This is a genomic window from Actinoplanes sp. TBRC 11911, assembly GCF_012933445.1.
In the GTDB taxonomy this organism is placed as follows: domain Bacteria; phylum Actinomycetota; class Actinomycetes; order Mycobacteriales; family Micromonosporaceae; genus Actinoplanes.
Window position 1 is genome coordinate 1 of sequence record NZ_JABBNC010000006.1, and the last position, 113,887, is coordinate 113,887.

At 70.6% G+C, this 113,887-nt stretch carries 100 protein-coding genes and 2 pseudogenes (1 of these 102 cut by a window edge); 49 read left to right on the forward strand and 53 right to left on the reverse strand.

Annotation, left to right across the window (positions count from 1 at the left end):
- The first annotated feature begins 975 nt into the window (after positions 1–975).
- A complete protein-coding gene (locus HH310_RS10880; RefSeq protein ID WP_169175361.1) occupies positions 976–2,616 on the forward strand; it encodes an amidohydrolase in 1,641 nt (546 codons plus the stop codon).
- Here HH310_RS10880 and HH310_RS10885 read toward each other — a convergent pair.
- Together HH310_RS10885 and HH310_RS10890 are read right to left on the reverse strand one after the other, a co-directional pair.
- Entirely contained in the window at positions 2,606–3,079 is a 474-nt protein-coding gene (locus HH310_RS10885) for a universal stress protein (protein WP_169175362.1), read from the reverse strand. The two genes, HH310_RS10880 and HH310_RS10885, sit on opposite strands and share 11 nt — an antisense overlap.
- A gap of 70 nt (positions 3,080–3,149) precedes the next feature.
- Entirely contained in the window at positions 3,150–4,637 is a 1,488-nt protein-coding gene (locus HH310_RS10890; protein ID WP_169175363.1) for an alpha-amylase, read from the reverse strand.
- Between the two features lie 131 nt (positions 4,638–4,768).
- Here HH310_RS10890 and HH310_RS10895 point away from each other — a divergent pair, with 131 nt between their 5' ends.
- A complete protein-coding gene (locus HH310_RS10895; protein ID WP_169175364.1) occupies positions 4,769–5,941 on the forward strand; it encodes a hypothetical protein in 1,173 nt (390 codons plus the stop codon).
- A 68-nt stretch (positions 5,942–6,009) separates the two neighbouring features.
- Positions 6,010–8,763 carry a DUF6493 family protein gene (locus HH310_RS10900; protein ID WP_169175365.1) on the forward strand — a complete coding sequence of 918 codons (2,754 nt, stop codon included), beginning with the start codon at positions 6,010–6,012 and terminating at the stop codon, positions 8,761–8,763.
- A gap of 36 nt (positions 8,764–8,799) precedes the next feature.
- Here HH310_RS10900 and HH310_RS10905 read toward each other — a convergent pair whose 3' ends face one another.
- From HH310_RS10905 to pcaH, 7 genes and pseudogenes are all read right to left on the reverse strand, one after another.
- On the reverse strand, positions 8,800–9,432 hold the full coding sequence (locus HH310_RS10905; RefSeq protein WP_169175366.1) for a 3-oxoacid CoA-transferase subunit B: 633 nt from the start codon (positions 9,430–9,432) through the stop codon (positions 8,800–8,802).
- Positions 9,429–10,103 (reverse strand): 3-oxoacid CoA-transferase subunit A, encoded by a 675-nt coding sequence (locus HH310_RS10910; protein WP_211192034.1) that lies wholly within the window; start codon positions 10,101–10,103, stop codon positions 9,429–9,431. Before HH310_RS10910 ends, HH310_RS10905 begins: the two co-directional genes overlap by 4 nt.
- Positions 10,104–10,114: 11 nt before the next feature.
- Positions 10,115–10,522, reverse strand: coding sequence for a 4-carboxymuconolactone decarboxylase (pcaC, locus tag HH310_RS45765; RefSeq protein ID WP_396027507.1), 408 nt, complete (start codon positions 10,520–10,522; stop codon positions 10,115–10,117).
- A 12-nt stretch (positions 10,523–10,534) separates the two neighbouring features.
- A pseudogene (locus HH310_RS45770) lies at positions 10,535–11,218 on the reverse strand (alpha/beta fold hydrolase); the annotation flags it as partial.
- Positions 11,219–11,234: 16 nt separating this feature from the next.
- On the reverse strand, positions 11,235–12,443 hold the full coding sequence (locus HH310_RS10920) for a lyase family protein (protein WP_211192023.1): 1,209 nt from the start codon (positions 12,441–12,443) through the stop codon (positions 11,235–11,237).
- A 37-nt stretch (positions 12,444–12,480) separates the two neighbouring features.
- The gene (gene pcaG / locus HH310_RS10925; protein WP_169175368.1) at positions 12,481–13,029 is read right to left on the reverse strand and encodes a protocatechuate 3,4-dioxygenase subunit alpha; all 549 of its coding nucleotides are present in this window, start codon (positions 13,027–13,029) and stop codon (positions 12,481–12,483) included.
- A 39-nt stretch (positions 13,030–13,068) separates the two neighbouring features.
- A complete protein-coding gene (gene pcaH, locus HH310_RS10930) occupies positions 13,069–13,794 on the reverse strand; it encodes a protocatechuate 3,4-dioxygenase subunit beta (protein WP_312033961.1) in 726 nt (241 codons plus the stop codon).
- Positions 13,795–13,860: 66 nt separating this feature from the next.
- Here pcaH and HH310_RS10935 point away from each other — a divergent pair, with 66 nt between their 5' ends.
- The 3 genes from HH310_RS10935 (at position 13,861) to HH310_RS10945 (ending at position 16,885) form a co-directional block, all read left to right on the forward strand.
- Positions 13,861–14,613, forward strand: coding sequence for an IclR family transcriptional regulator (locus HH310_RS10935; protein ID WP_169175370.1), 753 nt, complete (start codon positions 13,861–13,863; stop codon positions 14,611–14,613).
- Between the two features lie 40 nt (positions 14,614–14,653).
- The gene (locus HH310_RS10940; RefSeq protein ID WP_169175371.1) at positions 14,654–15,811 is read left to right on the forward strand and encodes a 4-hydroxybenzoate 3-monooxygenase; all 1,158 of its coding nucleotides are present in this window, start codon (positions 14,654–14,656) and stop codon (positions 15,809–15,811) included.
- Positions 15,812–15,910: 99 nt separating this feature from the next.
- The gene (locus HH310_RS10945) at positions 15,911–16,885 is read left to right on the forward strand and encodes an NmrA family NAD(P)-binding protein (RefSeq protein ID WP_169175372.1); all 975 of its coding nucleotides are present in this window, start codon (positions 15,911–15,913) and stop codon (positions 16,883–16,885) included.
- Here HH310_RS10945 and HH310_RS10950 read toward each other — a convergent pair.
- The 5 genes from HH310_RS10950 to HH310_RS10970 form a co-directional block, all read right to left on the reverse strand.
- A complete protein-coding gene (locus HH310_RS10950) occupies positions 16,875–17,690 on the reverse strand; it encodes a helix-turn-helix transcriptional regulator (RefSeq protein ID WP_169175373.1) in 816 nt (271 codons plus the stop codon). The two genes, HH310_RS10945 and HH310_RS10950, sit on opposite strands and share 11 nt — an antisense overlap.
- A 75-nt stretch (positions 17,691–17,765) precedes the next feature.
- The gene (locus tag HH310_RS10955) at positions 17,766–20,279 is read right to left on the reverse strand and encodes a galactose oxidase-like domain-containing protein (RefSeq protein ID WP_169175374.1); all 2,514 of its coding nucleotides are present in this window, start codon (positions 20,277–20,279) and stop codon (positions 17,766–17,768) included.
- 81 nt (positions 20,280–20,360) lie between these two features.
- Complete coding sequence (locus HH310_RS10960) at positions 20,361–20,846, reverse strand: hypothetical protein (protein WP_169175375.1); 486 nt, start codon at positions 20,844–20,846, stop codon at positions 20,361–20,363.
- A gap of 138 nt (positions 20,847–20,984) precedes the next feature.
- Complete coding sequence (locus tag HH310_RS10965; RefSeq protein WP_169175376.1) at positions 20,985–22,241, reverse strand: PHB depolymerase family esterase; 1,257 nt, start codon at positions 22,239–22,241, stop codon at positions 20,985–20,987.
- Positions 22,242–22,401: 160 nt separating this feature from the next.
- The gene (locus HH310_RS10970; RefSeq protein WP_169175377.1) at positions 22,402–23,772 is read right to left on the reverse strand and encodes an endo-1,4-beta-xylanase; all 1,371 of its coding nucleotides are present in this window, start codon (positions 23,770–23,772) and stop codon (positions 22,402–22,404) included.
- A 1,049-nt stretch (positions 23,773–24,821) separates the two neighbouring features.
- On the opposite strand from HH310_RS10970, the gene HH310_RS10975 reads away from it, so the two are divergent.
- Complete coding sequence (locus tag HH310_RS10975; RefSeq protein ID WP_169175378.1) at positions 24,822–25,331, forward strand: GNAT family N-acetyltransferase; 510 nt, start codon at positions 24,822–24,824, stop codon at positions 25,329–25,331.
- On the opposite strand, the gene HH310_RS10980 is transcribed toward HH310_RS10975, so the two are convergent.
- Positions 25,303–25,839, reverse strand: a complete 537-nt coding sequence (locus HH310_RS10980) for a hypothetical protein (RefSeq protein WP_248293912.1) — start codon at positions 25,837–25,839, stop codon at positions 25,303–25,305. The genes HH310_RS10975 and HH310_RS10980 overlap by 29 nt on opposite strands.
- Before the next feature lie 121 nt (positions 25,840–25,960).
- Here HH310_RS10980 and HH310_RS10985 point away from each other — a divergent pair, with 121 nt between their 5' ends.
- Positions 25,961–26,506: a hypothetical protein gene (locus tag HH310_RS10985; RefSeq protein WP_169175379.1), complete on the forward strand. Its 546-nt coding sequence runs from the start codon at positions 25,961–25,963 to the stop codon at positions 26,504–26,506.
- A gap of 20 nt (positions 26,507–26,526) precedes the next feature.
- Here HH310_RS10985 and HH310_RS10990 read toward each other — a convergent pair whose 3' ends face one another.
- On the reverse strand, positions 26,527–27,294 hold the full coding sequence (locus tag HH310_RS10990) for an IclR family transcriptional regulator C-terminal domain-containing protein (protein WP_169175380.1): 768 nt from the start codon (positions 27,292–27,294) through the stop codon (positions 26,527–26,529).
- 116 nt (positions 27,295–27,410) lie between these two features.
- Between HH310_RS10990 and HH310_RS10995 the strand changes: the two genes are divergently transcribed.
- From HH310_RS10995 to HH310_RS11010, 4 genes are read left to right on the forward strand one after another with little or no spacing between them, the layout of a single operon-like run.
- Entirely contained in the window at positions 27,411–28,370 is a 960-nt protein-coding gene (locus HH310_RS10995) for an ABC transporter substrate-binding protein (protein WP_169175381.1), read from the forward strand.
- The gene (locus tag HH310_RS11000) at positions 28,367–29,143 is read left to right on the forward strand and encodes an ABC transporter permease (protein WP_312033962.1); all 777 of its coding nucleotides are present in this window, start codon (positions 28,367–28,369) and stop codon (positions 29,141–29,143) included. Before HH310_RS10995 ends, HH310_RS11000 begins: the two co-directional genes overlap by 4 nt.
- Positions 29,140–29,907: an ABC transporter permease gene (locus HH310_RS11005; protein ID WP_169175382.1), complete on the forward strand. Its 768-nt coding sequence runs from the start codon at positions 29,140–29,142 to the stop codon at positions 29,905–29,907. Before HH310_RS11000 ends, HH310_RS11005 begins: the two co-directional genes overlap by 4 nt.
- 9 nt (positions 29,908–29,916) lie before the next feature.
- Positions 29,917–30,702: an ABC transporter ATP-binding protein gene (locus tag HH310_RS11010; RefSeq protein WP_169175383.1), complete on the forward strand. Its 786-nt coding sequence runs from the start codon at positions 29,917–29,919 to the stop codon at positions 30,700–30,702.
- Positions 30,703–30,746: 44 nt separating this feature from the next.
- On the opposite strand, the gene HH310_RS11015 is transcribed toward HH310_RS11010, so the two are convergent.
- Positions 30,747–31,700 (reverse strand): MsnO8 family LLM class oxidoreductase, encoded by a 954-nt coding sequence (locus HH310_RS11015; RefSeq protein ID WP_211192025.1) that lies wholly within the window; start codon positions 31,698–31,700, stop codon positions 30,747–30,749.
- Positions 31,701–31,840: 140 nt separating this feature from the next.
- Here HH310_RS11015 and HH310_RS11020 point away from each other — a divergent pair, with 140 nt between their 5' ends.
- From HH310_RS11020 to HH310_RS11030, 3 genes are all read left to right on the forward strand, one after another.
- Entirely contained in the window at positions 31,841–32,248 is a 408-nt protein-coding gene (locus HH310_RS11020) for a YccF domain-containing protein (protein ID WP_312033963.1), read from the forward strand.
- Positions 32,239–32,508 carry a GlsB/YeaQ/YmgE family stress response membrane protein gene (locus tag HH310_RS11025; protein ID WP_169175385.1) on the forward strand — a complete coding sequence of 90 codons (270 nt, stop codon included), beginning with the start codon at positions 32,239–32,241 and terminating at the stop codon, positions 32,506–32,508. Before HH310_RS11020 ends, HH310_RS11025 begins: the two co-directional genes overlap by 10 nt.
- A 192-nt stretch (positions 32,509–32,700) precedes the next feature.
- Positions 32,701–33,543, forward strand: a complete 843-nt coding sequence (locus HH310_RS11030) for a helix-hairpin-helix domain-containing protein (RefSeq protein ID WP_169175386.1) — start codon at positions 32,701–32,703, stop codon at positions 33,541–33,543.
- Between the two features lie 155 nt (positions 33,544–33,698).
- Here HH310_RS11030 and pstS read toward each other — a convergent pair whose 3' ends face one another.
- The 3 genes from pstS to HH310_RS11045 form a co-directional block, all read right to left on the reverse strand.
- Positions 33,699–34,778 carry a phosphate ABC transporter substrate-binding protein PstS gene (pstS, locus tag HH310_RS11035; protein WP_169175387.1) on the reverse strand — a complete coding sequence of 360 codons (1,080 nt, stop codon included), beginning with the start codon at positions 34,776–34,778 and terminating at the stop codon, positions 33,699–33,701.
- Positions 34,779–34,788: 10 nt separating this feature from the next.
- Complete coding sequence (locus tag HH310_RS11040) at positions 34,789–36,033, reverse strand: hypothetical protein (RefSeq protein WP_312033964.1); 1,245 nt, start codon at positions 36,031–36,033, stop codon at positions 34,789–34,791.
- A 191-nt stretch (positions 36,034–36,224) separates the two neighbouring features.
- Complete coding sequence (locus HH310_RS11045; protein WP_169175389.1) at positions 36,225–36,551, reverse strand: hypothetical protein; 327 nt, start codon at positions 36,549–36,551, stop codon at positions 36,225–36,227.
- Between the two features lie 196 nt (positions 36,552–36,747).
- Here HH310_RS11045 and HH310_RS11050 point away from each other — a divergent pair, with 196 nt between their 5' ends.
- The 3 genes from HH310_RS11050 to HH310_RS11060 are packed head-to-tail and all read left to right on the forward strand — an operon-like array spanning position 36,748 to position 39,750.
- Positions 36,748–38,142 carry a DHA2 family efflux MFS transporter permease subunit gene (locus HH310_RS11050; RefSeq protein WP_169175390.1) on the forward strand — a complete coding sequence of 465 codons (1,395 nt, stop codon included), beginning with the start codon at positions 36,748–36,750 and terminating at the stop codon, positions 38,140–38,142.
- A gap of 10 nt (positions 38,143–38,152) precedes the next feature.
- Positions 38,153–39,196, forward strand: coding sequence for an alpha/beta hydrolase (locus HH310_RS11055; protein ID WP_169175391.1), 1,044 nt, complete (start codon positions 38,153–38,155; stop codon positions 39,194–39,196).
- Between the two features lie 17 nt (positions 39,197–39,213).
- The gene (locus HH310_RS11060) at positions 39,214–39,750 is read left to right on the forward strand and encodes an AAA family ATPase (protein WP_169175392.1); all 537 of its coding nucleotides are present in this window, start codon (positions 39,214–39,216) and stop codon (positions 39,748–39,750) included.
- 130 nt (positions 39,751–39,880) lie between these two features.
- Here HH310_RS11060 and HH310_RS11065 read toward each other — a convergent pair whose 3' ends face one another.
- A complete protein-coding gene (locus HH310_RS11065; RefSeq protein ID WP_169175393.1) occupies positions 39,881–40,831 on the reverse strand; it encodes an NADP-dependent oxidoreductase in 951 nt (316 codons plus the stop codon).
- A gap of 122 nt (positions 40,832–40,953) precedes the next feature.
- Between HH310_RS11065 and HH310_RS11070 the strand changes: the two genes are divergently transcribed.
- Both HH310_RS11070 and HH310_RS11075 read left to right on the forward strand, forming a co-directional pair.
- Positions 40,954–41,469, forward strand: coding sequence for a MarR family winged helix-turn-helix transcriptional regulator (locus tag HH310_RS11070; protein ID WP_169175394.1), 516 nt, complete (start codon positions 40,954–40,956; stop codon positions 41,467–41,469).
- Positions 41,470–41,547: 78 nt separating this feature from the next.
- Entirely contained in the window at positions 41,548–43,152 is a 1,605-nt protein-coding gene (locus HH310_RS11075; protein ID WP_211192026.1) for a thiamine pyrophosphate-dependent enzyme, read from the forward strand.
- Positions 43,153–43,159: 7 nt separating this feature from the next.
- Here the strand turns inward: HH310_RS11075 and HH310_RS11080 are convergent, their stop codons facing one another.
- Positions 43,160–44,377, reverse strand: coding sequence for a citrate synthase family protein (locus HH310_RS11080; RefSeq protein WP_169175395.1), 1,218 nt, complete (start codon positions 44,375–44,377; stop codon positions 43,160–43,162).
- A 67-nt stretch (positions 44,378–44,444) separates the two neighbouring features.
- Between HH310_RS11080 and HH310_RS11085 the strand changes: the two genes are divergently transcribed.
- The 3 genes from HH310_RS11085 to HH310_RS11095 all read left to right on the forward strand — a co-directional run bounded on the left by HH310_RS11085 (position 44,445) and on the right by HH310_RS11095 (position 47,157).
- A complete protein-coding gene (locus HH310_RS11085; protein WP_169175396.1) occupies positions 44,445–45,554 on the forward strand; it encodes a citrate synthase 2 in 1,110 nt (369 codons plus the stop codon).
- 89 nt (positions 45,555–45,643) lie between these two features.
- Positions 45,644–46,627 carry a hypothetical protein gene (locus HH310_RS11090; protein WP_169175397.1) on the forward strand — a complete coding sequence of 328 codons (984 nt, stop codon included), beginning with the start codon at positions 45,644–45,646 and terminating at the stop codon, positions 46,625–46,627.
- Positions 46,624–47,157, forward strand: coding sequence for a hypothetical protein (locus HH310_RS11095; protein WP_169175398.1), 534 nt, complete (start codon positions 46,624–46,626; stop codon positions 47,155–47,157). Before HH310_RS11090 ends, HH310_RS11095 begins: the two co-directional genes overlap by 4 nt.
- On the opposite strand, the gene glgX is transcribed toward HH310_RS11095, so the two are convergent.
- On the reverse strand, positions 47,151–49,289 hold the full coding sequence (gene glgX, locus HH310_RS11100; protein ID WP_169175399.1) for a glycogen debranching protein GlgX: 2,139 nt from the start codon (positions 49,287–49,289) through the stop codon (positions 47,151–47,153). The genes HH310_RS11095 and glgX overlap by 7 nt on opposite strands.
- 1,063 nt (positions 49,290–50,352) lie before the next feature.
- A complete protein-coding gene (locus HH310_RS11105) occupies positions 50,353–50,961 on the reverse strand; it encodes a nitroreductase family protein (RefSeq protein ID WP_169175400.1) in 609 nt (202 codons plus the stop codon).
- Between the two features lie 248 nt (positions 50,962–51,209).
- On the opposite strand from HH310_RS11105, the gene HH310_RS11110 reads away from it, so the two are divergent.
- A complete protein-coding gene (locus HH310_RS11110; protein ID WP_169175401.1) occupies positions 51,210–51,812 on the forward strand; it encodes a hypothetical protein in 603 nt (200 codons plus the stop codon).
- 189 nt (positions 51,813–52,001) lie between these two features.
- Here the strand turns inward: HH310_RS11110 and HH310_RS11115 are convergent, their stop codons facing one another.
- Positions 52,002–53,771 (reverse strand): ABC transporter ATP-binding protein, encoded by a 1,770-nt coding sequence (locus HH310_RS11115; RefSeq protein WP_169175402.1) that lies wholly within the window; start codon positions 53,769–53,771, stop codon positions 52,002–52,004.
- A gap of 87 nt (positions 53,772–53,858) precedes the next feature.
- On the opposite strand from HH310_RS11115, the gene HH310_RS11120 reads away from it, so the two are divergent.
- A complete protein-coding gene (locus HH310_RS11120; RefSeq protein WP_312033965.1) occupies positions 53,859–54,272 on the forward strand; it encodes a MarR family transcriptional regulator in 414 nt (137 codons plus the stop codon).
- On the opposite strand, the gene HH310_RS11125 is transcribed toward HH310_RS11120, so the two are convergent.
- Together HH310_RS11125 and HH310_RS11130 are read right to left on the reverse strand one after the other, a co-directional pair.
- Entirely contained in the window at positions 54,214–55,461 is a 1,248-nt protein-coding gene (locus HH310_RS11125; protein ID WP_169175404.1) for an acyltransferase, read from the reverse strand. The two genes, HH310_RS11120 and HH310_RS11125, sit on opposite strands and share 59 nt — an antisense overlap.
- An 18-nt stretch (positions 55,462–55,479) precedes the next feature.
- A complete protein-coding gene (locus HH310_RS11130; RefSeq protein WP_169175405.1) occupies positions 55,480–57,216 on the reverse strand; it encodes a carbohydrate-binding module family 20 domain-containing protein in 1,737 nt (578 codons plus the stop codon).
- A 98-nt stretch (positions 57,217–57,314) separates the two neighbouring features.
- Here HH310_RS11130 and HH310_RS11135 point away from each other — a divergent pair, with 98 nt between their 5' ends.
- Both HH310_RS11135 and nhaA read left to right on the forward strand, forming a co-directional pair.
- Entirely contained in the window at positions 57,315–58,160 is an 846-nt protein-coding gene (locus HH310_RS11135) for a serine hydrolase (protein WP_169175406.1), read from the forward strand.
- A gap of 1,039 nt (positions 58,161–59,199) precedes the next feature.
- Entirely contained in the window at positions 59,200–61,095 is a 1,896-nt protein-coding gene (gene nhaA / locus HH310_RS11140) for a Na+/H+ antiporter NhaA (RefSeq protein WP_312033966.1), read from the forward strand.
- A gap of 8 nt (positions 61,096–61,103) precedes the next feature.
- Here nhaA and HH310_RS45300 read toward each other — a convergent pair whose 3' ends face one another.
- The gene (locus HH310_RS45300) at positions 61,104–61,979 is read right to left on the reverse strand and encodes a GNAT family N-acetyltransferase (protein WP_169175408.1); all 876 of its coding nucleotides are present in this window, start codon (positions 61,977–61,979) and stop codon (positions 61,104–61,106) included.
- A 146-nt stretch (positions 61,980–62,125) separates the two neighbouring features.
- Between HH310_RS45300 and HH310_RS11150 the strand changes: the two genes are divergently transcribed.
- Both HH310_RS11150 and HH310_RS11155 read left to right on the forward strand, forming a co-directional pair.
- Positions 62,126–63,046, forward strand: a complete 921-nt coding sequence (locus HH310_RS11150) for a DMT family transporter (protein WP_169175409.1) — start codon at positions 62,126–62,128, stop codon at positions 63,044–63,046.
- A gap of 22 nt (positions 63,047–63,068) precedes the next feature.
- Positions 63,069–63,461 (forward strand): annotated as a pseudogene (locus HH310_RS11155) (Uma2 family endonuclease); the annotation flags it as partial.
- 22 nt (positions 63,462–63,483) lie between these two features.
- On the opposite strand, the gene HH310_RS11160 reads toward HH310_RS11155, so the two are convergent.
- From HH310_RS11160 to HH310_RS11180, 5 genes are read right to left on the reverse strand one after another with little or no spacing between them, the layout of a single operon-like run.
- The gene (locus tag HH310_RS11160) at positions 63,484–64,647 is read right to left on the reverse strand and encodes a cell wall metabolism sensor histidine kinase WalK (RefSeq protein WP_169175590.1); all 1,164 of its coding nucleotides are present in this window, start codon (positions 64,645–64,647) and stop codon (positions 63,484–63,486) included.
- On the reverse strand, positions 64,647–65,321 hold the full coding sequence (locus tag HH310_RS11165; RefSeq protein WP_169175410.1) for a response regulator transcription factor: 675 nt from the start codon (positions 65,319–65,321) through the stop codon (positions 64,647–64,649). The genes HH310_RS11160 and HH310_RS11165 overlap by 1 nt, the downstream gene beginning before the upstream one ends.
- Before the next feature lie 15 nt (positions 65,322–65,336).
- The gene (locus HH310_RS11170) at positions 65,337–66,272 is read right to left on the reverse strand and encodes a VWA domain-containing protein (protein WP_169175411.1); all 936 of its coding nucleotides are present in this window, start codon (positions 66,270–66,272) and stop codon (positions 65,337–65,339) included.
- Entirely contained in the window at positions 66,269–67,201 is a 933-nt protein-coding gene (locus tag HH310_RS11175) for a DUF58 domain-containing protein (protein WP_312033967.1), read from the reverse strand. The genes HH310_RS11170 and HH310_RS11175 overlap by 4 nt, the downstream gene beginning before the upstream one ends.
- Before the next feature lie 53 nt (positions 67,202–67,254).
- Positions 67,255–68,238 (reverse strand): MoxR family ATPase, encoded by a 984-nt coding sequence (locus tag HH310_RS11180; RefSeq protein ID WP_169175412.1) that lies wholly within the window; start codon positions 68,236–68,238, stop codon positions 67,255–67,257.
- 81 nt (positions 68,239–68,319) lie between these two features.
- On the opposite strand from HH310_RS11180, the gene HH310_RS11185 reads away from it, so the two are divergent.
- Positions 68,320–69,831: a GGDEF domain-containing protein gene (locus HH310_RS11185; protein WP_312033968.1), complete on the forward strand. Its 1,512-nt coding sequence runs from the start codon at positions 68,320–68,322 to the stop codon at positions 69,829–69,831.
- Positions 69,832–69,911: 80 nt separating this feature from the next.
- The gene (locus tag HH310_RS11190) at positions 69,912–70,238 is read left to right on the forward strand and encodes a CU044_2847 family protein (RefSeq protein ID WP_169175414.1); all 327 of its coding nucleotides are present in this window, start codon (positions 69,912–69,914) and stop codon (positions 70,236–70,238) included.
- Here the strand turns inward: HH310_RS11190 and HH310_RS11195 are convergent.
- Positions 70,235–72,127, reverse strand: a complete 1,893-nt coding sequence (locus HH310_RS11195; RefSeq protein ID WP_169175415.1) for a CHAT domain-containing protein — start codon at positions 72,125–72,127, stop codon at positions 70,235–70,237. The genes HH310_RS11190 and HH310_RS11195 overlap by 4 nt on opposite strands.
- A 296-nt stretch (positions 72,128–72,423) precedes the next feature.
- Between HH310_RS11195 and HH310_RS11200 the strand changes: the two genes are divergently transcribed.
- Both HH310_RS11200 and HH310_RS11205 read left to right on the forward strand, forming a co-directional pair.
- Entirely contained in the window at positions 72,424–73,806 is a 1,383-nt protein-coding gene (locus tag HH310_RS11200) for an AMP-binding protein (protein WP_396027508.1), read from the forward strand.
- A gap of 55 nt (positions 73,807–73,861) precedes the next feature.
- A complete protein-coding gene (locus HH310_RS11205; protein ID WP_169175417.1) occupies positions 73,862–74,998 on the forward strand; it encodes a glycosyltransferase in 1,137 nt (378 codons plus the stop codon).
- Between the two features lie 1,393 nt (positions 74,999–76,391).
- Here HH310_RS11205 and HH310_RS11210 read toward each other — a convergent pair.
- The gene (locus tag HH310_RS11210; protein WP_169175418.1) at positions 76,392–76,751 is read right to left on the reverse strand and encodes a hypothetical protein; all 360 of its coding nucleotides are present in this window, start codon (positions 76,749–76,751) and stop codon (positions 76,392–76,394) included.
- A 26-nt stretch (positions 76,752–76,777) separates the two neighbouring features.
- On the opposite strand from HH310_RS11210, the gene HH310_RS11215 reads away from it, so the two are divergent.
- Positions 76,778–77,635 (forward strand): carboxylesterase, encoded by an 858-nt coding sequence (locus tag HH310_RS11215; protein ID WP_211192028.1) that lies wholly within the window; start codon positions 76,778–76,780, stop codon positions 77,633–77,635.
- Between the two features lie 46 nt (positions 77,636–77,681).
- Here the strand turns inward: HH310_RS11215 and HH310_RS11220 are convergent, their stop codons facing one another.
- The 3 genes from HH310_RS11220 to HH310_RS11230 all read right to left on the reverse strand — a co-directional run bounded on the left by HH310_RS11220 (position 77,682) and on the right by HH310_RS11230 (position 80,139).
- Positions 77,682–78,362, reverse strand: a complete 681-nt coding sequence (locus HH310_RS11220) for a YceI family protein (protein WP_312033970.1) — start codon at positions 78,360–78,362, stop codon at positions 77,682–77,684.
- A gap of 132 nt (positions 78,363–78,494) precedes the next feature.
- Positions 78,495–79,496, reverse strand: coding sequence for an LLM class flavin-dependent oxidoreductase (locus tag HH310_RS11225; RefSeq protein WP_169175419.1), 1,002 nt, complete (start codon positions 79,494–79,496; stop codon positions 78,495–78,497).
- Positions 79,497–79,506: 10 nt separating this feature from the next.
- Positions 79,507–80,139 carry an SAM-dependent methyltransferase gene (locus HH310_RS11230; RefSeq protein WP_169175420.1) on the reverse strand — a complete coding sequence of 211 codons (633 nt, stop codon included), beginning with the start codon at positions 80,137–80,139 and terminating at the stop codon, positions 79,507–79,509.
- A gap of 87 nt (positions 80,140–80,226) precedes the next feature.
- Between HH310_RS11230 and HH310_RS11235 the strand changes: the two genes are divergently transcribed.
- Positions 80,227–82,056: a GGDEF domain-containing protein gene (locus HH310_RS11235; protein WP_169175421.1), complete on the forward strand. Its 1,830-nt coding sequence runs from the start codon at positions 80,227–80,229 to the stop codon at positions 82,054–82,056.
- 39 nt (positions 82,057–82,095) lie between these two features.
- Positions 82,096–82,389, forward strand: coding sequence for a YiaA/YiaB family inner membrane protein (locus HH310_RS11240; protein WP_248293913.1), 294 nt, complete (start codon positions 82,096–82,098; stop codon positions 82,387–82,389).
- Here the strand turns inward: HH310_RS11240 and HH310_RS11245 are convergent.
- The 5 genes from HH310_RS11245 to HH310_RS11265 form a co-directional block, all read right to left on the reverse strand.
- The gene (locus HH310_RS11245) at positions 82,376–84,544 is read right to left on the reverse strand and encodes an MMPL family transporter (protein WP_169175422.1); all 2,169 of its coding nucleotides are present in this window, start codon (positions 84,542–84,544) and stop codon (positions 82,376–82,378) included. The genes HH310_RS11240 and HH310_RS11245 overlap by 14 nt on opposite strands.
- Positions 84,545–85,775: 1,231 nt before the next feature.
- Positions 85,776–87,374 carry a High-affinity nickel-transporter gene (locus HH310_RS11250; RefSeq protein WP_169175423.1) on the reverse strand — a complete coding sequence of 533 codons (1,599 nt, stop codon included), beginning with the start codon at positions 87,372–87,374 and terminating at the stop codon, positions 85,776–85,778.
- Positions 87,371–88,654 (reverse strand): tetratricopeptide repeat protein, encoded by a 1,284-nt coding sequence (locus HH310_RS11255; protein ID WP_169175424.1) that lies wholly within the window; start codon positions 88,652–88,654, stop codon positions 87,371–87,373. Before HH310_RS11255 ends, HH310_RS11250 begins: the two co-directional genes overlap by 4 nt.
- A gap of 5 nt (positions 88,655–88,659) precedes the next feature.
- Positions 88,660–90,294: a DUF4331 domain-containing protein gene (locus tag HH310_RS11260; protein ID WP_248293914.1), complete on the reverse strand. Its 1,635-nt coding sequence runs from the start codon at positions 90,292–90,294 to the stop codon at positions 88,660–88,662.
- 123 nt (positions 90,295–90,417) lie between these two features.
- Positions 90,418–91,704 (reverse strand): cytochrome P450, encoded by a 1,287-nt coding sequence (locus HH310_RS11265; protein WP_169175425.1) that lies wholly within the window; start codon positions 91,702–91,704, stop codon positions 90,418–90,420.
- 166 nt (positions 91,705–91,870) lie between these two features.
- Between HH310_RS11265 and HH310_RS11270 the strand changes: the two genes are divergently transcribed.
- Genes HH310_RS11270 through HH310_RS11280 form a run of 3 tightly spaced genes read left to right on the forward strand, consistent with a single transcriptional unit; the run spans position 91,871 to position 94,379 of the window.
- Complete coding sequence (locus tag HH310_RS11270; RefSeq protein WP_169175426.1) at positions 91,871–92,593, forward strand: SDR family oxidoreductase; 723 nt, start codon at positions 91,871–91,873, stop codon at positions 92,591–92,593.
- A gap of 30 nt (positions 92,594–92,623) precedes the next feature.
- Positions 92,624–93,436: a nuclear transport factor 2 family protein gene (locus HH310_RS11275; RefSeq protein ID WP_169175427.1), complete on the forward strand. Its 813-nt coding sequence runs from the start codon at positions 92,624–92,626 to the stop codon at positions 93,434–93,436.
- A 4-nt stretch (positions 93,437–93,440) separates the two neighbouring features.
- The gene (locus tag HH310_RS11280) at positions 93,441–94,379 is read left to right on the forward strand and encodes a thioredoxin (protein ID WP_169175428.1); all 939 of its coding nucleotides are present in this window, start codon (positions 93,441–93,443) and stop codon (positions 94,377–94,379) included.
- Here the strand turns inward: HH310_RS11280 and HH310_RS11285 are convergent.
- Together HH310_RS11285 and fabF are read right to left on the reverse strand one after the other, a co-directional pair.
- Positions 94,376–94,738, reverse strand: a complete 363-nt coding sequence (locus HH310_RS11285) for a DUF2203 domain-containing protein (RefSeq protein WP_169175429.1) — start codon at positions 94,736–94,738, stop codon at positions 94,376–94,378. The two genes, HH310_RS11280 and HH310_RS11285, sit on opposite strands and share 4 nt — an antisense overlap.
- A 36-nt stretch (positions 94,739–94,774) precedes the next feature.
- Positions 94,775–96,001 carry a beta-ketoacyl-ACP synthase II gene (gene fabF, locus HH310_RS11290; protein WP_169175430.1) on the reverse strand — a complete coding sequence of 409 codons (1,227 nt, stop codon included), beginning with the start codon at positions 95,999–96,001 and terminating at the stop codon, positions 94,775–94,777.
- Positions 96,002–96,058: 57 nt separating this feature from the next.
- Here fabF and HH310_RS11295 point away from each other — a divergent pair, with 57 nt between their 5' ends.
- On the forward strand, positions 96,059–96,637 hold the full coding sequence (locus tag HH310_RS11295) for a TetR/AcrR family transcriptional regulator C-terminal domain-containing protein (protein WP_169175431.1): 579 nt from the start codon (positions 96,059–96,061) through the stop codon (positions 96,635–96,637).
- Here the strand turns inward: HH310_RS11295 and HH310_RS11300 are convergent.
- Entirely contained in the window at positions 96,634–97,566 is a 933-nt protein-coding gene (locus tag HH310_RS11300) for an NmrA/HSCARG family protein (protein ID WP_169175432.1), read from the reverse strand. The genes HH310_RS11295 and HH310_RS11300 overlap by 4 nt on opposite strands.
- A 209-nt stretch (positions 97,567–97,775) precedes the next feature.
- Here HH310_RS11300 and HH310_RS11305 point away from each other — a divergent pair, with 209 nt between their 5' ends.
- The 3 genes from HH310_RS11305 (at position 97,776) to HH310_RS11315 (ending at position 100,193) form a co-directional block, all read left to right on the forward strand.
- The gene (locus tag HH310_RS11305; protein WP_169175360.1) at positions 97,776–98,042 is read left to right on the forward strand and encodes a hypothetical protein; all 267 of its coding nucleotides are present in this window, start codon (positions 97,776–97,778) and stop codon (positions 98,040–98,042) included.
- A 450-nt stretch (positions 98,043–98,492) separates the two neighbouring features.
- Positions 98,493–98,693, forward strand: a complete 201-nt coding sequence (locus HH310_RS11310; protein WP_312033971.1) for a DUF1737 domain-containing protein — start codon at positions 98,493–98,495, stop codon at positions 98,691–98,693.
- Positions 98,694–98,996: 303 nt separating this feature from the next.
- Positions 98,997–100,193 (forward strand): MFS transporter, encoded by a 1,197-nt coding sequence (locus HH310_RS11315; protein ID WP_169175434.1) that lies wholly within the window; start codon positions 98,997–98,999, stop codon positions 100,191–100,193.
- 72 nt (positions 100,194–100,265) lie between these two features.
- Here the strand turns inward: HH310_RS11315 and HH310_RS11320 are convergent, their stop codons facing one another.
- A complete protein-coding gene (locus tag HH310_RS11320) occupies positions 100,266–101,195 on the reverse strand; it encodes a diacylglycerol kinase family protein (RefSeq protein WP_169175435.1) in 930 nt (309 codons plus the stop codon).
- Between the two features lie 19 nt (positions 101,196–101,214).
- A complete protein-coding gene (locus HH310_RS11325) occupies positions 101,215–102,756 on the reverse strand; it encodes an alkaline phosphatase (protein ID WP_169175436.1) in 1,542 nt (513 codons plus the stop codon).
- Between the two features lie 125 nt (positions 102,757–102,881).
- On the opposite strand from HH310_RS11325, the gene HH310_RS11330 reads away from it, so the two are divergent.
- Entirely contained in the window at positions 102,882–103,520 is a 639-nt protein-coding gene (locus HH310_RS11330; protein WP_169175437.1) for a bifunctional 2-polyprenyl-6-hydroxyphenol methylase/3-demethylubiquinol 3-O-methyltransferase UbiG, read from the forward strand.
- A gap of 4 nt (positions 103,521–103,524) precedes the next feature.
- On the opposite strand, the gene HH310_RS11335 is transcribed toward HH310_RS11330, so the two are convergent.
- The gene (locus HH310_RS11335; protein ID WP_169175438.1) at positions 103,525–104,307 is read right to left on the reverse strand and encodes an enoyl-CoA hydratase/isomerase family protein; all 783 of its coding nucleotides are present in this window, start codon (positions 104,305–104,307) and stop codon (positions 103,525–103,527) included.
- A 34-nt stretch (positions 104,308–104,341) separates the two neighbouring features.
- Here HH310_RS11335 and HH310_RS11340 point away from each other — a divergent pair, with 34 nt between their 5' ends.
- A complete protein-coding gene (locus HH310_RS11340) occupies positions 104,342–105,373 on the forward strand; it encodes an alcohol dehydrogenase catalytic domain-containing protein (RefSeq protein WP_169175439.1) in 1,032 nt (343 codons plus the stop codon).
- 792 nt (positions 105,374–106,165) lie between these two features.
- On the opposite strand, the gene HH310_RS11350 is transcribed toward HH310_RS11340, so the two are convergent.
- The gene (locus HH310_RS11350) at positions 106,166–107,005 is read right to left on the reverse strand and encodes a hypothetical protein (protein ID WP_211192030.1); all 840 of its coding nucleotides are present in this window, start codon (positions 107,003–107,005) and stop codon (positions 106,166–106,168) included.
- A gap of 179 nt (positions 107,006–107,184) precedes the next feature.
- On the opposite strand from HH310_RS11350, the gene HH310_RS11355 reads away from it, so the two are divergent.
- The 3 genes from HH310_RS11355 to HH310_RS11365 all read left to right on the forward strand — a co-directional run bounded on the left by HH310_RS11355 (position 107,185) and on the right by HH310_RS11365 (position 110,056).
- Positions 107,185–107,541: a YciI family protein gene (locus HH310_RS11355; protein WP_169175440.1), complete on the forward strand. Its 357-nt coding sequence runs from the start codon at positions 107,185–107,187 to the stop codon at positions 107,539–107,541.
- Positions 107,542–107,556: 15 nt separating this feature from the next.
- Entirely contained in the window at positions 107,557–108,828 is a 1,272-nt protein-coding gene (locus tag HH310_RS11360) for an RNA polymerase sigma factor (protein ID WP_169175441.1), read from the forward strand.
- Between the two features lie 199 nt (positions 108,829–109,027).
- Positions 109,028–110,056: an alcohol dehydrogenase catalytic domain-containing protein gene (locus HH310_RS11365; RefSeq protein ID WP_169175442.1), complete on the forward strand. Its 1,029-nt coding sequence runs from the start codon at positions 109,028–109,030 to the stop codon at positions 110,054–110,056.
- A gap of 165 nt (positions 110,057–110,221) precedes the next feature.
- Here the strand turns inward: HH310_RS11365 and HH310_RS11370 are convergent, their stop codons facing one another.
- On the reverse strand, positions 110,222–111,754 hold the full coding sequence (locus tag HH310_RS11370; protein WP_169175443.1) for a M4 family metallopeptidase: 1,533 nt from the start codon (positions 111,752–111,754) through the stop codon (positions 110,222–110,224).
- 175 nt (positions 111,755–111,929) lie between these two features.
- On the opposite strand from HH310_RS11370, the gene HH310_RS11375 reads away from it, so the two are divergent.
- Positions 111,930–112,418 carry a TspO/MBR family protein gene (locus HH310_RS11375; protein ID WP_169175444.1) on the forward strand — a complete coding sequence of 163 codons (489 nt, stop codon included), beginning with the start codon at positions 111,930–111,932 and terminating at the stop codon, positions 112,416–112,418.
- Here HH310_RS11375 and larC read toward each other — a convergent pair.
- On the reverse strand, positions 112,401–113,582 hold the full coding sequence (gene larC, locus HH310_RS11380; RefSeq protein WP_169175445.1) for a nickel pincer cofactor biosynthesis protein LarC: 1,182 nt from the start codon (positions 113,580–113,582) through the stop codon (positions 112,401–112,403). The two genes, HH310_RS11375 and larC, sit on opposite strands and share 18 nt — an antisense overlap.
- Positions 113,579–113,887 carry the 3' portion of a nickel pincer cofactor biosynthesis protein LarB gene (gene larB, locus HH310_RS11385; RefSeq protein WP_169175446.1) on the reverse strand. The gene runs 357 nt beyond the window's last position, so the window shows 309 of its 666 coding nt (coding positions 358–666); its start codon lies beyond the right edge, outside the window; the stop codon is at positions 113,579–113,581. Before larB ends, larC begins: the two co-directional genes overlap by 4 nt.

Sequence of the window (113,887 nt, forward strand, 5' to 3'; positions counted from 1 at the left end):
TGTTAGAAAAGCGTCCCGGCAAACAATAAACATTTGCCAAAGGAATCCAAGCCGGAACAAAACCGGCCCGGGGTAAAAACAATTGGCACTGGCTTTACAAAGCACCCTGTTGAGTTCTCAAAGAACAACCACACCCGGTCGCTTGCCCCGGAGTGCTCGTTTACTTTACCCCTCGCCATTTCGTATCGTCAAATCCGGATTGAGGCCCGAATTCGCCGTCACAAAATGTGCGACAGGCACCACGAATTGCACACGCCGGAACGGGCAAAGCGCTCCACCGTACTGATCTTCGTGGTTTCCTCCAGGACGGCCGCGCCGGGCCTCTCTCGAGTCCCGCCTCGCTCGCCCGTCTCCCTGGCGGCTCGAACAACATTACAGCCCGTTCGCCCGACCGCCAAATCGACCCCACCGCCCGAAGAGGACCCGGCGAAACACCACTTCGGAGCCGCCGACCGGCAACCAGCAGGCAAACGCGATCACAAAAGCTCACCGAGTCGGTCACGGTGCGTCAGGCATACGCACCGCATGCCCACGAACATCAGCGCCTCGGGTGGTGGCGGGGTGGTGGCGGGGTGGCGCGGTGGGGGTGACGGCGCGGTGGCGAGTGCGGCGCGGTCACGGCGCGGGGGCTGGTGACCGCGCGGTCGCGGGCGGCAGCGCGGTCGCGGGCGGCAGCGCGGTCGCAGGCGGCAGCGCGGTCGCAGGCGGCACCACGGTCGCAGGCGGCACCACGGTCGCAGGCGGCACCACGGTCGCAGGCGGCACCCACTTGACCGGTCGCCTGGCCGATGCTCCTCGCCAGCCACCATACGAGCGAGGCCGCCAGACGAGGCGGCCCGCCGAAAGAGTCCGGCCCGCCCGAAGAGGGGCTCAGGCCATCACCCAAAGATGCGAACCGATGCCCGCACTCCTTGACCCGCCGAAAAGTCCGATGATGAGATTCCAGACCCGCGACCCCACGCCCGAGGAGCCCCCATGCCCCACGCCGACCTGCTCTTCACCGGCGGAAACCTCTTCGGCGACCAGACCGGCCACACCGCCCTGGCAGTCAAGGACGGCCGAATCCTAGCGACCGGCGACGACGACACCCTCTATGACCTCCGCGGCCCACGAACCGAGGTCATCGACCTCCACGGCCGCCTCCTGCTCCCCGGCTTCCAGGACGCGCACGTCCACGCCGTCATGGGCGGCCTGGAGCTCAACCTGTGCAACCTCGCCGGCACCACGGACCTCGACGAATACCTGCAGCGCATTCACTCGTACGCCACGGAAAACCCCGACGCCGAGTGGATCGTCGGCGGCGGCTGGTCCATGGAGAGCTTCGAGGGCGGCATCCCCCACAAAGACATCCTCGATCGCGTCGTACGGGACCGCCCCGTCTTCCTGATGAACCGCGATCACCACGCGGCCTGGGTCAACTCCGAAGCGTTGTCGCGCGCCGGCATCACCGCCACCACCCCCGACCCGGCCAGCGGCCGCATCGACCGGGATCACGACGGAAACCCGGTCGGCGCTCTGCAGGAAGGCGCGATGGATCTGATCCCGGTCCCGTCGACGACTCCGCAGGAACGGCTCGACGGCCTCTACCGGGCCCAGGAGCTCTTGCACCGATTGGGGATCACCGCCTGGCAGGACGCCATGATGTGCGCCACCAACGGATATCCCGACATCGCCGACGCGTACCTGCAAGCGGCCCGCGACCAGACGCTCACCGCAACCGTCATCGGCGCCCTGTGGTGGGATCGCGACAAAGGCGCCGAGCAGATCGCCGAGCTGGAGGCGAAACGCGAGTTCTACACGGTGGGCCGGCTGCGCAGCAGCACGGTCAAGCTCATGCTCGACGGCATCGCCGAGAATTTCACCGCCGCCATGACCGAGCCTTATCGCGACGCGTGCGGTTGCACCACCGCGAACAGCGGCCTCGAGTTCATCGACCCGGAGGCGCTCAAGACGTATGTGACGGAGCTGGACGCGCGGGGCTTCCAGTCGCATTTTCACGCTTTAGGCGACCGGGCCGTCCGCGACGCGCTCAACGCGATCGAGACCGCCCGGAACAACGCTCGCACCATGAACGGCATCGACGACACCCGCCCCCATCTCGCTCATCTGCAGGTGATCCATCCGGATGACATCCCGCGTTTCCACCATCTGAAAGCGACCGCCAACATGCAGCCCTATTGGGCCGCGCACGAGCCTCAGATGGACGACCTCACGCTGCCTTTCCTCGACCCGGAACTGGCCGCCCGGCAATACCCGTTCGGCGATCTCGAGCGCGCGGGGGCGCGACTGGCCGGCGGCAGCGACTGGCCGGTGAGCACACCCGACCCGTTGCAGGGCATTCACGTGGCGGTCAACCGGGTCCATCACGGCGATGACGCCGACAGCTTCCTGCCGGAGCAGAAACTGAGCCTGCGTACGGCGCTGTCCGCGTACACAAAGGGGTCGGCTTTTGTGAATCGCCTCGATGACACGGGTGCCCTGCGCGAGGGATTCCGCGCCGATCTGGTGGTGCTGGACCGTAACCCGTTCGATCACGAGCCTTCACGGATCGGTGACACGCGGGTCGCGATGACCTTCGTGGATGGTGCACGGGTCTATTCCGCGCCTAACGCATGAGCTCGCGCACGAGCCGCGTTCCGGACGTCCCGGCGAGGCTCGCCATTTCCGGGCGCGGAACGACGACCACCGGGCAGACGGCGCCCTTGACCACGCCGCGCGCGACGCCGCCGGGGAGCCATTTGTAACGCGAGGAACCGACCACGATCAGGTCGCTCGGACAGGCGCAGCTTTTGAGTACCGCGGCCGCGTTTCCACCGGGCGAGCGCACCGCGATGTCCAGGTCGTCGGGCCGGTGCCCGACGGCCAGGCGGAACGTCTCCTCGATGAGAACACGTCCTTCGGCGGAAAGCGTCGCCTCCCACTGCCAGACATTGCGTGCACGCGGTCCGGCGTCGAGCATCCACGCGCGTACGGCCCACAGCGGCACGTCGCGGCGCCGGGCCTCAGCGACCGCGAAACGCAGGGCTTCCAGTCCCGCCAGCGACGGCGAAACACCGACAATGACTTTCGAATCGTCCACGCGTCAACGTTGGCGCGGCGGCGGCCCGGCCGGCAGTGGTGTTCACACCCCCGATACGGGTGAACTTGCGTTATTGACGCTCTGTTGACGCGGGTGTGACGGCGAACAAATGGCTGCCCCACGCGGGGAGATCCACATAGAGGCCCGCGCCCGCCATCTCGTCGCCGGATCGGTCAAAGGTACGGCCGCTGAGCAGGTCGATCAGGCGCCAGCTCGGCCCGCTGAGCGAGGGCCAGGGCAGCACGATCCGGGCTTGCGCCGGCCGGGCGGACAGATTGACGACGGTCACGTGGTGCGGGGTGCCGTCGTGCCATGCCCAGGCGAGCACATTGTCGTGGGTGGCGTTGTCCGGCCAGCCGCGCGCTTCGACGAGGGTCCATTCACCGCGGCGCATGCCCGCGACCACCGCGAGAAGCCGCCGGTAGAACGCGACCAAATCGTCGGAGACGGCCTCCGCGGGCCGCCGCCCGAGAAAGACCGGAAGGTGCTGGCGGAATCCCTCGAACTGCCCGTCGTGCCACATCGTCGCGCCGGGCAGCGTGGCCACCGCGACCGCCGCCGCCCGATCGCGTCCGCCGGGAAACGCCGTGGCGGCGCGGGGTTCGTCGTGATTCTCGATGAATCGGAGCAGCCGATCTTGGTAGGACCGTCCGGCGGACAGATGTTTGCGCACCGCCTCGGCATTCTCGTGCGCGAGCCGGTCGTAGAGCCTCTTGTCGTAACAGAAATCGAACCCTTGCTGCTGCAACGTCCATTCCATGTCCCAGTACGCCTCGGCGATGAGCACCACCTCCGGATGCGTACCCCGCAACGCGGAAATGACCGCCGGCCAGAACTCGACCGGCGGAACCGGCCCCGCGTGCGCGCCCCAGGTGCGGGCGAAAACCTCGTTCGTGAACAGCATCGCCATGTCGCAGCGGATCCCGTCGCCCTGCGCGGCGATATCGGCGAGCGCATCGACGGCCGCCGCTCGCAATCCGGGGTCGAAGGCGTTCAGCTGGGCGACATCGGGCCACGGCGGGAAATAGGGGTCGCGGCCGTGCGCGATCACCCGGTCCCCGGCGGCGAACCAGGCGGCCGGTTCGCGTACGAGATCGTCGGCGGAGCCTTGAATGAACCAGGACGGGTGCGAGATGACCGCCGGATGATCGGGTGCCACGTGGTTGGGCACGTAGTCGAGGATCAGCCGCACGCCGCGTGCCCGCAGCGCGGCCCGCGCCGTGGCCAGGCCGGACGGCCCGCCGAGCCGCTCGTCCACCACGTAGCGGCGCACGCAGTACGGCGACCCGACGATGTCCGGCGCGGACAGATCGGGCAGCGCGTCGCGGAACGATCGCTGCAGCTCCTCGTTGGCGAGCGCGATCTCCACCCCGGCCGGGCTGCGCTCCCACACCCCCATCAGCCACACCGCGTCGGTGCCGGGCGGAATCGTCTCGTCCCACACCTCGGCGGGCACCTCACCGAGCGTGATCGGGCGGCCGAGGCGTACGCCGATGTCATGAAGCCACGGCCAAGTGTCGATCTCGTACACGACGGGAGCGTCCGGCCAGCCGGTCATCGCGATCCTCCCTGCGGTGGGGTCCCCCTCATACTCCGGGACGCACGGCCGTCACCGCCAGCACTCCGGGAAAGCTGCCGGGCGTCGCCTACCTGATTGCGCCGGGAATCGCAGGCGTCGATGTTGAGGTGATGAGCAGCGCACCGACCATCGATATCCGGCCCGTCGGCGGCCCGGTCTGGGTGGCGTGGCGCGAGGGCACCCTGACCCGCGCGAAGGAGCTCGAGGCCCTGGCCGCGTGGGTCCGCGCCAGACACCCCGCCGAGCAGAATGAGGCTCTGGGTGAGGCGATCGCCTGCCATCTGGAGGCCGCGCGGGACGCGGCGATGGTGAAGCCGATGCGGTTGCGCACCGGCCCGCTGATGGAACGGGCGTCGAGCAATCTGGACGCCGCCGAGGCGCACATTCTGAACATCGCGCCGCCCGAGTACGTTCTCGGGCAGATGGCGTGCCTGCTCCGGCACGTGCAGTGCCACCTGCCCGCGACCGATCCGGGGCGGCAGAACTTCGAGCGCATCGCGCGCACGGTCGGCGTCGACGAGACCCCTCCCCCGGTCCCGCGCACGACGTCCCGCCTGGTCGGCCGTCGCGCGCGGCCGGACGAGACGGCCGGGCGCCTGCGGACCATCGACAGCGCCCGCGGTGCGATCGTCACCACCGTACGATCGGCCAGTTCGGCGGCGTTGCGTGAGCTGATCCGGTTGCGCAGCTTCCGCAACGTCGTGGTGGTCACGACCGTCCTCATGACCGTGCTCGCCCTGGGCGTGGCGCTCACCGGGCTGCTCCAGCGCAGCCTGATCCCGTTGTGTTTCGCCCCGGAGGAGTCCGGCACGGCGGTGGTCGTCTGCCCGACCGCCCAGTCCGACCGGTTCACGCCGTCGCAGGACGGTGGCACGGCGCAGTCCGGGGCGCCGGTGCGCGACATCGACACGGTGGTCGCCGAGACGACGCGTCCGGAGGATCTGCTCATCGTCGAGCTGGTGGGCCTCACCGCGGCGGCCATCGCGACCGCCGCCGCCATCCGCCGGATCAAGGGCACGTCCGAGCGGTACGGCATCCCGGTCGCGCTCGCCGCGCTCAAGCTCCCGACCGGAGCGCTCACCGCGTTCCTCGGCCTGCTGCTCATGCGCGGCCAATTCGTGCCCGGCCTCAGCGCGCTCGACACCTCCGCGCAGATCTTGGCGTGGGCGCTGGTCTTCGGGTACGCCCAGCAGCTGTTCACCCGCCTGGTCGATCAGCAGGGCCAGACCGTGCTGAACAGCGTACGAGTTCCCGACGCACCGGTCCGACCCGGCCGAGGTTGATCTCCCGGCGAATTTTTGTCGGGGGGTCCCGCTACGGTGTCGCCCTCAATCCCATGAGGAGGCGTGCCGTGAAGTTGTTCGACGCGATCGACCGGCTGGACAGCGAGGCCATCGTCGAGCTGCTCGCCCCGTTGAGCGAACCGGAGCGGTCCGCGCTCGACCGCCGGGTCGCGGTGCTGGCCGAAAAGCTCTACGCGCGGGAACGCGACGCGGGGGTGAACGCCACCTACGAGGATCACCGGCGGGTCGACGCGGCGTTTCTCGCCTGGGTCGGTGTGGGCACGCCGAAGACGTGGCCGCGCGGCGTGGACATCCATGACGGGCCGCAGCGCATGCGCCTGCAGGACGCGTTCTCCTCGCCGGCCGGCCATCGGGTCCTCGCCGATCGCCGCCCGGAGTGGCTGTCCGAGCTCGCCGACGAATATCTGACATTCGGTCATGGGCTCTGGGACGCGGTCTGGCGCTTGGTCGTCGACGGCCTGATCCCGCGGCCGGACAATCCGGCATACCTGGCCGGCCTGGCCGAATACGCGGGAAAATCACAGCAGGAACCGGTGGCCGCGATGGTGAAACGCGACCCGGCTCTGCTCGCCGTCGAGCTGCCGGCGTTTCTGGACCGCCACGGGCTGGCCGACCTGGTCCGCCACGACGACCGTCGCCATGACACACCCTTCAGACCAGCCCTTCCGGTACGCGTGTGGTCCCCGCTCCTGACGCCGGACGAGCCGCTCCGAGGCCGCGTGCTCACCGGGGTGCTCGACGCGCTCGCCGGCGACGCGGCGGGCCGGGACGCACCGGCGTACCAGAAATTTCTCGAAAGCTTGAATCCGGATCTCGACGAGCTCGCCGAGCGGCGCCTGCTGTTGCTGCGCATGGCCGGGCACCCTCTCCCGTCGGTCGTCTGGTACGCCGTACTCAAGCTCGCCAAGCTCGACAAGGCCGGCCACCTCGACCCGTCCGACGTGGTGGAGCACCTGGCACCGGCGACGACAGCGTCGTCCGCGCGCACCGCCGTCGCCGCCGTCCAGCTGATCGCGGCCGCTCTGCACCGGCAGCCTGCTCTTGCCGACGCCGCCGCCGGCCATTTGACCCCCGCGCTCGGTCACACCAGCGCCGATGTCCAGATGGCGGTGGTCAAGACCCTTCTCGAGTACGCCTCGGACGCCGAGGTGATGGCGGTCCTGACCGATGCGCTGCCGGATCTCGCGCCCACGGTGGCGGCCGAGCTGGGCGTGTCGATGCCGTCGCACGACCCGGGACTGGCGGGGCTGCTGACCGACCCGCGATTACCCGCCGACGTGCTCGCCGCCGCGCGCGCGGGAGAGGAGCCACCGCCGGTGGTCGTCGGCCCGCACCCCGGCGGGTCGGGTCCGGTCACCGCGATCACGACCCTGGATTCGCTGGTCGAGGAGCTACTGCGGGTCCTCGACCGCACCGGCCGCACCAGCATGACGATGGAGCGGGCGCTGGACGGACTGGCCGCGCTCGGCGGTCCCCGTCCCGCCGACTTCGGCCACCGCGTGGGTCCGGTCATCGCCCGGGCGAACGCGTTCTTCGACGCCGACGATCCACCCCGGTGGGGCGAGAGCATCACCGGCGACTTCGCGTTCCTCGTGGCCTCCTGGACCGACCCGCCCCGCACGCTCGCGTCGGACCAGCTTCTCGACGAGCCGCGGGACTGGCTGATGGGCCGGATCAGCGAGGTCGCGTCGGCCCGCAAGCGGGGCACCTCCGCCCGGCTGCTCGCGCTGCCCACCGATGCGGAGGGCTGGATCGATCCCGTCGTCCTCGCCGACCGGGTGCTCGCGGTCGGCGACGAGGCCTTGGACCGTCCGCTCGACGTGGCGATCGCGATCGGCCGGCTCACTCCGTGGGACCGCGCCGCGGCCAGGGAACGGCTGGCCGGAGCATCCGGCCGGCTCGCCGCGGTGATCCGGGCGGCGTGCGGCTCACCGGAGAAGCCTCCGGCGGATCTTCCGTACGTGGTGCGCCGGGCCGTGCAGTGGGTGCGCGGCGGGCCGTACGAGGGGCCGCCCTACCGGTTCGGGGATCCGGTGCCGGCCCCGCCCGAGGAGGTCTCCTATCCGCGCGAGGTGCACGGTAAGGCCAGGTGGGTGCCGACCGCGGACGGTGGGATCTTCGCCGACTTCACCCACCTGCCCGAGTATCAGGAGTGGTCGCGCTGGCAGAGCCACACATCGACCGCCCGCTACTCCACCGGTTGGGCCGCTTCGCAGTGGCCGGGCGACACGCGCTGGGTGTGGGAGTCGGCGGCGCACTCGCGGCGGGTGCTGTCCTGGCTGCTCGACCCGCGGGAGCCGCTGACCGCTGCGGCGCTGCGCGCGGTGATCCGCCACCTCGCCGACGGTTCGGCCCGCGTCCGGGCCCGCGCGACCGACGTGCTGACCGCGTCGATCGGCGACGGCCGCCTCACGAGCGCCGGCCTGGGCGCCGCGCTGCTTTCCGAGTGGAGCAGCCGGTTCGTCGAGCCGCTCACGCTGGTCGCCGGGTCGTCCCCGCTACATCGCGCGGTCGTGCGGCGCGCCCTGGTGGCGAGCGCCGGGTCGTGGCTGACCCTGCCGTCGAGGCCATTGTGCACACTGCTGGACCTGCTCGACCAACTGTGCGCAGCGGACCGGACCGGCATCGCCGGCGGGCGGGCCCGCGCCCTGCTGGCCGGACGCCAGGCGGGACGGACGAAGACAGCCACGCTGATCCGGAGGTTGCTGGCGCACCCGCCGGGCGAGGATTGGCCCGCGGCCGCGGCCGCTCAGGCGCTGCGGGCGAGAATCGCCCGCCAGTGGCCGAGAGAGCTGGCGTGAACGCCGGTTTGCCCCGACGCCCCGCCGCGATGGAGGTCAGCGCCGGATGAGGGGGACGTCGAGGCGGGCGGCCAGCTCGTCGAACGAGATGCCGAAGGTCTCCGTCACGCGGGCGCCGCCGTCGTCCAGCACGAACGTGGCCACGTCCGTGTAGACACGGCTGACGCACGCCTTGCCGGTCAGGGGGTACGTGCAGGACGGCACCAGCTTCGGCTTTCCGTCCTTGGCGAACAACGTCATCATGACGAACACCTGCTTCGCGCCGATGGCGAGGTCCATCGCGCCGCCCACGGCCGGGATGGCGTCGGGGGCACCCGTCGACCAGTTCGCGAGGTCACCGGCCGCGGAGACCTGGAACGCACCCATGATGCAGATGTCCAGGTGGCCGCCGCGCATCATGGCGAACGAGTCGGCGTGGTGGAAGTACGACGCCCCGGGCAGCTCGGTGACCGGCTGCTTGCCGGCGTTGGTGAGGTCGGGGTCGATCCGGTCGCTGGTGGCGGGCGGTCCCATTCCGAGCATGCCGTTCTCGGTGTGCAGGATGACGCCGCTGCCCGCACGCAGGTAGTCGGCGACCATGGTGGGCTGGCCGATCCCGAGGTTCACGTACGACCCGTCGGGGATGTCGCGGGCCACGATCCGGGCCATCTCCTGCCGCGACAGGCTCATGACGTCACCTCCGTGCGGCGAACGGCGGAGCCGGGGAGTACGAGGCGGTTCACGTAGATCGCGGGTGTCACGATCACCTCCGGGTCCAGTTCACCGATCTCGACGATCCGCGACACCTGAGCGACGGTCACGGCCGCCGCGGTCGCCATCACCGGCCCGAAGTTGCGGGCCGTCTTGCGGTACACGAGGTTGCCCATCCGGTCGGCCACGTAGGCCCGGATCAGCGCCACGTCCCCGGGGATCGGGGACTCCAGCACATACTCGCGGCCGTCGATGACGCGCGTCTCCTTGCCCTCGGCGAGCGGCGTCCCCACCCCGGTCGGCGTGTAGAAGCCACCGATCCCGGCGCCCGCCGCGCGCAGGCGTTCCGCGAGGTTGCCCTGCGGCACGACCTCGAGCTCGATCTTCCCGGCCCGGTACAGGCCGTCGAACACCCACGAGTCGGACTGACGCGGGAACGAGCAGATCACCTTGCGTACGCGTCCGGCCGCCAGCAGCGCGGCCAGCCCGGTGTCGCCGTTCCCGGCGTTGTTGCTCACGATGGTGAGGTCACCGGCGCCGTGCTCGATGAGCGCGTCGATCAGCTCGACCGGCATCCCGGCCATGCCGAACCCGCCGACCAGCACGGTGTCACCATCCTGGACCGCCGCGACCGCGTCCAGGGCGGACATCTCGGTAGCGGTCACGGCTGGCCCTCGTCGAGGGTGGCCAGGACGCGCTGCGCGATGCGGAAGGCGGTGTTCGCGGCGGGGACGCCGCAGTAGATGGCGGTCTGCAACAGCACTTCCTTGATCTCGTCGTCGGTGAGCCCGTTGGTGCGCGCGGCGCGCACGTGCATCGCGAGTTCCTCCTGGTGGCCCAGGGCCACCAGCGCGGTCAGCGTAATCATCGAGCGGCTGCGGCGGTCCAGGCCCGGGCGGGTCCAGATCTCGCCCCACGCGTACGCCGTGATGAGTTCCTGGAAGTCGCGGGTGAACGGGGTCGTCGCGGCGATGGCACGGTCCACATGGTCGTCGCCGAGCACCTCGCGCCGGACCGCCATGCCGGCCTCGGCACGCGCCCGCGGAACGCCGAAATGCTCGTCGAGCAGCGCGGCCACGATCTCGGGCCGTTCCGCGGGGGCCAGGTGACCGACGTCGTCGAGCACCACGAGACGGCCGTCGCGCACCCCGTCGGCGATCAGCTTTCCGTCGGCGGGTGGGGTCGGTTTGTCCTCGGAGCCGGCCACGACCAGCACCGGATGGGTGATCTCGCCGAGCCGGCCACGAACGTCGTAGGCGGCCAGCGCGTCGCACGCCAGGGCGTAGCTCTCCGGGTCGGCGGTCCGCAACGCGTCGAGCAGGGCGCCGGCGACGGCGGGCTCGCGCTGCGCGAAACCGGGCCCGAACCAGCGTCCGATCGCCCCGGCCATGATCGTGTGCATGCCCTCGGCGCGGACCGTCTCGGCGCGCTCCCGCCAGCCCTCGGACGAACCGATCTTCGCGCCCGTGCACAGCAGCACCGCGGACTCGAGCCGCTCGGGCGCGTCGAGCAGCAGTTCCAGTCCGACCGCGCCGCCGAGCGAGTCCCCCGCGTAGAAGAATTTGCTGTCCGGCCGGATGCGGTCGGCCAGATCCAGGACCGCCCGCGCGAGGCCGGCCACCCCGAAGGCCGCCGGCGCGGGGTCGCTGCGGCCGTGACCGGGCAGATCCCAGCCGACCACGTGATAGCGCCCGCGAAGACGGCGGGCGCAGGCCGCCCACAGCGTTTCCACGGTGGTGCCGATCGAGGGCCCGAGTAACAGCATCGGCTGGTCCGGGGCGTCAACGAGCGGTACGGCGGTCAGCACGGCCCCTCCCGGAACTTTCCCGTGCCGCCCGGGCCAGCACGGCGTCGATGATGTCGTCGGTGGCTCCGCGGTACGGGGCGTCCGCGCCGAACTTGCGCTGCTCGGCGTCGATCCCGGGGCGGGCGGCGTCCAGCGTCCGCGCCATCCGGGCCGCGTTCACGGTCAGGCCGGACAGCAGCTCTGCGGTCTGCGAGCCGGCCACGACCGTGCGCCGGGAGAGCGTTCGCAGCGTCGCCCACTCGACGTGCCACGAGCCGTCGGGGCGTTCGTCGACCGCGTTCGCGGCGGCCACGTGCATCGTCGCGGCCAGTGGTGGCGCGGCCAGGGCTGCCCGGCGGACGAGGACGGCCAGGACCGGGTTGCGCTTGTTCGGCATCGTGGACGAACCTCCTCTCCCCTCGGCCGTGCCCTCGGCGATCTCGCCCACCTCGGGGCGGCTGCCGACGAGGACATCGTTGGCGATCTTTCCCCACGCGTCGCTACAAGTCACGAGGGCGTCGGCAAAGCGGGTGAACGGGGCGCGCGCGGTATGCCACGGCTCCCGCACGGCAAGTCCAAGTTCCGCGGCCGTACGGGCGACCCAGTCCCGTGCCCGCCCGGGCGCGCCGGCCAGCGCCGTCGGTGCGGCCAGGCTGCCGGCCGCGCCGCCGATCTGGATCGGCAGGTCGGCGGCGGCGGCCAGGACATCGCGGGCGTCGAGCACCCCGGTCAGCCACCCGGCCACCTTCAGGCCGAACGTGATCGGCACGGCGTGCTGGGTGAGCGTGCGCCCCGCCATCGGCGTGTCCCGGTGCCGGTCCGCCAGCTCGCACAACGCCTCGATCTGGGCCGCCACCTCGTCGAGCAGGCGGCCCGTGGTCTCCCGCAGGCAGAGCACCAACGCGGTGTCGAGCACATCCTGGCTGGTCAGACCCGCGTGCAGCAGCCCCGCGTCGCCCAGGCGGGAGCGCAGCAAAGCCAGCAGCGGGACGACCGGGTTTCCGGACGCCTCGGACTCCTCGGCCAGAGCGGGCAGATCGTCGGGCTCCACCAGTCCGCTGAGATCCACGGGCGTACCGGAAAGGGTGTGCAGCCACGCCTGCTCGACCCGGACCATGGCGGCGACCACCGCGGCGTCGCCGAACAGATCGCCGGCGCGCGCGTCACCGGGCCAGAGCAGGTCGCTCAGAGCTTGCTGGGGCATGCCCTCCCGGCCCTCCGCCTCGCCGCGGTGCGATCGGTCACGTCGCCTGCCTCGGATAGGTCAGGAAGACCGTCTCGCCGTCGCCCTGGAGGCGGATGTCGAAGCGCAGGCCGCGGTCCTCCCGGGTGGTGATCAGCGTAGCGCGGCGGCCGGCCGGGAGGGCGCTCAGAAACGGGTCGTCCTCGAGCACCTCGGCGGCCGGCGGATAGGCGCGGGTGAACAGGCGGTCGAGCAGGCCGCGCGCGAAGACGGTGACGGCGAAGAACGCGGGTCTGCCGGGGTCGGTCGCGGCGGGCTCGACGGTGGTGAACGTGTAGTGGCCGTCGGCGTCGGTGGCGGCGCGGCCGAAGCCGGTGAACGTCCAGCCGTCGCGGTGGATCGAGCCGGCCGACTGCGGCACGTTGCCGTCGGGGCCGGCCTGCCACAGTTCGAGCAGGGCGTCGGGTACGCCGATGCCGTCGCCGTCCAGGACGCGCCCGTGCAGACGGATCGCGTCCGGGTGGCCCGGCGGGACCAGGTCGGGCCCGCCGGCGTACGGGAGACCCAGGTGGAAGAACGGCCCGACGGTCTGGCCCGGCGCGGTCATGAGTGCGAATCCTCCTCGATCATGAAGCTTTGCGATGGATCATGATGCCTCGACCGGGGTGCGGTGGGTGCCGGTGAGGACGATGTCCCAGCGGTAGCCGAGGCTGAACTCGGGTGCGGTCAGCGAGTGGTCGTAGCCGGCGATCAGCAGCTCGCGGGCCTTCGGGTCGGTGACCGACTGCAGGATCGGGTCGAGGTCGAACAGCGGGTCGCCCGGGAAGTACATCTGGGTGATCAGCCGCTGGGTGAAGTCGGTGCCGAACAGCGAGAAGTGGATGTGCGCGGGACGCCAGGCGTTGAGGTGGTTGCGCCACGGGTACGGTCCCGGCTGGATGGTCGTGAACCGGTAGCCGCCGTCGTCGTCGGTCAGACAGCGGCCGGCGCCGGTGAAGTTCGGGTCGAGCGGCGCCGGGTGCTGGTCGCGCTGATGCCAGTAGCGGCCCGCCGCGTTCGCCTGCCAGATCTCCACCAGCTGGTTACGGACCGGGCGGCCGTCGCCGTCGGTGACGCGACCCGCCACCACGATGCGTGAGCCCTGCGGCTCGCCGGCGTGCTGGATGGTGAGGTCGGCCTCGTCGTCGGCGACGTCTTGGCGGCCGAAGCAGGGTGCCCACAGCTCGGCACCCTCGGGATCGGCCAGGACCGGGCTCTGGGTGGGGTGCCGCAGCGTGCTGCTGCGGTAGGGCGGGTAGTCGAGGCGCGGCTGCGGGCCACCCGTTGCGCGCAGCGCCCCGATCTCGCGATCGATGTCGGCCTGGGTCGTCACGCTCGTGACGCTAGGCGGCATCGGCCCGGCAGGCGATACTGAGCTTCCACTGAACGGAAGGCCATCATGAGCGCCAGCGTCACCTCGCGGGCCCTGGCCCTGCTCGGCGCGTTCGACGCGGACCATCGCAGCCTCACGCTCAGCGACATGGGCCGGCGGGCCGGGCTGCCGCTGGCCACCGCGCACCGGCTGGCCGGCGAGCTGGCGGCGTGGGGTGCGCTGGACCGGCAGCCGGGCGGCGAGTACGTGGTCGGCCGCCGGCTCTGGGATCTGGGGATGCTCGCGCCGGTGCAGGCCGGACTGCGCCAGGCGGCGTCGCCCTTCCTGCACGACCTGTACGGCACGACGCTGGCCACGGTGCATCTGGCGGTACGCGACGGGACCAAGGTGCTCTACCTCGACCGGCTCTCGGGGCACGTGTCGGTGCCGGTGGTGAGCCGTGTCGGGTCGCGGCTGCCGATGCACGCCACCGGGGTCGGCAAGGTGCTGCTGGCGTACGCGCCCGACGACGTGCGCGCCGAGGTGCTGGGCAAGCTGACCCGGGTCACGGCGTACACGATCACCCAGCCGGCGCGGCTGCTGGAGCAATTGCGCCGGGTCCGCGGCGAGGGATTCGCGACCACCGGCGAGGAGATGAGCCTCGGCGCCTGCTCGGTGGCGGTGCCGGTGCGCGGCGCCGACGGCGACGTGGCGGCGGCGCTCGGGATCGTGGTGCCGGACCTGCGCCGCGAGCGGGCCCGGCTGGTGTCCGCGTTGCAGGTCGCGGCGCACGGCATCACCCGTACGCTGTCCTCGATGCCTTCCACCCAGTGGAAATAGCGCCTTGCCGGACCGGGTCCGGGAAGGAAAGGCTGAGCGCATGCGCACCCAGGTCGCCATCATCGGCGCGGGCCCGGCCGGTCTGCTGCTCGCCCACCTGCTCGCCCGCGGCGGCGTGGACGCGATCGTGGTGGAGACCCGCTCGCCGGAGTACGTGGCGTCACGCATCCGCGCCGGCATCCTGGAGAGCTCCAGCGTGGACCTGCTCACCTCGGTCGGCCTGGGCGAGCGGCTGCACGCCGAGGGGCACGAGCATCGCGGCATCTACCTGAACTGGCCGGGCGAGCGGCACCATCTCGACTTCGTCGATCTGGCCGGCCGCAGCGTCTGGGTGTACGGCCAGACCGAGGTGCAGAAGGATCTGGTCGCGGCGGGTACGGCGTCGGTCGTGTACGAGGTCGGCGACACCGAATTGCACGACGTCGGCACCGAGCGGCCCTTCGTGACGTTCACCGACCGTGAGGGCAGGCCGCAACGCATCGACGCGGACGTGATCGCCGGATGTGACGGATCGTTCGGGCCGAGCCGGCACGCCGCGCCGTCGGAGTCGTACGAGCGCGTCTACCCGTACTCGTGGCTGGGGATCCTCGCCGACGTGGCGCCCTCCACCGACGAGCTGATCTACTCGTGGCATCCGCACGGGTTCGCGCTGCACTCGATGCGCTCGCCCACGGTGAGCCGGCTGTACCTGCAGGTCCCGAACGGCACCGACCCCGCCGACTGGCCGGACGACCGGGTCTGGGAGGAGCTCGCGCTGCGGCTCGGGCACGGCCAGGACGGCTGGAAACTGACCCCGGGCCCGGTCACCGACAAGAGCGTGCTGCCGATGCGCAGCTACGTGCAGACCCCGATGCGGCACGGCCGGCTGTTCCTGGCCGGCGACGCCGCGCACATCGTGCCGCCGACCGGCGCGAAGGGCCTGAACCTGGCGATCGCCGACGTGACGTTGCTCAGCCGCGCGTTGGTCGCGCTGCTCAAGGAGGGAAAGCCGGAACTGGCCGGCTCCTATTCGGACGACGCGCTGCGCCGGGTCTGGCGATGCACCCACTTCTCCTGGTGGATGACGACGATGCTGCACGCGAGCGGCGACGAGTTCGACGCCCAGTTGCAGCTCTCGCAGCTGCGCTGGGTAACGTCGAGCGAGGCCGGCGCGACCGGGCTGGCGGAGAACTACGCGGGGCTCGCCATCGGTTTCTAGGAGATGACCTAGGCGGCGCCGCAGCCAACCCACGTCATGGGTACGCAGACCCGCTTGCTTGACGGCACATTCGAGGTCCGAACGACGAAAGGGCCGAACGTGACCGACAAGAAGATCATCGCGATAGTGGGCGGAACCGGGCATCAAGGCGGCGGGCTGGTGCGAGCCATCCTCGACGACCCGGACGGGCCGTTCGCGGCGCGGGTCCTCACCCGCCATCCCGACTCCGCGAACGCGCAGGAGCTGCGGAAGCGCGGCGCCGAGATCGTCCGGGGGGATCTCGACGACGAGGCCAGCCTGCGGGCGGCGTTCGACGGGGCGTACGGGGCGTTCGTCTACACGAACCACTACGACCCGCAGGCTCCCGAGGACGCGGCGAACCGCAGCCGGGCGCGCCGCGAGCTGGACCAGGCCGCGAACGCCGCGACGGCCGCGAAGGCGGCGCACCTGCGGCACGTGGTGTGGTCGACGCTGGAGGACACCCGGCCGCATTTCGCCCACCTGGGCAGCGACGCACCGGTCATCGAGGACGACTACACGGTCCCGCACTTCGACGCCAAGGGTGCCGGGAACGCCGAGTTCCTGAGCCGGGGCGTGCCGACCACGATCCTCGAGACCACGCTGTTCTACGAGGCGTTCCTCACCACGCGCAAGCCCCGCCGCGAGCCGGACGGGCAGCTGGTGGTGAGCCTGCCGCTCGGCGACGGAACCCTCTCGATGGTGGCGGCCGAGGACATCGGGCGGACCGCGTACGGCATCTTCCGGACCGGTGCGGGGCTGGTCGGACGCACCGTGAGCATCGCGGGCGACGTCAACACCGGCGACGACGTCGCGGAGACGCTCACCCGGGTGCTCGGCGAGAAGGTCCTCTACCGCCCGGTCACGCCGCAGGAGCTACGCGCCACCGGGCTGCCGTTCTCCGGCGAGACCGCCAACATGTACCAGTTCTACAACGAGGCGTCGGACCTGCTGATCGCCAAGCGGGACCCGGCCGCGCTGCGGGCGACGCTGAACCCGCGGTTGCAGTCGCTCGAGGACTGGATGACCGAGCACCGCGACGAGCTCATGCCATAGCAGCCAGGCGGCGCAGGCCCTCGGCGGAGGCGGAACCCGGCGCGGCGGTCATGAAGTTGAGCCGCTGGCCGGGCGCGTCCGGGATGCGCAGGCTCTCGTCGTGCAGGGTCAGGCGGCCGACGGCGGGGTGGTTGTACTCACGGATATTGTGCGCGCAGTCCGCCACCGGGTGCTCGGCCCACAGGCGTACGAAATCGGGGCTCTTGGCGCTCAGCTCGTGGATCAGCTCGCCGAACCGCGGGTCGCCGGGGCTGTCGCTGGCGGCCGTTCGCAGGTGGGCGGTGATCTCGCGGGCGTGGCCTTCCCAGTCGACCCAGAAGTCGCGCGCGGCCGGGTCGAGGAACGTCTTGCGGGCCACATTGACCCGGGGCGCTCCGATCAACGCGTAGGCGAGCGCGTTGCCCGCCAGGATGTCCAGGCGCCGGCCGATGACGAAGGCCACCTCGTCGGTGCGCGCCTCGATCAGGGTGACGAGCGAGTCACGGACCGTCTCCGGGCCGGCGGTGACCCGCTCGCGCTGGGCCGGCCAGGCCAGCCGGTTCAGGTAGTGCCGTTCGGTGTCGTCCAGGCGCAGGGCGCGGGCGATCGCGGCGACCACCGAGTCGGACATCTGGTGGATCTCGCCCTGTTCGATCCGGGTGTAGTAATTCACGCTCATGCCGGCCAGCAAGGCGACCTCGGCGCGTCGCAGACCGGGCACCCGGCGCGTGCGGCCGACCGTGGGGACGCCGGCGTCCGCGGGGTTCAACGCGGCCCGCCGCGAGCGGAGAAAATCACCTAAATCGGTCATCCGGTTGACGCCCATGTTCCCATCATGGCGCTGCGGTCGCGTGCGGGCGGCCGGTCGGATCCGCTTTGAGACCCGAGGCACAGCCGGTGATCAGACGCCCAGCGTCAGCCCGCGCAGGTGCAGCCGGTAGCCGCCGTCGTCCTGGGTCAGTGGCCCGGTCACCTCGGCCTCCGCGCCGACCGCCGCCGCGAGTCGCGGGTAGGCGCCCGCTTCGGCCTCGTCCAGCGGCCGGCGGGCCCGGCGGTCATGGTCCCACTGGATCTTCGACGCCGGGTCCAGCGCCACGATCGTCACCGCCGGCCGCGTGCCGTCCGCGGCCAGGACGAGTCGCCCGCCGATCTCGGCGATCCGCCCGCGCAGCCGCACCTCGACGCCGCGCAGCTCGTACGTCCCGTTCACCATGCCGGGGAACTCGCGTGCCCAGGCCCGCACGTCGGGCAGCCGGTCGTCGGCGAGATACAGCCTCGCGGTCGAGTCCGCGACGTCGGGCACCGGGCTGACCAGGTCCACCCCGTCGAGCCGCCCGAGCGCCTCGTAAGCCCCACCCCAGCACGACCCGATCCCGTACGGGCAGGTGCCGGTGATCCCGACGACCACCTCGGTGCCGTGCGCGCTGCGTTCGACCTCTTGTTCGCGGGCCTCGATCGGCCGGAACGACGTGGCACCGACCGAAACACTTCGCACCGGTACGCCCGTGCCCCGCAGCCGGACCACCCGCGCCACCGAGGGCACCCCGCCGGCGGTGAGCAGGAAAAGCATGTAATGCCCCGGCGGGCAGAGCCGGGTCGTCGCCGGTGCGGTGACGATCAGGCGTGACCCGGCCACCCGGAAGGCGAGGCGGTTGATCCGCTGGTTCTCGTCGAACGAGTGCGTCACCGACGGCAGCCGGATCCAGGTGACCGCGCGGATCGCGTCCGGGCGATCCGCGCCGACCTCGAACTCCGCACCGACGTCGACCGCGTCCGGGGCCGAGGTGATCCGCGGCCGCGGCCCGCGGAAAAGGTACGGCGGTGAGAAGATCTGCGCGTCGCGGTGCGAGTCCTGCGGGTCGTTCGCGTTGTCGTCCGGCCGGTACTCGCCGCCGCCGGCGCTGAGCACCCGGCCGTCCGGCAGCAGCACCGCGGTCGAGTGGTAGCACCGGTCGTTGGTCTCGGCCGACAACTCGGTCCACTGCCGGCTCGCCGGGTCCCACAGCTCGGCGGTGTGCACCGGCCGGCCGGGGCCGAGGTCGTTGAACCCGTTGTTGGGCCCGGCACCGCCGCGGGTCCCGCCGACGACCAGCACGGTGCCATCCGGCAGCACGACGGCGTTGTGCTGCCGTCTCGGGCTGTGCATCGCGTTCGCGGGCTCCCACCGGCGCGGGTTGCCGGCGAGGTTGATGGTCTCGGCCCGGTCGGTCGGCTGACGCGTGCCGACGTCGTTGCCGCCGCCGATGTAGAGCACCCGGTCCACGTCGTACAGCACCGCCGGGCAGTAGTCGCGCAGGCCCAGGGCGCGGTTGCCGACCTCGGTCCAGCCGCCCGGCCGGGACGTCTTGAGCAGCAGCGTCCGCGCGTTGGTGCCGGACATGAAGACGTCCCCGGTGGAGGCCACGTGCAGGCGCGGATACAGCGGCAGCCCGATGAAGTTGAGCGGCTGCCCGTCGCCCCGGTCGATCGTGGTCCAGGTGCCGTTGTTCCAGATCTGCAGCACGTCGGCGACCACGGTCTGCAGGCCGGGCGGACGGGCCGGATCGATGAAGCTTCCGGACATGACGAGCACGGTCCCGTCGGGCAGCGTGACAGCGGTCGGATACCAACGCCGTACGGGACGGCCGTCGGGGGTTTGCATGGGCGCGGAAGCGGTCCAGGTGTTGTCGCGCCAGTCGTAGAGCGCGGCCTGAGCGAGCCCGTCGCCGTCCTTGAGGTGCCCGCCGACCACCAGCAGCCGGCCGTCGGGCAGGAACGCGTGACCCGAGCAGAACAGGTTGACCTTGGTGCCGTCGCGGTCGGTGGGCTGCGGCGTGGCGACGGTCGCGCCGGTCGCCGGACTCCAGACGAACGGCCGGGACTCGTGCACGTCGAGCGAGTCGCCGGGAGCGGGCCGGCGGCCCCACATCAGCACCCGGCCGTCCGGCAGCACGCTCGTGTGGATGGCGACGTCCGGCAGCGGGAAGACCGGATCCCAGCGGCCCTTCGCGGCGGGGTCGGCCACCCGGAACGTGAACGGCGCGTCCTGCGCGTCCGACTCCACCGCGGTCGCGCCGGTCGCACCCAGGAACGTCGTGTCGTGATCGTCGTACGCGACCCGCAGGTAGTAGCGGATCTCGTCGCCGGGCCGGAACGCGCCCGAGGGGATGCCGCCCCGGTAATACTTGTTGTTGCCCTCGGTCCGCAGGAAGGTCATCGGCCGCGGTGTCCACGCCGGATCACCCGGGCGCCGGACGAACAGCAGGCTGCCGTCCTGCAACTGGTTGCCCGGATTGCCGCCGCCCTGGAACTGGTTGCCGGTGACCACCGTGACGTCGGCGCCCGGCACGATCGCGCCGGCCGGGTCGAGCATGCCGCCACGGCCCCGGGGTTCCGGGTTGCCCGGGATGTGCCACGCGTTGCCGAGATCCGCCATCCTCGCCCACTCCTCCGGTCGGTCGGCGCCGAACGTCTCGACGCTACGGAGTGCGGGGGCGGTTTCCTGTCCGCCTTCCGACTAGGACTCGTCGCGCTTGTTCTGGCCGGCGATGAAGTAGGTCCAGCGGTCGTCGAACTGCCAGCTCGCCTCGCGGTAGTAGTCGAGGACGTCGGAACGGGCCAGCGACAGCGCCCCGGCGATCATCAGCACCAGCGCGACGAGCCCGAGGATGGCGTTGAGGTCCGGGTACCAGCCGGGCGCGAGCTCCTCGTAGAGTCCGGTGACGAGGTTGAACAGAAGGAACCCGCCGCCGGCGAAGGCCACCACCCAGGTGGCGATCTGGGCCCATCGCCGCCGGGGGACGCGGACCGCGAACGCGAGCCAGCCGAACACCAGGGTGAGCACCGATTCGACGGCACCGATGAGGACGAAGTCGGCCACCGGCCCGAATCGCGGCCATGCGGCGACCGTCGAGACGCTCATGCCCAGGGCGGTCAGCGAGCACCCGGCCAGCAGCAGCGACCCGGCCCGGACCGCCGGTGGCATCGGCTTGTCGATCAGCACGGCGCGCACTGTAGCGAATCCGGCGGCACGGCGGGTGCCCGTACGAATCCGGGCCGGTCCCGCGGGACCGGCCCGGCGCGCGCCGCCACGGGGGACGGGCTCGTGGCGGCGCCCGGCCGATCCGCCTCGGGTCGCGGATCAGGCCGTGGTGCACGCGGCGCCGTTGACCGTGAAGCCGCTCGGTGCCGCGCTGTTGCCGGTGTGCGTGGCCTGGAAGCCGATCGACACCGAGGAACCGGGCGCGATCGCGCCGTTGTAACTCGCGTTCCGTGCCGTGATCTGGCCGGACGCCGGGGCGTACGTGGCGTTCCAGCCGGACGTGATCGCCTGGCCGGCGGGCAGGGTGAAGCCGAGGCTCCAGCCGTTGATCGCGGCGGTGCCGGTGTTGGCGATGGTGAGCTGGTCGGTCAGCCCGGTGTTCCAGGAGTTGACGGTCGTGGTCACCCGGCAGGCGCCGGGCTGGGACGGGGGTGTGGTGGGCGGTGTTCCCGTCGAGTCCAGGCCGAAGAACGCGATCGCCATCCGGGCCATGCCGGGCAACGGCAGCGAGTGCCCCACCCCGGCGACGCTGATCGCCTCGACTTTCGCCTGCGGCCCGGACGTTCCGTAGCGGGTGCGGGTCCAGCCGGACTGCGGTGAATCCGTGGTGACCGGCGTCTGGCTGACGCCGAGCACGTTGGTCCACTGCTTGATCTCCTCACCGAAGTTCGGGTACTGCAGCGTCGTGTCGGCGGTGCCGTGGAACAGCTGCACGCGCGGACGCGTGCCGGTGTATCCCGGGTAGGCGCCGCGGACCAGGTCACCCCACGCCTGCGGAGTCTTGGTGACCTGGCCGCTGGCGCAGGCGTTGTTCCACATCGACGGGTCGCTGGTGGCGAAGCACGCGAACGGGACGCCCATGAACGCCGCCCCGGCCGCGAACACGTCCGGATAGTCGCCGAGCAGGACGTTGGTCATCATGCCGCCGGACGACGCGCCGGTGACGAAGGTGCGGTTCGGGTCGGTGCGGTACTGCTGCTGCACGTAGCGGACCATGGCGACGATGCCGGCCGGGTCGCTGGTGCTGTCGTGCCGCAGCGCGCCCGCGGTGGACACGTCGAAGCAGCTGCCGGAGCAGGTCGCGGACGGGTAGACGACGATGAAGCCGTACTGGTCGGCGAGGCTGGCGAACTCGGTGCCGGAGTAGAACGCGGGGCCCGATCCGGTGCAGTAGTGGACGGCCACCAGCAGCGCCGGGTTCGCCGCGAGGCGGTCCGGCACGTACAGGTGCATGCGCAGGTTGGTGGGGTTGGTGCCGAAGCCGGTGATCTCGCGCAGCGACGCGGCCGCGGCGGGAGCGGCGACGACCAGGACGGCGATGGCGGCCGCCACCAGTGCGGCGAGGAGCTTTCTCATGGAGATTCCTTTTCCCGTACGGGCGGAGGAGGGCGCGACGGCGCGGAGGTCGAGGAGGCAGCCGGTGGTGTGATGGCCGGCGCCGGCGGGCGGTGGTGTGACGGCCGGCGCCGGCGGCCGCGGGACCGGTCGGTGAAGGGGCAGCCCCGCGGCCGCACGATCACCGTCGGGTGCAGGTGGCGGTGGACGGGCCGGTGCCGGTGCCCTGGAAGCCGAACTCGGTGCTGGAGCCGGCCGCGACCGCGGCGTTGTAGGCGACGTTGCCGAAGCTGACCGCGCCGGAGGTGCCGCTGGCCTGGGCGTTCCAGGTGTTGGTGACGGCGGCACCGGACGGCAGGGTCAGGGCGGCGGTCCAGCCGTTGAGGGCGGTGGACCCGGCCGATACCCGTACGGTGGCGACGAATCCGCCGTTCCACTGGTTCAGCGAGATCGTGGCGGTGCAGGCTCCGTTACCCGGCGGTGGGGTCGACGGAGGCGTCGTCGGATCCGTCGGATTTGTCGGGCCGGCGCCGTTCAACGCGTCCAAGGTGGACTGATAGGCGGCCTTCTTGTTGCCGCTGCCGTCGAACAGCAGCGGGGTGTCGCCGGACCGCCAGGAGTCGCTGTCGCGGACGCCCCACACCGTGATGCCGTTGCAGCGCGCGACCGCGAGGCAGGCGTTGACCACCGTGCGGTACTTGCTGGCCTGGTCGGTGCCGGAGCCCTGGATGTCCAGCTCGGTGATCTGCACGTCGACGCCGGCCGCGGCGAAGTTGCTGATCGTGGTCTGAAAGTTGCCCGGCACCGGGTTGCCGCTGTTGAAGTGGCCCTGCAGGCCGACGCAGTCGATAGGCACGCCGCGCGACTTGAAGTCCTGCACCATCCGCAGCACCGCTTGCGTCTTCGCGGAACTCGGGTTGTCGATGTTGTAGTCGTTGTAGCAGAGCTTGGCGGCCGGGTCGGCGGCGCGGGCCGTACGGAACGCGACCTCGATCCAGTCGTTGCCGGTGCTCTGCAGGTTGGAGTTGCGGCGGGAGCCGTCGCCGTTGTCGGAGAACGCCTCGTTCACCACGTCCCAGGTGTAGATCTTGCCCTTGTAGTGGGCCAGCACCCCGTTGATGTGGTTGATCATGGCGGTGCGCAGGGCGGTGCCGCTCATGCTCTGCATCCAGCCCGGCTGCTGGTTGTGCCAGGCGAGGGTGTGGCCGCGGACCCGCTTGCCGTTGGTGGTCGCCCAGTTGTAGACGCGGTCGGCGTTGGTGAAGCTGAACTGGTTCTGCTGCGGCTCGGTGGCGTCGATCTTCATCTCGTTCTCGGGGGTGACCATGTCGAACTCACGGTTCGCGATGGTCGTGTACGCCGAGTCGCCGAGCTTGCCGGCGCTGATGGCGACGCCGAAGTAGCGGCCGCTCTGCTGAGCGGAGGCGCCGAGCGTGGTGGCGGCGTTCGCGGCCGGGGCGGCGACGAGCGAGACGCCGAGGGCGATCAGCCCGGTAGCGAGGGCGGTGCCGGCGGCGAGGACACGCCGCCGGCCGGTTCGGGGATCTGTCATGGCCTGGGCCTTTCCAGCTGCGGTGGGGGGAACGGGCGGCGATGGAAAGTGATGCTGATCGATCGAAACATTAACGACACACCCCGATAATCACAACAACCAATGTCCCCGTACGCGGTATGGGCGCGCTCCCATCCGGCCCAGTTATCCCATTAAATCCGCCCTAGACCGGGCAATCCACCGACCGTAAGTTTCGGAGTTTCCCGCTTGGACCAAGTCCCGAAGATCACTGAAATGTTTCACCACGACTGCCCACGGGCCGCGCCCACGATCCGCGCCCGCTCCCTACCCCGACCCACTGCCACACCGCAGCATCGCCCCACACCACAGCACCGCCCCACAGCACCGCCCCACACCACCGCCCCACACCACCGCCCCACACCACCGCCCCACACCACCGCCCCACACGACCGCACCGCCCCACACCACAGCACCGCACCCTCACCCCGCCCCGACCTCGCCCCCGACCTCCGGCCCCGCAACCCGTCAAGATCTCGACGCGCCCAAAACGGCCGTCCCATTATCTGGACGAAAATGTCTGCAATATGGACGGGAGTCCGAACAGGACGGTGGCTTTGTCCGCAACTAGGGCTTTTGCGACCGCCGAATTCCGCTCGATTTCGAGACCTTGGAGAGTTAGGGCTCGTATGTGGGCGTAACTCTCCAAGGTTCGAAATTCGGCCGGAGCCGCACTCATCTCCCTCGGATCGAATGGGTCAAAAGTAGCGAAAGGACGCCCGCGACCGGCGAAGTCGGCGCATATTTCGGGGGTCGGGATTCCCGCTGAGGGCGCAGCCCCGGGATGTGCAAATGTGTGGGCGCCGGCCCGCAGCGGGTTCAGCGGCGTGCCCCGCGACTCGCGTCCAGGCACTCGGATCTGCGCTTACGTGCCGACGAGTCGGAACGCCCCGCATATGGAAAGCCTCGAAAAAACTTATCGGCACGCGGCACCATGGTATTCGTCACCGAATGGCCGCTGGCCGCTTCCGGTAAATGATGTCAGCATCGCGATACCACGAAGTCGCGCGACATATAAGGAAAAGCTCAGAATGCCATTCGAAATACGGCCGGTGTGGTCCGCGGACTACCAAGCCCTGGGGCAGGTCACCGCCGACGTCTACCGCGTGGCCTACCCGCCGATCGAGGAGACCGCGGCCGCCGTACGGGAAATGTATGACGTCACCGACCGCGTGGCCGGCTCGGAGACGACCTTCGTCGCGGTCGACGGCGGCAAGATCGTCGGAGGGGTCTCGTTCCTGCTGGCCGGCGCCAAGGACGGCCACGCCGCGCGCCCCGGCGAAGGCGAGTTCCGCCTGCTCGCCGTCGACGAGGCCGCCCGCGGCCGGGGCGTCGGCCGGGCCCTCGTGCAGGCGTGCCTCGACCGGGCCGCCGCGCTCGGCCTGCAACGCGTCGTGCTGAACACCGGCCCGGACATGCTGGCCGCCCAGCGCCTCTACGAGCGGATGGGCTTCCACCTCGAACCGGAGCGGGACTGGGAGCCGGTCCCCGGGATCCGCCTGCTCACCTACGTCATCGACGTGCCGGCACCTCGGAACTGACCACCGGCGGCGCGGCGTGTCCCCGGGCCACCGGCACCATCGCCGCCAGCACGACCAGCGCGGCCGGCGGCAGCAGGTCCAGGTTCACGCTGATCGCCAGAAATCCGACGAAGAACAGCGCCGGGCTCCACCACGGCAGCCGCCCGTCCGCGACCCGGATGCTCAGCAGCAGGATCATCCCGAGCACGAAGCACAGCGGCCCGGCCGTCTCCAGCGACGACGGCAGCGGGAGGCGGTCGTGGAAGCCCGCGTTCAGGTCCCCCGCGATCACCCACAGGAAGCAGCCGACCCCGAACGTCGCGGCCGCCACGCCGATCGCGGCCAGCGGCCGCGCCCGCTCCCACAACGCCACCGCCAGCCCGGCGAACAGCACCATCGCACCGAAGAACGCGAGGTGCCCGACGGTCCACGTCCAGCCGCCCTTGGTGTGCCCGTCCAGCCCTCCGGCGAAGCGCAGAACCCCGTAGCACAGCAGCAACAGCGGCGCCGACAACGACAGTGATCTCATACGCCGGAGCCTAGGGACGCCGGGGACCCCACCGACTCCGGTGAACTCCCCCGCCGAACCCCTAGGTGACCGCGTCGATGTAGATTCAATCTACGTAGACTGCATCTACCTTGGGAGCCGTATGTTCGCCGGCCTGGCCGGGTCGGACGCCATCGACGCGCACCTGATCACCGGCGGCCTGCCGGGAGTTCTGCTGCGCTGGCCGGCCGGGACATCGGCGGACGACTATCTCCGCGACGAGTGCGCCGACCCGGCATCGCCGCTGTTCACCGTGCCGGAGCAGTCCCTGGCATCGGAGTTTCCCAATCCGGACATCGCCCGGCGCGTCCTCGAAGCGGTGGGCGGCGACGTCCGCGCCTACGCGAGCATCGCCAGTACCGCCGGCGGGCGCGGCGGTGCCGTCACCTCCGGCACGCTGTCCCCGTTGTTGCGGCAGCTCACCGACGACAAACAGGTGCTCGCCGGCGACCAGCCGCTGTCGACCGGCAGCGGCAAACCCACCCTCTACCGGGTCGCCGACAGCAACCTGCGCCTCTACCTCGCCATCCTGCGCGACGTCTACCACCTGACCTTGCGCGGCCGGGCCGGCGCCGGGTTCGCCTTGTTTCAAAGTCGCTGGTCCAGCTGGCGTGGCCGGGCCCTCGAACCGCTGGTCCGCACGTCGTAGGGGCCTGGCACGACGTCTGATCAGGTCGTGCGGCGCAGGTCGGCGTCGATCGCGGCGGTCGCGGACAGCAGCCGGGGCAGGAAGCGGGCCCGCATCTCCTCGACCGTCACCCGGGCGGCGTGCGCCGAGATGTTCACCGCGCCGGCCACCCCACCCGAGCGGTCGTGGATCGGCGCCGCGATCGCCAGCAGCCCCTCCTCCAGTTCCTGGTCGACGATCGCGTACCCCTGCTCGCGCACACGCGCCAGCTCCGCCCCGAGGTCAGAAGCCGTGGGCACGGTCCGGTTGGTCAGCCGGGCCAGCGGCACGCGCTCCAGGTACGACGACAACGCGTCGGGCGGGAGAAAAGCCAGCAGCACCCGGCCCATCGACGTGGCGTACGCGGGAAATCTCGTGCCGACCGTGATCGCGACCGTCATGATGCGGCTGGTGGGCACGCGGGCCACGTACACGATGTCGTCGGCGTCCAGGACGGACAGTGACGAGGACTCGTGCACCTCGGCCACCAGGCGTTCCAGGTGCGGCGCGGCGACCTCGGGCACGGACAGGCTGGACAGGAACGCGTAGCCGAGCTCGAGCACCCGCGGGGTCAGCGAGAAGAACCGGCCGTCGCTGCGCACGTACCCGAGATCGGCCAGGGTGAGCAGGAACCGGCGGGCGGCCGCGCGGGTGAGATCGCAGATCTTGGCGACCTCGCTGAGGGTCAGCTCGGGCCGCCGGGCGTCGAAGGCGCGGATCACCGCGAGCCCGCGCTCGAGGGACTGGACGTGGTGCGGTTCGCGGGTCACGGCTCAGAGCCGGATCGAGGAAGATCGTTGACGTGACACGAGCCACATCATAGCGTTCTCCATGTGAACTTCCGTTCGCAGAGCGAACACGCGACCCCCAAAACGGAAGGAAAGCCATGCGACGCGTGCAGATAGTGGCAGCAATAGCGGCGTTGACGGTGGTCGGCGCGTGCAGTTCCTCGGGCGGGACAGCGCCGGAAAAAGAGGGCGGCGTCGATCAGGTCAAGGTCGGCGTCATCCCGATCGTCGACGTCGCACCGATCTACCTGGGCCAGCAGAAGGGCTTCTTCAAGACCCGCGACATCGAGCTGACGCTGGAGAGCGGGCAGGGCGGCGCCGCGATCGTGCCCGGCGTGGTCAGCGGCCAGTTCCAGTTCGGCTTCAGCAACATCACCTCGCTGCTGATCGCGCAGACCAAGAACGTGCCGATCAAAGTGGTCGCGAACGGCGTGGCGTCGACCGGCAAGTCCGGGGCCGACTTCGGCGGGGTGACGGTGAAGGCGGACAGCCCGATCACGACCGCGGCCGACCTGGCCGGCAAGAAGATCTCGGTGAACACGCTGAAGAACATCGGCGACACCACCGTGCGCGAGTCGGTGCGCAAGGCCGGCGGCGACCCGAGCGGAATCAACTTCGTCGAAATGCCCTTCCCCAACATGCCCGCCGCGCTGCAAGGTGGACAGGTGGATGCCGCGTGGGTGGTGGAACCCCAGCTGTCGGAGATCAAGGCGGCCGGCGGACGCGTGGTGGCCTGGAACTACGTCGATGCCGCGCCCGACCTGACCGTCGCCGCGTACTTCGTCTCGACCAAGCTCCAGTCCGACAACCCCGATCTGGTCAAGCGGTTCACCGACGCGATAAACGAATCCCTCACGTACGCCGACGGCCACCCCGACGAGGTGCGGGCGATCCTGGGTTCGTACACGAAGATCGATGAAAAGACGCGGGATTCGCTGACCCTGCCCCGGTGGCCCACGCAGATCAACGAGGCGTCGGTGGAAACCCTGGCCAAGCTCGGCCAGCAGGACGGCATCTTCGGCGGCGCGACCCCTGATCTGAGCAAGCTCCTGCCGTGAGAGCCCTGACGAAAGTGAGCCTCGGCCTGGCCGGACTGGCCGGGCTGCTCGTCCTGGTCGAGCTGCTCCCCCGGCTCGGCCTGGTCGACGACCGCTACCTGCCGCCCACGACCAGAATCCTCGGCGCGTTGCAAGACGAGATCTCCACCGGCGACCTGTGGCGGGCGCTCGGCGACACCCTGTACGCGTGGGCGATCGGCCTTCTCATCGCCGTCGTCGCGGGCGTGGTCGCCGGCATCGCGATCGGTGCGGTGCCGGTGCTGCGCGCGGCGACCGCGTCCACCGTGGAGTTCCTGCGCCCGATCCCGTCGGTCGCGCTGATCCCCCTCGCGGTGCTGCTCTACGGCACCGACCTGGGCTCGACCCTGCTGCTGGTGGTCTACGCCGCGTTCTGGCAGGTGCTGGTCCAGGTCCTGTACGGTGTGGCGGACGTCGACCCGGTCGCCGCCGAGACCGCGCACAGTTTCCGCTTCACCACGTGGGGCCGGATCCGCTACGTGCTCTGGCCGACCGCCCTGCCGTACGTGTTCACCGGCGTCCGGCTGGCCGCCGCGGTGGCGCTGATCCTCGCCGTCACCGCGGAACTGGTGATCGGCGCCCCCGGCCTGGGCCAGTCCATCGCGGTGGCGCAAAGCTCCGGAGCCATTCCCACCATGTACGCCCTGATCGCCGTCACCGGGCTGCTCGGCGTCGCGATCAACGTGGCCGCCCGCGCGTTCGAGCGGCGCTCCCTCGCGTGGCACCAGTCGGTCCGGGGGGAGATTCCCGCATGATCAAGAAGCTTGCGTACGCCGTGGGCCTGCCCCTGATCCTCTTCGTGCTCTGGTTCGTGCTCAGCAACGGCAGCGAGAACTTCTACGCCCCGCCGCTCAAGGACATCCTGCGCGCGTTCGCGGACACGTGGACACCCGAGCGGCTGCGCGCCGACGTCGTCCCCAGCCTGCTGCGGCTCGCCGCCGGCTACGCCCTCGCCGCCGTCATCGGCATCGCGCTGGGCGTCGCGATCGGCCTGAACCGGCGGCTGCGCGCCACCCTCGAACCGGTGCTCGAGTTCTTCCGGGCCATTCCGCCCCCGGTATTGGTCCCGGTCATCATGCTGTTCGCCGGAATCGGTAACGGCATGAAGGTCATCGTGATCGTGTTCGGATGTATCTGGCCGATCCTGCTGAACACCGTCGAGGGCGTACGGGCGGTGGATTCCGTGCAGGCCGACACCGCACGGGCGTACGGGATAACCGGCCCCGCCCGGATCGCGCGCGTGGTCCTGCCGTCCGCCTCGCCGCAGATCGCGGCCGGTCTGCGGCAGGCGCTGTCCATCGCGATCATCCTGATGGTGATCAGTGAGATGTTCGCCGCGAGCAACGGTCTCGGCTTCACCATCGTGCAATTCCAGCGCAGCTTCGCGATCCCGGAGATGTGGAGCGGGATCATCCTGCTCGGCCTGCTCGGTTTCGCGCTGTCGCTGCTGTTCCGGCTCGCCGAGCGGCGGGCACTTCGCTGGTACGACGGTCTGCGCGAAGCGCAGCGCAGGTCTTAAGGGGCGCGGATGCTCGAGGTCAAGGGACTACGCAAGGTCTACCGCTCCGGCAGCGGGGACGTGGAGGCGCTGCGCGACCTGACGTTCCACGTGGACACCGGCGACCTGGTCTGCCTGGTCGGCCCGTCCGGCTGCGGCAAGACCACGCTGCTGCGCTGTCTGGCCGGGCTGCTCGACCCCACCGCCGGGACGGTACGCATCGACGGGCATGAGGTGGCCGGTCCGCCGCCCGGTCTCGCGATGGTGTTCCAGGAGTACGGGCGCAGCCTGTTCCCGTGGATGAGCGTGCGGGACAACGTCGAACTCCCCCTCAAACAAAAGAGGATTCCCCGTACGCGTCGCCTCGAGCTGGTCGGCGAGGCCCTCGATGCGGTCGGGCTGGCCGGCACCGAGTCGTCCTACCCGTGGCAGCTGTCCGGCGGCATGCAGCAGCGGGTGGCGATCGCCCGGGCGGTGGCTTACGAGCCGACGACGCTGCTGATGGACGAGCCGTTCGCGGCGGTCGACGCGCAGACCCGCGCCGATCTGGAGGATCTGGTGCGGTCGTTGTGGCAGCGGCTGAGGGTGACGATCCTGTTCGTCACACACGACATCGACGAGGCGGTCTATCTCGGGCAGCGCGTGGTGATGCTGTCCTCGTCGCCGACGGTCGTGCAGGACGAGCTGGTGGTGGACCTGCCGGCGGCCCGGGACCAGTTGCACACGCGGGCGGACAGCCGGTTCACCGCGTTGCGGACGCACGTCTACGAGCAGATCCAGGCGGCGAAGCGGGGCCGGCCGGCGACGACGGTGTGAGAGACCCCCGGCGCCGGTGGTCCGCCGCCGCCGGTGCCGGGCCGCTACGACTGCATGATCAACTCGTAGGAGCGGGCCCGGTCCTTCGCGTCCACGATCATCGACCACACGATGAGCTCGTCGGCACCGAAGCGGCCGGCCATCTCGGTCAGCCGGGCCCGGACCTGATCCGGGGTGCCCTGCGCGACGTGCTCGCGCGATGCCACGGCCGCCGCGTTCTCGTCCGGCGTGAACTCGTAACTCGCGGCGGTGGCCGGGTCCGGGATCGGCACCTCGGTCTGGCCGCCGGCGATCCGCGCGCGCAGAAACTCGAGCGGCCGGGCCAGGTAGGCGGCGTGCGCCTCGTCCTCGGCGCAGAAGGCCGCGACGCTGAGCATCAGCCGCGGGGTGTCGCTCCACCGCGACGGCCGGAACTCCCGGCGGTAGCGCTCCACCGACTCGGGGGTGTTCTGTGGCCGGAGGTGATGGGCGAAGGCCATCGGCAGGCCGAGCCGCGCGGCCACCGCCGCGCCGTTCGGGCTGGAGGCGAGCAGCCACGGCTCGGCGGCCACGGGATGCTCGCTCGCGAGTCGCAGCAGCTCGGCCAGATTCGCCTCGTACTCGTCGTCGGTGGCCGGGTCGCGGCCCTGCCGCAGGGCCCGGACCGTCTCCTTGTCGTAGGTGCCGGGGCCACGGCCGACGCCGAGGTCGATGCGGCCGGGGAAGAAGGCGGTCAACGCCGCGAACTGCTCGGCGAGCGCGAGCGGGGCGTGGTTGACGGCCAGCACGCCGCCGGTGCCGACCCGGATGTCCGTGGTCGCCGACGCGACGCGGGCGGCGACCACGGCGGGCGGGAAGGCGATCATGTGGGCCGAGGCGTGATGCTCCGCGTACCAGACTCTGCGGTAGCCGGATCGCTGCAGGCCCTGCGCGACGTCGATGACGCCCGCGACGTCCAGTGCCGGGGTCGCGGTGTCGACCGCGAGCAGTTCCAACGCGGATACCGGAATGTCGATCACCCGGGCCAAGGTAGCCGCTTTCGGCCGTCTCGTACCGGTAGAGACTGTGTTGTCACAGCGCTGAACCCGGCAGCATCTCGGGGAAAGACCAGGGTACGGGCGCTACTAACGGGGTGGCGTGGCGGCGTCAGACTGTAGGCGTGCGCTTCATCCTGAACGTGTTGTGGTTCATCTTCGGTAGCGGCCTCTTACTCGCCATCGGGTACGGGCTCGCCGCCCTGCTCTGCTTCGTCCTGATCGTCACGATTCCGTTCGGCGTGGCAGCGCTGCGCATCGCGGGCTACGCGCTGTGGCCCTTCGGCCGGACGGTCGTGAGCCGCCCCTCCGCCGGGGTCGCCTCCGGCATCGCGAACGTGCTGTGGGTCGTGCTGGCCGGGTGGTGGATCGCGCTCGGTCACATCGTCACCGGTGTCGCCCAATGTGTGACGATCATCGGTATCCCGTTCGGTATCGCCAATTTCAAGCTCGTCCCCGTCGCGTTCTGGCCGCTGGGCCGCCAGATCGTCGACGTCGATAACCCCCGAGTCGAGGAGCAGTCATGGAGATAAGCGGCATCTTCACCGCCATCATCGTCGGCCTCATCATCGGCGCGCTGGGCCGCCTCGTGGTGCCCGGCAAGCAGAACATCCCGATCTGGCTGACCCTTCTCATCGGCGTGGTCGCCGCGTTCATCGGCACGTTCCTCGCCAGCCTGTTCGGGTGGGACGAAACCCGCGGCATCGACTGGCTCGAGCTCTTCCTCCAGGTGATCGTGGCGGCCCTGGGCGTGCTGCTGATTTCCCGCCGGAGCTCCGTCACGAAGTCCTAGCACGATCGTTTCCCGTCGCGCTCCGCCTCGTTTATCAAGGCGGAGCGCGTCGTTGTCCTGACCATAGGTAATATTTCGTCCGCTTCCGGGTGGCCGGATGGCACCCTCATGGTGCGCAAATACCGGGATGTGCAAAGCTGCGCGCTACATCAGCAGCGTTCGCTGTTCTCACATTTGTCCGGAGGCCCTTTCATGGCATCAATCCTCTACCTGGTCGCCGGGGTCGTGGTCGGCCTCGTAGCCGGCTGGTTCGCGCGCGGCGCCCGCGGCGCCGGCACCGGCCAGGCCGAGGCTCCCGCACCCCAGCCCGCCAGCGCCGCGCCGTCCCCGGAGCCGCTCACGGCCTCCGCGGTGGCGGCCGAGGCGGCCGCCGACCTCGAACCGGCCGACGACGCGCCGACCGCCACCACGGCGGTCGGGTCGGAGGTCGCCGAGCCGGTCACGATGGCCGCCCTTTCCCCCGAGGCCCCGGCCGCCGTTGACCCGGCCCCGAGTGCCGTCGCCTCGCCCGCTCTCAACGGCAAGCAGGCTCTCAACGGCAAGGCCGCCGAGCCGGTCGGCGTCACCGCCGAGCCGGTCGCCGAGCCCGAGCTCGTCACCACGGCCGCGGAGACGGAGCCCGTCGCGGAATCCGTTGCCGAAACGGAGCCCGTCGCCGAGCCCGTTGCGGAGATCGAGCCCGCGGCCGAGCCCATCGCCGACCCGGAGCCGGTCGTGACCGTTCCGGCCCAGGCGAAGCCGGTGGACGAACCGTCCGCCGCCGAGCCGGCCGAGGCCGAGCCGGTCGCCGTCGCGGCCGTGCCGAGCCCGGCAGCGGTGGCCGTCGCCGGGTCCGACGATCTCACGAAGATCCCGGGCATCGGTCCGAAGACGGCGCAGGCGCTGTCCGCCGCCGGCATCACCACCTGGCGCCAGGTCGCCGACTCGGACGCCGCCGCCCTGCGCGCGGCACTCACCACCGCGGGCGTGCGCTCCGCTCCGGGCCTCGCCAACTGGCCCGAGCGGGCGAAGCAGCTCCTCGACACCACCAACTGAACCAGCACCGCGGAGGCCCCGATGCGTAAGGGTTTTCGCGCCACGACGAATGCCCGGTGAGTCCCCGACTCGCCGGGCATTTCCGCGCTCCCAGCAAGCCGGCGGCGCTTGACCCGCTCCGCCGCGCTTTGACTCGGCCCCCCGCGACGGGGCTGCTACAACGCGGCCACCGCGGCGGCCACCTTGGTGCGCAGCCCCTCCGGGAGCGGTGCATAGCCCAGGTCGGTCGCCGCTTGCTGGCCGGCGGGGCTCGAGGCGTACGTGAGGAAGCTCTTGGCCAGCGCCGACGTGTGGGCGCGGCAGAGGATCTCGTAGGTGACCAGGACGATCGGGTACGCCCCGGGGGTCGCGTTGCGATAGTCGATCGCCAGCTGCAGGTCGCCGCCCGCACCGGTCACCCGGGCGCCGGCGACCATTTCGGCGGCCGCGGCGTCGGTCAATGCCGGGTACTGGCCGGCGGCATTGCGCACGCGGGCGGTGGGCAGATTGTGGAAGCTCGCATACGACGACTCGACGTAACCGATCGCGCCGTCGGTGCGCTCGATCGCGGCGACCACGCGGTTGCTTCCCTTCTGTGCGGAGCCGCCGGGCGCGGGCCAATTGGCGTCGCTGCCGAATTGCCAATCAGCGCCGGCGGTGGCCGCCAGAAACTTCGTGAAATTGTCCGTCGTGCCGGAGGAGTCGGATCGGTGGACCGTGCGAATGGGCGTGGCGGGCAGCAGGACGCCGGGATTCAGGGCGCCGATCGCCTTGTCGTTCCAGGTGGTGATCGTGCCGCGGAAGATCTGCGCGATCACCGCGGGCGTCAGCAGCAGCGACGACACGCCGGCGACGTTGAAGGCCAGCGCGATCGGCCCCACCACCATCGGCAGGTGCACCACCGGGCCGCCGCAGCGGGCCGTCACGCCCGGCAACGTCTCCGCGGTCAGCGCCGAGTCGGAACCGGCGAAGTCCCCGGTGCCGTCCGCGAACGCCCGCACCCCGGCCCCGGAGCCGGCGCTGTCGTAGGCGATCGTCGCATCCGGACAGCTCACCTGGTAGTTCTTGATCCAGGCGTTGACCGCGTTGGTCTGCGCCGACGACCCTTGTGCTTTCACCGAGCCGGACGCGCACGCGATGTTCGCCGGGGCCGCCTCCCCCCGCGACGCCGAGCAGGCCGCGGTGGACAGGAGGATCGCGAGCGCGGCCGCCGTGCGAAGCGGAACGCGGCGCCGGCGCGAGGAAGGCGAATTCATGGCAGCCCCTTCAGCGGTACTCGGCAAGGCGCCGGCGAACCCCCACCAGCACCAGCAACATCACCAGGCCGAGCACCACCAGCGGGATGACGGCCCAGCCGGTCAGCAGGGTCTCGGTGTCGTCCATGGCGTCGTCGAAGGCGGCCTTGCGGTCGTCCGCGATCCGCGCCACCGCGGCGTCGTAGTAGGAGAAGTCGAAGGCCGCCGCGCCGCGCCGGATGCCGGTGAGCTGGTCGATCGCGGCCGCGTCCCGGCCCTGCCGCGCCAGCGCGACGATGGCCTTGTGGTCCCGCTCGTAGGCGCTCCAGCGGGAAACCACCTGCCCGGCCGCGTCCGGGCTCACGTCGCTGCCGCCGGCCACCGCGGACAGCCCGCCGGTGATCGACCCGCCGCCGGTGCCGCACCCGCCGCCCTTGCCCAGGCAGCCGGACTTGGTGGCGAAGTCCTGTTCGTAGTAGGCGAGGTTGTCGCTGATCAGATACCGGCTCGTGTCGGCGGCGGCGTCGTAGCTGATCGCCCGCGCCTGCGACAGCGCCAGGAACGGCGTGAGGCTGTCGTCGCGTGCCGCGCCCAGCCAGCGCGCCTGCAGGCTCAGCACCGTGGTCAGCGGGACGAGCAGCGCCACCACCAGCACGGTGGCCAGCAGCAGCGCCGGGTTCAGCACGCGCCGGAACCGCCGCGCCAGCCACACCTGCAGCCCGATCAGCAGCGCGGCGAGAACGACCCCGAGGACAACCGCCAGGCCCGTCGCCCACCCTTGGGTCAACCGCTTTCCCGCGTACGCCTCGGCAAGCTGTCCCTCGCTCGCGTTCTTGAGCCGCTGCGCGGCCGGCAACAGGTCGAGGTGCAGCACGTTGGTGGCCTGCGTGTAGTACCCGGGCGCGGCGTCCCCGGCGGTGAGCGTCTGCCACACGCGTTCCCGGTAGACCGCGAGGTGGCCGAGCAGCTCGAGCACGATCGCCCGGCTCTCCGCCCCGGTCGCCGTGGTCAGCGACTTCTGCAGGTCGGCGTCGACCTGGTCGCTGCGCTGCTGGTAGGTGCCGAGCGCGTCGGCCTGGGTGCCGGCCAGCGCGTCGTTGTCACCGGTGAGAACCATCCGGGCGGCAGAAGCGTCCATGTCGCTGAGTGCGAAGTAGAGATCCGCCGCGGTGGCCGCCTGCGGGGCGGCCACGTCGCCGATGGTCCGCACCTGGCTCTGCACCCGGGCCATGAGCAGGCTGGTGGACACGAGCAACGCGGCCGCGACGGCCGTCACGAGGACGACCAGAAGGCGCAAACGGGCGGGTGTCTCGGGCCGGACAGCCCGGCGGGTAAGAGATCGCGTCGCCTCTAAAACTGCGGGCACGGCCGTCACGGTAATGCACGGACGCCATTCACCCGAACGGCGGGATCAGCAATTCCGGCCGTTCACCCGGCGTTAATCGCCAATTTGCGAAAGGTGGCGAATCAAACAGCGGCTTGTCGTAACCGTTGGTGAGGAACACCGGCCGCTGTCAGTTGCTGGGCGAGCGCACTGGTCGGATTGTGCACGAAGACCGCGACTTGCAGATCGTCCCCCAGATCACAGACGGCGGCGACCGATCCGAGGTTGATCGGGTCCAGCTCGGGAACGTCGGACAAATCCAGGATCAGGCGCAACGGGCGGATGCGGCGGACCGTGTGCACCAGCACCTGGCGGAGCTCGACCGCCTTGTCGAGTCCCACCGATCCGTGCGGGGCGATCACGACACTGCCGTCGGCGCTCGTCCGCACCTCTAGAGCAGAGCTCCGCATGGGAAGCACCTTTCGTTACCCTGCGTTCAGCCGCTCGACCACCATACGACGCCCGGGGTCCTTCGTATACAGACCTGCGTCGCTCATCACCTCGGCCTTTCCGGTGCTTCCCCCGTCAAGCAATCCGGCAGGCGCGACGAGCTGCTGTGATGAACCTTGCCGGATGAAACAAGCAGAACGCGGATATATCTAAATCGTGTCGCGTCGCTACCTCGTCCTGGCGATCTGCTGTACGAGCTTGTTCATCGTCGGGCTCGACAACACGATCGTGAACATCGCCCTTCCGTCGCTGCGCGTGGACCTGCACGCGTCCACGTCCGGGCTTCAGTGGATCATCGACGCGTACACGCTGGTCCTCGCCAGCCTGCTCGTTCTCGGCGGCTCGACCGGCGACCGGCTGGGCCGGCGCCGAGTTTTCCAGACCGGGCTGACCCTGTTCACGATCGGGTCGCTGCTGTGCAGCGTGGCGCCCAGCCTCGGCTGGCTGATCGCGTTCCGCGCGCTGCAGGCGGTCGGCGGCTCGATGCTCAACCCGGTGGCGCTGTCGATCATCACGAACGTCTTCCGCGAGCCACGCGAGCGGGCCCGGGCGATCGGGGTGTGGGGTGCCGTGATCGGCTTCAGCCAGGCGCTCGGCCCGCTGCTCGGCGGCGTCCTGGTGGAGTCGCTGACCTGGCGCGCGATCTTCTGGATCAACGTGCCGTTCGGGATCGCCGCCTTCGTGATGGCGATGCGCTTCGTGCCCGAGTCCAAGGCGCCGCATCCGCGCCGGCTCGACCCCGTCGGCCAGGTCATGGTGCTGGTGCTGCTCGCCACCGTGACGTACGGGATCATCGAAGGGCCGTCGCGGGGCTGGGGCTCGGCCGAGATCGTGGCGTGCTTCGTGGTCGGCGCCGCGGCCCTGGCAGGTCTGCTGACCTACGAGCCGCGCCGCCGGGAACCGCTGCTCGACCTGCGGTTCTTCCGCAGCGTCCCGTTCAGCGGCGCCACCGTCATCGCGGTGTGCGCGTTCGCCTCGCTGGCCGGCTTCCTGTTCCTGAACACGATCTACCTGCAGGAGGTCCGCGGCCTGTCGACGCTGCACGCCGGGCTGTACCAGCTGCCGATGGCCGCGATGATCCTGATCGGCGCGCCGCTGTCCGGCCGGATCGTGGCCGCGCGCGGCGCCCGTCTTCCGCTGCTGGTCGCCGGGGTGGCATTCGTGGCCGGCATCCTGCCGTTCACGCAGATCACCGCGACGACACCGGCCTGGCACCTGTGGATCAGCTATGTGCTGTTCGGGATCGGGTTCTCGATGGTGAACGCCCCGATCACCAACACGGCCGTCTCCGGGATGCCGCGCGAGCAGGCCGGGGTGGCGGCGGCGATCGCGTCGACCAGCCGGCAGGTCGGCGGCTCGCTGGGGGTGGCGGTGATCGGCGCGGTGGTGTCCGGCAGCACCGACCTCGTGCACGCGAGCCATCCCGCCTGGTGGATCATCGTGTTCCTGGGCGTGGCGATCTTCCTCCTCGGCCTGCTCACCACCGGGCGCTGGGCGAGGGGGACCACCGAACGGATGGCTCCGGACAGCACCCTGGCCCCGGTCCATTAACATGCCGCGAATGCGGCGGATCGTTGTGGTTTCGGTGATCGTCGTGCTGGCGGGGCTCATCGGGTACGCCACGGGCCAGTCCCGCGCCGCGGTCGACGTCGGTCCGTCCGGCCCGTTCGCGGTGGGCGTCGGCATGCACGACTGGACCGACCGTTCGCGCTACGACCAGTTCTCGCCGAACGGTGGCGAGCCACGCACGCTGTCCGCCTGGGTGTGGTATCCGGCGGTGCCCGGCAAGGGCGCCCCGTCCCGGTACGCCCCCGGAGCGTGGCGGGGGCTGCACCGGTACGGCATCGCCGAGACCGGTTTCGATCACATCCGGACCGGCACCCGGGTCGATCCGCCGCAGTCGCCGGGCCGGTTCCCAGTGGTGGTGCTGCTGCCCGGGCTCGGGCTGAGCGCGCCGCAGTACCAGGCGATCGCGGCCGGGATGGCAGCCCGCGGATACTTCGTCGCCGGCGTCACACCCACCTACAGCGCGAAACTGACGGTGCTGAACGGGCACCCGGTCCCGGCTTCGCGGGCCGGTGATCCGACGGACCAGAACGGGACGGTGCTCGCCTCGATCGTGTCGGTGTGGGCGGCGGACGCCCGGTTCGCGGCGGCCCGGACCGCGGTGCAGTACAACGGGCACGTCGATCCGTCCCGGGTCGTCTACGTGGGGCACGAGCTGGGCGCGGCGGCCGCTGTCTCGGCGTGTCACAGCGACGAGCACTGTGCCGGTGCGGTGTCGCTGGCCGGGACGATGCTGGCCGGCAGCCCGGCACTGTCCCGGCCGCGGTTGCTGCTGAACTCCGGTTCTTCGGCCGGCCGGGGGCCCGTCATGGCGTACACGATCGGCGGCGCCGGAAAGCTGGCCTTCACCGACTACGCCGTGTATCGCCTGGCCTGGCCGGTGCGGCGGCTGCTGCCGCTCGGCAGCCGCGACGGCCGGCAGACGCTCGACATCACCGGCGGCTACCTGGACGCGTTTCTCGCGACCAGCTTCCGGGGTACGCCATGGCACGCTCCCGCCTCCCCGTTCGTGCGCGCCGACGACGTGACGAGCGGCTGAGCCGATACGATCGGTCAATGTCCCCCGGCGCCGCGTGCCCGACGCTGATTGTCGTCAGCGGACCGCCGGGCGCCGGCAAGACGACGCTGGCGCACGCCCTCGCCACGATGATCGGCTGCCCGGCGATCTGCCGCGACGAGATCCGCGAGGGCATCGTGCACGCGGGCACGCCCGATCGGGATCTGCTGCACACGTACCGCACCTTCGTCGACACGGTGTCCGGCCTGGTCCGTGCCGGGGTGACGGTGGTGGCCGAGGCGGCGTTCCAGAACGGGTTGTGGCGTCCGCTGCTGGAGCTGCCGGCGTCGGTGCGGGTGATCCGCTGCGTGGTGACGCCGGACATCGCGCGCGAGCGGGTCGCCGCCCGGGGCGAGCGCGCGGCCCATCCGGGGCGACCGGTGGCGGCCGACACGTGGCGGCCGATCAGCGGGGACTTCGCGACGCTGCTGGTGGATACCGACCACGGTTACTCGCCGGGGATCGATGACATCGTGCAGTTCGCGGCGCGGAACGGACGCCGGCGCCGAGGGACGGCTGCGCTCGGTCCGCAGTGAGGGCGGCCGCCACGGCGCGCTCGGAGCGGAGTGACGGCCGCCCTCGTTGATCGCTCGCCCCCGATTAGCGGCCGCCCTCGGAACCGGATGATGGCCGCCCTCCCGGACCGTGCCGGGAGGGCGGCGGCGGTTAGTCCTGGATCGTGATGACGGTCTTGCCGCGGGCGTGGCCGGCGGCGAGGGCGGCGAGGCCCTCGGTGGCGCGGTCGAACGGCAGCACCGTGGTGACGTCGACGGCGAGGGAGCCGTCCGCGGCCTGCTCGGCCAGCGGGCCGGTGACCTCGCGAGCGGCCCGGGCCAGCAGGCCGCCGCCGGTCAGCCCGGCCTCGGCGAGGGCGTCCTCGAGGCCGGCGACCGAGCTCAGGGCCGCGACCCGGCCGCCCTTGCGGACCGCGCCGAGCGGTGCCGTGGCGGCGTCGGTCGAGGCCAGGTCGATCAGCGCGTCGACGCCGTCCGGGTAGACGGCCCGGACCTGCTCGGCGACCGGCTCGCCGGTGTGGTCGACGACGGTGGTCGCGCCCAGCTGGGACAGCCGCTCGGCGTCGGTGGCGGTGCCGGTGGCGACCACGGTCACGCCGCGGGCGGCGAGGAGCTGCACGGCGAACGAGCCGACGCCGCCGGTCGCGCCGTTGACGAGGACGACCTGGCCGGGCTGCGCGTCGACCGCGTCGATAGTCGCGACGGCGGCGGCACCGGCCAGCGGCAGGGCGGCGGCCGCGGCGAAGCTGAGGCCGGCCGGCTTGAGCGCGACGGCCTCGGCGGGCAGCAGCGCGAACTCGGCCAGGGTGCCCTGCCGGATCGGCGGTGCCAGCAGGACGTGCCCGATCACCTCGTCGCCGGGCTGGACGTGCTCGACGCCGGCCCCGACGGCCTCCACCACACCGGCCGCGTCCCGGCCGAGAATCAGCGGGTACTCGTGCGGCAGCATGCCGGTCAGCGCGCCGGCGGCGACGCCGTTGTCCAGCGGGTTGAGCCCGGCGGCCTTCACCCTGATCAATACCTGCCCGTCGGTGACCTCCGGGATCGGCAGCTCAGCGAGCTGCGGGGCCTGACCGGCGGCCGGGACGTGTAGTGCGCGCATGGGTTCTCCTTGAGCGTTTCAGTTCACGCGTTAACTGAAACCTAGCCACGCATGACTTCACGATGCAAGTCATGAGAGGTGCTTGTCACTTCAAGCATGAAGTCACCGGTTATGATCGGCGCATGGACGAGTTGCCGGAGCCGCGCTGGCTCGACGCGGAGGAACGCGAGACCTGGTTCGCGGTGACCAGCCTGGTCGCGCGGCTGCCGGGCGCGCTGGACGCGCAGCTGCAGCGCGACGCCGGAATCAGCCACTTCGAGTACGAGGTGCTGGCCGGCCTCTCGATGGCACCCGGCCGGACGATGCGGATGAGCGTGCTCGCCGACTTCGCCGAGGGTTCACTGCCCCGGCTGTCGCAGGTGGTGGGCCGCCTGGAAAGTCGCGGGCTGGTCACCCGCCGCCCGGACCCGGCCGACGGCCGGTTCACGCTGGCCACGCTGACCGACGACGGGTGGACGAAGGTGGTCGCCACCGCGCCCGGGCACGTGGCCGAGGTGCGCCGCCTGGTCTTCGACCCGCTCACCAAGGCCCAGCAGCGCCAGTTCCGCGCGATCGGGGAACGCATCGCCCGCGCCGTGGATCCCGGGCGCCCCTCCCCCTCGACCGTCTTCAGCGAGATCGACCCGCCGCCCGCGTGACCGTCGTCTCGTCGCCGAACGCCGATCGGGGGCGGCCGTTGAGGAGGGAAGCAACCAACGGCGGGGAGGTAATCGGCGGTGAAGCTGCACGCGGCGATCGCACGGGCTCTGGCCGGGCACGGGGTGCGCGCGATGTTCGGCCTGATCGGCGACGCGAACATGTTCCTGGTGCACAGCTTCGTCGAGAACGGCGGCGAGTACGTCGCGGCGGCGCACGAGGCCGGCGCCATGTTCATGGGGTTCGGGTACGCCGAGCTGACCGGGCGGCTGGGCGTCGTCACGGTCACCCACGGTCCCGGCCTGACGAACACGCTCACCGGCCTGGTCGAGGGCGTCCGCGGCCGCACCCCGATGCTGCTCATCGCCGGCGACACCGGGACCACCAGCCGGCCGCCGGTCCAGGACATCCCGCAGCGCGACGTGGTCCTGCCGACCGGGGCCGGGTTCGAGCAGGCCCGTACGCCCGAGACCACGCTCGCCGACCTCGCGATAGCGATCCGCCGCGCGGTCGTGGAGCGCCGGCCCGTCGTGTTCAACGTGCCGGTGGACTTCGCCTGGCGCGACGTCGACTACTGGGACGTGCCGCTCAACCTGCCGGAGACGCAGCACATCATCCCGGACCCGGTGGTGGTCCGGCACGCCGTGGACGAGATCGCTGCCGCGCGCCGGCCGGTGGTGATCGCCGGGCGCGGGGCGATCGAGGCGCGGGCGTCGGTGCTGCGGCTGGCCGAACGCATCGGCGCGCCGGTCGCCACCACGTTGAAGGCCAAGGACCTGTTCCGGGGCGAGGCGTACGACCTGGACATCGCGGGCGGCCTGTCCGGTCCGGTGTCGCGCGAGATCCTGGATGGCGCGGACCTGCTGATCGCTTTCGGGGCGGGGCTCAACGCGTACACGACCCGCAATGGTGGATTGCTCAGCGGCAAGCGTCTCGTGGTGGTGGACGCCGAGACCCGGATGGTGCCGGAGGCGCAGGTGACCGTGCAGGGTGACGCCACCGCGGTCGCCGACGTGCTGGTGGAGGCGCTGGAGGTGAGCGAGGTGCCGCCGAGCGGTTTCCGGGGCCCGGCGATGGCGGCGCGGCTGGCCGGGCAGCGGACGATGGGCGAGCGGCCGGTCACCGAGGACGGGACGGTCGACGTCGAGACGGCGCTGCGCCGGTTGGACGAGATCCTGCCGCAGCGGCGCGTCCTGGTCACCGACGGCGGGCGGTTCATGATGGAGGCGTTCCGGCACCTGCATCCGGGCGACCCACGGGCGTACGTGCTGCCGTTGAATTTCGGGTCGATCGGCATGGGCATGGGCGCGGCCGTGGGGGCGGCGGCCGGACGCCGGGGTGAGCCGGTGATCATGGTGTGCGGGGACGGCGGGTTCATGCACGGCGGGCTGGCGGAGTTCGCGACGGCTGCGCGATACGGGCTGGACCTGATCGTGGTTTTGTGCAACGACGGCGGGTACGGGGCGGAGCACGTGCAGTTCGTCGACCGTGGACTCGATCCGTCGCTGTCGTTGTTCGCGTGGCCGGAGATGGCGCCGCTGGCGGAGGCGCTGGGCGGCGAGGGGCTGACCGTGCGCACCATGGACGACCTGGAGAAGGCCGCGAAGGTGGTGGCGAACCGGACCCGGCCGGTGCTCATCGACCTGCGCCTCGACGTGCACCACATCGCGCCGATGCCGCGCTGACCGCTGGTCAGAGCGGGTGGACGCCGGCGTACAGGCCGCTCGGGCGGAAGCGCAACGGGCGGTCCGCGTACTCCTCCATGGCGTGCGCGAGCCACCCGGCCGTGCGCGCCACCGCGAAGATCGCCTCGCCGGTGTCCGGCGGCATCTTGTTCTGCAGCGTGAGGGCGGCCAGCGCGAAGTCGATCGTGGGATGCGTGCCCGAGCGGTCCGCCATCGCGTCGATCAGGTGCACGGCACACTCGCGGACCGGGCCGTCGTCCAGCATGTCCAGCAGGGTCGCGGCACGGGGATCGCCGTCCGGGTACAGCCAGTGACCGAACCCCGGGATCGGGCTGCCCTCGCGCAGCCGGTCGGCGATCGCGTCGACCGGGTCGGTGCGGTCCATGGCCTCGGCCAGGACGGTGTGCACCAGGCCGCTCGCGGCGCCGTGCAGCGGTCCGTCGAGGGCGGCGAGGCCGGCGCTGACCACGGCGTACGGATGCGCGCGGGTGGAGGCGGCGACGCGCGCGGCCAGGGTCGACGCGGCGATGTCATGATCGGCCAGCAGGACCAGGGCGGCGTTCATCGTGTTGATGTCGCGACTGCGGGGCGGCCGCGACGTGAAGCGGTACCAAAGGGTGCGGGCCAGCGCGCTCTCCCCGTTGCGTTCCTCGACCTCCTGCTCGATCGGGATGATGACGGTGGGCAGACCGGCGCCCATCGCGCCGAGCATGGCCCGGCCGGCCGCGACCACGGCGGCCGGAGCCGTGTCGAAGCGCAACGGGTCGGCCGCGGCCGCGGCTGCCACGATCACGCGGAGCCGGTCGGTGGCCCGCGCCGCGCGCGGCAATGCCAGGGCCACCGATTTCGCCACGTCTAGGATCTCCGCCGGGGCGCCGAACAGAATGTGCTCCGGCTCGCCCGTCCACAGCAGCGAGGCGACCGACTCGAAGGATTCCGTACGGGCGAGCAGACTGGCGTCGCGGCCCCGGAAGTAGAGGGCGCCGTCCTTGATCAGCGTGATGCCGGTCTGGATGCCGGGCGTGGTGGTGCGCTTGCGGCTCGCGAGGAAGGCGTCGACGTCCGGCTTCGCGAACAGGCTCGCCTTGCCGTCGGCGTTGCGCCGGCTGGTGAGCAGGCCCCTGCTGACGTAGGCGTAGACGGTCGCCGGCTTCACGCCCAGGCGGCTGGCGACCTCGCCGGTGGTGAGCAGCCGGGGGTTGCCGAGCTGAGGGTTCCGGTCCATGTGGACATGCTCTCATATTGACTGCATCAACATTGACATCAACATGTACGTGTAACACCGTGTCTCCATGTTGAGCGTGAATCCAGGACTGGCCGGTGTCGTCGCGTTCGACACCGAGATCGCCGAGCCCGACCGGGACGGCGGGGTGCTGCGCTACCGCGGGGTGGACATCCGGGAGCTCGCCGGGACGGTGTCGTACGCCGACGTGTGGGGCCTGCTCGCGGACGGTGACTTCGCCGACGGGCTGCCGCCGGCCGAGCCGTTCCCGCTGCCGGTGCACTCCGGGGACATCCGGGTGGACGTACAGGCGGCCGTGTCGATGCTGACGCCCTACTGGGGGTTGCGGCCGCTGATCGACATCGACGACGCGCAGGCCCGCTCGGATCTGGCGCGCTCCTCGGTGACGATGCTGTCGTACGTGGCGCAGTCGGCCCGCGGCACCCGCATGCCGGCCGTCCCGCAACGGGTGGTCGACACCGGCCGCACGACGACCGAGCGCTTCATGATCCGCTGGCAGGGCGATCCGGACCCCCGGCACGTCGCGGCCATCGACCGGTACTGGGTGTGCGCGGCCGAGCATGGGATGAACGCGTCGACGTTCACCGCGCGCGTCGTGGCGTCCACCGGCGCCGACGTGCCCGCGTGTCTGTCGGCCGCGGTCGCCGCGTTGTCCGGGCCGTTGCACGGCGGCGCGCCGGCTCGCGCGCTCGGCATGGTCGAGGCGGTCGAGCGCACCGGCGACGCACGGGCGTACGTGAAAAAGGTTTTGGACAGCGGCCGGCGTCTGATGGGTTTCGGGCACGCCATTTACCGGGCCGAGGATCCGCGGGCGCGCATTCTGCGGGACGCGGCGCGCGAGCTCGGGGCGCCGCGTTATGAGGTCGCGCTGGAGCTGGAAAAGGCGGCCCTGGCCGAACTGCGGGAACGCAAGCCGGACCGGGTGCTGGAGACGAACGTCGAATTCTGGGCGGCGATCGTCCTCGATTTCGCGCAGGTGCCGTCCGAGATGCTGACCGCGTTGTTCACGTGCGCGCGCACGGCGGGCTGGAGCGCCCATATCCTGGAGCAGAAGCGCCTGGGCAAAATCATCCGCCCGTCCGCCGAATACGTGGGCCCGAAGACCCGGCCGGCGGCGGAAATGCCGGGTTGGGAGGACGCGCTGAAGCGCAATCTCTGACCATTGTGGTCGGATCGGTGACACCGGCGACGCGGCGGGCGTCCGCCCGGGAGAGACTCGCGTGAGGGTTTCTCCCGAAGGAGCCGATCATGTGGTGGGAGCCGCAAGACGCAGAGACCGAGCGACTTCAGGGCGACGTCCGGCGGCTCGCGGAGTCGTATCGGTCCTACCTTACCGACAACGACGACGCCGACCTCCTCGCCTACGGGGTCGGCGCCACGCTGACCGTCGACGGCACCTGGGCACCGCTGGTCCTGGCCGGTCGGGAGTTCCTCGATCGCGATCGCACCGCGTTCCCCGAGGCGCCGCTGCGCCTGGGGCTGCTGTCCGATTTGCTGCCCCGGCACCGGCTCACGACGTCGCTCCGCGGCTGGGATGCGACGTCGGAGACCATCGTGCTGCCCGTCCACCGGCCTCGTTCCGCGTGCTCCGTGTCAACCGGTGACCAGGCGCGCGCCGATGCCGACACCGACGCTTTCGCGACCGTCGGAATGGTCGGATTCACCCCGATAGGCGAGCCGGCCATGGTGACAGCCGGGCATTTGGTCCACGGCAATGGTGATCGCGTCAACATCCGCGGACGGTGCGGTGGTCAATACCGGCAGTATCCGGGTGAGGTTGTGGCGTGGTCCGACCCCGCATCGAATTCGCCCGCGGCGGGGCTCGACTACGCCGTCGTCACTGTCGACCCGTTCGTGCGGCAGCTTTCGCACAACGGCACGATGGCGTCACCGCGTCCGCCGTACATTCCGATGAACGTGGCGGGAACCGGGGCGGTGTCCGGATATCAGGTCGGCACGGTGAGCGGCGCCCTGACGCAGGTCGGCGATCGCCACCGGCAATGGCAGGACTGCTGGATGCTCGGTCCGTGCCACCTTCTGCGTCCGGGTGATTCGGGCACTCTTGTTCAGGGGCGGCTGCCCGGCGGGCACGCCGACGCGTTGTTCGGGCATTTCGTCGGCGGCAGTGGTTGGCCGGGCCAGTCGGTGTTCCATCACCTTTACGTGCAGGACCTGGAACAGACACTGAACGGTGGGCTGGCGAACTCTTTCCAGATGTTCCCGCCGACATGACGATCCGGTCGATAGCCGCGCTGGCGGTTCAGCGTGACGCTGCCGCAAGCACCGGGGAATTGCCCGATCCGGCGGCGTTTCCCGCTTCCGGCCCGGCCCCGTCGGTGCGGGCCGCCTCGGACGTCCTGATGGCCGCGGTGCCGATCGATGTGGTCGTGCTTTACACAACTGTTCTCGGCGTCCTGTCCGGCGTGGTGCCCGACAACGAGCCCAACTCGTATCTCGGCCTGCGATGGGGCCTCTATCTCGGGTGTCTGGTGGCCACCGTCCTCGCCGTCTGGGTGGCCTATCGGGTCGCGCCCCGGCCACCGGGCGCGGTCGTCAAGCGGCGGGTGCCGTGGGCCGAAATGGGTACCGCATCCTTCGCCTTCGCCACCTGGGGACTGGTGCTGCCGGATTCGGTGCTCTACGCGCTGCTCGACCCGCCGACTCTGCCGGTCATCGTGGCGGTTCTCGCGGCGTTCGGTGCTTTCGTGTTCACCGCGGTGCTCACTCCCCTGCTGGGCCGCGCGATTCACGGGAGTCAATAGCGGCAGCGCAACACCACGAGGGAATGGCCCGTCACGCCGATCTGGCCGCCCGCCTTGGCCGTGCGGCGGCGGGTGGCCAGCAGCGGGTCGGCGGTGTTGACGACCACTTCCCACGTACGCCCGTAATCGCGGCCCGGGAGCGTGAACGCGGCCTGGTCGCCGAGTGGGTTGAACAGCAGCAGGAATGAGTCGTCGGTGATGGGCTCGCCCAGGGCGTCGCGTTCCGGGATGCCGTGGCCGTTGAGGAACACCGTCATCGTCAGGCCGCCGGTGGTGTTCCAATCGTCCTCGGTCATCGCCTCGCCGTCGCGGCGCAGCCAGGCGATGTCCGGGACCTTGGCGTCCCCGACGACGTCGCCGGTGAAGAAGCGCCGCCGCCGGAAAATGGGATGGGCGGCCCGCAGGTCGGTCAGCAGGCTGGTGAATCTGGTCAGCACGTCCTGATTGCGGGCGTCCGCCCAATCGACCCAGCTGAGGTCGTTGTCCTGGCAGTAGACGTTGTTGTTGCCGCGTTGGGTGCGGCCCAGTTCGTCGCCGTGCGCGATCATCGGGACGCCCTGGGACAACAGCAGCGTGGCGAGGAAGTTTCGTTTCTGCCGTTCGCGCAGCGCCACGATGTCGCGGTCCTCGGCCGGGCCTTCGACGCCGCAGTTCCAGGAGCGGTTGTTGCTTTCGCCGTCGCGGTTGTCCTCGCCGTTGGCCTCGTTGTGCTTCTCGTTGTACGAGACGAGGTCGGTCAGGGTGAAGCCGTCGTGCGCGGTGACGAAATTGATGGACGCGAGGGGGCGGCGGCCGTCCACCTCGTACAGGTCGGCGCTGCCGGCGAAGCGGGACGCGAACTCGCCCAGGCCGGCCGTCTCGCCGCGCCAGAAATCGCGCACCGAGTCCCGGAAGCGGCCGTTCCACTCCGTCCACAAGGGCGGGAAGCCACCCACCTGGTAGCCGCCGTCGCCGACGTCCCACGGTTCCGCGATGAGTTTCACCTGGGACACGACCGGGTCCTGATTCACCAGGTCGAAGAAAGCCGCGAGACGGTCGACGGCGTGGAACTCCCGGGCGAGCGCGGCGGCCAGGTCGAACCGGAAACCGTCGACGTGCATCTCCGTCACCCAGTACCGCAGCGAATCCATGATCAGGCGCAGCGACTCGTGGTGGCGTACGTTGAGGCTGTTCCCGGTTCCGGTGGTGTCGTAGTAATACTGCTTGTCCTCGTCGACGAGCCGGTAATAGGCGGGATTGTCGATGCCGCGGAACGACAGCGTCGGGCCCAGGTGATTGCCTTCGGCGGTGTGGTTGTAGACGACGTCCAGGATCACCTCGATGCCGGCCTGGTGCAGCGCCTTCACCATGGTTTTGAACTCCTGCACCTGCCCGCCACGGCCACCGAACGAGGCGTACGCGTTGTGCGGCGCGAAGAATCCGATCGTGTTGTAACCCCAGTAGTTGCTGAGCCCGCGGTCGATGAGCGTGCTGTCGTGGACGAACTGGTGCACCGGCATCAGTTCGACGGCCGTCACGCCGAGTCGCTTGAAGTGCTCGATCATCCGCGGGTGGGCGAGCCCCGAATAGGTTCCGCGCACGTCCTCCGGGATTCCCGGGTGCCGCTGCGTGATGCCCTTGACGTGCGCTTCGTAGATGACCGTCTCCCAGAACGGGATCCGCAGCGGCCGGTCGTTCCCCCAGTCGAAGAACGGATTCACCACCACCGACTTCTGCGCGAAGGCGGCCGAGTCCCCGTCGTTGCGCGACAACGGATCCCCGAACCGGTACGCGAAAAGCGCCTCGCTCCACTCGTTGCGCCCGTCGATCGCCTTGGCGTACGGGTCGAGGAGCAGTTTGCTGGGATTGCAGCGCAGCCCCCGGGACGGATCGTAGGGGCCGTGCACCCGGTATCCGTAGCGCTGCCCCGGCACGATGCGCGGCAGATAGCCGTGCCAGACGAGCGCCTCACGTTCGGGCAGATCGAGCCGCGTCTCCGTCCCGTCGTCGCCGAAAAGGCACAGTTCGACCCGCTCGGCGACCTCGGAGAACAGCGCGAAATTGGTTCCGCCGCCGTCGTAGGTGGCCCCCAGCGGGTACGGATTCCCCGGCCAGACCTTGACGCCCGCGCTGCTGTCCCCATCACCCGGCATAGCCGGAGTAAATCCGCCCGGCACCGACTCGGCAACCGCACAGCCCCGAATGTGACGCGGGTCGGCGGCCGGCGGCCGCTCCGGACGCCGGCACCGGACGGCGCAGATGGTTTGTTCGTGCGATGCCCGGCGGCCCGCGCGCCGAGCAACCGTCAACGGTATGGCGTGGGAATGGGACAGAACCGCACTCGTCGATCTCAGCGACATCCGGGTCTCGGGCGAAGAGGGAAATCTCGACTCTGCCGATCTGGCAGCTCGCCCTCGACCACGTGCGCACCCGGATGCGCCGGCCGACGCGCCGGCCCACGGCGTCCCGCTATCTGTAACTGTTCAGCTGGTTCCGTCGGCCGGGAGTCCCCGCGCGAGGCGCTGCCGCCAAGCCCGGACAGGCCCTAGCTCCCCACAGTGGCCGCCCCACCCGGGGCGTGGGGAGCCGCGACGCCGGGAAGGTTGCGGTTGCCCACACCGCAGCCACCCCCACCCCGGTGTGGGCAGCCGCGACACCGGGAAGGTTGCGGTTCCCCACACCGCAGCCACCCCCACCCCCGTGTGGGCAACCGCCACGACCGGAAGGTCCCGGCTCCCCACAGCGACGGCCCGCGCAGGTCCGCCCCGCAAGGCCAACCCATCGGAGGGCAAGCGGCTCGAGAAACAGCTGAACAGTTCCACTATCTGGGCAGAACTGTCTGCACGATGAACGAGAGTCCGAACAGGACGGTCGATTTTTCCCTCTCGCACCCCTTTGCGGCCACCGATTCCGGCACGATTTCGAGACCTTGGAGAGTTGCGCCCACATACGAACCCGAACTCTCCAAGGTCTCGAGAATCGACCGTGGCCGCCTGATCGGGCAGGGTCGAATGGGGTCAAAAATTGATGAAAGCACCTCCACGCCGGTGAACTGGAACCGGGCGGCATCGACGAACCGGACGGGCAGCGGCCGAGCCGAGGGCACCGGCCGAGCCGAGGGCACCGGCCGAGCCGAGGGCACCGGCCGGGCGGGCGTGACGGCCGTGCCCCGCGCTCAGCCGGGCGAGTGCCAGGGGCGCCTTTCGTACGCCGTACCTAATGGAATTGCTCGTGGAAGATGACCTCGTCCAAGGGGCGGCGGCGGGGCTGGGACCAGCGGCCTTTCGCGGGGTAGCCGAGCGGGATCAAGGCCATCGTCATCGCCGTGTCGGGGAGGTTGAGCAGGCGGCGGACCTCGGGCTCGTGGGCGGTGTGCAGCGTTGTCAGGGTGGCGCCGATGCCGTAGGCGCGGGCGGCCAGGATCAGGTGCTGGACGGCGCCGTAGATGCTGGAGCCCAGGCGGGGGTTGGTGGACTTGGCGGCGCCCAGGAGGACCGGGAAGATCCAGACGGGGGCCTCCTCCAGGTGGGTGGCGAGGTGGTCGGCGGCTCGGTAGGTCGCGGCGGACATGCCGTCTCCGGCGGCGAGGATCTGGTCCTTGCGGGAGGCGTAGGTCTTCGTCCAGGAGTCGCGGTACAGGTCGGCGATCTTTGACTTCGTGGTCGCGTCGCGGACCACGATCCAGGCCCAGCGCTGGCTGTTGCCGCCGCTCGGGCCTCGGATGGCGGCGTCCAGCAGGGCGCGGATCACGTCGTCGTCGATGGGGGTCGGGGATAAGTAACGGCGCGACGGCGTGGTGTGCAGCGCCTCCAGCAACTCGGTCATGGATGAACTTTAATGGCTCATGGCCTACCTCAAGAGCGTGCCATTCGATTGTGTGGATGCGCTGGTCGTGGGGCGGTTCTGGGCGGCCGCGCTCGGCGGGGAGCCGGAGGAGGACTCGACGCCGGAGAAGGCGTTCGTGGAGGCGCCGGGGTGGGGCGGGCCGAACCGGTGGTCGTTCTGCGCCGGAAGCCTTTACCCGGGGGCGGGGCGGCCGATATTCGGGGCGCCTAGGAGGAGGGAGTACGCCCATGTCGCAACGCGCCATGCCGGCTCGCCGGGACAAGTGGCGGCCGGTCGATCGGATCTATGACGGGATCCTCGAGCGGTGCGTCGACGAGGCCGAGCGGGGGGCGCGCCGGGACGGGACCGCCGAGCTGATGGCCGGCGGGGTGGTCATCGCGGTGCTGGCGGTGGGGATTCTCGTGGTGGTGCAGTCGGCGGCCGCCGCGCTGGTGGTGTGCGGGGTGCTGGCGGCGGGGCTGTTCTGGTTCATCGTGGGTACGGCGCAGCACGAGGACACCGATCGGCGCGGCGTGCTCGCGGAGATCGGTGGTGCGGGGATGTTGCCCGCGGGATATCTGGTGCATCCGCTCGCGTGGAAGGCCGGGATGGCCGAGTATGTGGCGCACGTGCCGGAGTCGCAGTTGAAGGCCGGGGCGGAGATGTGCCACGTGTTCCCCGGCACGGTCGGTGACCTCATCACCTTTGTCGGAAATATCGCGATTCATGTGCCTTTGCCGCATCAGGCCACGCCGGAGGATGTGGAGAAGCGCGGCAAGGCGCTGGTGAAGATCGGGCTGCCGATTCTCAAGAAGCACGTGAAGACGGTGCCGGCGCTGCCGAAGGCCTGACGGCCGGGCGGCTGGCGAAGCCGGGCAGACGGGCGGCTGGCGGACGGGCGGCTGGCGAAGCCGGGCGGACGGGCGGCTGGCGAAGCCGGGCGGACGGGCGGCTGGCGAAGCCGGGCGGACGGGCGGCGCACGTGGCCGGCCGGCAGGGCCAGAACCGGGCGCCAGGCGGAGGCGCGGCCTCAGCGCGACTTACGCGGCCAGCGCGGCATACCTGCCCGCTGCAGACAGCAGCGTCGCGTGGGTGCCCGCCTCCAGGACGCGGCCGTGGTCGAGGACCACGATCTGGTCGGCGTCGCGGACCGTCGACAAGCGGTGCGCGATCGTCACCGTCGTGCGGCCGCGGGACAGCGTGTCGAACGCCTGCTGCACGGCCCGCTCGGTCTCCGTGTCCAAGGCGCTGGTCGCCTCGTCCAGCACCAGGATGCGCGGATCGCGCAGCAGCGTGCGGGCGATCGCGATCCGCTGTTTCTCGCCACCCGAGAACCGGTGGCCGCGGGAGCCGACCATCGTGTCGTAGCCGTCGGGCAGGGCGGCGACCATGTCGTGGATGCGCGCGGCGCGGGCGGCGTCCTCGATCTCCTCGTCGGTGGCGTCGGGCTTGGCGTAGCGCAGATTCTCGCGGACGGTCGTGTGCAGCAGATACGTCTCCTGCGAGACCACGCCGACGATGCCGGCCAGGTCGCCCAGCGACAGCTCGCGGATGTCGACGCCGTCGATGGTCACGCGGCCGGCGGTCGGGTCGTGCAGGCGGGCGATCAGGCCAGCGATCGTGCTCTTGCCCGACCCCGTCTCCCCCACCAGGGCCAGCGACGTGCCGGCGGGGACGTCCAGGGTCACTCCGGCGACGGCGGCCGACGGGCTCCCGGCGTACGCGAAAGTGACGTCCTCCAGGCGCAGGTGGCCCTTGGGGGCGTCGAGGCGTACGGGGGAAGGGGGTTCGGTGATCTCGACGGGCAGGTCGAGGTATTCGAAGATGCGGGCGAACAGGGCCAGCGACGTGGTCAGCGACACGCCCACGTTGAGCAGGCCGAGCAGCGGCCGGAACAGGCCCGCCTGCAGCGCGGTGAACGCGACCAGCGTGCCGATGGTCATGCCGCCGGAGGTCGCGGGCAGGCCGGCGGCCAGGTAGATGATCGCGGGGATGGCCGCGAACATGACGCTCATCGAGGCCATCCGCCAGCGGCCGGCCAGTTCGGAGCGCAGCTCGAGGTCGATCAGGCGTTTCGACGAGTCGGTGAAGCGGGTGATCAGCGCGGGCGCGGTGCCCATCGTCTTGCTGAGCTGGACGCCGCCGATGGACAGGCCCTCCTCGATGGTGACGTTGAGGTCGGCGAGCTCGCGCTGGCGGCGGGCGGTGAGCTCGCGGCGCATGCGGGCGACGCGCCGGGTCAGCCAGATCGACGGCGGCAGCACGACGACCGTGACCAGGGACAGCCGCCAGCTCAGGGCGGCCATCGAGACGGCGGTGGCGACGACCGTCGTCAGGTTGGCGGCAATCGAGGTGGCCGTCGAGGTGACCACGGACTCCATGCCGCCGATGTCGTTGGTGATGCGGGACTGCACCTCGCCGGTGCGGGTGCGGGTGAAGAAGCCGATCGACTGACGCTGCAGGTGGGTGAACACGTCGGTGCGCAGGCGGTGCATGACGCGCTGGCCGACGTCGGTGGAGATCCAGGTCTGCAGGACGCCGAGCACGGATGTCACGGCGGCGACGGCCACCATGCCGAGCACGAGCCAGATCAGCAGGCGCACGTCGGCGCGGGGTAACGCCTTGTCGATGACGCCGCGCAGCAGGAACGGGGAGGCCGTGCTGATGATCGACGAGGCCACGATGATCAGAACGACGGCGGCCAGGCGGCCGCGATGCTCGGTGAAGAGGCTGCCGATACGGCGCAGCGAGACGCTTTTGGCCTGCGCTTTCTCGGCGGCGGACGGGGTTCTTCCGGTAGGCCTTGGCAAAGGCTCATCCTTAGGTCGCGATGACAAGATTTGATGAGGTTACCTCAACATGAGGGAGCAACGCTAGTTGCTGGTACGGTATTCCTTGTGCGCGACGACGACACCCTGTCCGAGGCGTTCTGGGCGGTCGCCCGCCGCCTTCGCCACCGCACCAAGGCTTCTCTCGAGCCGTGGGACATCTCGCCCTCGCTCGCGCGCGCGATGGGCGTCCTGTCGCGGCACGGCGACGTGCGGCTCAGCGTGCTGGCCGACCACCTGCACATCGTGCCGCGCTCGGCCACCGAGGTGGTCGACGATCTGGAGCGGCTGGGGTTCGCCGAGCGCGGTCCCGATCCGACCGACCGGCGCGCGGTGCTGGTGGGCCTGACCCCGGCGGGCATCGAGACCAGCCGGGCCATTCAGGCGGCGCGGCAGCAGGAGAGCGAGCGGTTCTTCGCCGAGCTCAGCGACGCGGATCGGAGCGAGCTGGTGCGCCTTCTCGGAAAGCTGCGCGAAGCCTGACGCCCAGACGCTGGCCGGGCACCTCGATGTAGCGCTGGGTCAGCGAGCAGACCCCGACGACCAGGATCCCGTACGCCGTCGCGCTGAGTACGTCCGGGATGCCGTGCCCGAACAGCGGCGCGGCGAGTTCGAGCAGCACCCAGTGCACGAGGTAGACCGAATAGCTCAGCACTCCGAGGCGTACGAGGAACCGGGGTGTTTTGCGATGCCGGGTGAGCATGCCGATCAAGAAGGCGCCGCCGAAGACCAGCAGCGTGATGACCGAGCGCGCCACGTATTTCGGGGTGAGCGCGTCCAGCGAGACCAGCTCACCGAACCAGTTACGCAGCAGCGCGACGGACACCAGCCCGCCGACCAGCACGACGGGCCGCCAGCTGGTGATCCCGCGGTCGGCGCGGTAGATGACGGTGCCGGTGAACATGACGGCGAGGATGAGCAGGCCGTCCCACTTGTGCGCGGGATCCTCGTTGATCACAGGCAGGGTCAGGGCGAGCGCGCCGAGCAGCACTCCCCCGGCCATGCGCACGGCGCCGCGCCCGCCGATCACCGCGGTCAGGCCGGCGATCAGCAGCACCACCACGACGACGGTGGCGGTGGAGGCATCGAGCATACGGGCCGGCAGCGGGGCGAGCACCATCCCGGCGACGGCGAACCCACCGGCCATCCAGGGCGCGCCGTTGCGGACACGCAGCGTGAACAAGCACGTGACGAGAAGGTAGAAGACCATCTCGAAGGTGAGCGTCCAGAACAGCGGGGTGATCAGCGGTACGCCGAGCAGGAACGGCAGCATGCTCGCGTGGGCGATACCGGTGGTGACCGGATGTGCGGTCACGAACGGGTCGAGCGAGACCCGGCCGGTTACGCCGAGTACGACGACGGCCACCGCGACCACCAGGTACAGCGGGACCAGCCGGAACAGCCGGCTGATCCAGAACGCGCGCAGGTCGCCGTGCCGCTCCAGCGAGGCCGGGATGATGTACCCGCTGACCAGGAAGAACAACATGACCCCGGCGGGTCCGGCGTTGAGCCAGTCGCCGGAGACCGCGCGGACGCCCTCGAACACGAACCGGCTCAGGTGCGCGTACACGACAAGCAGGACGGCGACTCCGCGCAGGGCGTCCAGCCAGTCCATTCGAGACGTCGCCGCCGCGGTGGCCGGAGTGGCCGGTGCGACGGCGACGGAAGACACCCGGGAAGGATAGCCCGCTCAGTTACGCCACGTATCGTTCGTCGTGGCCGGGCAGGTGGCCGTCCGGTTGGCGCCCGACTCCCAGACCACCGTGGAGCCGTTCTTCTTCACGTACTTGTACTCGACGGTCGTGCCGGCCGGCAGCGTGACGGCACCGCGCCACACCGGGTAACCGGCCGACGACAGGGCGAGACCACCGCCGGTGTTCCAGTTGCTCAGTTCGGGCCGGTTGCCGAGGACGTAGACGTTCTCGCCCCAGACCGTGGTGACGGTGGCCGCGAAGGTGATCGCGCAGGTGCCGGAGCTGGCGACGCGGGCATTGATGTGCAACGCGAGCATCCCGTTGGCCGGAACGGTGGCGCTGAACTGGCCGCTTCCATCGACCACGTACGCCGTACCGGAGCAACTACCGTTCGTCACGTCGCCGTTCGCCACGTCGCAATAGGTGCCCGCCGGCAGCGACGTCTGGAAGGTGCGGCTCAGCGATCCACCGCGATTGAAGACGACGTACGCGTTGGCACCGCGCCCGAACGCGATCTGACCGCCGCCGTTCGACCACCAGTTGCTCAGATTCGTCCCGTACGCGGCATTGTGGAGCGCGACCAGATTCGCGGTGGTGCGCCAGCGGTGCTCGCAGGCCCAGCCGTTGCCGCAGGTCACCGCGGTGGTGATGCCGTTCGAGGCGGTCGGCGGCCCGGCGTCGGCGTTGCTGAACGTGAAGCTCGACATCACCGACGGTGTCCCGTACGGATAGGCGAGCATGAACGCCTCGGCGAGCGCGTACGGGGTCCCGTTCTGGTAGTTGAGTTTCGCCCGCCCGTTGCGCTGCGTGTCGTGGTTGTCGATGAACGCGACCGCGTCGCCGCCGGACAGCAGCATCTGGCCGGGCAGGTTCTGCAGGCCGGCCAGGTTGCCGTCCCGGAACGCGTTGCCGACCACGTCGCCGTAGCGGAACTCGGTGACGTCGCCGATTCCCGTGTACTCGCTCGGGCTGATCTCGCCGGGGCCGCCCTCGATGACCTCCTGGAAGATGTACGGCGAGCCGGTGAGCTGCGCGTAGATGGCCTGCAGGTCGCCCGCCGGCAGGTGCTTGGCGGCGTCCACCCGGAAACCGTCGACGCCCAGGCCACGGAGATCGTTGAGGTAGGAGACGATCTTCCCGCGTACGTAATTGGTGTCGGTGGCCAGATCGGAGAGGTCGACGAGCTCGCAGTTCTGCACCTCCCAGCGGTCGGTCCAGTTGGCGATGTCGTCGTTGCCGTTACGCCCGCAGTGATGAAAATCGTTGCTACCGTACGGAACCGCCGGATAGGCATAGTGACTGTACGTGGACCCGGCCGTCCCGTTGCCGGTCGAGGCGCCGCCGGCCATGTGGTTGATCACCGCGTCCACGTAGATCTTCACGCCGGCCGCGTGGCACGTGCTGACCATGGCGGCGAACGCGTTCCGGTCACCGCGCCGGGAGACGATCTGGTAGCTGACCGGCTGATAGTCCTGCCACCACGGGTAGCCCTGGCCCGGCAGCACGACGTGCTCCTGCGGCGGCGAGACCTGCACGCCGCCGAAGCCCTTCGGGCCGAGCACGTTCGTGCATTCGCTGGCGATCGAGGCCCAGGGCCATGCGAAGAGGTGCACGATGACGTCGCGGGGGCCGGGGCTGGCGTCGGCCTTGGCCTGCGCTTTCTGCGGTACGCCGAGGGCCAGGGCCAGCAGGGCGACCAGGGTGGGGTACGCCCACATGCGTCTGCGTCTCATCTGTTCTCCTTCTGGGGGTTCGGAGAATGCGAGAGGTGCGGGGACGGATGAGACGGGACGCTAGCAAGTCGTTGCAGCGTTTGGAAGAGGTTTCATAGATGTCGATAGATTCGCTGTATCGGGATCGGGCGCGGCGGGCCGGTGGGTCGTGGTACGCGCTGGTTACCGATCTTTCCCGGCCGCTTGTGGACAGCGCCGCCGGTTACGTGGATCGGCCGCTTGTGGACAACGGCGCCGATCACGTGGTCGAGGGCTACAGTGTGCAGAAGCTCGCGGTGGCCGTGGCGGTGCTGGAGAAGGTCGACCGCGGCGAGCTCAGTCTCGGGCAGCTGGTTGCGCTGACCGCGGACGACATCCTCGGTGGCAGCGGCATCTACTTCCTGCAGGGCGTGTGGGGCGACCAGCTCACGCTGGCCAATGTGCTCACCGCCATGCTTCTGGTTTCCGACAACACTTCGGTACGCCTGTGCGGGCGCCTGGTTCCGGCCGCCGAGATCAACGAGATCCTGGCCGCGAAGGGGTTCACGCGCACGCGGGTGGAGCCGGTGGCCGATCCGCACCGGTTCCGGATGGGCACGACCACGCCGCGGGAGACCGTCGAGCTGCTGCGGCGGCTGGTGGAGGGGACGCTGCTGTCTCCCGCGTCGTCGGCGTTCATGGTGCGGGTGCTGCGCTGGGTCAACGGGTATACCGACGGCGTGCGGCGGGTGATGTCGTCGGCGGAGCGCGCGCGGGTCGCGACCAAGCACGGCGCCGACTTCAACGCGGCAGGCGCGGCGCGGCACGAGGCCGGCGTGGTCTTCGGCCGGGACGGCGCACCCCGGATCACGTACGCTCTTTTCGCCGACGGGTTGGGTGAGGTCGAGAACTACGGCGCGACGCACCCGGCGGTGGAGGCGCACGCCGCGCTGGGCAGGGCCATGATGGACGCCGTCGACGAGTGACGGCCGGGGCCAGGCACGGCGTCGGCGGCGGACCGGTGGGCTGCCGCCCGTTGCGCTGCTGAAGTGGTCGGGCTGAGCTGCCAAGGCGGCGGTCGTGCCGGCCACCGGTGGGCTGCCGCCCGTTGCGCTGCTGAAGTGGTCGGGCTGAGCTGCCAAGGCGGCGGTTGTGCCAGCCACCGGTGGACTGCCGCCCGTTGCGCTCCGGAAGTGGTCGGACTGAGCTGCCATGGCGGCGGTTGTGCCAGCCTCCGGTGGGCTGCCGCCCGTTGCGCTCCGGAAGTGGTCGGGCTGAGCTGCCATGGCGGCGGTTGTGCCAGCCCCCGGTGGGCTGCCGCCCGTTGCGCTGTCTGACAAAACAGCATAAAGCGCATTTTGTCGTGCATGAGGCCGGGCGAGGCCCAGCCCTTTGCCGCTCGCACATCGCGAATGTCTCAGTATCCGACCAAGACGTCCCACATTATGGACGATCATCTAATTAGGACAGCTGTTTCGACCTGAATTATACCTTTTGCGACCCCTGCTTTTCGGCCAATTTCGAGACCTTGGAGAGTTACGCCCACATACGAGCCATAACTCTCCAAGGTCTCGAAAAATCGGCCGCGCGCCCCCCGCAGTGAGATGACCGCGCCCATCGGCGCCCCCGCCACCATCGAAACGTTGAATGGGTTCAAAGGCGACAAAATTACTCTCGATTGTCGTCACCTGGTCCCGAAGCCGCCGCGATCATGAGGCAACCGCAGGTGACCAGCCCCGACGACCGGCGGCCTGACTTGCCGACTCACCACGCTTGCCGACCCACCACACTTGCCGACTCACCACACTTGCCGACTCACCACACTTGCCGACTCACCACGCCGCCGCCGCGTTTGCCGGCTTCACCCTGCCGCCGCCCTTGCCGCCGCCGCGGTTGCCGGCTTCACGCCGCCGCCGCCCTTGCCGGCGCCGCCGGATGGGTTGTGGGCGGGGCCGTCAACGCTCCGTGAATAGGCGCATGTCACAGGCGGTTTCCTCGAAGAGCATCATCTGCTTGGGTGAGTGCGTGAGTGACACGTCGAACACCGACCTGCAGGGCAGCACCCTCTGGACCCGCAGGGTGTCGACGCCGCTGCGCAGCTTTCTGAACACCGAGGCGGGCAGCGCCGGTGTGCTGATCGTCGCGATCCTCGCGGCGCTGGTCTGGGCGAACGTGGCCGGCGAGTCGTACGAGCGGTTCTGGCACACGGAGCTGTCGATCACGCTCGGCGACATGCACATCGGGCTCACGCTGCGGGAATGGGTCAACAGCGGGCTGATGACGCTGTTCTTCCTGGTCGTGGGGCTGGAGGCGCGGCGCGAGTTTGATCTTGGTGATCTGCGGGACCGGCGGCGGTTCGTGCTGCCGGCCGCGGCCGGGATCGCTGGGATGATCTTGCCGGTTGGGATCTTCCTGGCGATCAACCACGGCGGGCCGGGGCTGACCGGGTGGGGCGTGGCGATGTCCACCGACACCGCGCTCGCGCTCGGCCTGCTGGCGCTGGTCGGGCGGCGGGTGCCGGACCAGGCGCGGCTGTTCCTGGTAACCGTGTCGGTGGTCGACGACGTGGTCGCGCTGATCGTGATCGCGGTCGCCTACACCGAGAAGATCTCGGTGATGCCGCTGGTCATCGCGCTTCTGCTGTACGCCTTCACGTTCCTCATGGTGCGTTTCGGCGTGAGCAGCGGGTACGCGTACGTGCCGTTTGGAATTGCGATCTGGTTCGCGATGCTGGAAAGCGGCATCGACCCGGTCGTCGCCGGTCTGGCGCTGGGGCTGACCGCGGCCGCGTACACGCCGGTGCGCGGCGCGCTAGAGCAGGCCACCGAACTGTTCCGCTCGTTCCGGGAGCAGCCGACCCCCGAGCTCGCGCGGTTCGCCCAGGTCAGCCTGGTGCAGACGCTGTCACCCAACGACCGGCTGCAGCGCATCTACACGGGGTGGGCGAGCTACCTTATCGTGCCGCTGTTCGGCCTGGCCAACGCCGGTATCACGATCGACATGGACTTCCTCGCGCGGGCGGTGACCTCACCGATCACAATCGGCGTCTTCCTGGCGTACGTGGTCGGCAAGCCGATCGCGGTGGCGGGCGTGTCCGCGCTGGTCGAGAAGGTGAGCCACGGCCGGATCCGGGCGGCGGTGGGCTGGGCGTCGGTGCTGGGCAGCGGAACCATCGCCGGCATGGGATTCACGGTGTCGTTCCTGATCGCGAACCTCGCCTTCACCGGGCCGGAGCTGGCCGAGGCGAAACTGGGCGTGCTCGCCGCGATCGTGGCGTCCGCGCTGATCACCTGGGTGGTGTTCCGGGTGGCGTTCATGCTGAACCCGGCCCGCAGCGCGGTGGCCCTGCTCGGCGACGTGGACCAGCTCACCGACCTGATCCCCGAGGTCGACTACGAACGCGACCACGTACGCGGGCCGGAAAACGCCTCGGTGACCGTGGTCGAGTACGGCGACTTCCAATGCCCGTACTGCGGCAAGGCCGAGAAGGAGGTCCGCGAGCTGCTCACCGACGTCGACATCCGGTTCGTCTGGCGGCACCTGCCGCTCACCGACGTGCACCCGCAGGCGCAGATGGCCGCGCAGGCCGCCGAGGCGGCCGGCGCGCAGGGCAAATTCTGGGAGATGCACGACGTGCTGTTGCGCAACCAGGCCCATCTGCGGGTGACGGACCTGCTCCGGTACGCCACGAGGATCGGCCTGGACGCGGACACGTTCCACACCGACATGCTGGCGGCGCGCGCCTCCGAACGGGTGTCCGACGACGTGGAGTCGGCCGACCTCAGCGGCGTCTCCGGCACGCCGACGTTCTTCATCAACGGGCGTCGCCACTACGGCCGGTACGACGTGGCCACCCTGCAGGAGGAGATCCGCACGGCCCGGAAGCGCGCGAAGATCGCCGCCGCCCGCACCCCGGCGTAGTACCCGGCTTACCCCAGCGCCTCGTAGCACCGGGCGGTGACTTCGGCTTCGGCTCGGTGGTCCGTCGTCCACGGGTCTTCGTCCCAGAGGTAACTCTGCCGGACGTAACGGACCCGCATGCCGACCCGCAGCAGGTTGCGCGTCGACGAGTTCACCCGGCCTCCGAGGGCTTCGTGGGTCTCCGCGACGACCCGGCGGCAGCCGAGCTCACGTGCCTTGCCGATGCGCGCGGCGATCAGGGCGGACTGGGCGCCCCGCCGCCGATGGGTCGGTGCCGTCACGGCCGAGTTCAACGCGGCGATGCCGTCGTGCACGAACAGATGGGCAGCCGCGACGATGGTGTCGCCGTCCCAGGCGGCGTACGGGAAGAACTGGGGGTGCGAGACGGAGGCCGCGACGAGGCCGAGGCTGCCTTCGTGCGGCATGCCGAAACCGTCGAGTACCAGGGCGGCCCACGCTTCGGCGTGATCCGCGGTGAGCGGCCCGATCCGCAGATCCGTGATACCCGAAGGCCGGAGGCTTTCGATCGGCGCGACGAGCTTGGCCCTCCGGTCGCCGGGGCGCAGACCGCGGGCGAGCCGGATCTCCTCCCAGTCGACCGGCAGCGCGTCCGGCGCGAACTGCAGCATGGCGTGCGGGGTCGCCTCGGCCCGGTACACGTCCAGGATCGCATCGATCAAGCGCGCCGTGACCGGTCCGTCGAAGCCGAGCGCTTTGCTCCAGTAGCGGCTCGGGTCGGTGCGAGCGGACAGCACGACACCACCGTCGAGGCGCCGTGCGGTGAGCCCGAGGATCTCGCGGTCCGACGGAGGCGCCCCGGCCGCGTACTGAAAAAGCCATTCGGCCTCGACCGCCTCCGCCGATGCCGTCGATAGGAATTCCACACAAGGCACACGTCGCGCGAGGTCCCAAATTCTCCGCAATGATGTGTGCCCGCTCACCGATGACCTTTCGGCATTCACCGGCGTGATGGCATTGCACGGAAATTCGAATGGTTTGTGGCCTCGGCACACGCTAACTTGGCGTCTCGATGACCTCGGCAAACCATTCTTCCCTCGTACGGCGCGGTTTCCTCGCCATCACCGTCGCCGGCCTGCTCTGGGGTACGACCGGAATGGTGCTCCAATTCGTCCGGCGATCGAGCGAGCTGAGCCCGGTGAGCGTCTGCTTCTATCGCATGGCCATCGCGGCGCTCGTGCTGCTGGTGGCAACGCGGCGGCAGCTCGGCCCGGTGCTCACCGCGGCGCGCTCGCAACCATGGCGAATCGTCGTCGTCGGGCTCGGCGTCAGTGCGTTCCAGGCGCTGTACTTCGTTGCCGTCGCCTGGGGTGGAGTGGCCGTGGCCACCGTGGTCGGCCTCGGCGTGCCGCCGGTCGCGCTGGCGGGATGGGAGGCGATCCGAGCTCGCCGTTTGCCGCCACGTGCCACGCTGTGCGGCGTCCTGGCAGCGGTCGCCGGCCTGGCGCTGGTCAGCGGCCTCGGCGCGTCGCCCGCCGGCACCGCACCCCGACCCTTTCTCGGCGTGGCGGCAGCCGTCGGCGGTGGTTTGGCATTCGCGATCACCTCGGTGCTGAGCCGCCGAGTCATGCGCGAAATAGATTCGATGCTGCTCACCACGGCGTCCACCGCGATCGCGGCCGTGACCCTGCTCCCGGTCGCGCTCCTGAGCGGCGGATTCGCCGTCCCCACCGGCTTCGCCACCGACGGAATGCTGCTGTACATGGGCGTTTTCGCGACCGCCTTGGCGTATGTGCTCTACAACGGCGGCCTCCGCACCACAACGGGCAGCACCGCCGCGGTTCTCACGCTGGCCGAGCCACTGGCCGCCACGCTGCTCGCCGTGGCGGTCCTCGGCGAGCGCCTCTCCCCCGCGTCGATGGCCGGCGTGCTTCTGCTGCTCGGCGCGGTCGCGCTCGCGCACCTGTTCCCGGCCCCGGAGCCCGTCGGCTGAGCACTATCGCCAGCGTTGGGCGCGCGCTCAGCGCTGCCTCCTGGTACTGCAGGGCGTCAACCTGCGGCTGACCGGCGGACGCATCCTGCAGTCAGACCTGCTCGTGGCCGATACCGACGACGTGGGCACGACGGTCGAGGCTGCCGAGACGAAGCTTGTCGTCGAGGTGGTCTCACCGAGCAACGCCGGAACGGACCGGTTGCTCAAGCCCCAGTTGTACGCCGCGGCGAAGATCGGCTGGTATCTGCGTGTGGAGCAGCCGCTGGAATCGGTGGAACTGCACCTCCAAAGGCTCGACGGGGATCACTACACCTCGGCGGACGTTGCGAATCCGGGCCAGTTGCTTGCGTCGGAGGAGCCGTTTCCCTTCGAGCTCGAGGTTGCGTCTTTGGTTCGTCGCGGTCGTCGCCTCTGACTCGGCCCTATCGCTTCTCGGCTCAGGTCGGGGGTGGCCACGGATTGCCTGGCGGGGGCGGGGCGTCGCCCGTGCGATCCGCGGCCGGCAGCCACAACACGAACGTGCTGCCACGCCCCAGCTCCGAGAACGCCGCCACCTGGCCGCCGTGCGACTCGACGATCTGGCGGACGATGGCCAGGCCCAATCCCGTACGCCGGTGGTCGGCTCGCCAGAAGCGGTCGAACACCTGCGGCAGGTCGGACGCGGGGATGCCCGGGCCCTCGTCGGTCACCGCCAGCCACAGCCACGCGCCGGTCCGGCCCGTCGCCAGGGTCACCACCGAATCCGCCGGGGCGAGGCGGGCCGCGTTCGACAGCAGGTTGCCGGCCGCGCGGCGGAGCGCGTCCGCGTCGCCGATCAGGTGCTGGGGGCCCGTGGCGGCGTACCGCAAATGGAGGGGTTTGGCCGGCAAAAAATACTCCTCGCCGGCCTCGCGCGCGACCGCGGTCAGATCGATGTCGGTGTCGGCCATGGTGTCGGCCTCCCGGCGGGCGGTGGCGAGCAGGTCCTCGACCAGGCGGGACATCCGGTCGGTGGCGCGGTCGACCACGGCCACCGCGCGCGCTCTCTCCTGCGGCGTCGCGTCCGGCGTGGTCAGTGAGGCGTCCAGGTTCGTGCGGATGATCGCGAGGGGGCTGCGCAGCTCGTGCGAGGCGTCGTCGATGAGCTGGCGCTGGGCGCGGAACGCGTGGTCGAGACGGTCCAGCATGGAGTCGATCGTGTCGGCCAGGTCGCGTAACTCGTCCTTCGGGCCCTGCAGGTGGATGCGCCGCGCCAGGTCGGTGGCCTGGATCTCGCGGGCCGTCCGGGTGATCGCGCCGACCGGCCGCAACGCCCGCCCGGACAGCACCCACCCGATGCCCAGGCTCGCCACGAACAGGCCGCCGAGCGCGACCATCGAGTAGTTCCGCATGTTCTGCAGGGTGTTGTAGTTGACCGCGGCCTCGACCTCGCTGACCTCGGCCACCGTGGTGACGCCGACCAGCCCGCTGCTGTTGTAGACCTTGGCGGTCCGTTCGGTGATCGGCTGCGGCTGGGTGGACCGGGCGACCGCGAAGTAGGTGATCGCGAGCCCGGCTCCGGCCAGCGCGAACAGCAGCGCCGAGTAGATGACGGTGAGCCGGAAGCGAATCGACCGGACCATCACGTCGCCGCCTCCCGCAGCCGGTAGCCGCGCCCGATAACCGTGCTGATCCAGCCGTCACCGAGCTTGCGGCGCAGCGTGCCGACGGTGACCCGGACGGTCTCGGTGAACGGGTCGGCGTTCTCGTCCCAGACGTGCTCGAGCAGCTCCTCGCCGGAGACGACGTGGCCGGGGCGGGTCATCAGGTATTCGAGGACGCCGAACTCCTTGCGGGTCAGGCCGACCGGCTCGCCGCGCCGGGTGACGCGGTGCCGCGCCGCGTCCAGCACCAGGTCACCGACGGTCAGGGCGGGTGCCGCGCCGCCGGTGTCGCGCCGCAGCAGCGCCCGCACCCGGGCCAGCAGCTCGGCCAGGTGGAACGGCTTCACCAGGTAGTCGTCGGCGCCTTCGTCCAGGCCGCGCACCCGGTCGTCCAGGCCGCCGCGCGCCGTCAGCATCAGCACCCGCAGGTCGCGCCGCCCCGCCGAGCCGGCCCGCAACCGGCGGCACAGGCCGAAGCCGTCGCCGTCCGGCAGGTTCACGTCGAGCAGCATCAGGTCGTACTCGTTGACGGTCAGCCGGTCGTACGCCGCCGCGGTGTCCGCCGCGACGTCGACCGCGTAACCGGTGCGGGTCAGGCCCACGCGCAGGCCCTCCGCCAGATCTTCTTCGTCCTCCACCACGAGCAGCCGCATGGTTAAGCATCCCTCTCACGGGAGCCGGGCGAACCACAGCAGCGACGCGAGCGCCGCCAGCAGGGCCAGGACCAGGCCGGCGCCGATGAATCTCGCGGACACGTCCTGCCGCTCACTCTGGGTGCCGATCGAGCTGCCGATGTTCCCGTACGCCTCCCGGAGCTCGTCGATGTTGCCGGCCTCGAAGAAGTCGCCGCCGGTCGCGGAGGCCACGGTCCGCAACGTCTCGCCGTCCACCGGCACCCGCTGGCCGTCGCCGATCATCCCGGTGGCCGTGCCGAACGCGATGGTGTCCACCGGTACGCCCATGTCGGTGGCCAGCTTCGCGGCGGTCGCCGGGTCCTGGCCGGAGGTGTTCGCGCCGTCGGAGAGCACCACGACGCGCGCGGCCTTGCCCGCGTCCATCGTGCGGATCTGGTCCAGCGACGTGGCGATCGCGTCGCCGATCGCGGTCCCGGCGCGCCCGGCCTGCCCCTCGGCCAGCCGGTCGATGCCGGATTCGACCCGGTCGCGGTCGGTCACCGGCGCCACGATCACGGACGCGCTGCCGGCGAACCCGACCAGGCCGACGTTGAACTTGTCCGGCAGCTCGCCGACGAACTCGTGGGCCGCGGCCTTCGCGGCGGTGAGCCGGTCGGGCGCCACGTCGCCGGCGAGCATCGAGCGGGAGAGGTCCACGGCCACGATGACGGTGGCGCGTTCGCGCGGCACCCGCACCTCGGCCTGCGGACGGGCGAAACCGACGACCAGCAGGGCGAGCATCGCGAGGAACAGGCTCGCGGGCAGGTGCCGGCGCCAGCCCGGCCGCTTCGGGGCGACCCGGCTGAGCAGGCTGAGGTTGGTGAAACGGACGGCGTAGCGGCTGCGGCGGCGCTGGGCGATCACGTACGCGACGACGAGCGCGGCGACTCCGAGAAGGAACCAGAGCCGCTCCGGGGAGAGCCAGGTCATGCGGTCGCACCTCCGGGGCGACGGGCGGCTCGCGCGAGCCGCCGCTGGGCTTTCACGTGACGGACGATGTCGGCGATCCAGTCCCGGTCGGTCCGCAGGCGCAGATGTGCGGCCCCGGCGCGACGGATCCCGCCGGCGATCGACTCCTGCTGGCGGGCGGCCGCCGCGGCGTACCGCTCGCGCAGCCGGCGGCTCGCCGTCGCCACCTCGCGCCGCTCGCCGGTCTCCGGGTCGACCAGGGTGAGCAGGCCGACGTCCGGCAGGTCCTGTTCGCGCGGGTCGCCGACCTGCACGGCGAGGACCTGGTGGCGGGCGGCGAGGCGGCGCAGCGGTTGTTCCCACGCGGGTGGTTCGGGGCCGAGGCCGTCCGCGTCGAGCCCGTCGAGGAAATCCGACACGACCACGACGAGGCCGCGCCGGGGGATGCGCAGCGATCCGACGGCCTCGGCCAGCTTTCGCGACGGCCGGCCGTCGCGGGGCAGGGTCTGCAGGTCCCGGAGCAGTCCCAGCAGCGGGATCCGGCCGCCGCATGGTGGGAAGCGACGTACCTCCTGGGCGGTCAGCACGCTGGCGCCCAACCGGTTGCCGCTGCCCGCGGTGAGGAAGCCGACCGCCGCGACGGCGCCCACCGCCACGTCGCGTTTCTCCGCGTCCGCGGTGCCGAAGTCCATGCTGGCGCTCGCGTCCACCACGACCCAGGTGGTCAGCTCGCGGTCCGCGTCGACGGTCCGCACGTGCGGCGCGCCGGTGCGGGCGGTCACCGCCCAGTCCATCCGGCGTACGTCGTCCTCGCCCGGCCGGTATTCGCGGCTGCCCGAGGGCTCGCTGCCGAGGCCGGGCAGCAGTCCGAGATAGTCGCCGTGCAGCAGGCCTTCCAGCCGCCGCGCGATCACGAGCTCCAGGCCGCGCAGCCGTTGTTCGCGATTCACGCCACCGGGCTGCTTTTGTTCGCGGTTCACGCCGCCGGGCTTTTGGTCGCGGTTCACGCCGCCAGGCCGCTTTCCTGGGCGGGAGCCACCACCGGCAGCGGCACCGCGTCGACGATCCGGCGCACGATGTCCTCGGGCTGCACCCCGTCGGCCACCGCGTCGAACGAGAGCACCAGCCGGTGCGCGAGCACGTCCGAGGCGATCTCCTGCAGGTCGGCCGGAAGCACGTAGTCACGGCCGCGGAGCAGTGCCAGGGCGCGTCCGGCGGCCACCATGCCGAGGGTGGCGCGCGGGCTCGCCCCGTACGCAAGCAAGGGTTGAATGTCCGGAAGGCCGAATCGGGCGGGCTCGCGCGTGGCGGTCACCAGCCGCACCACGTACTCGGCGAGGGCGTGGTGCACGAACACCTCGCGCGCCCGCTCCTGCATCCGTTGCACGAAGTCGGGTTCCAGCACGGGTTCGGCGGACGGTCGCACGCCGCCCATCCGGTACAAAATCGCCAGTTCTTCCGGTTCGGTGGGATAGCCGACGACCACCCGCAGGAGGAACCGGTCGCGCTGCGCCTCCGGCAGCTGGTAGACGCCCTCGCTCTCGATCGGGTTCTGGGTGGCGAGGACCAGGAACGGCTGCGGGACGAAGTACGTGACGCCGCCGAGCGACATGTGCCCCTCGGCCATCACCTCGAGCAGCGCCGACTGGACCTTCGCCGGCGCCCGGTTGATCTCGTCGGCGAGCACGATGTTGGCCATCACCGGCCCGAGCTCGACGTCGAAGGTGCCCTCGCGGTAGATCCGGGTGCCCAAAATGTCCGACGGCACCAGGTCCGGGGTGAACTGGATGCGCCGGAAGCTGCCGCCCACCGCCGTCGCGAGCGTCTCGGCGGCCAGCGTCTTCGCCACCCCGGGGACGCCTTCGAGGAGGCAGTGGCCGCCCGCGAGCAAGGCGGTGAGAAGGCGTTCGACGAGCCGGTCCTGCCCGACGATCACCTTCTTGACCTCGAACAGGGTCTGTTCGAGCAGTGTCGCGTCGTCTGTCATACGTTTCAGGACACCAAGCGGCACCGAAAGCGGGCCGAAGAGTTCCTCATGATCCGCAGGCGGCGGCCGATTTTTGACGGCGTGATCGGACCGGATGGACAAGCGCGGCGCTGGGGAGAGCATGCCCGTTCGCTGGCGCGCGACCGGCTCCTGCTGTTCGGCACGGCCTGGACACTGATCGCAGGCATCCTATTTTTTCTACTTTTTCCGGATACCGACTCACTTGTTCGGGTGTTCTGGCTCTTCCAGCCGCCGCTCGATCTGATCCTGGCGGTCTGCTCGTGGCGGGTGCATCGCCTGGCGACCGGACCGATCCGCCGATTCTGGCTGGTGATGGCTGGTGTCGGCACCCTGTTCACGCTCGGTGACAGCTATCAGGCGGCGCTCACGCTGGCGCATCCCGAGCGGTCGTCGACCACCGGCGGCTCGATCCAGACGGCCTGCTTCAGCATCGGGCTGCTCGCCGTGGTAGTTGCGATGCTCGTCTATCCGCACCCGAACCGGACCGGCCGGGAGCGTCTCGCCTTCTGGCTCGACTCGGCCACGCTGCTCGTCGGTGGGGCGGTCGTCGCCTGGTGTTTCGCCGGGTCGTCGGACAACCCGGACATTTTGGGCACGCTGGTGGTGGCCGGCGTCAGCATCTGCGGCACCTTCGCCTCGGTCAAGATGATGCTCAGCGGCAACGCCCCGATGCACAAGCTCGCCGCGTTCCCGATGCTGGCCTCGGCGATCGCGATGAGCGTCGGCGTCTTCCTCGGCCGGTTCGCGCACACCGAGCTGGGCCCGCTCGTCTACTTCGTCCGTTTCCTGCCGTCGCTGCTGATCGCGGCCGGCCCACGCGTGCAGGAGATCCTCGCGCACCTCGAACCGGCCCCCTTCGGCGACCGGCGGCGCAAACCCTACAGCCTGCTCCCGTACGGCTCGATGGCGATGGCGTTCGGGGCTTTGATCGTGATTCTCCCGTACGGCGTGGACGGCCGCCTGTGGGGTGTGGTGGCCGGGCTGGGGCTGATCTGCGCGCTGGTCGCCGCGCGGCAGCTCGTCGCCTTCCACGACAACACGGCCCTGATCGGCCGGCTGCGCGAGCACGAGACGCGGCTGCGGCACCAGGCCCAGTTCGACGGGCTCACCGGCCTCGCGAACCGCACCCACTTCCACGAGCGGGTCGCGGACGCGCTCGCCGCCGGCCGCCCGGTGTCGGTGCTGCTGATCGACCTGGACGGCTTCAAGGCCGTCAACGACACGATGGGCCACGCCGCCGGCGACGCGCTGCTGGTCGCGGTCGGTGACAAGCTGCGGGCGACGGTCCGTGACGAGGACCTGCCGGCGCGGCTCGGCGGTGACGAGTTCGCCGTCCTGCTGCCGGCCGGCGAGACCCGGGCCGAGCTGACCGCCGAGCGTATTTTGGCCGCGTTCCGCACCCCGGTCGACATCGCCGGTCTGGCAGTGCCGGTGAACGCCAGCATCGGCGTGGCCGGCGCGACCCCGACCGACGACGTCGAGTCGTTGCTCCACCACGCCGACGTGGCGATGTACGCGGCGAAGGGCAGCGGCAAAGGCATCTGGAAAACCCACGTCCCGGCCCTGGCCTGACGCCGGTACTGCGAGATCTACGACTCTGGCGTCGACCGTGCCCGCTGCCGGGCGACGCTGGTGGGTGCGGAGGTCTGCTCATGGGACAGCTGGTCGAGTTCGAGTTGGACGGCGGCGACGGCCGGGTGCTGGTCGAGCTGGCGCCGGGCGTGGGTGGCGTGGTCACGCGCGGTCTCGGCGGAGGCGGGGTGGTGGCTCGAGCCGGGCAGAGCTTCGAGGCAGCCGTCCGGCAGGTGCAGCCGGTTGCCCAGACGATCGTGAACGAGCTTCGAGCGGCGGCGGATTCGCCGGCCGAGATCACGGTGGAGTTCGGATTGGACATGCACGCGGAAGCGGGGGCGTTCGTGGCCGCCGCGAGCACGACAGCGAACTTCAAGGTAGCGGTGACCTGGCGGCGGCGTTCTTAGGAACGCAGCGCGGCGACCGCGGCGACCGTGAACCCGATGACGGTGATCGCGACTCCCACGAAACTCAGCGCCCAGGCTGCTTTGGCCAGCGGTGTCCGGACCGCGGCGGGCCGGCGTTTCTTCGTCCGGTAAAGGATGATGAGCGCCGCGATCGACGTCAGTCCGGCGAACGGGGCGATGAGGATCACGCCGATCAGGGCGACGACGAATGCGGTCGTCACGGCACGATCGCTGCGATCCGCCGGAGCGTACGGTTCGCGCGCGCCGTGTCCGCTCGGTCGTTCGCCGGCCCGGGACCGGTAGACACGCGAGGTGGCCGCGGCTCGGTCCCGTTCGGCCTGTTCCCGGCGTTGCTGCTCGGCCCGCCCCCGCCGCTCGTTCTCGGCGGCGTCGCGCTCGGCCTGGGCGCGGCGTTGCTCGTCGGCGCGGCGCGCGGCCTGCGCCAGCGCCTGACGCGCCGTGGCCTCCAGATCGACGTCCACCGCCGCGGGGTCGAGGTGGCGAATGGCGTCGGTCAGCCGCAGCACCCCCGGCCAATCGCCCGCTCGGGCATTGAGCCGCGCCTCCGCTCGCAGGTCGGCCACCCGCAGCCGCGGCCGGCAGCGTTCCTGCCGGACCGACGCGTCGCGATAGTCGGGCCGGGTGGCCAATATCGTGCCGTACGCCTCGATCGCCGCCGCCCAGTCACCGGCCTCCTCGGCATCCCTCGCCCGTTGGTACCCGGCGGCCAGGTCGCGTTCCTGCCGGGCCTCGTCCGGATTTGGTTGTCGCTCGCGTCGGTCCGCCGGGGTGGTGCCGTGCACGTCGAACAGCTGAGTCGCCTCGCCGCGGACGTAGAGAACCGGCGTGATCCATTCCAGCGTCTTCCCCACGCCCAGGATTTCGAGCCGCCCGCTCTGCACGGCCTCGTCCACCCGTCGTCCCTTGGCGAGCGCGGTGTAGAAACCACGCGCGAAGCGGGCGGCGGCGCCGTCGCTCACCGCGAACTGCATCGCCGCGACGGCGTCGATTCCGCTGTTCACCAGGGCCGCACCGGTGCTGGACAGAACGTCGTGGACGCCGCCGTCGGCCGAGGAGCAGGAGTTGAGAACCACCAGCCTCGGCTTGGGCTGCGCCTCGCCCAGGAGGTCAGCGAACCGCGATGCCTCGACCAGATCCGGACCGCCGTCGTGCCCCACCAAGGCGATCAACCCCTCGTCGGAGCGCGCGTCGTAGTCGCCGTGACCGACGAAGTGCAGGACATGCCAGTCGCCGTCGAGCAGGTGCTCGTGCAGTCTGTCCCAGCTGGCCTCGGGCAGCCAGGTCAGCTCGACCCGGCCGGCATCGAGCTGGCCGGCCAAGGCGTTCGCGAGGTGCGCCTTCTCCGCGTCGACGTCGAGGCGCGCGAGGCCCCTGGGTGACGAGGCCATCGCGAGGATGCGCAGTGGAGGCTGGATCGCCAGCGGCTCCGAACCGTCGTTGGCCACGTGGCGAACCAGCGGCTCACGCCGGCAGAGATAGACGCGAAGCTCAGGATCGAACAACGTCTCCCACGGCAGCTGGGCGAGCTCGGGCGAGTCGAGTCGCAGTGAGATGCGCAGCCGCTGATGCTGATGCTGGGCCGCGCCCAGACTGGCGTGATAGGCCGCGCCGACCGGGCCACCGAACAGCGCCTCGAACAGCTGTTGTCCGACCTGCCGGACCGGTTCCTCCAGCTCCGAGACCACGCGCCGGGCCGGGACCGCCGAGGCCAGCACCGTTGTCTCGATCTCCCGGCGCCGGCTCAGCAACGCGTCGACGTCCAGCCGGAGGTCGTCGACCGGTGTACCGCCGGCCGCGGCGTGCACCACGCTCACGCGGTATCGGCCCGGGGCCACACCGGAGACCTGCAACTCGAGCTCACTGCCCATGGCGCGCCTCCGCCCCCAGACGCTAGCCACCAGCATGGAGTCAGGCCACGGTCCGCTCGGAAAGCCGACAGAACGTGCGCGCGGCAGCACGGGCGTTTGAGCCGATCCGCCGTCTCGACCGCGCAGCCCGCGCACGCCCTGACGTGACCGACGCCGGCGCGACGCGACGTCCCAACCGCCCAACCCGCGCCTTGCGGCACCGACGCCAGCGCGCGACGCGACGTCCCAGACGCGCGACGCGACGGCCCAGACGCGCAATCCGCGCCCGATGCCGGGATGATCGGCGCATGCCGCTGCTGACCGCGCTGCACTCGCCGTCCGACATCCCCAACGCCGTCGCCGCCCCCGATATATCCCCTATATCGAGACACGAGCTCCTCGGCTGGGCCCTCGCCATCGCCGCCGACCTCAAGGGTGCCCCGATCGTCGCCGTCGACGCCAGGCCCGACATCTCGACGATTGCCGGCATCGTGGCGGCGCTGCACGCGGGAATCCCGGTCGTGCCCGTCCCGCCCGACGCCGGCGATGTCGAGCGCGCGCACATTCTCCACGACTCGGGCGCCGCGCTCGTCCTGTCCGACGATCCGGCCGCGGCGGGCCGCACAGGCGTACCGGTCATGCCGATCGCCCGGAAAGCGCGAGCCTACGACGCCCCGCCCGAACCGCCCGCCGGCGCGCCCGCCCTCGTTCTCTACACGAGCGGCACCACCGGCGCTCCCAAGGGCGTGGTCATCTCGCGCGCCGCTATCGCCGCCGACCTCGACGCGCTCGCCGAGGCCTGGCAGTGGACCGAATCCGACGCCCTCGTGCACGGTCTGCCGCTCTACCACGTACACGGCCTGGTCCTCGGCGTTCTAGGGCCGCTGCGGCTGGGCTCCCGGCTGATCCACACCGGAAAACCAACCCCTTCCGCGTACGCCTCCGCAGGCGGCACGCTGTACTTCGGCGTGCCCACGATCTGGTCCCGGATCGCCGCCGACCCCGCCGCCGCCCGCGCGCTGGCCCCGGCCCGGCTGCTCGTCTCCGGCAGCGCCCCGCTTCCGGCCCCGGTCTTCGACGAGCTCGCGGCACTCACCGGCCAGTCCCCGGTCGAGCGCTACGGCATGACCGAAACCCTGATCACGGTGAGCGCCCGCGCCGACGGCGACCGGCGTCGCGGCCAGGTCGGGCTGCCGATCCGCGGCGTCGAGACCCGCCTGGTCGACGACTCCGGCGCACCGGTGCCCGCCGACGGCGCCACGATCGGCGAACTTCAGGTGCGCGGCGCCACGCTGCTGGACGGCTACCTGCGCGACGGCGCCGTCACCCCCGCGCCGCTGGTCGACGGCTGGTACCCGACCGGCGACGTCGCCACCATCGGCCCGGACGGCTGGCACCGCATCGTCGGCCGCGCCTCCACCGACCTGATCAAGACCGGCGGGTTCCGGGTCGGCGCCGGCGAGGTCGAGGACGCGTTGCTGCAACACCCCGCGGTGCGCGAGGCCGCGGTGGTCGGTCGCCCGCATCCGGACCTCGGGGAGCAGATCACCGCGTACGTCGTGGCCGACACCGTGACGTCCGCCGAGCTGATCGCCTTCGTGGTCGAGCGGCTCGCCGCGCACAAGCGGCCCCGCGTCGTGCATCTCGTCGCCGGGCTGCCACGTAATTCCCTGGGCAAAGTTCAAAAGAAGCGCCTGTGAATGGCGTGTCCGCGCCCACAGCGAACTGTCATTTTCCTCAGTAATCTCGGCCGACGTGCGTGTTCTCTTTTTCAATAATCCCGCGATGGGGCATTTCCTCCCGCTGATTCCGTTGGCCCGGGCACTTCGCAAACAGGGCCACACGGTTGCCTTTGTCACCGCCGCCACCATGCTCGACGATGTCGAACGGGAAGGCTTCGACCTGCTCCCGGCCGGCGTCACCATGCAGGAGGGCGTTGCCGAGGTCACCCGCCGTACCGGTAAGAACATCATGGACAGCCGGACTCCGGAACTGGCCGCCGAATTCTTCGCGGGCGTGCGGATTGACCTCGCATTCGACGACGCGCTGGCCGCCACGAAAGAATGGGGACCGGATCTCATCGTCGCCGAGCAGGTCGATTTCGTCGGCCCGATCGTCGCGACCGAGCTCAATCTGCCGATCGCGCTGGCGGGCATCGACCCGGCGCTGGAGACCGATTTCCAGGACGCGTTGGTCGCGGCGGCGCGCCCCCGCTATCAGGACCGTGACCTGCAGGCGCCGGTGCACTGGCTGACCGGCAACCGGTTCGTCGATCTCTGTCCGCCGAGCCTGCAGCGCGCCGACTGGGTGCCGCCGATCGACCGCATCGCGCTGCGCCCCGAGCCGTATTCGGCACCCGAAGGCACCCCGCCCGCCCAGCGCGCCCCCGGCACCGGCCGGCCGAAGGTGCTGGTCAGCCTCAGCACGGTAGCGGCGGCGGCGACCGGCCTCGACACGCTGCTGCGGTCGCTGAGCACGCTGGACGTCGACCTGGTGGCGACGTTCAGCGGCCGGCCGATCGACGATCTCGGTCTGGAGCCCGGCCGGATCGAGCTGTTCTCCTTCCTGCCCGCGGCCGAGCTGCTCGACGGCGTCGCCGCGGTGGTGCACCAGGGCGGGTCCGGCACCACCTGGGGCACCGCGGCCCGGGGCGTGCCCGCGGTGATCGCACCGGCCGCGATCGGCCAGTTCCGCCAGGCGAAGCGCGTCGAGGCGACCGGCGCCGGCCTGGCCCTGCCGCAGGGCCAGCCCGACCCGGCAGCGGTCGCCGAGGCGCTAGGCCGCGTCCTCATCGAGCCCTCGTTCACCGCGGCGGCCCACCGCCTCCGCGACGAGATCGCCGCCATGCCTCCCGCCGACGAGATCGCCAAACGCCTCGTAAACTCGATATAGACGGATATTTCCTGATCGTGGCAGCGCCGAGACACTCAAAGGGCGCGGCTGCCCGGTTCGCGGCACCACACGGTGCCGCTGCCCGGCTGCCGCGCTCGCAGCCGCGGCGCGCAAACGCCATGCTCGGGGTCACCGGTCGAGGTCAGCCCCAGCACGACGCCGCCGGCCAGCCCTCCGACCAAACGCCACGCCCTCGTCGGCCAACCTTCCGCGCAAAACGCCGCACCCTCGGGCCGGCCAGCCCCCGAGCACACGCCACACCCCCGCCTGCCGACCGTCCGCGCAAACGCCAAGCCCCCGGCCGGCCGAACCCTCCGGGCAAACTCCACGCCCCGTCGGCCGACCGTCCGAGCAAACGCCGCACCCCCGCCAGCCGAACCTCCGAGCAAACGCCACATCCTCGCCGGCCGACCCGTCCACGCAAACGCCACGCCCCCGACCGGCCAAACCTCCGGGCAAACTCCACGCCCCGTCGGCCGACCGTCCGAGCAAACGCCGCACCCCCGCCAGCCGAACCTCCGAGCAAACGCCACATCCTCGCCGGCCGACCCGTCCACGCAAACGCCACGCCCCGTCCGCCGACCCTCGTCGGCCGACCATTCGCGCAAATTCCACACCCTCGACGGCCGACCCTCCGCGCAAACGCCACGCCCGATGAGCCGCACGAGCGCCACGCCCTCGCCAGCCGACCCTCCGCGCATAGCCGACATTTCCTGTTATCCACGTTGATTGGCCGGACTTTCCGGTCGCGGGGCCTGTCGAGTGGCGCTCGGCGTTTTCCATTGTGTGGGACTTGCGGCCGCATGCTGAGACCGGCGACCACATTCTGAGCCCGGCGTCTACCAAGTGGGATCTGCGTCCATTGTGGAGGAAACTTTGTGCTGATATACCGCTTTTATCCGGCGGGATTTCCGGCCCAGATGTGAACCTTGGAGAGTTGTGGCTCGTATGTGGGCGCAACTCTCCAAGGTTCGCAAAAGTCCACGATGTGGCGCGTTTGTCCACATTGTGGAACTGTTCAGCTGTTTCTCGCGCCGCTCACGCTCCGATGAGTTGACCTTGCGCGGCGGACCTGCGGACCGTCGCTGTGGGGAGCTGGGACCTTCCGGTCGTGGCGGGTGCCCACACCGGGGTGGGGGTGGCTGCGGTGTGGGCAACCGCAACCTCCTCGGCGTCGCGACTGCCCACACGGGGGTGGGGGTGGCTGCGGTGTGGGCAACCGCAACCTCCTCGGCGTCGCGACTCCCCACACCGGGGTGGGGCGGCCACTGTGGGGAGCTGGGACCTGCCCGGACCTGGCGGCGTCGCCTCGCACGGGGACTCCCGGCCGACGGAATCAGCTGAACAGTTACACATAGCGGTACGCCGCCTTGCGAGCGTGCCGCCACGGCGCCTACGACGATCCTCTCCCCTCGCTGTGGCCGCATCTCGCCGGTAACGCGGGCCTGGCCCTCAACGCGCGCGGTAACTCGACGCGGATCGCGAGCTCGACGCGGATCGGCAACTCAACGCGGATCGGCAACTCAACGCGGATCGGCAACTCAACGCGGATGGCCAACTCAACGCGGATGGCCAACTCAACGCGGATGGCCAACTCAACGTGGATGGCCAACTCAGCGTGGGCCGCGAGCTCGACGCGGATCGGCAACTCGACACGGGCGCCCGACGCGGCGCAGCTGCGCTCTGCTGCCTGGTGCGGTTGTGGGTGGGGACGACGGCCGTACGGATGAGGCGCCCCGGGCTTGTTGATCATAGGGTGGGCGCAGCTTCCATAGAGGGATGAAGGAGATTGTGATGATTCCGCAGCACACCCTCGACGACATCACCGAGGTGAACGCGTCGGGGCTGACCCCGGTCGTGTTCATCCACGGGCTCTGGCTGCTGCCCAACAGCTGGGACCGGTGGGCCGAGGTGTTCCGCGGGGCCGGCTACGCGCCGATCACCCCGGGCTGGCCGGACGACCCGGAGACCGTCGAGGAGGCCAACGCCCACCCCGAGGTGTTCGCCGGCAAGACGGTGGGGCAGGTCGCCGACCACTACGACGAGGTCATCGGGAAGCTGGACAAGCAGCCCGCGGTGGTGGGGCACTCGTTCGGCGGGCTGCTCGCGCAGATCCTGGCCGGGCGGGGCTTAGCGAACGCCACGGTGGCGATCGACGCGGCGCCGTTCCGCGGGGTGCTGCCGTTGCCGATCTCGGCGCTGCGGTCGGCGTCGCCGGTGCTGAGCAACCCGGCGAACCGGCACCGGGCCATCCCGCTGACCTTCGACCAGTTCCGGTACGGTTTCGCGAACGCGGTCACCGAGGAAGAGGCGCACCAGCTGTACGAGGAGTACGCCGTGCCCGCGCCCGGCGCTCCCCTGTTCCAGGCGGCCACCGCGAACCTGAACCCGTGGACCGAGGTGAAGGTGGACACCGAGAACCCGTACCGCGGGCCGCTGCTGGTCGTGTCCGGCGCGCGTGACCACACGGTGCCGCCGGCGGTGTCGCAGGCGACGTTCAAGCTGCAGGAGAAGAACACCGGCGTGACCGAGTTCGCGGACATGCCGAACCGCGGGCACTCACTGACCATCGACTCCGGCTGGCTGGAGGTCTGCAACACGTCGCTGGCGTTCGTGCAGCGCTTCTCGGAACGCTGAAAGCGCTGATGCATGGTGCGTCCACACGGATGCACCATGCATCACCTCAAGCCTGGCGAACGGCCTCCCCGGCCAGCTCGATGCGCACCTTGCGGCCGACCAGGACGCCGCCGCTCTCCAGCATCACGTTCCAGCGCAGGCCGAACTCTTCCCGGTCGACCTCGGCGGTCGCGGTGAAGCCGAACAGGTCGAAGCCGTCCGGGTCGCGGCTGGCACCGCCGTACTCGAACTGCAGGTCGACGGGCCGGCTGACGTTGCGGATCGTAAGCGTGCCGTGCACCACGAACCGGCCCGACGAGCGGGTCACCGCCGGGAGCCCGGCGGCGGACGGGCGGCGGGTCAGCGGATTGTTCCGTAATCGGGCCCACTGCAGGATCTGGTCGGCCTGCTCCTCGAACTCGATGCCGGTGCTGCGGTACTCCATCGTCGGGAAGGTGCCGACGTCGAAGAAGTCCGGACTGGACAGATGCGCGTCGCGGTCCGGGTTGGCGGTGGTGACGCTGTCGGTCCGGATCGTCGCGGTGACCACGGAGCGCAACGGGTCCTCGGCCACCACAATGCGCGCGAAACCCTTGGTGAACTCGCCCCGGAGCTCGGTCACCATCATGTGCTGGGCCACGAAGCCGAATCGCTTGTGCCGGTCGTCGACCACATACACACCGGGGTCGGGAATTGTCAGCCCGTTCCATTCCCTGATCGGCCGGTCGACCACGTCTCGTTCCCCCACCCGTCTGACCTGCGTCGTTCAACGCGCAAGATCGTATCGGACGGGTCTCCGGCGGAATTTACCGGCTCCACCCGCAATCCTTTATGGACGGGAAAAACGGACTATTCATAACGCCATTTGTACGAACCGGAATCACATGTTTACCGGAGCGGCCATCGCGGCGCCGGTGAGTTCGACGGAGCGTACTCGGTCGGCGACCAGCTGAGCGTGATGCGCGATGATCAGTTCGTCCGCCTTGACCGACTCGGCGAACGACGTGAGGTAGTCGCGGACCTCGTCCGGCGTGCCCGCCGCGGTGTAGCGGACCATGCCGGCCAGCTGAGCGCCCTGCGGCGACGCGAGGAACTCGTCGAGCTCGGCGTCGGTGAGGTTCAGCCCCGGGTTCTGCCGGGTGATCATCGAGCGGGTGCGCGCCCGGTACGCCCGGTCGCGCTGCTCCTCGGCCGCCTCGCGGGTCTCCGCCGCCAGCACGTTCACCCCGGCCATCACGTACGGCTCGGCGAGTTGCTCGGACGGGCGGAACAGCTGGCGGTAGATCTCCACCGCCTGGTGCAGCGCGTCCGGGGCGAAGTGCGACGCGAACGCGTACGGGAGACCTAATTGCGCCGCGAGCTGAGCGCCGAACAGTGAGGAACCGAGGATGTAGAGCGGCACGACGGAATCGGCGCGCGGCACCGCCTGGACGCCGGGGATCCGGCTGTGGCCGGTGAGGTAGCCCTGCAGCTCCAGCACGTCCTGCGGGAACGAGTCGGCGGAGGCGTTGTCGCGGCGCAGCGCCAGCATCGTGTTCTGGTCGCTGCCGGGCGCGCGGCCGAGGCCCAGGTCGATACGGTCCGGGTACATCGTCGCCAGCGTGCCGAACTGCTCGGCGATCACCAGCGGTGAGTGGTTCGGCAGCATGATGCCGCCGGCGCCGAGGCGGATCGTCTCGGTGTGCGCGGCGACGTATCCGATCACGACGCTGGTCGCGGACGAGGCGATCGAGGACATGTTGTGGTGCTCCGCGTACCAGACCCGGCGGTACCCGGAGCGTTCCGCGGCGCGCGCGATCTCGACGCTGGCGCGGAAACTCTCCCGCGCGCTCGACCCGGAGGCGATGGGGGCAAGGTCAAGGATCGAGATCGCGGGAGCCATGACCTGAAAGTTACCCGCCGGTCGAAGGGGTCGATGTATGACCCTCTTCACGCCGGTAGACATCGAGCAGGAACCACTCGTCCTCGTGGTGCACCACCCGTGTCAGGCCGTCGAGCCCGGCCAGCGCGGCGTGCACGTTGAAGCCGTCGTAGTTGCCGCCCGCGGTGTCCCGGAAATGCACCGACACGAGGTCGCCGCCCGGTTCCAGACGCTCGGCCAGCCCGTCGAGGAAGGCGGCCAGATCCGTCCCGGACAGGTAGTAGAGCAGGTCCCCGACGACGATCAGGTCGAACGTCTCGTCCGGGAGCTCCTGCGGCACCATCGCGCGGCCGACGCGCACCTGCGGGAACTCGCGGACCGCGGCCCGGGTCTGCTCGACGGCGGAATCGACGCAGTCGACGGCGAGAAGGTCGTCGCAGCGCGGCGCCAGCATCGCGGTGAGCAGCCCGACCGAGCAGCCCGGCTCGTAGCCGCGCCGGTAGTGCGCGCGCGGCAGACTGGCCATGGTCACCGCGTATTTGCGCTGGTCGTGCCACTTCGCGGCGAGGTCCCACGGGTCGTCCTTGGCGTCGTACATGCCGAGGAAATGCTCGTCGGAAACCGTGGCGGCCGGCGGTTGGGCGTCACCCTGCGTACGTGTCACGGGCAAATTGTGCCCCATCGAAGTTCTCTGGTCCTCTTCCGGCACGTTGCGCGTGATCTCTGGCGAAATCGAGAGATCATGGTGATTGTGAGCGGTCGCACCTTCGGCATCCTGTCCCCCTTCGTCGGCGGCGACTACTACGGGGCGATCATCGCGGGGGTGAACGCCGCCGCGGTCGCCGGCGGCGACCGGGTGATGGCGATCCAGACCCTCAACCCCGGGTCGCACAGCGCCGACCGCAGCGGCATTCCGGACTTCCGGCGGCCGGTGGCCTGGGCCCACCTGTCCGGCCTCATCGTGCTGCCCGGCGCGGTCTCCCTCGAGTACGCCCGGGAGGCGCGCAAGACCGGGATGCCGGTGGTGTTCGTGGGTCAGGACGCGACCGACGTCGACTGTGGAACGGTGCTGGCCGACAACCGGTCCGGGGTCCGGGACGCGGTCTCGCACCTGGTCGGGCACGGGCACACCCGGATCGCGTTCGCGGGCCATCTCACCCATTTCGATCTGCGGGAACGCCGCGAGGGCTATCTGGCCGGGCTGCGCGAGCACGGCCTGCCGCCGTTCCTGGAGTTCGAGACCGGCGACAACCACGAGAGCGGCGGCGAGGTGGTCGCGGACGCGCTGATCCGGGCCGGGATGCCGGCGACCGCCATCGTGGTGGGCACCGATCGCAACGCGGTCGGCCTGGTCCGGCGTCTGCAGGCGGCCGGATACGAGGTTCCGCGCGACATCGCCGTGGTCGGGTTCGACGACATCGCCGACGCCGGGTTCATGACGCCGCCGCTGTCCACCGTCCGCCAGCCGGTGGAACGGGCCGGGGCCGAGGCGTACGCGATGGTCAGTGATCAGGCCGAAGGGTTGCGGCTGGTGCCGGCCACGTTCGTCGTGCGGGACTCGTGCGGGTGCCCGCCGACCGGGCTGCCGGTCTCCGAGGCGCTGAACCGGTCGCTGTTCACCCAGGTGCAATATCTTCAGCACACCCTCAACATCCAGTACGAGCTGGGCATCGAGTTGCTGGGCACGCACGAGCACGAGCCGCGCGGGCTGGAGTGGCTCGGGCGTACGCCGGCAATCGGGGGTTGTCTTGCTCTGTGGCCCTCCGCCCCGGCCGGTCCCGATCCGGTGCTGGAGGTGGTCGGCGAGTTCCGGGCCGCCGGGGCGACGCCGGGCGAGATCGGCCGTATGATCCCGGTGAGCGAGTTCCCGCCGACCAGCCTCAACGAGCTCACCGACGGGCCGGCCGGGGACATCGTCTTCGTGGTGCCGATCCGCAACGCCGCCCGCGACTGGGGTGCGCTGGCCGCGGTCGGGCGCATCCAGACGACCACGCCGCCGGGCCGGGAGATGATGAACCAGTCGGGGGCGCTGCTCGCCGCCGCGCTGGACTACGCGGCGATGATGGACGAGCTGCACGACAAGGAGGAGGGCCTGCGCAACGCGGCCCTGCACGATCATCTGACCGGCCTGCCGAACCGGGTGCTGCTCGCCGACCGCCTGGAGCGGGCCGGACGGCGCGCGGCGGGGCGGCCGGGCTACCGGTTCGCGATCCTGCTGCTCGACCTCGACGGGTTCAAGGCGGTCAACGACTCGCTCGGGCACGCGGCCGGCGACCAGCTGCTGGTCCAGGTGGCCGGCCGGCTCACCCAGCTGCTGCGCGAGTCGGACACGGTGGCGCGGCTGGGCGGCGACGAGTTCGTGGTGCTGCTCGACGGGCTCAGTGTGCCGGGCTGGCACCGGATCGTGCGCGACAAGATCACCTCGGCGGTGACCGAGCCGTTCGACATCGACGGCCACCGGGTCTCGGTGGGGCTGAGCATCGGCGTGGCGGTGTCCGACGGGCCGTCCGCCGACCCGGACCACCTGCTGCGGGAGGCGGACGCCGCGATGTACCGGGCCAAACGCCTCGGCGATAGTTGAGTACACGTACTCAACCCCCGGACGGTAACCGCGGCGAGGATGTCCGTCATGGACATTCCCGCTCAATCCAAGGTCACCGCGGCCTATTACGCCCAGGCGGTCGCTTCCTTCGCGATCTCACTCGTCGCGCTGGCGGTCGGCATCTTCTTTCTCCCGGTCGGCGCGTGGATCCGGGCATTTCTGACAATCGGCTTGCTGTACGTGGTCACGTCCGCTTTTACGCTCGCCAAGACCGTGCGGGACGCCCAGGATGTCGGCACCGTCGTGCGGCGGGTGGATCAGGCGCGGATCGACAAGCTCATCAGCGAGCACGACCCGTTCAAGACCCACTGAGACTGCTCGCGGCCTGGTCCTCCGCCCGGTCCTCGTCGGCTCCCGCAGGCGTACCGGGGGAATTGCGGTCTTGATGGCCCGGCCACCAGGCACGGTGACCGATCACCGCGGTCAGGCCCGGAGTGAGGAAGAGCGCCATCAGGAACGCGACGATCACGATGCCGCTGGAGATCGCGAAGCCCAGCTGAGTGAGCAGGCTGTTGCCGGCCAGCATGAGCGAGGCGAAGGTGCCGGCCAGGATCAGTCCGGCGGCGGCGACGGTCGGGCCGGCGTGCCGCACCGCCATCGCCGCGGCGTCGCGTGGGCTGCGGCCCTCTCTCGCCTCCTCGCGTAGCCGGGCGATCATCAGAATGTTGTAGTCGGTGCCGAGCGCCACCACGAACAAGTACATGATCACCGGCAGGATGAAGATCAGGCCGGGCTCGCCCTGGGCGTGCTGGAAGACCAGAACGGTCGCGCCGAGCGTGGCGGTGAAGCCGAGGCCGACCGAGACCATCAGGTACCACGGTGCGACCAGGCTGCGCAGCAGCAACCCCAGGATGATCAGGATCACGGCGCCGGCGACCGGGAAGACCACCAGGTAGTCGTGGTCGACCGCGGCCTGGATGTCGACGAAGACCGCCGAGATGCCACCGACGTACGCGGTCGTGCCGGGCGGCGCGAACGCGTGGGCGGTGTCGCGCAGCGGGCCCTTGACGGTCTGCAGCGCGGCCCGGGACTGCGGGTTGGTCGTGAGCGTCACCTGGAAGTCGGCGACCGTCTTGTCCGAGGAGAGAACCGGGGGCGAGACCTGTCCCACGCCCGGGACCGAGCGCAGCCGGGACTGGTAGTCGGTGAGCTGGCCGGCGTTCAACGGGGTCGAGTTGTCCGACCGGACGAAGACCTCGGACGGCTGGGTCGCCCCGGCGGGCAGACCCTTGAGCAGTTCGGTCTGGAAGACGGTCGACTCGGACGTGCTGGAGGTGGACCCGCCGCCGAGGTCGAAGTTCGGGTGGAAGCCCAGCGCGAAGATCGACAGCACCACGAGGATGAGGGCGGAGGCGCCGGCATACATCACCGGGCGGCGTCCCACGGACCGGCCGATGGCCGCGAACCGGGCCCCGCTCGGCTCGGTCTTCCAGGCCTTGGACGGCCAGAACACCTTGGTGCCGAGCAGCGACACGATCGCCGGGATCAGCGTGAGGCCGGCGATCAGCGTGGTGGCCACCGCGATCGCCAGCGCCGGGCCGAGCGACTTGAACAGGCCCAGGGTCGACAGGCTCAACGCGAGGAACGCGATGATGACCGCGCCGGCCGCCGAGGAGATCGCCTCGCCGACCCGGGCGACCGCGCTGGCCATCGCCGTCTTCGGATCCTCACCGAGACGCAGGCGTTCTCGGTAGCGGAACATCAGGAACAGGATGTAGTCGGTCCCCACGCCGAACAACACGACGATCAGGAAGGCGCTGACCGAGCTGTCCGTCTTGAGGTCGAAGGCGTTGTTCGCCCAGCTGATCAGCCCGGTGGCGACCTGCGACACGAGACCGATCGTGACGATCGGCAGCAGCGCGATGATCGGGCTCCGGAAGATGATCAGCAGGAGCACCACGATCAGGCCCACCGTGGCGACACCGATGATGACGTTGGCCCGGTTGCCGGAGTCCTGCTGGTCGAGCGTCTGCGCGGCGGTGCCGGTGATGCCACCCTTGAGCTGCGTGCCGGCGAGCTGGTGCTGCAGGCTGCTGCGCAAGGCCTTGACCGCGTCGCCGCCCGCCTTGTCGTTCGGGTCGGTCGGCGTCGGCATCTGCACCGCGATGATCTGGATCAGCTTGTTCGCCGAAGCGGGCGCGGTGTCGACGGACGTGACGTCCGGGATGTGCTCGCCGGTCAGCGTCCGGCCGATCGCCGCGACCTGGTCCGAGTTCGCCGCGGTGAGCGGGCCACCGTCGGAGCGTTCGATGACGATGATTGCGGACGGGGTCGCCGCCTGCGGAAATGCAGACTCCTGAATTTGCTGCGCCTGAATCGACTCGTAATGGGTCGGCAGAAAGGACGCCTCATCGGTCGTCGAGGTCAGTTTCGGCGCGAATCCGATGATCGCCACGGCAGCGACCACCCAGATGACGATCACCCAGATCGGGTGCCGGACGACGGCCCGCCCCAGTCCATGAAACACGAGCGAATACCTTCCACGAACAACGAGCGGGTCAGACGAACCGAATGGGTTGATCTTTACTCATTGGGCAGCCATCGGCCAGAGATGAAAAACACGCTGCGGGCGTGACCATTCGCCGTTTCCGAATACGTAAGAAATCAGCAACATTTATGACGCGGGATTGGCTGCTTCCGCCGAGCGCGGGTCGTCCGATCTCGCTTGACGCGCTTTTCGAGTAACGAGTGAGCGCTCCGCCCGGTCAAGGCCGCGTGCAGCGTCACAGGCGGCGTGTAGCGAGTGAGCGCTCCACCCGGTCAAGGCCGCGTGCAGCGTCACAGGCGGCGTGTTGTCCCGCGGCGTCCGCCGACCCGGTCTGGTCAACCGGTATGCGTCGCCGTCTACCCGTGGCCAGCCACGCAGCCCGAGGTCGCCGGCCATCGAACGGATCATCATGGTCGCAGCGTTTGGTCGGCGCAGTGGCTGAGAAACGCCGTATGCCCCGGGCGCCCGTCGCGCATATCCGACATTTCTGGCATTTCTGGTGGCTGGGATGGACCGGCCGGGCCGCTGGACCGCCGGGCTCGGCTAGTGACCTGCGGCGCTTCCACATCGTGAGACACGCGGCCACATAATGAGACTGGCGACCGCATCCTGGACCCGGCGTCCGGGATGCGGGATTAACGTCCATTGTGGAGTAGCTTTTGTCCCGCAATGCGGCCTTCGCACGGCGGGCTTTCCCGGCCAGATGTGAACCTTGGAGAGTTATGGCTCGTATGTGGGCGCAACTCTCCAAGGTTCACGAAAAGCCCACGATGTGGCTGCGATGTCCCACGAAGCGGGAACGCGCGCCCCGCCGCAGAGATCGCCCCGTGACGATGGCGATCTCCGCGGCCGCACCGACCCAGGCGCATCGGCGTCGGCCGCGGCGGCCCAGGCTGCGCATCACGGTCGGCCGCACCGCCCCCGGCTGCGCATCACGGTCGCCCGCACCGCCCCAGACTGCGCATCACGGTCGGCCGCACCGCCCCCGGCTGCGCATCACGGTCGCCCGCACCGCCCCCGGCTGCGCATCACGGTCGGCCGCGGCTGTCCCAGGTTGCCCAGGGCTGCTGCCGGCACCAAACCTGGCGGGCGCACGGGTCGCGGTGCGGCTTGCGTCGAGCGGCGGCGCAGCCTCCTCGACCGACAAATCAGGAATTATCCTTCTAGCCGCCGGGCCGTCTCGCGGTCAGGTGGTGGCGGACTGGACCGGTCAGCCGACCGCGCGGAAGCCCATTCCCAGGCCCACCACGACGACGAGGGCGGCGGTGGCGGTCGGAGCGGTTGCCGAGACTCGGCCGCTGAGCCGGGACACCAGCTTACCCGCCCGGCCTAGGCGCCCGTCCCGGACCGTCAAGCCGGCCAGCCGGCGCTGCGCGACGACCAGCAGGAGGCCGACCGCGGTGAGAGTGCCGGCCATTCCGATCCCGTAGGCCAGGACGAGCAGCACGCCCAGGCCGGCGCGACCGAGTCCGATCGCCCCGAGCAGCACCACGAGCGCGGAGGGGCTGGGCACCAGACCGCCGGCCAGGCCGATCCCAGCAAGCCCGAACCGCCCACCCGCCCGGCCGTGAGCGTCCGCATGACGGTGCGAGTGGCTGTGCGGGGTACGGCCGTGCCGACGATCGAGCCCTTCGTGATCGTGGGAGTCATCGTGTGTGCCAATGCCGTGGGAACGACCACGCGAGCGGTGGCTATGCGAATGGCCGTGCGGGCCATCGCCGTGCGGACCGTCACCAAGCGCGCCGTGGCTGTGGGTGTGGGGCTCTCGGGTGTGCGGCCGGGAGCGGCGGGCGGACGCCAGCATGGCGAGGCCGACGGCCACCACCAAGGCTCCGCTCGCGGCGCTCAGCCACGTCAGCAAGCGCTCGCCGGCGAGGGCTGTTGACGTGCTCAGCAGCAGGCCCACCAGCAGGACGCCGCCGGTGTGGGCGACCGTGACCGTGCCGCCCACCGCGAGCGCGTCGCGGGCGCGGCCCCGGCGGCCGGCGAAGTAGGCGGCCATCACCGTCTTGCCGTGGCCGGGCAACGCGGCGTGGCCCGCTCCGAGCAGCAACGCCAGCACGAACGCCAGGCCCACCACCACCGGTGTCAGGCGCCCGCCGAGCACCGACTCCACCCGGCTCTGGGCGGCGCTCAGCCACGACGGCGTCCCGCTGCCCGTGCGCAGGGCGGCCGCCGGCGCCGCCGAACCGCTGCCGGCTCCCCCGACCGTGATGGTCGCCGACCGCACGTCGGGCGCGGACGTCAGTAAATCACGCGGGTACGACCGTAACTGGCCGCTCACGCTGTCGGCCGGAACGGTGGCGGAGCTCAGGCGTACACCTGATCCGGTTGCGGTTATCTCGCGCCAGCCGACCCGGTCGGAACGATACGCGTTCACAACCCGGACCGTCGCGGTGTCCGACAGCGACGCCGGCGCCGACAGCGAACACGTCAACCGGCTCGTCGAGAGGCCACCGGCGCCCGGCACCACCGCGAACGACGGCTGCGTGACCGTCCACGACAGACGCTCGCCGGAGACCGACAGCGTGAGGCCCGCGGCGAAGCGGGCGCATTCCGCCGACGCGAAAGCCGACAGCTCGGCCGGCGACAGCGCACCGTCGCGAGACGTGTCCACCGACGGCTTCTCCTGCAACGTGGGGATCTCGGCGATGTCGGCGATCGCGAGCACGTCGATGCGGGACGGGGACAGGGTCAGCCCGGCGTACTGGTTGACCGAGAAATTGCCCAGCGGATGTGCCGAGGCCGGAGCGGCGGGGATCATGAGGACACCGATGACGGCTGCCGTCACGAACAAGAGGCGTCTCATCGCGGACCTCCGAGCGCGGCCAGGGCACGGCGAGCCGTCGGCCCGTCGACCGGGGAGAAGTACGGGTTGGTGGTCAGGGCACGGGCGAATTCCGTACGGGCGGCGGCTTTGTCACCGAGCGCGAGCTGAATCATCGCGAGGTGGTACGCGTACCCGGCGGTGTGCCCGCCGGCGGCGATCGCCTGGCGCGCGTATCCGAGGGCTTCGGCATCGCGCCCGGCCGCGTGCAGCGCCCACGCCAGGGTGTCCGCGACGTCGGGATGCTGGCGCCGCTTCCACTCCGCGCGGGCCGCCGTCACCGCCAAGGACGGTGAACCGGTGGCGAGTGCCAATGCCGAGGAGGCCAGCGCGTCCGACCCGCCGTTGGCCGTGAAGAGCTGCTGCGCGGCCGACGCCAGCGCGATCTGCGTGTCCGCCGAGGCGGACAGGCCGGCGAGCGACAGCAGCGAAGCGTATTCGAGCAAGTAGGACGGTCCGGGAAGCCGCGCGGTCAAGGACGCGTAGTCGGCGAGCGCGCCCGGCAGGTCCCCGGACGCCGCCCGCACGCGAGCCCGCCCACGCAACGCCGCCACCGACGACGCGTCCGCCGACAGCGCCGACGCGTACGATGAACGCGCCCCGGTCAGGTCGCCGCGCCCGAACGCCAGGTCACCGAGCTGCACCTGGCAGAACGCGACGTCGTGCGGATCCACCGCGTCGTCCAGCGCCCGCCGCATCAGCGCGCCGGCCTGGTCCAGCTTGCCGCGCAGTTCGAGGTCGTACGACGCGCGCGCATAGGCGGCCAGCCCGGGCCGGATGTCCAGCATTTTCTGTACGGCGGTGGTCGCGCCCGATGCGTCCCCGAGCTGGGTCAGGGCATCGGCCAGCACCCCGTACGCGTCGGCGTCGTAGGAGTCCACGCGCAGCGCCGCGAGGGCCTCCCGCCGCGCCCCGGCGAAGTCGTGCCGGGCGTTGGCCAGCGCGCCCAGCACGACGAGCGCGCCTCCGTTACCGGACCGCAGCGTCAGCGACTTGCGGGCCGCCTGCTCGGCCTGCGGGTACCGGGCCGGGTCGGCGGTGACGCGAGCCTGTTCGAGATAGGCGGCACCCAGCGTGGCCCACCCGCTCCAGTCGCCGGGCAGGTCGCGCAGGTGCTGCTGGGCCCGCGCGACGCGTACGGCGAGCGGGTCCGGGCCGCCGGGCCGGCCGGCCGGAGCGGACGTGCGCTCCGGCCGGACGACGACGCCGGCGATTGCCAGCAGGGCCACCGCGAGGGCGGCGCAGAGGAGTAGCCGGCGCATCGGGATCAGAGCCGCATCGTCTGGTCCGGGTCCTGGTAGCCACCGGCCGGGCGACGCCGGCGACGGCGCAGGAACGCGAACAGTCCGAACGCGAGGACCAGCGCGCCGATCCCGCCGGCCCCGGAGGCGAACGCCACCGGGCTCATGCCGCCCTCGTCATCGGTCGCGGTCGCGGCCGCCGGCGAGGCGTTCAGCATGTCGGGCTCGCCCGCGGTGACCGCGGACGGCTGCGAGGCGGACGACGGTGCCGCGTCGGTGGAGTTGGGCAGCGCCACGTACGGGAAACGGTCCCCGAAACGGTTGTCGTTGGCGTCCACCTTGTCGCCGGTGGCGAGCGCGTCCACCAGCTTCCCGGTCTGCGCCGCCCCTTCGACGGCCTGCACCGAGATGTCCACCACGTCGTCGGTGAGCCGGCGTCCGTTCGGGAAGCCCTGCAGGTCGCCCTGCAGCACGCCGAGCCGTTTCGGATCCGCGGTCACCGGCACCGACAGGTTCAGCCGCAGCATCTCCGAAGGGCGGAACCCGTCGGGGCGTACGTCGGCGTTGTTGAGCTGGGAGTTCACATCGGCCTTGATGGGTCCGCCGGCCTTCGTGGTGATGCCGGTCAGGAAGATCTCGGCGAGGTCGTTGCGGGGTTCCGCGGGTGCCTTGACGCCGTAGATCTTCTCGATCAGCTTGGGCAGTTCGGGGCTGGTGACCCGCTTGACCAGAGCCGGAATCGACGCGTCCTTGACCGGCGGGGTCGCGTTGAACGTGTCCTTCAGCCCGGCCGGCACGACGACCTCGTTGACCAGCGGGTTGCCCAGGCGGGAGACCTGCACCTTGCCGCCGTACGAGTCGCCGCCGGTGATCCGGACCCGGTCGCGTTCGGTGGTGGTCCAGACGCCGATCACCGGGTTGCGCTTGGCGTCCTGCTTGAGCGCGACATCCTTGAACGGGACCTGCAGCGCGATGGTGTTGACGTTGTAGCCCTTCAGGGTGTCCTTGCCGACCTCGCTCAGGTCCCCGCCGTACAGGAGATCGAAGACCCGCAGATCGAGGAAGAACGGGTCGTCGGCCTGGCCCGCGAAGATCTTCCAGCCGCCGGGCAGGGTGCGGGTGGCGTCGGCGCGCAGCTTGCCGTAGTCCGGCATGGACGCCTTGCCGACGCGCGACGGTGCCACCGGGGCGTCCGACACGCGCTCCTTGAACGGTTCGCCGTTAAACGACGACGAGAGCGAGTAGGTCTGCTTGAACAGCAGGTTCTCGTCGTTGAACGAGTCGACCGGACCGTTGTTGTACAGGAACGTGTCGTTGCCGCGCTTGTCGACGTTCTTGAACGACCAGCGGAACTCCGCGTCCGGCTTGGCGTCACCGTCGTTGTCGACCTTGATGTGGTAGGTCGCGTCGGTGGCGAACGGGTAGAAGTTGGGGCCTCCGTCGGGCTCCTCGAACGGCTGCCAGTTCGCGATGAACGTGACGTAGCCGGGCCGCTCGGGACTGACGAAGGCGTACAGGTCGGTGTTGTCGATCGCCGGATCGGCGGCGACAAGGGGGGCCTCGCGGTGGCTGGAAGCCGTCGCGGACCCGGGGCCTAGCAGATAGAGGGAACCGGCGAGCAGAGCGCTCACTCCGGCCGCGGCACCGAGCCGTCGCATCATGGGAATGTCCTTCCGTGCCGGTGCTTTCTTCTCGGCACGGGTTCGCAGCGACGGCCGCGATGGCTTGGTGTCTGTGAGATTGTCGTCGATGACCCATCCGCGCCGGGCCCGGCGGCGAATGACCTACTTGCGGTGCACCACGGCACGTCCGCCGCGGGCCGGGGCGACCGCGATGCCCCGGTTGAACCGCCGCTCCCCCGGAGCCGTCGTCGCCACCACGGCGAAGTCGCGGATCAGCGTGCTGAGCACGACGTTCATCTCCATCGTCGCGAAGGCCGCGCCGATGCACCGGCGCACGCCACCGCCGAACGGGATCCAGCCATACGTGTCCGGCTTGGCGCCGATGAAGCGGTCCGGCTTGAAGGTCAGCGGGTCGGGGAACAGCGCCGGGTCGTCGTGCAGCAGCGCGATGCAGGCCGCCGCGACGGTGCCGCGGGGCAGCACCCAGCGGCCCAGCTCGTACGTCTCGGCCTGGATCTGCCGGGCGGTCATCTCGATCACCGGCCGGACCCGTTGCGTCTCGATGATCGTGGCGTCCAGCAGCTCGGGCTCGTGCGCGTCGAGCCGGGCCATGATCTCCGGGTGCCGGCGCATCCGCTCGACCGCCCAGGCCAGCGTGGTCGCGGTGGTCTCGTGGCCGGCCGCGAGCAGGCCGAGCAGCTGGTCGCGGATCTGCTGGCGGGTCATCCGGTCGCCGTCGTCGTAGCGGGCCTGCACGAGCAGGGCGAGGATGTCGTCGCGCTTCTCCAGCGTCCCGTCCTTCTCCTCGCGCATGGCCTGGTCGATGAGTTTGTCCACTACCACGTCGTACTGGTCACGTAATTTCCGGAAATATCCCCATGGGCCGTACTTTGTCTTCGGGATCGGCGCCACCGCCAGCATCGACGCCACCCGCACCAGCCTGGGCAGCAGCCCGCGTAACGCCTCCTGCTCGGCACCGTCCGCGCCGAACACCGCCCGCAGGATGATGTTCAGCGTGATCCGCATCATCGACGGCATCACCGCGAACTCGCGCCCCTGCGGCCAGGTGCGCATCTCGCGCACCGTCTCTTCCTCCATCAAGCTTTCGTACGCCCGGAGCCGGCGCCCGTGAAACGGCGGGGTGAGCAGTTTGCGCTGCCGGCGGTGCTCGTCCCCGCGGATGGCGAAGAACGACTCGGCGCCCAGGACCGACCCGAGGTTGACATCCGACTTGTCCACGTCGTCGGTGCCGGCCATGAAGAGCTGGCGGACCTCACCCGGGTCGGCGAGCATGACCACCGGCCCGAGGCTGTACGTGCGTACGGTGAACGCCGTCCCGTACTTGTCGCGCAGCTTGTGCATCGTGCCGTTGCGGTTGGCGAGCAACCGGGCCGCCTGCACCACGCGCGGCGACGACGGCCCGCCCGGAAGGGTGATCGTCGTGGTCATCTCTCGCCACCTCCGGTGCGGTCGTTCCTACGTAGCGTCGACGGTAGGCATACGCAGCGCGAAGGCACAAGGCAGACCAGGTACCGACCAGGGACTTCTACTGGGGCGAACACCCCCGTGATCGCGCGAGGATGAGGCGGTTCGTCCGCCTGCAACGGAGGTGTGTATGGCCGCGCGCCTGGAGGGTCAGACCGTCGTTCTCATCGGCGGCAGCGCCGGCATCGGGCTCGCGACGGCCCGCCGGGCCCGCGCCGAAGGGGCCGAGGTCATCCTCACCGGCCGCGACCTGGACCGGCTCAAGCGGGCCGCCGCCGACGTCGACGCGCACCGCACCGCCGTGTTCGACGCGGGCGATCCCCAGCAGCTCACGCAGTTCTTCGACGACCTGCCGGACCCGGTCGACCACGTGCTGGTGACGGCCGGCGGCAACTACTACGCGCGGCTCGCCGACATCGACTTCCGCGAGGCCAGGCGCCTGGTCGACGACCACTTCTTCCTGCCGCTGCACCTGGCCCGCGCCGCCGTCGGCCGGGTCCGGGCGCCGGGCACGCTGCTGTTCATGGGCGGCGTCGGCGATCAGCACCCGTTCCTGTCCGGGGTGCTCTCCGCACCGCTGACCGCGGCGCTGCCGGTGATGGTGAAGAACCTGGCGCTGGAGATCGCGCCGCTGCGGGTCAACGTGATCGCCGCCGGGTTCGTCGACACCGACCTGTCCGAGCGGCTGCTCGGCGACCAGATCGAGGCGCGCCGGGCCGAGCTGCGCGAGACACTTCCGGTCCGCCGGGTGGTCGGGCCGGAGGACGTGGCCGACCTGGCCGTGCACGTGATGACCAATACCGCGCTGACCGGGGCGTCCTTCACCATCGACGGCGGCCAGCGCCTGCTCTGACCCGCTTCTCCCCCATTTTGGAGTACATGAATGCCCTGGCTTCCGGACCTCGCCAACGCCGCCGAGCTGGCGCGGCAGCACAGCCGTCAGGTCGGTTACTCCGACCCCGCGGGCCAATACCTGAGCGCGCTCAACAGCGGCCACGCGCGCGACCTCGAGGACATCTGGTCCGGCGAGGTGGTGGTGCACGACCCGCACGCCGGCGAGGTTCGCGGCCACCGGCACCTGCGCCAGTTCATGAGCGACAGCCGCAAGATGCTCGAGCGGAGGCACGCGCGCGTCGAGCGGGGCGCCACGATCGTCACCCCCGGCCGGGCCGTGCTGGAGCTGACCGTGCATCTGGAGGTCGACGGCCGGATGGTGGACTGGCCGGCCGCGGTCGTGGCCGAGTCCCCGGACGAGGAATCGGTGGTCTTCCGGTCCTATTTCCACCAGGGCACCGTGTACGGCGAGGGGGTGGTCCGGCCGGCGATCCTCGGCGCCGCGCAGGCGCACCCGGGCGACGTGGTCGGCCGATTCCTCGCGGCGCTGGACGCCGCGGACGTGGCGACGGCGGTGGCCTCGTTCGAGCCGGACGGATCGTTCAGCCCGCCGACCGGCACCTACCGGGGCACCGCCGAGCTGCGCGAATACTTCCAGAGCACGCTCGCCGAAGGCGGGATCAGCCTGGAGAACTGCGCGGTGACCGACGACGGGGTGCGGTGTGCCGTCGAATACAACTGCGTGCGCTGGGACGGGCAGGCGGTCAAGCCGCAGGCCGGGATCGGGATCTACGAACGGGGCCCGGACGACCTGCTGGCCACCGTACGGGTCATCGACGACGTTCCCCGCCCTGGGAGGTGATCGCATGCCGCACATGCCCTCGCTCGCCGCAGCGACCGGATGGCTCAACACTTCGCCGCTGGAGACGGCGGAGTTGCGCGGCCGGGTCGTCCTCGTCGACTTCTGGACGTTGACCTGCATTAATTGGCTGCGGACCGAGCCGTACGTGCGGGCGTGGTCGCGGGCGTACCGCGACGACGGCCTGGTGGTGCTCGGCGTGCACACCCCGGAATTCACCTTCGAACGGGACCCGGAACTGATCCGGCGCTCGCTCGTGGACCGCGAAATCGACTATCCGGTCGCGATCGACAGCGGGTACGGGGTGTGGTCGGCGTTCAACAATCACTACTGGCCGGCGCTGTACTTCGTCGACCGCGACGGCGCGATCCGCGACCAGCATTTCGGCGAGGGCCGCTACGAGCGCTCCGAACGCACCATTCAGCAGTTGCTCGGCATCGACCGCGATCCGGTGCCGGTGACCGGTTCCGGCGTCGAGGCCGAGGCGGACTGGTCGCACCTGCGCTCCCCGGAGACCTATCTCGGGTACGCCCGTAGCGAGCGCTTCGCCTCACCGGACGGCTTCGATTTCGACGAACCACGGGCGTACGGGATGGCGAAGGGTCTGGGGTTGAACGAATGGACCCTGGACGGGCGCTGGACCATCGGCGAGGAGGGCGTGGTGCTCGATTCCGCGCCGGGCACCATCGCGTATCGGTTCCACGCCCGCGACGTCCACCTGGTGCTGAACTCGGATTCACCCTCGCCGATCCCGTTCCGGGTCCGCCTGGACGGCGCGGCGCCCGGCGCGTCACACGGGGTCGACGTCGACGCGGAGGGCGCCGGCTCGCTCGATTACGGCCGCATGTATCAACTGATCCGCACCGACGGCCGGGTCCGCGAGCAGACCGTGGAAATCGAGTTTCTGCAGCCGGGGGCTCGCGCCTATGTGTTCACGTTCGGCTAGGCGAGCCGGCGGCGGCCCGCGTAGCCCAGGTCGAGGCGGTGGTACCAGAGCAGCTCGGTCTCGCCCTCGAGCCAGCACAGCAGCACCGGGACGCCGTCTAAATCGGCGGGAAAGTCGACGAGGATCGGCGCGACGCCCTTGAGCTCCGCGCCGGTCTCCTGCACCGTGGTCATCAGCTCGTTGAGCCGCGCCTCGGCCGCCTTGCGCTCGGGCAGCCCGCCGAGATCGCTCGGCATCCCGCCGGGAGTCAGCGCGGCGGTGAGCTCGACCATGTCGGCCCGGACCGCGACCATCTCCTGGAGTACCGGCAACAGGCGCGCGAGTTCCTCGCGCGCCTGGTCCACCGTGAACAACGCCATGTGCGTAAGTTACGCGCCCTTCCGGTAGGCCCTTCGTCAGACCTTGGTGAACAGGATCGACACGTTCTGGCCGCCGAAGCCGAACGAGTTCGAGATCGCTGCGTGCAGGGTGATCTCGCGCGGGCGGCCGGACACCACGTCGAGTTTGACGTCCGGGTCCTGGTTCTCCAGGTTCAGCGTGGGCGGCACCACGTTGTCGCGCAGCGAGAGCATGGTCAGGATGCCCTCGACCGCGCCGGCCGCGCCCACCAGGTGGCCGATCGCGGACTTCGGCGCGGTCAGCACCACGTGGTCGCCCAGCGCCTGCTGGATGGCCGTCGCCTCGCCCGGGTCGCCGACCACCGTCGACGTCGAGTGCGCGTTCACGTGGGCGACGTCGGCCGGGGTGAGCCCGGCGTCGTCCAGCGCCCGCCGGATCGCCCGGACCTGGCCGTTGCCGGTCGGGTCGGGACCGGTGATGTGGTAGGCGTCGGCGGTCACGCCGATGCCCGCGATGCGCCCCAGCACGCGGGCACCGCGCGCGGCCGCGTGCTCCTCGCTCTCGATGATCAGCGCTCCGGCGCCCTCGCCGAGCACGAACCCGTCGCGGGCGGCGTCGAACGGGCGGGACGCGCGCTCCGGCTCGTCGTTGCGCTTGGACAGGGTGCGCGCCTGGGAGAACCCGGCGATGGTCATCGGCAGGATCGGCGTCTCGGCGCCGCCGGCGATCACGATGTCGGCCTCGCCGAGGCGGATCAGCCGCACCGCCTGGGCGATGGCGTCGGCGCCGGACGCGCAGGCGGACGCCGTCGTGTACGACCCGGCGCGGGCGCCGAACTCGATGCTCACCTGCGCGGCCGCGGCGTTCGGCATCAGCATCGGCACGGACAGCGGCGACACCTTGCGGGGGCCGCCGTCCATCAGCACGTGTTCCTGGCCGAGCAGCGTGGTGGCGCCGCCGATGCCGGTGCCGATGACCGCGGCGAGCCGGTCGCGGTCCACCTCCGGCGCGCCCGCGTCCTGCCAGGCCTGCCGGGCCGCGACCAGGGCGGCCTGCGTGCAGCGGTCCATCCGGCGGGCCTGCACCCGCTCCAGGAACGTGGCCGGGTCGGCCGCCATGGGTGCGCCGATGCGGACCGGAAGCTCGTCGTGACCGCCGAGGAACTCGTCGATGCGGCGAACGCCGGAACGTCCCGCTAAGGCCCCCTCCCACAGCGACGCCACGTCGCTGCCGAGCGGGGTCAGCGCCCCCATGCCGGTAATGACCACCCCGTGCGACCTCATGCTTGCTCGTCCCTCCACTCGCTTGCGTGCCCTACTTGTACCGTATACAAATACGGCATGTCCATCGCCGAGCCCGTACGCGAAAAGGGCCGCCGCACCCGAACCCACATCCTGACCAGCGCTATGGCCCTCTTCGCCCGGGACGGCCTGGAAGCGGTGAGTGTGGCGAACATCGCCCGCGACGCCGGGGTCTTCCCGCACCAGATCACGTACTACTTCGGTTCCAAGGATGGCCTGTTCGTGCACGCGGCGCTGGGTTCGCTGATGCGCGAGGCGCTCCGGCTCGAGCCGCTGGGCCTGCGGCAACGCACGCCGGAGATGTTCCGGTCGGCGATCTCCCGGGCGGCGCTGGCGATGCGCTCGGTGCCCGGCGCGGTCCAGGCGATGTCGATCAGCCGGTTCCGGCCCGAGCTGCACCCGGTCGCCGAGAAGCACCTGGAGTTGTTCTTCCGCCGCGCGCAGAGCTACCTGGAGGCGGTGCTGTTGAAGAACGGATGGTCCATCGACCGTACGCCCGGGGTGGAGACCCGGACGTTCTGGAGTGCGGTGCTGGGCGCCCGCCTGATATCCGAGTCCGGATACGGCGGCACGCCCAGCGACATGGATCTGGCAGGGATTTTGACCGTACGCGCTTAGTCGGTCGGAATGGTGTCGGCGTGCAGGCGCAGCCACTCGTCGAAGGTCTGCAACCGGGGGTGGATCCGGCGCACCACGTTGAGGTCGCGCTGGCCGAGGAAGTTGTCGGCGAACTCGTCGTAGTACTGGTGCATGTTGCCGCCCTCGTCGTAGCCCAGCGCCCGGAACGCGTCGGCGGTCAGCGGCCGGTAGACGACGGGCTCGCCGATCGCCCTGGTCAGGCCCTCGGCGATCTGGTTGCCGGTCAGGAACTCGCCGGCGATGCCGACCGTCTGCCCGGCGAACTCGTCGCCGCCCTTGAGGATCTGGTACGCCACGGCGCCGATGTCGTCGGACGCGATGCCGGCCAGCGGCGAGTCGCCCTGCGGCCAGCTCAGCGTCAGCACGCCGTCCTCGTCACGGTTCGCCCGCCAGTTGCCGGCGAGGTTCTCCCAGTAGAAGGTGGTCCGCAGGAACGTGGTCGGCACACCGGAGGCGCGGAACAGCTCGTCGGCCTCGGCCTTGACGTCGAAGTGCGGCACCTTGAAGCGGCCCTGCAGCGTCGGCATCCGATCGTCCTTGACCAGGTCGCGGGTGTCCTCGAAGGTCGACCAGACCACATGCTTCAACCCCGCCCGGCGGGCCGCGTTGGCGAGGTTGGTGGCCTCCTGAAACTCCTTGTCGGCCGACAGGTGCTCCCAGAAGTTCGTGACGATGAACGCGCCGTGGGCACCCTGGAACGCCCGGACCAGGCTCTCCTCGTCGAAGTTGTTCGCCTCGATCACCTCGGCGCCCTGCTTGACTAATTGCTGCGCCCGCTCGGTGGTCGCGTCGCGGGTCAGCGCCCGCACCGCGTAGCCGCCGTACGGATCCGCGAGAATCGCCCTGGCGAGCCCGCCGCCCTGCTTACCGGTGGCGCCGACGACCGCGATGATCTTCTTCTCACTCATGACGTGCTCCTCGTCTTGGTTTCACCGATACGCTAAGTCGTCCCTTTCAAATTTGTACGATGTCGGCAATCACAGCGGGTATTGTCTATATAAGCGTCTTGGCTGCTCAGAGCGTCTTGATCTTCGCGGATGTATGCGCAGCGTCACTTGTGTGCGCAATGTTTGACGGGGTTGCAACCGGTACCCGGGTACGGGCTTACCGCGGGTTCATGGCTTTCGTGGTTCCGGATGCGTGCACGTTGCCGACGGCGGAGCGGCCGTTGCGGCTGGCGGAGTTCGACTCGCTTTTCGCGTCTACGGACCTGCGGCAGCACGCCCTCGCCAAGATCGCCAAGATCGCCAAGATCGACCGGAAGATCGCCGACCTCACCGCGATGCGCGGCACGCTCACCCAGCTCGTCGAGGCGCGCTGCGAGAGTCTCACCCACTGCACCTGCCCCGACTGCCCGATCCCCTTCTCGACAATCGGGACATAACGGCCGGGTGCGGCGACGTGGGGGGTGGTCGTCGGCGACGCGATGTGCCGCGCGCGGGGCAATTCCGGCTGAAGCGCTCGAGCCCGGCTCAGGCCAGGCTCATCGCCCTCGCCACCCGGTTCAGGCCAGGCTCATCGCCGTCGGCGCCCGGCTCAGGCCAGCCTCATCGCCGTCGGCGCCCGGCTCATCGGCGGAACAGCTCCACGATGTGGGACAAGCGTCCGATGTACGGGATCGGCGACCACATCGTGGCAGCGAGTCCACAATGTGGGATCAGTGTCCACTATGGATACTCTTTCCTCCCGTCTTGTGGCTTTTGTTCGACCGATTTTGCCGTCCTGACGGAGACCTTGGAGAGTTGTGGCTCGTATGTGGGCGCAAGTCTCCAAGGTCTCCATAATGTCCAGAGCCGGCCGACAGCGAGGCTGGGCGGACGGGCAGAATGCGGTTGTGTCTGATCTTGCGCAGCCGTTGAGGTATCGACTTATCACGGGTCCGGACGACGCCGAGTTCTGTGCTCGTGTCAGTAGCCTGCTGGAGCAGGGCTACCGCCTGCACGGGTCGCCCGCACTGACCTTCGACGGGCAGCGGGTCGTCGCCGCTCAAGCCCTGGTCCTGCCGGAGCCGGAGAGTGCGCCGCCGGCAAGATGAGCCATGGGGCGCACCGAATCGATCCGGTTACGCCAGACCGTCGCGCCTTCGGGCGTCCGGCCCACCGCACCGGCCCACTTCGTCCGGTCGTGTCGCGGCGCCGCCGGGGTGATCAGCGCGCGGCCCGCATCAGCGCGGCGCCCCGGCCCGCCCGGATCGGCGCGGCGAGGATCGGCGCAGCCCAGAACGGCGCAGCCCAGAACGGCGCAGCCCAGAACGGCGCTGCTCGGTGCCCGCGTCCCGGAAAGAGGGCGGCGCACGTCCATGGTCGATCGCTGGCGGCTGATCGTGGTAGAGAATGCCATGAGCTTCGGGAAGCCGGGCGCGCAGCGCGCTCTCATCGCCGCCGTTCAGGTGCTCGGTCTGGCCGTGTGGTTCTCCGCGTCCGCGGTGGTTCCGGCGTTGCGTGCGTCGTGGCACATCAGCGAGACGGCGTCGGTGTGGCTGACCGCGTCGGTGCAGCTGGGGTTCGTGGCCGGCGCGATCACCTCGACCGCGCTGAACCTCGCCGACCGGGTGCGCGCGCATCTGCTGATGGCGGTCTGCGCGCTGCTCGCGGCGGCCTGCACCGGTGTCTTCGCGCTCGCCGTCGACGGGCTGGCGAGTGCGATCCCGCTGCGGTTCCTCACCGGTGTGTTCCTCGCCGGCGTGTACCCGGTGGGCATGAAGCTTACCGGCTCGTGGGCGCCGCCGGCGCGGCGTGGCCTGGCGTTCGGCGTGATGATCGGCGCGCTCACCCTCGGGTCCGCGCTGCCGCACCTGATCAGCGGCCTGGGTGACCTGCCGTGGCGGGGCGTGATGAGCGCGGCGGCCGGGTGCGCGGTGCTGGGCGCGCTGGTGGCGGTGACGCTGGTCCGGGAGGGTCCGCAGTTCGCGCAGGGGACACCGCCGAAGCCGCACCCACGGTACGCGCTGGCCATGTTCGGGCAGCGTGGTCCCCGGCTGGTGAACGTCGCCTACTTCGGCCACATGTGGGAGCTGTACGCGCTCTGGACCTGGCTGCCGAGTTACCTGATCGCGGGGCACGCCGGCGCGCACGTCGACCTGCTCTCGTTCATCGCGATCGGCCTCGCCGGGGTGGCCGGATGCCTGGCCGGCGGGTGGGCGGCGGACCGTTTCGGCCGGCCCCGGGCGGCGGTCACCGCGCTCGTGGTCAGCGGCGCGTGCTGCGTGGTGTCGCCGTTGTTCTTCACCGCCCCGATGAATGTTGTCGTGCTGCTCGCCGTCGTCTGGGGCGCGGCGGTGATCGCGGACTCCGGCGTCTTCTCCACGTCGCTGAGCGAGGTCGCCGACAAGCGCTACGTCGGGACGGCATTGACCGCGCAGACCGCGATCGGGTTCGCCCTGACCGTCGTCACCATCCAGCTTGTGCCCGTGCTGGCCGACGCGGTCGGCTGGCGCTGGGCGTTCTGGCTGCTGGTCCCCGGCCCGGTGGTGGGCGCGCTGGCGATGGGCGCGTTCGGCCGCGAACGCGCCCGGCTGGCCGTCGCCAACGCCTGAAAGCGCACGGCCGACGGTCGCCAACGCCTGGAAGGGCGAGGCCGGCGGTCGCCAACGCCTGAGCGGGCCCGGTTAGCGGTCGTGCGCGTCCGGCGGGGCCATCACCCGCAGCGCGTTCGCGGCGAGGCCGATCCGCAGCGGCGTGTGGCCGGCCGGCTCGCCGTCCACCTCGACGCGCGCCGGCCGGTCGGTCTCCAGCCACAGCTCCCCCACCGCGAGGAACGGCTCCTCGCGCAAGGTGCGGCGCGGGCCGGTCGCCGCGTTGCGGGCCGTCTCGCGCAGCAGCGTGCGGCGTGACGGGCCGCCGACCGGGTACGCGATCAGCAGCCGGTCGTCCGCGTCGGCGTCGCCGGTGATCGGGCGTCCCGCGTGGAAGCCGCCGTTCGCCACGTACACCTGGTGGCTCACGAACACGTGCTGCCGCTCGCCGGTGCGGACCGTCACGCGCAGCGGCCGGTGCCCGCCGAGCAGTCCGAGCGCGGTCAGCGGATAAGCGTACCGGCCCAGCACCCGCTTCAGCGGCGGCGGCGCCTTGCGCATCACCTCCGCGGACAGGCCGATCCCGACGTGGTTCGTGAACGCCACGTCGCCGGCCAGCCCGAGGTCCAGATCGATCACCTTGCCGCCGGCGAGCGTCGCGACCGCCGCGTCCAGGTCGAGCGGAATCCCGGCCGTACGCGCGAAATTGTTGGTGGTGCCCAGCGGCAGCAAGCCCATCGCGACGTCCCGGTGGGCCAGCAGCCGCGCCGCCGTGCTGATGGTGCCATCGCCGCCGCCCGCGATCAACAGATCAGGACCCTTGTCGATGGCCGCCGCCAGGACTCTCTCCAACTCTTCGGGCTTTTCCACGCCGTACGCGGAAAGCAGCTCGAAACCCGCGGCAGTGACCTTGGCGCGGGTTTGTTCGTAGAGCACCCGGCCTCGGCGCGAATGGGCGTTGACCACGAGGATCGCGCGGCGGTCCCGGCGGATGGCGTCGGTGAGCTGCTGCTTGGTCCGCATCCGCGACATTGTCGCAGTTTCACCCGGCCTGCAGCATCGACCTTCCGCTTTCCACCACGTACGCCGCGGAGGTCGTGACCGGCGTGCGGCGGACATCGATCGTCTCGACCGTACGCACGTCGGTGTGCCACGCCGACTTCGTGACTGTGCAGCGCAGGTAGCCGCGGCGCGACCCGTCGAAGTAGCGGACGTGCGGGTTGAGCGTCGGGTTGAGCGCCTTCAGCGGCGCGTCGAACGCGATCGGGAAGTCCGAGCTGACCGAGGTGGCGGTGAACTCGACAGCGACCGGCGCCAGGTCCGGGCGGTCGAAGTCGGTGCGCAGCTCGCTGAACCAGGTGGAGTGGATGTCGCCGGCCAGCACGACCGGGTTGGCCACGCGCGCGTTCTGCAGATGGGTGAGCAGCCGGGTGCGCTGCGGTGCGTAGCCGTCCCACTGGTCGAGGTTCGCGACGATCGGCGGAACCGGGTTGCCGGTCGGGTTCGGGAACTTGATCCGGCTCATCATGACCTGCTGCGCGATGACGTTCCAGCGGGCCGGCGAGTGGTCGAGGCCGGCGCGCAGCCAGCGCTCCTGGTCCTCGCCGGTGAGGGTGCCGGCGGTGTTCGCGGTGCCGGCTTCCGCGAGGCCGAAGTCGCCGGGGAAGCCGCCCGGCTGGTCGGTACGGTACTGGCGGGTGTCGAGCACGTTGAGGCGCAGCAGCCGTCCGAAGTCGAACCGCCGGAAGATCCGCAGGTCGGCCGAGCCGGGGCGCAGGTCGGCCCGGATCGGCATGTGCTCGTAGTAGGCCTGGTACGCGGCGGCGCGCTGCTTTTTGAAGGCGGCGACTGTCTGGTTCCGGGCGCCGGTGTCGTCGATCTCGTCGACCAGCCCGGCGTAGTTGTTCTCGGTCTCGTGGTCGTCCCAGGTGACGATCCACGGGACCATCGCGTGGGCCTTCTGCAGCGCCGGGTCACCCTTGTACTGGGCGTGCCGGGCGCGGTAGTCGTCGAGCGTGACGAGCTGGTCGAGCCCCGGGGTCTGCGGCGTGGTGTGGTTGCGGTCGGCGAAGCGGCTGCTCGGGTCGTACTCGTAGATGTAGTCGCCGAGGTGCAGCACCACGTCGAGGTCTTCGTCGGCGAGCCCCCAGTAGGCGGGCCAGTAGCCGTTCTGGAAGTCCTGGCAGTTCACGATGCCGAACCGCAGGCGGCTGCCCGGCGCGGTCCTGGTCCGGCCGACCGGGCTGATCTCGCCGAGCGCCCGGAAGCGGTAGAAGTATTCGCATCCCTCGTCGAGGCCGCGCGCGTCGACGTGCACGGAGTGGGCGAGCTCTCGTCTCGCCGTCGTGCGGCCGTGCTTCTCGATGTGCCGGAAGCGCTCGTCGCGGGCGACCTGCCACTCCACCTCGACCCGGCTGTTCAGGTGCCGGCCCATCAGGCGGGTCCACAGGATGACGGCGTGGGGCAGCGGGTCGCCGCTCGCGACACCGAGCGGGAAGACGTTGGTGTCGCTCCGCGTGGCCGGGAGCGCGGCGGCTCCGCTGGCTAAGGCGGCGGTGGCGAGGACTTGGCGTCGAGTTGGCACGGCGGACTCCCCCGGTGTTTGGTCCTGTGTCGACGGTCACTGTGGTGGCACTCGGTGACGATACGGCGACGCGCGCCCAACATATAGATGGCGATGGAAAATACCCCTCGCCTAGTCTGCGGATCATGGACCGGTTGAGTGAGCAGCGGGAGTATTACCGGCAGCGGGCACCGGAGTATGACGAGTGGTGGCAGGCCCGGGGGCGGTACGCGAAATCCCCGTCGGAGGAGGCGAAGTGGTTCGCCGACGTCGACGAGGTGACGCGGGCGCTGGATTCGTTCGGGCCGGGCGGGGATGTGCTCGAGCTGGCCGCGGGTACGGGGTGGTGGACGGCGCGGCTGGCTCGGCAGGCCTCACGCGTGACCGCCGTCGATGCCGCTCCTGAGGCATTGGCGATCAACCGAGCGCGCACTTCTGGAAATGTCGTATATGTTCAGGCGGACCTTTTCGAGTGGGAGCCGCCCGCCGACGGGTTCGACGTCGTGTTCTTCGCCTATTGGCTGTCGCACGTCCCGGCCGATCGGCTCGCCGCGTTCCAGCGGAAGGTCAGCGCGGCGCTGCGTCCCGGCGGCCGGATCTTCCTGATCGACAGCTACCACCACGAGCGGCTCCCGGACGATCGCCAGCAGCGGGAGCTCAACGACGGGCGCCGCTTCGAGGTGGTCAAACGGTATTGGCAGCCAGCCGAGCTCCGGGCCTTACCCGGCTGGGACCTCACGGCGCATGTGACCGCGAACCGGCACATCATCTACGCGACGACGTAGCGACTCATCGCCAGTGGGGCTTGCGCTTCGCGACGAAAGCGCGGACGCCCTCCCGGCGGTCCTCCGAGAAAACCGTGGCGCGCCACGCGGAGTCCTCGATGTCGAGGCCCGCGGGCAGATCGACGTCGAGGCCGCGCCGCAGCGCGTTGCGGGCGTTCGCGACCGCGACCGGAGAGTTGGCGGCGATCCGCTCGGCCAGCTCGGTCGCCGCCGTTCGCGCGTCGCCGGCCGGGACGAGCCGGTCGACCAGGCCCAGCCGCAGCGCCTCGGCCGCCGGGACGTGCCGGCCGGTGAGGATCAGGTCGGCCGCGATGCCGTAACCGGCCCGGCGCGGCAACAGCTGTGTCCCGCCGCCGCCCGGCACGATGCCGACCGTCACCTCGGGGAGGCCGACCACGGCGGTCTCGTCGGCGACGATCAGGTCGCAGTTGAGCGCCAGCTCGAAGCCGCCGCCGAGCGCGTAGCCGTGCAGGGCCGCGACGGACGGCACCGGCATTTCCCGGATGGCGGTGAAGGCGCGCCGGAAGACGAGGCGCTGCGTCATGAACTCGGCGTCGGTGAGCGTGTGGCGCTCCTTGAGGTCCGCGCCCACGCAGAAGGCGTCCGGCGCGCTGGAGGTCAGGACGACCGCTCGGGCTCGGGTGGCGTCCACCGCGGCGGCCACCGTCGTCAGTTGCTCGGCCATCGCGGTGGAGATCGCGCGCCGGTTCAGCCGGATCTCGGCGATCGGCCCGTGGCCGGACAGTTCCACATCGGCGGGCTGGTCGCCCCTTCGCGCGTCGGCCATCCCGTCTCCTTGCGTCAAGTGATTTGCTGTCGTTATGAAAGCGATTCTTCTGCATGGGCCCGGCGACGTCCGGATGGAGGAGGTACCCGACCCCCGCGTCGAGCAACCCACCGATGCCGTCGTACGGGTGGTGCTGTCCTGCGTCTGTGGCAGCGACCTGCACCCGTACCACCGCAGGATGAACCCGGACGCGCCGCCTCGGCCGATCGGCCACGAGTTCCTCGGTGTGGTCGAGGATGTCGGCGCCGACGTCCGGCGCTTCCGTCGCGGTGACCTGGTCGTGGCCGCCGACACCTACTGCGACGGCACGTGTGACTTCTGCCGTGCCGGTCTGCACACGTCCTGCCGCAACGGTGGGTACTGGGCGGTGAAGGGTGTCGGCGGCGGTCAGGCCGAGGCGGTGCGGGTGCCGCAGGCCGACGGCACGCTGGTGAAGCTGCCCGTTCCGGAGGACTCGCCGCTGCTGCCGTCGCTGCTGGCGCTGGCCGACGTGTATCCGACCGGCTATCACGGCGCGTTACGGGCCGGGGTGACCGCGGGCAGCACGGTGACGGTGATCGGTGACGGCGCTGTCGGCCTGTTCGCGGTCGCCGCCGCGAAACGGATGGGCGCCGAGCGGATCATTCTCATGGGCCGGCACAAGTCGCGCACCGACCTGGGCCGCGAGTTCGGTGCCACGGATGTCGTCGCCGAGCGCGGACCCGAAGGCATCGCCAAAGTGCGGGAGCTGACCGACGGCTCCCCCTACGTGATCGAGGCGGTGGGCTTCGTCGAGGCGTACGAGCAAGCCTTGGGTGTGGTGCGCGACGGGGGCACGATCAGCCGGATCGGTGTGCCTCAATACGTTGACGGGCCGGTCGGCATGCCCCTGTATCGGCGCAACGTCACGCTGACCGGCGGGGTGGCGCCGGTCCGCGCCTACATGGAGCTGCTGCTGCCCGACGTCCTGTCCGGCGCGGTGCCGGCGGGCCGGGTCTTCGACGCGACGGTGGGCCTGGCCGGGGTGGCCGACGGCTATCGGGCGATGGACCGCCGCGAATCGCTGAAGGTGCTGATCCGCCCGTAGGCCGACTTGGAGTTGGATAAGTTCGAGCCGGCGCCTTTCGATGCGCGATTGGCGGCGGAGCTGGCCGAGTTCGACCACGCCGCGCGCCCAGAGAAGAAGCCGTGTTGACCTGGGGACTGATTGGGCAACCTGGGGCCTGACTGGGCAACTCGGCAGCCGCGGCCGACCTCGATGCGCAGCCTGGGTAGCCGCGGCCGACGCCGATGCGCAGCGTGGGTCGGTGCGGCCGCGGGGATCGCCATCGTCGCGCGACGATCTCCGCGGCGGGGCGCGTGTTTCCGCTTTGTGGGATATCGGAGCCACATCGTGGGCTTTTCGTGAACCTTGGAGAGTTGCGCCCACATACGAGCCATAACTCTCCAAGGTTCACATCTGGCCGGGAAAGCCCGCCGCGCGAAGGCCACATTGCCGGACAAAAGCTGCTCCACAATGGACGAGAATCCCGCATCGCGGACGCCGGGTCCAGGATGCGGTCGCCGGTCTCAGTACGCGGCCGCGAGTCCCACGATATGGAACCGCCGTGGGTCACTCGTTGAGCCGGAGCACCGGCGCGGCCATCGCAGCGGCCGGCTATCCATCCCGGTCACCGGAAATGTCGGATATGCGCGCCGCCCGGGGCATACGGCGTTTCTCCAGCCACTGCGCCGGCCTGTGGGGCCGGCGCAGTGGCTGCGCCGGCCTGTGGGGCGAGCACGTCGTGCAGCTCAGGGCGTTTCTGGCATGGCGGGCGGCGGTGCTGGACGTGGGCCTGATCTTCGTGATCGCGGAGCAGGTTCGTGCGCTCGTGCCCGCTCAGCGCTTGGCCGCGGCGCCGCGCCGCGCCGCGCCGGGATCGTCGCGGAAAGCCAGGCCGGCTGCGTCCAACGCCGCGCGCAGCCGGCCAAGGGCGTATGGCCCGACCCCGTGTAGTGCCTGCACCTCGGCGGCACTCAGCCCGGCCACCTGCTCGAGCCGGACCACGCCCTGCGCGGTCAGCGCGCGCGTCGCAGCTGCGCCGAGGTGGGGCAGCGGGATGCCCGGCTCCGGTGCCACCCTGCCGCGGGACGGGCGGGGGTGGCCCTCGTGGTCCAGCACGGCGGCGCCGCGCGGCGAGAGCCGATACCCGATGTCCAGCGATTCGGTCAGGCCGCGCTCCTTCAGCTTGCGGACGTTCTGCTTGAACGAGGGGGTGTCGCGGCCCATCCGCTGGGCGAGGTCGGGTGCCCGGGTGGCCGGCAGTTCGTCGATCAGCAGCAGCGTCGCCCGGGTCCACGTCCCGGTCGGCGAGGCGCGGTCGAGCCGGTCCAGCCAGGCGCCGATCGCGTCGATCTCCGCAGCGTCCGGGACCGACTCCCGCAACGCCTGCCGCGGATCGGCGCCGGCGTAGCGCAATCCGATCCGATACACCGGCCGCTCGGGGTGCAGACCATCCAACTCCTGCCGGAGCGCCGCCAGCGAAGCCGCGCCGGCCCGCCGGGCGTCCGAGGCGGTCAGCGAGCTCACCGGCACGCGGTCGACGGACATGACCTCGACCAGTCCCACCGCGGTGCGCATCCGGGTACCGACCCGGACCCGAGGCCGTTCCCACCGGCGAAACGCCACGTCGACATCGCCGGCCCGGATCGCCGCCAGTTCCGCTGGACGCATCTGCATGCCATCCAGTTCAACACAGGTCACGATCTCGTTGCCCGTCCAGCCACGGGAAGGGGCTTGAGACTCTTCGACATCGGCCGGTAGAAAATTTCTCGTACGGGATGTCGATAACGCCGCGCCCGATCGTCGTCACGATGGAAGCGGCCGATCGGCGGCTACTCGACGTGAGGGAGACCATCATGCGTTACCTGTTGCTGATCTACAGCGAGGAACCCACCGCCGCGCCCGACCCGGCCGAGGCCGAGCAGGTGATGAACGAGTACTGGGCGTACAGCAACGCGATCAACGAGGCCAAGGCCAGCACGGGTGGAGAGGCTCTGCAGGACAGCAAGACGGCCACCACCGTCCGGGTCAAGGACGGCGAGCGCGTGGTCACCGACGGGCCGTTCGCCGAGACCCGGGAGGTCCTCGGCGGCTACTACCTGATCGACGTGCCCGACCTGGACGCGGCGATCGACTGGGCGGCGAAGTGCCCGGGCGCGAAATACGGATCGGTCGAAGTACGGCCGATCATGGAGTTCGACAGCGCGTCATGAGGGTGGAGGTCACCGATGGGTACGGCGGCGGACTCGGTCGAAGCGGTCTTCCGCGAGGAGTGGGGGCGTCTGCTGGCCTCGCTCGTGCGTACCCTCGGTGACCTCGACCTGGCCGAGGAGGTCGCCGCGGACGCCGTGGCCACGGCGTTGCAGCGGTGGCCGCGCGACGGGGTGCCCAACCGCCCGGCGGCGTGGCTGCTGACCACGGCCCGCCACCGGGCGGTCGATCTGCTGCGCCGGGACAAGGTGCTGGCGGCGAAGCTGGCCCTGCTGCAGGTGGAAGCCGACCGGTACGAGCCGCCACCGCCGGAGCCCGACCCGGGCTGGGCCGACCCGGACGACCAGCCGGACGAACGGCTGTACCTCTTCTTCACCTGCTGCCACCCGTCGCTGGCGCTGGAGGCGCAGACCGCGCTCACTCTGAACTGCCTCGGTGGCCTCACCACGCCGGAGGTCGCCCGCGCGTTCCTCACCCCGAACGCCACGATGGCGCAGCGACTGGTGCGGGCGAAACGCAAGATCCGCGAGGCGCGGATCCCGTTCCGGGTGCCCCGCGCCCACGAGCTGCCGGTACGGCTGCCGGCCGTGCTCCGGGTGATTTATCTGATCTTCACCGAGGGGTACGCCGCGACCAGCGGCCCCGCACTGATGCGCCCCGACCTGGCCGACGAGGCGATGCGGCTGGCCCGGATCCTGCGCCGCCTCATGCCCCGGCAGCGGGAGGTGGCCGGCCTGCTCGCCCTGATGCTGCTCATCGACGCCCGCCGCGCCGCGCGGGTGGACGTCCGCGGCGACCTGGTGCTGCTCGACGACCAGGACCGCTCCCTCTGGGACGCCGGCAAGATCGAGGAGGGGCGTCGCCTCGTGATCGACGCGCTGACCGGTGGCCCACCCGGCCCGTACGCCCTGCAGGCCGCCATCGCGGCCGTGCACGACGAGGCGGCAAACGTCGCGACCACCGACTGGCCACAGATCGTCGCCCTGTACGACGTCCTCCGCACCGTGGCACCCTCGCCGCTGGTCGAGCTGAACCGGGCGGTGGCGGTCGCGGTGGCCGACGGACCCGCGGCCGGGCTGGAGCTCCTGGACGCCTTGACCGCGGACCGGCGGCTGGCCGGATACCACCTGCTTCCCGCGGCTCGCGGCGACCTGCTTCGCCGGCTGGGCCGGACGGCGGAGGCGGCGGACGCGTACCGGCAGGCGCTCGACCTCGCCGGCAACGGCCCGGAGCGAGCGTTCCTGCAACGCCGCCTGCGCGAGACCGCCACGAAATGGGACCCCCAGTAGGTTGCCAGGCCCGCGGTCCGGGCACCCGCCGGGAGTGTGGGGAATTACGCCCTCTGGACGGCCGGTCTCCCTGCCCAACCGCCCTAGCTGGGCAGGGAGGTGGGCGAGCGGCGCCGGGCACGCGCCCTTGCCGAGGATCATCCCGGTATCTGGGAGGCGCGGGTCGTCGAATCAGGGATTGCGGTGTTCGCTTTTGATTATGAAAGCAACCATCTTGCGCGGTGCCGGGGACATCCGGGTGGAGGACGTGCCGGATGCGGCGGTCGAGGAGCCCGGGGATGTCGTCGTGCGCGTCCTGCAGTCCGGGATCTGTGGCAGCGACCTGCACCGGTACCGCCGGGGCGCGGACAACGCGCCGGAAGCACTCGGGCACGAGTTCATCGGGGTCGTCGAGGAGGTCGGGGCGGCGGTCGGCAGCCTCAAACGCGGTGACCTCGTCGTCTCGCCCTGGGCGTTCTCGGACGGGACGTGTGACCTCTGCCGGGACGGGCGGTTCAACAACTGCCGGCACGGTGGGTCGTTCTCGTACGCGATCCCGGGTGCGCAGGCCGAGGCCGTACGGGTGCCGCTGGCCGACAGCACGCTGATCAAGCTGCCGGTGGCGGCCGACTCGGTGCTGATGCCGTCGCTGCTCTCGCTCACCGACGTGTACGCGACGGGGCATCACGGGGCGGTGCGGGCCGGCGTGAACCCGCGGACCACGGTGACGGTGATCGGGGACGGCGCGGTCGGGCTCTCGGCCGTGCTGGCGTCGAGGCGGCTCGGGGCCGAGCGGATCATCCTGATGGGGCGGCACAAGGAGCGGACCGACCTGGGCCGCGAGTTCGGGGCCACCGACGTCGTGGCCGAGCGGGGCGACGAGGGTGTCGAGAAGGTGCGTGAGCTGACCGGCGGTGACGGCACCCATCGCGTGATCGAGGCGGTCGGCTTCCGGGAGGCGATCGAGCAGGCGATGGGCGTCGTACGGACCGGCGGCGTGATCAGCAGCATCGGCGTCCCGCAATACGGGGAGGCGCCGACGGGCGTGCCGTTCTACCGTCGCGGGCTCACGCTCACCGGCGGGTCGGCGCCCGTACGCGCGTACATCGAAGAGCTGATGCCGGACATCCTGGACGGCACCGTCGAGCCCGGCCGCGTCTTCGACCTGGCGATCGGGCTGGCCGACGTGCCGGAGGGGTATCGCGCGATGACCGAACGCGAGGCGATCAAGGCGCGTATCACCCCTTGAGAAGACGCGCCGAGGTGCATGGGGGCTCGGGGACGCGTACGGGGAATGCCTGGGGGTGGGGGTGGACCCGGGCGTACGGGGAACGTTGACCCGTGGGGGGATCGCCGAGGCGTACGGGGAAAGGGGCCGGCGCATGATCGCGCCGGCCCCTCATCTCGAGGTTGGTCAGCAGGTGGGCTCGCCGGACTGGGCCGGCACGCTCACCGCGGTCCAGGCGGCCTTGGTCGAGTTGAACAGGGTGCAGTTGCCGGGGGTCAGGTTCTTCGCGGCCTGCAGCGTCCACACGCGGTAGCGCAGGTACGAGGAGCTCGACGTCTTCATCAGCATCGCGTTGTACATGATCTTGATGGCGTTCTGGATGCCGACGCCCGTCACCGTGGAGCCGTTGCAGGTCGGGCTGGCCGGGCTCGCGCCGGTGCCCTGCGACAGCAGGTAGAACCAGTGGTTGCCGGGGCCGGCCGCGGCGTGCACCTCGGAGCCCGGGACGCTGCTCGAGTAGCAGTTGGCGTCGCCGGCCAGCGACGGGTTGTACATGTAGCGGATGGGGCCGGAGCCGACCAGGTTGACCTCTTCGCCGACCTGGAAGTCGGCCGGGTCGTTCGGGTTCGCCGCGAACGCCTCGGTGGCCGCGCCGAACGTGTCGGCGACGAACTCCTGGGTGCCGCCGCGCGAGATCCGGCCCGGGGTGGTGTCGTCGATGCCGTGGCCCAGCTCGTGGCCGACGACGTCGAGCGACGAGATCCAGCGACCGGCGGTGTTGTGGCCGATCTGGACCTGGGTGCCGTCGTAGTACGCGTTCTCGTCGTTGAGGCCGACGCGCAACGGCCACGCGCCGTTGTTGCCGTTCTGTCCGTTGCGGCCCAGCCACGAGGACAGCATCGACTTCTGCTTCTGCGCCACGTAGAGCGCGTCGACGCAGCCGGTCTCCTTGTTGGTCGCGACGCCGTTGCCCCACACGTTGTCCGAACCGCTGAACACCACGCGGGTGGAGGCGTCCTGGCAGCTCAGGTTCGTGGTGGCCGGGTCACGCATGGAGAACGTCGAGCCGGACTGGGTGGTGTTCAGCGACACCGAGCCGTTGATCCAGCCGGTCCCGGTGCCGGTGACGTCGGTGACGTGCTCGTACGTGCTCAGCACCTGGCCGGAGGTCGCGTCCACGTCGACGGTCAGCCGGCTCGGGCCTTCGGCGCCGACACCGTTGAGGGTGGACTCCCACGCCAGGGTGGCCGCCTTGCCCTCGTCGGCGACCACGACCAGTTTCGTGGACTCGACGCCGGACACCGACTTGAGCTGCTTCTTCGCGGTCGCGACGGCGGCGCTGTCGGAGATCGCCGGCGCGGTCGACAGCTCGCCGATCGAGCTGCTCTGCGCCACCGAGGTGAACGTCGTCTTGCCGGCCGCGTCGGTGACGACCACGAGGTCGCCGCCGATCACCGGAAGACCCTTGTACGTACGCTCGTACGAGACGTAGTTGTGGCCGGCGGACTTGTAGACGGCGCGCTGGTGGAACGTGTCGTGGCTGGTCGCGTGGAGCGCCTGGGGCCGGCTGGCGACGAGGGCGTCGGCCGTGGCCACGCCGTCCGCGGCGGGTTGCGCCGACGGTCCGGCGGGCTGGGCGATCGCGGGCCCGGAGGTCAACGCCGCGACGGCCGCGACCGCGGTCCCGACGGCGATGAGCATGGGGGTTCTTCGGGACATCTCGCGTACTCCTTTCCCGCCCGCGGGGGTAGTCGGGCGGGGCTCGACATCCGGCGCGGCCGTCAAGCCGGCACCGTCTGGTTATCGAGGGAGACGCTATCTACGAGGGTCTATGTTTTGAAATAGGGAAAACCCTCGCAGTTTGCGGATTGTCAACCTGGGAATCACCCTCCGTATGACAACCTCCCAGCTCAGGCTGCACTCGCGACCGTGGTGGGGGCTCGCGGGTTTCGCCGCTGCCGTGTTCGCCGCCGCGGCCATCGGCGCGCTCGGGGTCGCCGGGACCGCCGCCGAGTACGAGTCGCTGCGCCGGCCGGGGTGGGCGCCACCGTCCGCGCTGTTCGGTCCGGCCTGGACCATCCTGTACGCGATGATCGCGCTCGCCGGCTGGCTGGCGTGGCGCCGTGCGGGTTTCACCGGGCCGTTGTGGACGTACGCGGCGCAGCTCGTGCTGAACGCCGCGTGGACGCCGTTGTTCTTCGGGTTCGGTCGCTACGGTCTCGCGTTCGCGGACATCGCCCTGCTCTGGGTGCTGATCGCCGCCACCGTGGCGGGGTTCTGGCGGGTGCGCCGGGTGGCGGCGTGGCTGCTGGTGCCGTATTGGCTCTGGGTCTCGTACGCCGCCGCCCTGAACCTGGCCATCTGGCTATTGAACCGGGGCTGACTCCCCCGGGATCAGTCCCGCCTCGGTCGCGGCGGCGAGTGCCCGCGTCAGGGCGACCCGCTCCGGCACGCCGAGCTTCTCGGCCAGCGCGGCCACGTCGGAGAACTCGGGCATGGCCTGGACGATGACGCCGTTCGCGTGGCCGATCTTGACGGCGACGGTCACGCCGCCGACGGTGACCGGAACGAACGTTCGTTTTAGAGTGGTCTTGCGCCGCGCCGCTTCGCGCACCCCCAGCGTGCTCGTCTCCTGGAAGATCGCGTCCCGTACGGCCGGGACCGCCGCCGGATCGCAGAGCACCGTCAGCGTGTGCGCGGGCCGGCCCTTTTTCATCAGGATCGGCACCAGCCACGCGTCGGCGGCACCGGCCCGCAGCAGGCTCGCCAGGACACCGGGCCACAGACGCGGATCGAGATCGTCGACATTGGCCTCGAGCAGCACGGCGTCCTCCTGGCGGCCGTGGTCCGCTTCGGCCGCGCCGAGCACCACGCGCACCACGTTGGGCCGGTCCGGATTGTCCCGGGTGCCCGCTCCGGTGCCCGCGGTGTCGATCGTCATCGACGGCAACGACTCGCAACGCGACGCCAGGGTCCGGATCAGGGCCATCCCGGTCGGGGTGGCGAGCTCCCCCGGCCCGCCGCCGCTGACCTGCCAGCCGCGGGCCAGCTCGGTCACCGCCGGCACCGGAACCGGCAGGCGCCCGTGGGCCGTCCGCGCCGTGCCCGACCCGAGCGCCACCGCACTGGCCGAGACGCTGCCGACGCCGAGCGCGTCGAGCGCCGCCGCGACGCCCACCACGTCGGCGATCGAGTCGAGCGCCCCGACCTCGTGGAAATGCACGTCTTCCTCGGCGACCCCGTGCACGGCCGCCTCGGCCCGCGCCAGCCGCGCGAACACCTCCCCGGCCCGCCCGGTCACGACCGCCCGGATGGACCGCCACGTGCGGTGCGGCGGGTCGTCGACCAGCGGAACCACGTCGGCCTTGAGGGCTCGCAGGCCGGCCCGCGACACCTCGCGCACGTCGATCCGCACCGAGCCGGGGATGGTCGCGTCGACGGCCGTTTGTATCGCGTCGAGGGGGGCTCCGGCGTCGATCAGCGCTCCGAGCAGCATGTCCCCCGCGATCCCGGCGGACGCGTCGATCCAGAGGTGCCGCCCGCTCATCGCCGGACCGCGGCGATCTGGGCGGCCAGGTGTCCCGCGCCGTACCCGTTGTCGATGTTGACCACCGCGACCCCGGGCGCGCAGGCGTTCAGCATCGCCAGCAGCGCCGCGATCCCGCCGAACGCGGCCCCGTAACCGACCGACGTCGGCAGCGCCACCACCGGCACCGACACCAGCCCGGCCACCACGCTCGGCAACGCGCCGTCCATGCCCGCCGCCACCACGATCGCGTCGGCCGCGCGCAGGTCGTCGAGCCGTCCCAGGATGCGGTGCAGCCCGGCCACCCCGACGTCGGCGACCATCTT

Excerpts from the sequence above, each read along its gene's own strand:
- HH310_RS10905 (WP_169175366.1), bottom strand. The coding sequence starts at position 9,432 with ATGAGCCTGTCGCGGCAGGAGATGGCCCGGATCGTGGCCCGCGACATC.
- HH310_RS10935 (WP_169175370.1), top strand. The coding sequence starts at position 13,861 with ATGAGCGCCAGCGTCACCTCGCGGGCCCTGGCCCTGCTCGGCGCGTTC.
- HH310_RS11055 (WP_169175391.1), top strand. The coding sequence starts at position 38,153 with ATGCGGCGGATCGTTGTGGTTTCGGTGATCGTCGTGCTGGCGGGGCTC.
- HH310_RS11330 (WP_169175437.1), top strand. The coding sequence starts at position 102,882 with ATGGACCGGTTGAGTGAGCAGCGGGAGTATTACCGGCAGCGGGCACCG.
- HH310_RS10940 (WP_169175371.1), top strand. The coding sequence starts at position 14,654 with ATGCGCACCCAGGTCGCCATCATCGGCGCGGGCCCGGCCGGTCTGCTG.
- HH310_RS11360 (WP_169175441.1), top strand. The coding sequence starts at position 107,557 with ATGGGTACGGCGGCGGACTCGGTCGAAGCGGTCTTCCGCGAGGAGTGG.
- HH310_RS11215 (WP_211192028.1), top strand. The coding sequence starts at position 76,778 with ATGAAGGAGATTGTGATGATTCCGCAGCACACCCTCGACGACATCACC.
- HH310_RS11130 (WP_169175405.1), bottom strand. The coding sequence starts at position 57,216 with ATGAGACGCAGACGCATGTGGGCGTACCCCACCCTGGTCGCCCTGCTG.
- HH310_RS10970 (WP_169175377.1), bottom strand. The coding sequence starts at position 23,772 with ATGACAGATCCCCGAACCGGCCGGCGGCGTGTCCTCGCCGCCGGCACC.
- pcaG (WP_169175368.1), bottom strand. The coding sequence starts at position 13,029 with ATGACCGCGCCGGGCCAGACCGTCGGGCCGTTCTTCCACCTGGGTCTC.
- HH310_RS10980 (WP_248293912.1), bottom strand. The coding sequence starts at position 25,839 with ATGAGATCACTGTCGTTGTCGGCGCCGCTGTTGCTGCTGTGCTACGGG.
- HH310_RS11085 (WP_169175396.1), top strand. The coding sequence starts at position 44,445 with ATGTTGAGCGTGAATCCAGGACTGGCCGGTGTCGTCGCGTTCGACACC.
- HH310_RS11135 (WP_169175406.1), top strand. The coding sequence starts at position 57,315 with ATGTCGATAGATTCGCTGTATCGGGATCGGGCGCGGCGGGCCGGTGGG.
- glgX (WP_169175399.1), bottom strand. The coding sequence starts at position 49,289 with ATGCCGGGTGATGGGGACAGCAGCGCGGGCGTCAAGGTCTGGCCGGGG.
- fabF (WP_169175430.1), bottom strand. The coding sequence starts at position 96,001 with ATGAGGTCGCACGGGGTGGTCATTACCGGCATGGGGGCGCTGACCCCG.
- HH310_RS11010 (WP_169175383.1), top strand. The coding sequence starts at position 29,917 with ATGCTCGAGGTCAAGGGACTACGCAAGGTCTACCGCTCCGGCAGCGGG.
- pstS (WP_169175387.1), bottom strand. The coding sequence starts at position 34,778 with ATGAATTCGCCTTCCTCGCGCCGGCGCCGCGTTCCGCTTCGCACGGCG.
- HH310_RS11250 (WP_169175423.1), bottom strand. The coding sequence starts at position 87,374 with ATGAGACGCCTCTTGTTCGTGACGGCAGCCGTCATCGGTGTCCTCATG.
- HH310_RS11105 (WP_169175400.1), bottom strand. The coding sequence starts at position 50,961 with ATGACCGAGTTGCTGGAGGCGCTGCACACCACGCCGTCGCGCCGTTAC.
- HH310_RS11305 (WP_169175360.1), top strand. The coding sequence starts at position 97,776 with ATGGCTTTCGTGGTTCCGGATGCGTGCACGTTGCCGACGGCGGAGCGG.
- HH310_RS10920 (WP_211192023.1), bottom strand. The coding sequence starts at position 12,443 with ATGCCCCAGCAAGCTCTGAGCGACCTGCTCTGGCCCGGTGACGCGCGC.
- HH310_RS11005 (WP_169175382.1), top strand. The coding sequence starts at position 29,140 with ATGATCAAGAAGCTTGCGTACGCCGTGGGCCTGCCCCTGATCCTCTTC.
- HH310_RS11060 (WP_169175392.1), top strand. The coding sequence starts at position 39,214 with ATGTCCCCCGGCGCCGCGTGCCCGACGCTGATTGTCGTCAGCGGACCG.
- HH310_RS11240 (WP_248293913.1), top strand. The coding sequence starts at position 82,096 with ATGTCCGTCATGGACATTCCCGCTCAATCCAAGGTCACCGCGGCCTAT.
- HH310_RS11195 (WP_169175415.1), bottom strand. The coding sequence starts at position 72,127 with ATGGGCAGTGAGCTCGAGTTGCAGGTCTCCGGTGTGGCCCCGGGCCGA.
- HH310_RS11375 (WP_169175444.1), top strand. The coding sequence starts at position 111,930 with ATGACAACCTCCCAGCTCAGGCTGCACTCGCGACCGTGGTGGGGGCTC.
- HH310_RS11160 (WP_169175590.1), bottom strand. The coding sequence starts at position 64,647 with ATGGTCCGGTCGATTCGCTTCCGGCTCACCGTCATCTACTCGGCGCTG.
- HH310_RS10975 (WP_169175378.1), top strand. The coding sequence starts at position 24,822 with ATGCCATTCGAAATACGGCCGGTGTGGTCCGCGGACTACCAAGCCCTG.
- HH310_RS11355 (WP_169175440.1), top strand. The coding sequence starts at position 107,185 with ATGCGTTACCTGTTGCTGATCTACAGCGAGGAACCCACCGCCGCGCCC.
- HH310_RS11095 (WP_169175398.1), top strand. The coding sequence starts at position 46,624 with ATGACGATCCGGTCGATAGCCGCGCTGGCGGTTCAGCGTGACGCTGCC.
- HH310_RS11270 (WP_169175426.1), top strand. The coding sequence starts at position 91,871 with ATGGCCGCGCGCCTGGAGGGTCAGACCGTCGTTCTCATCGGCGGCAGC.
- HH310_RS11190 (WP_169175414.1), top strand. The coding sequence starts at position 69,912 with ATGGGACAGCTGGTCGAGTTCGAGTTGGACGGCGGCGACGGCCGGGTG.
- HH310_RS10985 (WP_169175379.1), top strand. The coding sequence starts at position 25,961 with ATGTTCGCCGGCCTGGCCGGGTCGGACGCCATCGACGCGCACCTGATC.
- HH310_RS10965 (WP_169175376.1), bottom strand. The coding sequence starts at position 22,241 with ATGAGAAAGCTCCTCGCCGCACTGGTGGCGGCCGCCATCGCCGTCCTG.
- HH310_RS10890 (WP_169175363.1), bottom strand. The coding sequence starts at position 4,637 with ATGACCGGCTGGCCGGACGCTCCCGTCGTGTACGAGATCGACACTTGG.
- HH310_RS10910 (WP_211192034.1), bottom strand. The coding sequence starts at position 10,103 with ATGTCCGCCCTGGACGCGGTCGCGGCGGTCCAGGATGGTGACACCGTG.
- HH310_RS11110 (WP_169175401.1), top strand. The coding sequence starts at position 51,210 with ATGTCGCAACGCGCCATGCCGGCTCGCCGGGACAAGTGGCGGCCGGTC.
- HH310_RS11080 (WP_169175395.1), bottom strand. The coding sequence starts at position 44,377 with ATGGACCGGAACCCTCAGCTCGGCAACCCCCGGCTGCTCACCACCGGC.
- HH310_RS10895 (WP_169175364.1), top strand. The coding sequence starts at position 4,769 with ATGAGCAGCGCACCGACCATCGATATCCGGCCCGTCGGCGGCCCGGTC.
- HH310_RS11315 (WP_169175434.1), top strand. The coding sequence starts at position 98,997 with ATGAGCTTCGGGAAGCCGGGCGCGCAGCGCGCTCTCATCGCCGCCGTT.
- HH310_RS11370 (WP_169175443.1), bottom strand. The coding sequence starts at position 111,754 with ATGTCCCGAAGAACCCCCATGCTCATCGCCGTCGGGACCGCGGTCGCG.
- larC (WP_169175445.1), bottom strand. The coding sequence starts at position 113,582 with ATGAGCGGGCGGCACCTCTGGATCGACGCGTCCGCCGGGATCGCGGGG.
- HH310_RS11030 (WP_169175386.1), top strand. The coding sequence starts at position 32,701 with ATGGCATCAATCCTCTACCTGGTCGCCGGGGTCGTGGTCGGCCTCGTA.
- HH310_RS11275 (WP_169175427.1), top strand. The coding sequence starts at position 92,624 with ATGCCCTGGCTTCCGGACCTCGCCAACGCCGCCGAGCTGGCGCGGCAG.
- HH310_RS11350 (WP_211192030.1), bottom strand. The coding sequence starts at position 107,005 with ATGCAGATGCGTCCAGCGGAACTGGCGGCGATCCGGGCCGGCGATGTC.
- HH310_RS11300 (WP_169175432.1), bottom strand. The coding sequence starts at position 97,566 with ATGAGTGAGAAGAAGATCATCGCGGTCGTCGGCGCCACCGGTAAGCAG.
- HH310_RS11265 (WP_169175425.1), bottom strand. The coding sequence starts at position 91,704 with ATGACCACGACGATCACCCTTCCGGGCGGGCCGTCGTCGCCGCGCGTG.
- HH310_RS11065 (WP_169175393.1), bottom strand. The coding sequence starts at position 40,831 with ATGCGCGCACTACACGTCCCGGCCGCCGGTCAGGCCCCGCAGCTCGCT.
- HH310_RS11045 (WP_169175389.1), bottom strand. The coding sequence starts at position 36,551 with ATGCGGAGCTCTGCTCTAGAGGTGCGGACGAGCGCCGACGGCAGTGTC.
- HH310_RS11335 (WP_169175438.1), bottom strand. The coding sequence starts at position 104,307 with ATGGCCGACGCGCGAAGGGGCGACCAGCCCGCCGATGTGGAACTGTCC.
- HH310_RS11225 (WP_169175419.1), bottom strand. The coding sequence starts at position 79,496 with ATGGCTCCCGCGATCTCGATCCTTGACCTTGCCCCCATCGCCTCCGGG.
- HH310_RS11170 (WP_169175411.1), bottom strand. The coding sequence starts at position 66,272 with ATGACCTGGCTCTCCCCGGAGCGGCTCTGGTTCCTTCTCGGAGTCGCC.
- HH310_RS11365 (WP_169175442.1), top strand. The coding sequence starts at position 109,028 with ATGAAAGCAACCATCTTGCGCGGTGCCGGGGACATCCGGGTGGAGGAC.
- HH310_RS11150 (WP_169175409.1), top strand. The coding sequence starts at position 62,126 with ATGACCTCGGCAAACCATTCTTCCCTCGTACGGCGCGGTTTCCTCGCC.
- HH310_RS11255 (WP_169175424.1), bottom strand. The coding sequence starts at position 88,654 with ATGCGCCGGCTACTCCTCTGCGCCGCCCTCGCGGTGGCCCTGCTGGCA.
- HH310_RS11165 (WP_169175410.1), bottom strand. The coding sequence starts at position 65,321 with ATGCGGCTGCTCGTGGTGGAGGACGAAGAAGATCTGGCGGAGGGCCTG.
- HH310_RS10950 (WP_169175373.1), bottom strand. The coding sequence starts at position 17,690 with ATGGGCGTCAACCGGATGACCGATTTAGGTGATTTTCTCCGCTCGCGG.
- HH310_RS11280 (WP_169175428.1), top strand. The coding sequence starts at position 93,441 with ATGCCGCACATGCCCTCGCTCGCCGCAGCGACCGGATGGCTCAACACT.
- HH310_RS11210 (WP_169175418.1), bottom strand. The coding sequence starts at position 76,751 with ATGATCAACAAGCCCGGGGCGCCTCATCCGTACGGCCGTCGTCCCCAC.
- HH310_RS11320 (WP_169175435.1), bottom strand. The coding sequence starts at position 101,195 with ATGCGGACCAAGCAGCAGCTCACCGACGCCATCCGCCGGGACCGCCGC.
- HH310_RS10880 (WP_169175361.1), top strand. The coding sequence starts at position 976 with ATGCCCCACGCCGACCTGCTCTTCACCGGCGGAAACCTCTTCGGCGAC.
- HH310_RS11070 (WP_169175394.1), top strand. The coding sequence starts at position 40,954 with ATGGACGAGTTGCCGGAGCCGCGCTGGCTCGACGCGGAGGAACGCGAG.
- HH310_RS10955 (WP_169175374.1), bottom strand. The coding sequence starts at position 20,279 with ATGGCGGATCTCGGCAACGCGTGGCACATCCCGGGCAACCCGGAACCC.
- HH310_RS11180 (WP_169175412.1), bottom strand. The coding sequence starts at position 68,238 with ATGACAGACGACGCGACACTGCTCGAACAGACCCTGTTCGAGGTCAAG.
- HH310_RS11090 (WP_169175397.1), top strand. The coding sequence starts at position 45,644 with ATGTGGTGGGAGCCGCAAGACGCAGAGACCGAGCGACTTCAGGGCGAC.
- HH310_RS11295 (WP_169175431.1), top strand. The coding sequence starts at position 96,059 with ATGTCCATCGCCGAGCCCGTACGCGAAAAGGGCCGCCGCACCCGAACC.
- HH310_RS11285 (WP_169175429.1), bottom strand. The coding sequence starts at position 94,738 with ATGGCGTTGTTCACGGTGGACCAGGCGCGCGAGGAACTCGCGCGCCTG.
- HH310_RS11260 (WP_248293914.1), bottom strand. The coding sequence starts at position 90,294 with ATGATGCGACGGCTCGGTGCCGCGGCCGGAGTGAGCGCTCTGCTCGCC.
- HH310_RS11025 (WP_169175385.1), top strand. The coding sequence starts at position 32,239 with ATGGAGATAAGCGGCATCTTCACCGCCATCATCGTCGGCCTCATCATC.
- HH310_RS10995 (WP_169175381.1), top strand. The coding sequence starts at position 27,411 with ATGCGACGCGTGCAGATAGTGGCAGCAATAGCGGCGTTGACGGTGGTC.
- HH310_RS11340 (WP_169175439.1), top strand. The coding sequence starts at position 104,342 with ATGAAAGCGATTCTTCTGCATGGGCCCGGCGACGTCCGGATGGAGGAG.